This is a genomic window from Sulfurospirillum arcachonense DSM 9755 (assembly GCF_000597725.1).
Lineage (GTDB): Bacteria > Campylobacterota > Campylobacteria > Campylobacterales > Sulfurospirillaceae > Sulfurospirillum_A > Sulfurospirillum_A arcachonense.
Genome location: NZ_JFBL01000001.1, coordinates 115,344 through 230,686, shown reverse-complemented (window position 1 = coordinate 230,686; position 115,343 = coordinate 115,344). Strand labels below are relative to the sequence as shown.

The window sequence follows — 115,343 nt, the reverse complement described above, 5'->3', positions numbered from 1 at the left end:
AGATATAGTTGGGCCAAAAGTAGGTGGTGAGCTTAGAGAAAAAGGTATTATGGCAATGATTATTTCTATAATAGCCATTCTTATATATATCACTATTCGATTTGAGTGGAGATTTGCCGTTGCTTCTATTATAGCTTTGGTGCATGATATATCTATTGCTATGGGAGCCTTAGCTCTTTTTGAAATTGATGTAAACTTAGATATTTTAGCAGCTCTTTTAACTTTGCTAGGTTACTCCTTGAATGATACTATTATTGTATTTGATAGAATTAGAGAAGAAGTGAAAAATTCAAAAAGTTTTGATCTATTTGAAATTATAAATTTTTCTATTTCAAAAACTTTAACACGTACACTTTTAACTTCACTTACAACATTTTTTGTTGTTTTAACGTTATGGATGTTTGGTGGAGAAATTATTCATGGATTTGGATTTACTTTACTCGTAGGTATTATTATAGGAACGTATAGTTCAATTTTTGTTGCTTCTCCTTTACTTAAATGGTTAAAATTTAATGTGGAAGATTATAAGAAAAAAGAAGCAATGAAAGAGAAAAGAAGAATAGACAAAGAAAAGATGAGAGCACAATACGAACAAGGTATTGTCTAAAATTTAGCTTTACATGTAGATGCTACATGTAAAGCTATTCAAAAGATACTACAGTTTATTCTATGCAAAGCATAAGCTTTAGTGAGAGGAATTTTTACTGGACTTTGTTCAGTAAAAAGGAGACTGTAAAAAGGAGACGTAAAAATGGATTGGGGAAAAGTAATATATATCTTTTTTGCTTTGATGAGTTTAACTACAACAGCTGGTTTTCTTTATGAGCATAATGAAGTTGCACTATTTGTTGCGGCAAGTATTAACTTGATCTCAACACTTTTAAAAATTGGTGTAAAAAATATACTCTCAGCAGAGCTTTTTGCAAGTTCATTAGTAGCAGATTTACATCTAATCCCTGCTTTTATTGTGTTACAAGTGTCTGGTAACATGACTATAGCGATTTCACTAGCTATTGGTGCAATTATTGCAAATATGTTTTCTTTAGCACTTGTACTTATTGAAGCATTAAAAACAAGCGAAGAATTTTAGATAATAAACTTTAAAGCACATAACTCTCGTTTTGTGCTTTAATGTTTTCTTTAATTTGATTTGTTCACATTAACGAAGACATTAAATAAAATAGATATTGATATGGAGAATTTTGAATGGATTACAATCCTAGTATTATAGAGCAAAAATGGCAAAATTATTGGAATGAAAATAGTTCTCATGAACCAAGTAATGACTTTAGTAAAGAAAAAAAATATATTTTAAGTATGTTCCCATATCCAAGTGGACGTATTCACATGGGACATGTTAGAAACTATACTATTGGTGATGCTATTGCTCGTAATTTTAGAAAGCAAGATTTTAACGTACTTCATCCTATTGGTTGGGATTCTTTTGGTATGCCTGCAGAAAATGCGGCTATTAAACATGGTATTCATCCTAAAAAATGGACTTATGAAAATATTGATTATATGAAAAAAGAGTTAAACTCTTTAGGGCTTTCTTTTTCTAAAACAAGAGAGTTTGCTACAAGTGATGAACTTTATACAAAACATGAACAACATATTTTTATAGAAATGTTTAAAAAAGGTTTAGTATACCAAAAAAGTTCAACTCTAAATTGGTGCGAAACTTGTCATACAGTTTTAGCAAATGAGCAAGTAGAAGAGGGATGTTGTTGGAGATGTGATAACCCAGTTGAACAACGTCAAATGCCAGGATATTACTTAAAAATCACCGATTATGCACAAGAACTTTTAGATGATTGTAAAAAACTTGAAAAAGGTTGGCCAAGTCAAGTTCTTACTATGCAAGAAAATTGGATAGGAAGAAGTGAAGGTTTAGAGTTTGATTTTCAATTAAGTGACGAGTCAAAACAAAAACTTGGAAATAATTTTGACGCATACACTGTTTTTACAACAAGACCTGACACTATTTATGGTGTAACATATACTGCTCTTGCCCCTGAGCATGAAATAGTAAAATATTTGATGAAAAATTCACTTATAAGTGAAGAAAAAATCAAAAAAATTAAAGAGATGCAAGCTGTGGGTTCTCGTGAACGTGCTCAAAATGAAAAAGAAGGTCTTAGTTTAGAGATAGATGTAATTCATCCTCTAACGGGTGAAAAAGTACCAGTTTGGGTGGCAAATTTTGTATTAATTGAGTATGGTGGAGGTGCAGTTATGGCTGTTCCTGCTCATGATGAAAGAGATTTCGAATTTGCAACAAAATATGATTTACCAATAATCCAATCAATAGAAAATGAAAAAAATAGTTTTGATGGAACTGAGCCAACAACAGAGTATGGAAAACTTGTAAATTCTGATAAATATACAGGAATGACTTCTAAAAAAGCACAAAAAGCAATCATTTATGATTTTGAGCAAAACGAGCTTGGTAAAAAAGTGATTAACTTTAAACTAAGAGATTGGGGAATTAGTCGTCAAAGATATTGGGGGGCTCCAATCCCTATGATTCATTGTAAAAAATGTGGGTTAGTTCCAGAAGCAATAGAAAATCTACCAGTGGCTTTACCTTCTGATGTCGATATTACAGGAGAAGGAAATCCTCTTGATACGCATCCTACTTGGAAACATACAAAATGTCCTTGTTGTGGGGAGGATGCTCTAAGAGAAACGGACACTATGGATACATTTTTTCAATCTAGTTGGTATTTTATGAGATATACAACTGATCAATCTATGTGGGAAGATAAAGTATTTGATAAAAAAAGCAGTGATTATTGGATGAATGTAGATCAGTATGTTGGTGGGATTGAACATGCTATTTTACATCTACTTTATGCAAGATTTTTTACAAAAGTATTAAGAGATATGGGATACAGTTCTGCAGATGAGCCATTTGAAAATCTTTTAACTCAAGGTATGGTACTTAAAGATGGCTCAAAAATGAGTAAATCAAAAGGCAATACAATTGATCCTGATGCAATTATTAAACAATATGGTGCAGATACCGCGAGACTTTTTATACTATTTGCTGCTCCTCCGCAAAAAGAGTTAGAGTGGAATGATAGCGCTGTTGAAGGTGCTTATAAATTTATTAAACGTTTAAGTGATAGAAGTGAAAATGCTCAAGTAGTAAAAGAGATACCAAGTATCGATCACTCTTCATTGTCTAAAGAGTCAAAATTAGCAAGAAAAAAAGTGTATGAAGCTTTGAAAAAATCTAATGAAGTTTTTGAAAGTGGTTATGCGTTTAACACTTTAATTGCAGCATCAATGGAAGCATTAAATGCTTTACATGCACAAGAAAATAAAGATGTATGGACTGAAGGATATTTTGTACTTTTAAATCTACTTGAACCAATCATACCTCATACTTGTTGGGAACTTAGTCAAAATCTTTTTGGACTTAACAACTTTAAAAAATTAGAACTTATAGAAGAAGTTTTTGTAGAATCAAGTATTGTTTTACCTATTACAGTAAATGGTAAAAAAAGAACAGAAATAGAAGTAGCAAAAGATTTATCAAAAGATGAGATATTAACTCTTGCTAAAGAAGCAGCTAGCAAATGGATAGAAGATAAAGGTATAATAAAAGAGATTTATGTTCCAAATAGATTAGTAAACTTGGTGGTAAAATAATGAATAAAATTTTTGGATTTTTTTTAATAGCAGTTTTTATAAGTGCATGTGGGTACAAACCTTCAGTTCGATATGCTAGAGAAGCATTAGGTGAACGTATACATGTAGAAGTCTCAATTAGTAGAAAAGATCCAAAAAATAGTGTTGTTATTAAAGATGCTGTAAATGAAGCAGTGATTACTAGGCTTGGTGGAAAACTTAGCAGTAAAGAATTAGCTGATACACATTTAAATATTTCTATAGGATCTACGACATTTTCAGCTATTTTATATGATGTAGATGGTTATGTAGTATCTTATAAAGCTTTAGTTTCACTCAAAACAAAATACACAACAAAAGATGGTAAAAGTGAGAGTTTTTCAACTACAGGAGAGTATGATTTCCCTATTGAGGCTAATAGTATAATCTCTGATTCAAAAAGATTTGAGGCTATTAAATTGGCATCTTTGGATGCATTAAACGAATTCATATCTAAAATAGCTATTAAGGGTATGAAATAAGGAGCGATTTAAGATGGCAAGCACAATTAATGAAATAATCAAAGAGAGTATTGAAAAAATAAGAGCTGATCATTTATCACTTACGCCAGATAATTATAGTCAAGTTTTTTGCGAAGTGGCAAAAAGAAAAGGTGTTGTAGTTGAAGATTGTCAAAAAGTCGCAAAATATATAAATAAGCTTGATACCAGGTTGTCTGCTGAAGCTAAAAAAATCAATGTTTCTACAATAGATCAATTATTGGCTTTTTTTGTAGCAAGATTAAATAAGAGTAATGCAGCTGAGAGTGAGCAACTTATAGCTGCTTCTTCACTTTTATTAAAAAGAGTGCTACAAGCCGTAACATTGTTACATAATAAGCGAGCAACTAATCTAGCAAATGCTTCTTTAGATAAATTAGAGTCAAAACAAAATGTAAAATCAATGGAAATTATAAAAGACAAATGGTTTGAATTTATATCTGATTATGATGATACTTTTTTAAAAAAACTTGATAAATTTGGAAAAATAAATAAAGAAGATGTTGAAAAAATGGTTTTTGACATCAATAAAATTTTGTCTAAAGATGAAGATAGTGAAATATATAAAGTTGTCGCACCATTGATTGTTGCCACACTTACTCCATCAATTGCTTCAAGTATGAATGATGATTTAGCAACGATTAGTTATGAACTTAGAAATTCTCCTCAGGCAATATCTTCTCCTGCTATGCAAGATGAAATTAAACAGTTTATAAAAAAGAGAATAGAATTAGATAAAGAAGAAGTAAAAAATAAAATTTCTACTTTAGATAAAATTTTAGATGAGATTAATAAAAAAATATTTGATCTTATAGACAGTACTAATATGAGTAGTGAAGAAGTTCAAAATATTAAAAAAGATTTAAATGATATCAATTTTTCTAAAGATGGTTTTGAATCAATTCATAATAGGTTAATTAATATTGCAAATTCTTTAGAAAATGAAAGTAAAGGTTTAAGTCTTAAAATGGGTGAGAACCAAAAGACTATAGCTAAACTTCATACAAGAGTTAAAAAATTAGAAAACGCTTTATTAATTGCAAAGCAAGAGAGTAAAGAAGATTTTTTAACAAATGTAGCAACAAAAAGAGCTTTAGAAAAAGAGTTAAAAAGAGTAGAAGAAGCTTATATTAGATATAAGATTGATTATACTATTTGTTTTTTAGATATTGATCATTTTAAAGTCGTAAATGATACTTATGGGCATGAAGCAGGTGATCTTATTCTATCAACTCTTGGAAAAATTTTAAGAAAATATGTAAGGCAAGCAGATTTTGTTGGGAGATATGGTGGCGAAGAGTTTCTAGCAATTTTACCTGGAGTTGATTTAAATCAAGGTTCTTTGTTTGCTGATAAAATAAGAAAAATCATAGAAAATTATAAATTTATATATAAAAACGAGAGAATAGATATAAAAATTAGTTGTGGTATTGCACAAAGAGCTAATTCAGCTTCTGGGAAAGAAGTTATATCAAATGCAGATAAGATGCTTTATAAAGCAAAAGAGGGTGGAAGAAATCAAGTTATGCCTAATCCAAAATAGATGAGATTAGAAAATTTTTTGGCAGCAAAGCCACTTTTTTATGAGAAAATAGATTATGAAAGATTTCCTAACATATATAAAAAAATAGAAAAATATTTTATATTGCCTAAAATAGTGCACATAGTTGGAACGAATGCTAAAGGCTCAACAGGGAGAGCTTTAGCCCATCTTTTACATGTAAAAGGTTATAAAGTTGGACATTATAGCTCACCACATATTTTAAAGTTTAATGAGCGAATATGGGTTAATGGCTTAGATGTAGAAGATAATTTACTTGAAAGTACACATAAAAAATTACAAAATATTTTGGATGTTGATGATTCTAATGCTCTATCATATTTTGAATATACAACTTTATTAGCAATGTTGATTTTTTGTGAAAACTGTGAATATGTTGTTTTAGAAGCGGGTCTTGGTGGTGAATACGATGCTACAAATGTTTTTAAAAAGGAGCTTAGTATAGTTACTCCTATTGGGTACGATCACGAATCCTTTTTAGGACATAGTATTGAAGAAATTGCAAATACAAAATTAAGAAGCATAAATAATGATGCACTTTTAGCTAAGCAGTATGATAATATGGTATATGATTTAGCTTTAAAAAGAGTGAATGAAATAAAAAGAGATCTGTTTTTTGCTGATAGTTTTTTAGAAGATGAATTTTATGATGACTTAAAAAATTATATACAAAGTAAAAATTATCCAGCATTTTTTTATAATAATTTTTCTACAGCATTTTGTGCATATAGACTTTTAGGTTTTGAAGTTGATGTAAATCTATTAGATGGTCTAAAACTTTTTGGAAGATGTCAAAAAATATCTAATAACGTAACTATTGATGTGGGGCATAATCCTATGGCTGCATCGGTTTTATTAGAACATTTTAGAACAAAAAAAGTAGTTTTAGTTTATAATAGCTACAATGATAAAGAGTATACAAAAATTTTGTCTATTTTACACCCTATTATTCAAGAGGTTCAAATTATAGATATATCAAATGAGAGAGAAGTGTTAAAAAGTTCTTTAGAAGAGGCTTTAAATTCTCAAAATATAAAATACTCACAATTCAAAAAAATAGAAAAAGATTTAGAGTACTTAGTTTTTGGTTCTTTTTCGGTAGTGGAGAAGTTTTTAAATGCGCGATAAGTTTACTATAACCATAACAGATGTGAATGGTTCAAAACATTATCTTTTAAATCAAATTATAAAAAGATTTGTACTTTATTTTACGTTATTTATAATATTTTTGATAGCTGCAGGTTCATATCTTATTAATTTTTTAATTGATCAAGTTGATGACCTAGAACATAAAAAAGAGAAGATAGTCAATGAACAAGTAATTTTAAAAAATAAAAATGATAAATTACTTGCTGAAATCAAAGTAAAAAATGAAGAATATAATACGATAAAAGAATCAATTACTGATATGGAAGCTTTAGTTGGTATTACACCATCGTTAGAAACAGAAGTAGATGTCAGGCTTCAAAATATTAAATTTACTTCAGCGCAACAAAAAGTTTTCTTTAATAATATACCAAATGGTCCTGTTGTTGCTTCTAACGGTTATAGTGGAAAGTTTGGTTGGAGAACACATCCTATTTTAAAAAGAAAAGAGTTTCATAGAGGCTTAGATTTAAGAGCAAAAAAGATGACACCAGTTCATGCTCCTGCTGATGGGGTTGTTGAGTATGCAGGCTATCATAAAAGCAGTGGTTTTGGAAATTTAGTTATAATAGACCATAATTATGGATTTAAAACAACGTATGCTCATTTAAGTAAAAAGTTTCCTGTTAAGTCAGGTACTTTTGTAAAAAAAGGTGATATTATTGCATACACTGGAAATAGTGGACTCTCAACAGGCCCACATCTTCATTATGAAGTACGGTTTATCACAAGACCTTTAAATCCAGAGAACTTTACAAAATGGAATAGTTCAAATTTTGAAAAGATATTTAAAAAGGAGAAAAGAGTTTCATGGCAATCTTTAATAAAACTGATGCAGAATCACCTGCGTCTTCCGAAACCACAATCATAGCAAGTGGAGCTAAGATAGATGGCGTTTTTAATTGTAATTCACGTTTACATGTAGATGGAGAGATAACTGGTCAAATAAATTCAAAAAGTATAGTAACCATAGGTAAGGGTGGAAAAATCAATGGAGAAATAACAGCAAATAGACTTATTGTAAACGGTCTTTTTGAAGGTGAAGCTAATTGTGATGGTGTTGAAGTTCTCGCTGGTGGTAAATTTTTAGGTAAAGTAGAATCTAAAGAGTTAATGATAGAAGCAAAAGCTGAGTTTGAAGGTGAAAGTAAGATTAAAAGAGACAATGTTACTCAATTAAACAAAGAGCTTCCAAAGGATAAATAAGTTTGCAATCCTGTGTTTATGAGTTTTTTAAAAATGGTGGCAATACCGATATAATTGGTGTTGCCAATGAAAAAGATGCTTTTAGTGTCTCACATGCAGTCCAACTTACTGGAAAAAATGTTTATATATTACCTGATTTAAGAGCTAGTTTTGGTGATGATTTACTCTCTTTCAATGAAGAAATACACTCTTTATTAACTTCTCTTAAAAAGTATTATGAAGATAAATCTACAAAAAAAGTTTTAATAATTCCTATAAGAACACTTTTTACTCCTTTACCTCCTGAACATTTATTTGATTCTCAAACAATAGAATTTGGAGATTCTTTAGAATTTACTCTTTTTAAAGAACAGATGTTAAATTGGGGATATAGTGTAGTTGATGTTGTAGAGAGTCCAGGTGAAGTTTCTTTTCGTGGAGATATTATAGATATCTTTCCAATTGATTCAAAATATGCTATAAGAATTTCATTTTTTGATGATACTGTAGAGAGCATAAGGTTTTTTGAGTGTGAAACACAAAAGAGCCAAAAAGAAGAGTTAGAATCGATTAGTATATCTCCAGCACTATTTTCATTAAATAATCAAGAATACGATGAAATAAGTGAAAAAATAGAAAAAATAGATAGTGATAGTTTTGTCAAAGATATACACTCTTTAGGATTATGGGCTATTAAAGATATTTGTAAAGACTATTTTGAAGAGTTTGATATATCTTTGCTACCTGATTTAGAAGAAGAGATAGAAGAACTGTCTCTTTTTAATACAGAAGCTAATGAACGGTTAAAATCTTTAAAAATATTACCACAAGCTAAAGAGTTTAAACCTTTAGAGATTGCTTCGTTAAAAACTTTTTTGGACTTTCATAAAGATAAGAAAATAACAATCCTAGCAAAAAGTGAAATTCTTTTACGTCAAGAAGAGATTGATTTAAATTTTGGATTTAAACAAAGTGATTTAATAGTAAATATTATAAGTGCTAAAGAAGTTATAGTATCTTTAAATAAAACCACAAAAAAGAGAAGAAGAAAAAAAGCTTCAATGATTTTGGATGAACTTAAAATTGGTGATTTAGTCGTTCATGAAAATTATGGAGTAGGGCTTTTTAAAGGTTTACAAAATACAACAGTTTTAGGAAGTACGAGAGATTTTGTTGTAGTGCAGTATCAAGGTGAAGATAAACTTTTACTCCCTGTTGAAAATTTGGATGTTATAGATAGATATATAAGTGATGGTGGACATTTAGCGATAGTTGATAAACTTGGAAAAGGAAGTTTCCAAAAGCTTAAAGCCAAAACAAGAGAAAAACTTTTAGAGATTGCAAGTGAAATTATTGCAGTTGCAGCAAAAAGAGAGATGATAGAGGCAACAGCACTTCATAAACAAGCAAAAATTAAAGAGTTTCAAAAAGATGCTGGTTTTGAATATACTGATGATCAAAAAAAGTCAATCAACGAAATTTTTAGTGATTTAAAGTCTTCGAAGATGATGGATAGGCTTTTAAGTGGAGATGTTGGCTTTGGTAAAACAGAAGTAGCTATGAATGCTATGTTTTTAGCGGCCATAAATGGCTTTCAAAGCATTTTATTAGCTCCAACTACACTTTTGAGTGCACAACACTTTAAATCGCTTTATGAGCGATTTAAAAAGTATGGTATACGAGTAGAAAAACTTGACCGTTTTACTTCAACTAAAGCAAAAAGTAGAATCATAGCAGAGCTAAAAAGTGGGGAATTAAAAGTATGTGTAGGAACTCACTCTTTGCTTGGAGTAGAGATGAAAAATCCAGCACTTATTGTACTCGATGAAGAGCATAAGTTTGGTGTAAAACAAAAAGAAAAGCTCAAACAAATGAGAGAAAATGTGCATATTCTCTCAATGAGTGCAACGCCAATCCCAAGAAGTTTAAATATGGCACTAAGCTCTATTAAACAATACTCTCAAATATTAACTGCACCAATGGATAGAGAAGATATAAGAACTTTTGTAAAAGAATATGATGATAAATCTTTAAAAGAAGCAATTTCTAGAGAATTACGACGTGGTGGGCAAATCTTTTTTGTTCATAATAGAATTGCGAGTATAGAAAATAAAAAGAAAGAACTCCAAGAGTTAATGCCTGGTTTAAAAATCCTTGTTTTGCACTCAAAAATAAGTGCAGCAGTAACTGAAAAGGAGATGATGCATTTTGAAGAAAAAGAGTATGACTTGCTACTTTCTACTTCAATCATTGAATCAGGAATTCATATACCAAATGTAAACACTATTATTATTGATGGGAGTGAAAACTTTGGTATAGCGGATCTTCATCAAATGAGAGGACGCGTAGGGCGGAGTAAAAGACAAGGGTATTGTTACTTTTTAGTCAAAGACAAGGCAAAATTAACAGAACAATCTAAAAAAAGGTTAATCGCACTTGAAGCAAACTCATATTTGGGGAGTGGTTCTGTTTTAGCCTATCATGATTTAGAGATTAGAGGTGGTGGTAATTTAATTGGTGAAGCACAAAGTGGTCATATAAAAAATATAGGATATGCTTTGTATCTTAAGATGCTAGAAGATGCTATAAATACACTTTTAAACAATACGCCAGTAGCTAAAAAAGAAGTAGAGATAAAACTCTCAGTTAGTGCTTTTGTAAGTAGTGATTATGTGAGTGAAGATAGAGTGCGCTTAGAGTTATATAGAAGATTAAGTAAATGTGAGAATGTAAGAGCAGTTTTAGATATTGAAGAAGAGATGGTAGATAGATTTGGAAAACTTGATATTTATACAAAACAGTTTTTAGATATTATAACAATAAAAATACTTTCATCTTTGGCAAATATAGTTTCTATCTCAAATTTTGGACAAAATATAACACTTAAAGATATAAATGAAAAAAAAGAGCATTTAAAATCAAGAAGTAAAGATGATGATGATATTATAGATACTGTTTTAGAGTACTTGCGAAAAAGGAGGTAATACTCTTATGATTGATTGGCAAAAGACTTATGCAGCTATTTGGCGTCCTAAAAAAATGCAATTAAAAGCTATTGAGGAAATTGATCCTATTAGTTTAGATAAATTGATAGGTATAGATACACAAAAAACACAAATACTAGAGAATACAAAAGCATTTATTCAAAATAAACCTTGTAACAATGTTTTACTTTGGGGCGCTCGTGGTACTGGAAAATCTTCATTAGTCAAAGCTATTTTTAATTATTTAAAAAAAGAAAATTTAAGAGTAATAGAGTTTGCTAAAGAGGATTTAGGTGATTTAGCTGAAATTGTAGATGAAATTAGAATATTACCCTATAAGTTTATTATATTCTGTGATGATTTATCTTTTGAAGAGGGAGATAATAGTTATAAAGGTTTAAAACCTATACTTGAAGGTTCCATTGAGTTACCTCCTTCAAATGTTCTTATTTATGCTACTTCAAATAGGAGACATTTAGTTACAGAGTATCATAAGGATAAAATTGGAACTGTTGTTGAAAATCAAGAGATACATTACTCCGATACCATAGAAGAAAAAACATCTTTATCTGATAGATTTGGTTTGTGGATATCTTTTTATCAAGGAAGTTTTACTGAGTACTTAAAGATAGTTGATTCTTATTTTATTGATTTTAATTGTGACAAAGATGAGTTACATAAACAAGCAAAAATATTTGCATCATATAGAGCTTCAAGAAGTGGAAGAACTGCTAAGCAGTTTTATAATTATTACTCACAAATTATTTAGGATTTATAGTATGCAAAGTAGTTATGATTTATTTAAAGCATTAAAAGATGCTGGTTACATAAAAGAAGAGAGAGAAGAGTTATGGTGGCCAAAAAGTAGAACTTTTGAAGTGATAGTTGGTACAGTTTTAACACAACAGGCAAAATGGGAAAAAGTAGAAATATGTTTAGAAAATTTACGTGAACGTAATTTATTGGATTTAGATTCGATTGCTTCTATAGATGTTTCAGCACTCTCATTATTGATAAAACCAAGCGGATTTTATAATAATAAAGCAAAAAATCTTAAAAAATTGTGTCAAAATATAAGTGAAGATTTTGGAAGCTTTGAAGAATTTGCTTTACATGTAACAAAAGAGTGGTTACTGTCTCAAAAAGGTATAGGTGAAGAGAGTTGTGATAGTATACTTTGTTATGCATGTGGACAAGAAACTATGGTAGTAGATAGTTATACTAATAGACTTTTAACGAAATTTGGTTATGAATTTGAAAGTTATAGTGAGCTTCAAGAGTGGTTAATTCAAGGAATAGAAAGTAATTATGACAAAATCAATAAACTCTATAAAAAAGAGATGGATTTAAATACTATTTATGCAAGATTTCATGGGAAAATTGTAGAGTTTTGTAAAGAAAATATGCGTGGAAAAAATGTAAATATTGATATTTTGGGTCTAGAATAATATTCTAAACCCATAAGAATTTATAATTCTTGTTCTTGTTTATATGCCATAATCATAGCATATGCTTCGTCTTTGAGTTTTAGTTTTTCTTTTTTTAGGGATTCAAGTTCTAGTTGTTCCATATGCTCACGACCACTTTCAATATTATTTATTTGTTCGTCTAAAGCATTATGCCTTTCAAAAATCTTTGCAAAATGTGAGTTATTTACTTTGATATCTGAAATTATCTCTCTATACTCATGTAACATTATTTCCCCTTTATGATTAATGTTTTTTCAAAGATAGAAAATCTTTGAAAACTATTTAACTGAAGTCTCAATTAGATTGAGAACTTATACAGTTAAATTATAACAAAAAAGTAGTAAACCAAAGGTAAATATTATGATCGATAATCTGCGTTTATTTTGACATATTCGTAACTAAGATCACAACCATAAGAAGTAAATGAAGATGTTCCAGCATTAAGGTCACAAGTAATTTTATAAGAGTCTTGTTGCATAATTTTACATGCTTTTTTTTCAGTTTCTGCGTCTAAACTAGGATTGTCTTTAGAGTAAACAATAATATTTTCATAAGAGATGACTAAATCTTCTTCTTTACATGTAACTCTACTAGCTCCTATTGTTGAAGCAATTCTTCCCCAGTTTGGATCTTCACCAAATAGTGCTGTTTTTACAAGTAAGGAGTTACTAAGAGCCATAGATGCTTTTTTTGCTTCTTCTTTGTTTAATGCACCTTTTACTTCAAAAGCGACTACTTTATTTGAACCTTCACCATCTCGAAGAATTTCTTGGCTTAAATGTTTAGTAAGTTGGTTGAGTGCTTCACTAAATGCTGTTTTATCATAAGCTTTTGATTTTTTTGAAGAAAGTAACATGACTGTATCATTTGTTGATGTATCTCCATCAACACTAATTGTATTAAAAGATTGCTCAGCTGCTTGTTTTAAAAGCTCATCCATATCATTTTTAGGGATATTTGCATCAGTTAAGATAAAACAGAGCATAGTTGCCATAGCAGGATTTATCATACCCGCACCCTTGCAAATAGCTGCTATATGAAATGACTTTCCATCTTCTAATTCTACTTTAAAACATAACTCTTTTTTAAATTGATCTGTTGTCATAATAGCACGAGCAGTTGCATCTGAATTTTTTGAATTAAAATCAAATTTATCAAAGGCTGATGTTATTTTTTCTCTACTTAGTCTATATCCTATAACTCCTGTTGAACTCATAATAGGGTTTTGTACTGTTGGTAGTTTTGTTTTTAAAGTTTCAAAGATTGATTTAATATCTTCAACACCTTTTTCTCCTGTCATAGCATTTGCATTTTTGGAGTTCATAAGGATAAAGTTTGTCTTGAAATTTTTTGGATGTTCCAAAAAGTGTTTTATTGGAGCAGCTGTAAATTTGTTTTTAGTAAAAATAGCAGAGACTTCACACAGTTCATCACTTCTAATAAAAGCAACATCTCCATCAATATTACTTGAGCCTGAATTTGCTGGGTTTGTTTTCATACCTACATTAACGCCGTTGCAAAAAAATCCTTCAACGTTATCTAATCCATTTTTTATTGGGAATATATTAAACATATTTTAACTCTTCTGGTTTTTGTTTTTTTCTAATTATTCTTTTTGTCGCACGAATGCTCTCACCTGTTCCAATGACTAAAAGTTTACAACCTGTACCAATAAGCACATCACCTTTAGGCATAGGTATAAAAGTATCTTTAGCATCTCTAATACCTACAATACTTACATTGGTTATGTCTCTTAAATGAGCTTCTTTAAGCTTTTTAAATCTCATCCATGAGTGATCAGGTACTTTTATCTCTTCCATATCAATTGGAGCATCTTGCCTGTAAAGAAGTTTTTCAAGCATATTTTCCATATCTGGTCTAAGACTCATAGCTCTTAATCTTTCTGCCATAAGTTTAGTTGCACTTATTACTCTATCCGCTCCTAGTTTTTTTAGTTTAACCATATCACTTTCATTTGATGCACTTGTAATAATATAGTAAGGTCTTTGAAGTCCAATTTCATTTTCATATAACCTAGTAGAAGCTATTTGAGCGATATTATCAGCCGTATTTTCACTAAGGGTTATGAGCCCTTTTGCACTTGAAAGATAAGATTTTAAAAGAGCAGCTTCTGTATGAGGATCTTCTTGTACAAAATAAGGATATTTGTGTTCAATTGCCAATTCTGCCAAATCATCTCTTGGGTCAATAACAACAAACGGAATATGATTTTCACGAAATTGTTTAGAAAGTTCGATAGTAATTTCACTGTGGTGGCAAATTACGAAATGATTTTTTAGCCTAGCGATTTTGTATAACATACTTCGCTCCTTGATAATTTTTACAAGTTGACCTTTGTTTAAAACTTCAACTAATATACCTATGGAAAATGAAAATGCTCCAAAACCTAAGATAATAAGAGTAATAGTAAAAAGTCTTCCTGCTGGGGATATAGGTGAGATTTCTCCAAAACCTACTGTAGTAAATGTAATACCTGATTGGTAAACGGCATCTAATAAAGTAAATCCATCAATGAGAACATAACCGAGTGTTCCCACCATAATCATAAAAACTACGAGAATAAGTGGGAGACGAAATGGTTTTAACTGTTGATACAGTTCAGTATTTAAGTCTATATGAGGGGCTGATCTACTTGACCAGTTAAGAAGTTTCTTTAACTTTTGAGTAAGTGTCACTTAATCCCCTTATTGGATTTGTGATTAAGCGTTCTTCTTCATTGTTCTAAGTGTTGAAGCCGCAACTTTAATTTTTCTTGTTGTTCCATCTTCTAAAGTAACTCTTACAGTTCTTAGGTTTGGAAGGAATCTTCTTTTTGTTTTGTTATTAGCGTGGCTCACGTTATTTCCGCTCATTGGGCCTTTGCCAGTAATTGCACATCTTCTTGCCATGGTTAGTTCCTTGAAATTTTGTTGGAATTTTACACAAAATAAGCAAAATATATGCTTAAACTGTGAATATGTAATCGAGTATAATAGCATAACATTTATAAATGTTTTATGAAAGTAAAGATACAATCATGGAGTAAATAAATCTATGCAAGGGGTAAATATGCTTTCAGATACGACTATTAGCGAATATATTGAATCGATTCCTCCAATACCTAAAATTGTCAAACATTGTGTTAAAGCTTTAGATGATGGTGATTTAGTTCATGCAGCAGATATAGCAAATGAGGATAGAGCCCTTATACACTATCTTCAAAGTATTATAAATAAACCAATATTTGGCTTTAGAGATGAAGTGAAAAATGCAAGACAAATTTTTGGAATATTAGGAATATTAAGAGCAAAGCAACTTATATATGGATATTATCTTCTTTTAATTTTACCAAAGAAATGGGAAGTCTTTGGTTTTAGTTCTAAAGAATTTCAAGATTTTCAAGCAAGATTGATTCATCATTGGGGAAAAATAATGAAGTTTTTGCAAAAAGAAGATGCAGAAATAATTCAAGCTATTAGTATTATTCCAGCATCTTTAATTGTATGTGAAATACTTTTTCGTGATATTAATAGTACAGTGAAACTTTTAAGAGAAAAAAAGCAGATGAGTTATGAGAAAATACTCATTAAAATGACTAATAGAACTTTTTTTGATATAGCATCTTTAATTGCTAAAAAATGGAGTTTTTCGGATAAAACTATTGAATTAATTAAAAAAATAGGAGATACACAGGAGGGAGATTTTGGAGAGAATGCTCTTGCAATTACTTATCTTAGATTACTGATTAGTTATGAAATGAGTCGCCCAATGATGATTAAGAGTGGATTGAGTGATCTTTTTGATTTTGAACCTATTTTTGATGATGAAATTGCAAATAATTTTTATGCTATTTTAGAACATGAAGATTAATATATGAAACCAGTTGTTAAACAAAAAGTTGCCTTTTTTTCACCAATGGGATTTTTAGATGGTGAAAATGCTATTGATATTATTAATCCTGCAGATATTGACTTTTTAATACAAACTAAACAAGAAGGAGCATTTATCTCATTAAAAAAAGTAGTTTTTTTTAATAAAAAAGGAATTACGCTTTTAATAGAATCTTTACAACGAGTCAGAGAAAAATGTGGAACAATTGTTGGTTTTTGCGATTATGATAGTAAAAAATACAAGATGATTTTAGATATGTTTCCTAAGAATGTGAATTTTTCGCTTTTTGATACTTCTGAAATTGTTATGCTTTTTGTAGGAGATAATTTAAAGAATCCAAAAGAGAAAAAAATAGTTGTTTTTAGTGAAAAAAATGAGCAAAAAAATCAATTAACAATAGAATTGTATGAAAGAGGTTTTACTCCAGTTATAGCAAAAGATATGAGTGATTTGCTAGTAAAAAAACAAGAAGCAGAATTTGTTATAGAAAATTCGTATCTTGGAAAATTGGATAAAACACCAACGGTATATATAAAAGATAATGTAATAATATATACTTTAAAAGGTTTTGTTGATTCAGATATAGCAAAGAGTTTTGATATGCAATATCAAATTAACTCTTTAAAAATAGGATTTAAACTTTTTTTATTTGATGCAGAAAAAGTTTCATCAATTAATGTACATGGTGTTAACTTTATATCAAAACTCTCAACAGCAGGGGCAGAATATGGAGCATCGATAGTTATTACAGGACTGAATAATAGAAAAATTACTCAAAAATTAAGAAATGATTTAGAAGATTCAGGTGTTCTTATATATCCTTCTTTAAAAAGCCTTTTTGATGATGAGGAACTTCTAAATGAAGCTAATAAAAATTCAAGTGTTGCTAAAAAAAGTTTAGGAATAACAAAAAATCTTATTGCTATTTTACCGGTTACAATACAAGAAGTTGTAAAGATTATTGAAGTACTTTCAGGTTATAATACAAAAAAAGAATACATTAAAGTTCAGCCTTTAGAAATATCCAATAAAGAGGATATGTTAACTGTTTCAATAGGTTTTTATGGAGATATTGGAGGAATTTTACTTTTACTTTTTGACAAAAATATTGTTAAAGAAGTTTGTAAAATACTTCTCGAAGAAGATAGTACAGAGGCTGATGTCATAGATGCATTAAGTGAATTTATATATATAATTGGTGAAAAAATTTCTCAGCAATTACTTAAAAAAAGCATTAAAATTGATTTAACAATGCCAAGAACTTTTGATAGTGTCAAAGATATTATTGCATCTCAGCATGATGTTCGTGGTGCACAAGTTAATTTAAATGTTGATGGAAAAAATTTGACACTATTTTTAACAAGATAGATAGAGTAACAATAATGTTATGTAATATATAAATTGAGCTTCATAAGTTCAAAAAGAAATAAAATGAAAAGGTAATAAATGCTAATAGCACCAAGTATACTTTCTGCTGATTTTGGAAAGTTGAATGAAGAGATAAAAAGTATATGTGAAGGTGGATGTGATTTTGTTCATGTAGATGTTATGGACGGTCATTTTGTTCCAAATCATACTATAGGACCAGTCGTTGTAAAGTCAGTAGCTGCTGCAGCTACAAAACCACTTGATATTCATTTGATGGTTGAAAATAACTCTTTTTTTGTTGATCTGTTTGCTCCTTTTAAACCAGAGTATATTTCATTTCATATAGAAGAAGAAAAACATCCTCATAGACTTATTCAAAAAATTAGAAGTTATGGTATAAAACCTGCTATTGTTTTAAATCCTCACACGCCTCCTGAAGCAATAGAATATCTTTTAGAAGATTTAGATATGGTACTTTTAATGAGCGTTAATCCTGGTTTTGGTGGCCAAAAGTTTATTACTTCAGTAATAGAAAAAGCAAGAAAATTAAAAGCGATGATAAATGCAAAAAATCTAAATACTCTTATTGAAGTTGATGGTGGAGTCAATGATAAAAATGTAAAAGACCTTGAGTATGCTGGTGTTGATATTGTAGTTGCTGGTAATTATGTTTTTTCAAACTCTTCATATAAAAATGCAATAAGTAGTTTAAAATAGAATGACAAGAGTTAAAATTTGTGGTATTACTAATTTAAAAGATGCACTGTGTGCAATCGAATATGGTGCAAATGCTCTAGGTTTTGTTTTTTATGAAAAATCTTCTAGATATATTGAACCTAAAAAAGCTTTAGAAATAGTCCAACAATTACCTCCTTTTATAGAAAGAGTAGGGCTTTTTGTTAATAAGACGGCTACAGAAATAAACACTATATGTAAAGATTCTCATATGAGTTTAGCTCAAATACATTTTGAAGCAGATGAAAGTTTATATACACAACTTGAGTTACCGTACCTGCAAGTAATACGAGCTACATGTAAAGAAGATATTCTCAAGTTAAATGATAAATACGTTATTGTAGATGCTTTTGTACAGAGTTATGGTGGAGAAGGAAAACGAGTAGATATAAGTTGGTTTGATGGAGTTGATTGTTCTAAAATTATTTTAGCTGGTGGACTTAATGCAGAAAATATTGAAGAGGTAAAAGGTTTGAATTTCTATGGTTTAGATGTTAGTAGTGGGGTTGAATTAACAAAAGGTAAAAAAGATTGTAAAAAAATAGAAGAGTTTTTAAAAAGAGCAAAAAATTGAGAAATTTTGATAAATTGATACAAAAAATGACAGAGAATCCACAACCTTTTTGTGAATGTAGAGCTAAATTTAAAAAAATTAAAGAGTTAGAAAATTATGATTTTGAGACAGTTAGTGAAAGTTTAGAAAATCTTCGATTATTGGGTGTACCATTTGTAGAATTAAACAATAATTTAATGGCTTTAGAAACCACTTTTACACCTATAGAAAAACAAAAATTTTGTATTGTTGATATTGAAACAAATGGAAGTAAGCCAAGCAGTGCTCAAATTATTGAAATTGGTGCTGCTATGATAGAAAATGGTAAAGTTATAGATAAGTTTGAAACTTTTGTAAAAGCAGATGAAATACCAGAAAATATAGTACATCTTACCAATATTACTTTAGATGATGTAAAAGATGCTCCATCTCTTAAAGATACTTTGGCTAAGTTTAGACTTTTTTTAAAAGATGCAGTTTTTGTAGCGCATAATGTAAATTTTGATTATAATTTTATATCTTATTCTATGGAAGAAGCTGGTTTTGGACCATTGTTAAATAGAAAAATATGTACTATAGATTTAGCGAAAAAAACTATAACTTCAGAAAAATATGGATTAGGATTTTTAATAAAAGAGTTAGATATTGAGATAACACAACATCATCGTGCATATTCAGATGCGTATGCAGCAAGTATCGTTTTTAAAAAAAGTCTTCAAAATCTTCCAAGTTCAATTATAACTACAGAAGATTTAGTAAAGTTTGCGAAACCTAATCCTAAAAAAAGAAAGAAAAAAGAAAATTAGTTGTTATTCATCCAAATATCTACAACTTTAAAGCAGTATTTTGTTTTATGTTTAAGACCACGTATTAAACCATTTTCAAGTATACCCCAGTTGTATATTCCTTTTTCCATATAAGCTTTGCTTGCATAACAACCAGCGATTATATTCCCTTGTTTGTGAGCAAACTCAAAATACTTAATAGATTTATCAATATCTTGTTCAACACCATTGCCATTTAGATACATTTTACCCAATAAGTGACTTGCATTATATACCTTATCTTTTTCTAAAGCTAGTTCAAAAAATACTTTTGCTTTATCGTAATCTGCTTTTCTATAGGCTCTCATTCCATCAGTAAAATTATTCGCTTGAAGTAATACGGAACTTACTACTAAAGTTAAAATTGTAAGTTTTATCAAAAAAACTCCCTATTTATTTAATTAAAAAAGGATTATACCATATATTTATTTTTATAATATATATCATTATCAGTTGATTTATAAACTAGAGTTACTTTCTCATAGATTGACTTTATAGCACAAAAAATTAATTTAACAATATATTTAGCTAAAAACTACAACTTTAGAAAAGAATACTTAGTTATAATGAAATTCTGCAGGAAAAGAGTAAGTCTTGTATTTTTCAAAAACTGTTTTACAATAAGGTACTTTTTTTCTAAGCCCAGCTACTAACCCTTCAGCCAACAAAGCAGAATGGATTCCTTCTTTCATATAAGCTTCACTTATGTAGCAACCAGCTGGAATATTCCCAGCATCAAAAGCTTCTGTTAATAGTTTAATTGCTTTAGTAGTATCAGCTTTTACACCTTGTCCATAAAGATACATTCTTCCTAGCATATAATGAGCATGTAGTACCCTGTCTTTTGTCTGTGCCAATTCAAAGAGATTTTTTGCTTGATCAAAATCACCTTTTTTATATGCTCGCATACCTTTAGTAAAATTATTTGCTTGAAGTAAAGTTGAAAGGACAATCAAAAATAAAATTATATATCTCAAGAATAAACTCCTATTATTGTAAAAAAATTGATTATAACATGTTTTTTAAATATCGATTTTTATATTCGACATAGTTTTTTGCTGATTGGTATAAAAAAGATATTTCATCTTGATTTAATTGTCTTATTACTTTTGCAGGGCTTCCCATGATAAGTGATCTTGGAGGGAACTCTTTATCTTTTGTCACAAGAGAATTAGCTCCTACAATAGATTCTTCTCCTATAACAGCACCATCAAGTATAGTTGCACTCATACCAATCAGACAAGCATTTTTTATTTCACAACCATGAAGCATTACTCTATGTCCAATAGTAACATCATCACCTATAATGGTTGGATTTCCATCACTTTTATCTTCTTTTGTAAAGTGTGTAACATGGAGCATACTTAAATCTTGAATATTAGAGCGTTTTCCAATCTTTATGTGGTGTATGTCTGCACGAACAACACAACCAAACCAGATAGAACTATCTTCATCAATACTTACATCGCCTATGATATCAGCACTTTGTGCAGTAAATACACTCTTATTTATTACAGGATAATTTTCTTCAAACTTCATTATCATAATAATATCCTAACTTTCTTTAAACAGTTTTCTCGCTAAATTTTCAGCTTTACTTGAGGTTGTATCTTTTTTCATTGTTTTATATATTTTATTTATATACTCTTCTAAGATAATATGGTTATTTATTACCTTCTCTTTTCCTCGTTCAGATTTTTTATATTCTCCATCATTTTGTAGTTCCCAACTTAAGGTATTGTCTGTAATTTGAAGTTGTAGCATCTCAAAAAGTTTTTCTTGAAGAGATTTTTCATATATTGGAGACATAAGCTCAAGTCTTCTCTCTAAGTTTCTTGGCATACAATCAGCACTTGAAATAAAAATATTTGGTTCATTATTTTTAAAATAAAATACGCGAGAATGTTCTAGGTATTTTCCTATAATAGATTTTACTTTTATATTTTCACTTAGATCCTCAATATTAGGACGTAGACAACATATTCCTCTTATAATCAGTTCGATTTTTGCACCTAATTTTGAAGCATTGTAGAGAGCTTTTATAACATCTGTATCAACCAAAGAGTTCATTTTTAAGATGATATAACCATCTTTTCCCGCTTTTCCTTCTGCATTGATAAGAGAGATAAGTTTTGGTTTTATTTGTGTAGGTGACATTTTTAAGCATTCTAGTTTTCTGTTTTTAGAAAAGCCTGAGAGGATATGAAAAAATGTTGTTGTGTCTTTTGCAAATTCTTCTTTACATGTAAGAAGGCTCACATCGGTATAAATTTTTGCAGTAGTTGCATTATAATTACCCGTTCCAAGATGCATATAGAATTTGAGTTTACCTGATTCTTGGCGAATCACTTGAGTTACCTTTGCATGTATCTTAAAGCCGGTAATCCCGTATATTACATGAGCGCCAGCTTGTTCTAGTGCTTTTGCCCAGTGTAAGTTGTTTTCTTCATCAAATCTCGCTTTAAGTTCAACCATAACAGTTACTTGTTTGCCATCACTTGCAGCATCTATGAGTGCTTGAATGATTTGTGAGTTTTTTTCTACTCTATAAAGAGTTGTTCTAATAGACACTACATTAGGGTCTTTTGATGCTTCTTTTAGTAGTTTGGTCACGGTATCAAAGCTCTCATAAGGGTGAAGGAGTAGGGCATCTTGTTTTGATATAATTTTAAATATAGACTCGTTTTTACTAAACGGAGGCAATATTTTTGGATTATGTGGTTGTAATGTAAGGTAAGAGAAATCTTTATTATTGATGATTTGCCAAAGTGCTCCAAGATTTAAAGGGATACTGTATTGGTATATATCTTTAGAAAAGATTTGCATATGAGAGTTTAAAAACTTCATCAAATCTTCATCAGGATTCTCTTCAATTTCTAATCGAACAAAAGCACCACGACGACGAAGTTTTAAGCCTTGTTCCATGATCATCATAAAATCATCAGCTTCTTCTTCCTCAATAACCATATCGGCATTTCTTGTGATTCTAAATGCCGCTGCAGCTATAAGTTTATAACCTGGAAAAATTTCTTCAGCATGTTTTTCAACAATACTTTCAATAGGAACATAAACATTATCAGATACTTGATAAAAACGAGGTAATACTCTTGGAATTCTAATCATCCCATATTTATAATTTCCAGAACCTTGTTCATCTTGTAACTTCACTGCTAAGGAAAATCCTAAGTTGTTTAAGTGTGGAAAAGGATGGGTTGCATTAACAGCGATTGGTACGGAGACTGGTAATATGTTTGAGAAAAAATAATCATCAGCAAGTTTTGTGTGCTCACGACTTAAGTCACTATAGTTGGTTACATGAAGGTTTTCTTCTTCAAGTTTTTGCATTATTGATTTGTAACTGCTTTGCAAAATATCTTTTTCTTTAGAAAGGTAAGAGCGTATTTCACGAAGCTGTTCCAATGGTGTTATTTCATCACTACCAGTTACTATAACTCCAGCTGTAAAAAGTTGTTTGAGGCCAGCTACTCTTATCATATAAAACTCATCTAAATTGGTTGCATAAATAGCTAAAAATTTTAAACGTTCTAGTAAAGGTAACTCTTTTTTCATAGATTCACTAAGGACTCTTGAGTTAAATCTTAACCACGATAATTCTCTATTGATATAATTTTTTGGGTCATTTATACTAGGCACTACGCATCCCTTTGCAATTTTTTATTGTATTCTATCAAAATTTAGGCATAAATAGAAAACTTTGATTCACTATTTTCATTATTGGCGTATTGTGAAACATTTTTGTTGGCTAATTCTTCTTTAAGTTGGAGTGAGAGCTCAAGTCTTGCTTGCATTTCTAACATGGTTGCAGTTGAAGCTACTTGATAGTCAGTACTACTAGGATCACTTGGGGCAAGTGCAGCAGTTTTTATTAATTGCATTTTTGGAATAGTCTCTTCAGGAGTGGCTTCAGTCGAGGTATCTATACTAACTTCTCCTCCAACTGCATACTGTTTTTTATCAGGACCTTCTTGATAAATAAAGTTTGCGCCACTTCTTATAACACCACCACCTGCAGCAATATGTGCTGCTTCATGTTTTCTTACTGCTTGGTCTGTTGCTTGAAGTCTGGCTATAAGAGATTTTTGGGAAGTTGTTAATTCTTCTTGTTTGTTAGTCTCTTTTGTTTCATCTGCTGTTTTTTGGACAACAGTTTGCTCATATGGATTTGAAACCCTAGTTAAAGACGAATTTAAAAAGCCACCTACTTTCATAACTAACTCCTATGGTCTTATTATAACATAAGATGGCTTTAAATTAAAGTTTCCTGAGCTTTGCTATATCATCTCGTAATTTTGCTGCTTTTTCAAACTCTAGTGACTTTGCAGCTTCGTGCATTGCTTTTGTCATCTCTTTTAATATTTTTTTCTTTTCACTTGGTGGGATTTTATCTTTTTTATCCATTTTGTTTATAAGCTCACCCATATCTTCTACTTTAAGATTTTTGTCCAATTCTCTCAGAGTAGATTGTGGAGTGATGTTGTGTTTTTTGTTAAATTCTTCTTGTACTTTTCTTCTTTTTTCTGTTGTCTCAATTGCATACTTCATAGAATCTGTTATGCGTTTTGCAAACATAATAACTCGACCATTGAGATTTCTAGCAGCTCTTCCCATTGTCTGAATTAGACTAGTTTTACTTCTTAAAAAACCTTCTTTGTCTGCATCTAAAATAGCTACGAGTGAGACTTCAGGCAGATCAAGTCCTTCTCTTAAAAGGTTGATTCCTATTAACACATCAAATTCACCTAGTCTTAAACTTCTTATGATTTGATTTCTCTCAATCGCATCAGTATCTGAGTGCATGTACTTTACTTTTAATCCAAGTTCACTGTAGTATCGACTGAGCTCTTCACTCATTTTTTTAGTTAGCGTTGTGACTAAAACTCTCTCGTTTTTTGCTATAGTTTTTTTAATCTCATCAAAGAGTGTTTCTACTTGAAATTCACTATCAAGAATTTCTACTTTTGGATCAAGTAAGCCAGTTGGTCTTATGATTTGCTCGGCTGTATTGCTTCCTGAGAGTTCAAGCTCAATGGGACTTGGGGTTGCTGAGACAAAAAGATAGTTTGGAGCTTTGTTTATAAATTCATCAAACATCAAAGGACGATTATCTAAGGCACTAGGAAGCCTAAATCCATACTCTACTAAAACTTCTTTTCTGCTTCTATCTCCTGCAAACATACCTCGAAACTGAGGCAAGCTTACATGTGATTCATCTACTATGACAAGATACTCTTTACCAATAGTTTCAAAATAATCAAACATAGAATAAGGGGTTTCTCCCTCTTTTTTTCCTGTTAGATATCTTGAGTAATTCTCAACTCCTTTACAAGCTCCCGTTGCTTGAAGCATTTCTAAATCAAACTCTACTCTACTTTTTAAGCGTTGATATTCTACGAGTTTGTCTTCACTTTGAAAAAAGTTTAATCTCGTAGCAAGCTCTTCTTCTATAAATTTTGTAGCTTTTGAAAGGCGGTTTTGTCCAACTATAAACTGATTTGTTGCATAAATGACTATTTTTTTCAAATCTTTTATTTTTTGGTTACTTAATACTTCAAAATAGTATATAGATTCTACTTCATCACCAAAAAACTCTACACGTACAGCTTCTTCTTCGTTATATGCTGGGTGGATATCTATAACATCTCCACTTACTCTAAAACAACCTCTATCAAAAAAGTTGTCGTTTCTTTTGTATCCCATGTCAACAAGTTGTAAAAGGAGGGTTTTTTGGTTTATCTCTTGTCCTACTTCTATGGCTTGTACCATACTTTTATATTCGCTAGGATCTCCTAAACCGTAGTTTGCAGAGACCGATGCTACACAAATAACATCATCAAAACTTAAAAGTGAAGTAGTTGCAGAAAGTCTAAGTCTTTCAAGTTCATCATTTATAGAACTATCTTTTTCTATAAACAGATCACTTCTAGGGATATAGGCTTCAGGTTGGTAATAATCATAATAACTTATGAAGTACTCAACATGATTTTTAGGAAAAAATCCTTTAAACTCACTATAGAGTTGTGCAGCCAATGTTTTGTTATGAGTCATGATAAGCGTTGGCATTTGAAGCTTTTGAATAATCTGAGCCATAGTAAAGGTTTTACCACTTCCTGTGACACCTATTAAAGTTTGGTATTGATTGCCATTTTTTATGGATGCATAGATTTTATCTATGGCTTGTGGTTGGTCTCCTGCGGGAGAAAATTTACTATTTAGTTCAAATTTTGCCATATCTTTACTTTTTTTTGTTACAATTATAGCAAAGTTATGAAAATGAGGAAAAATAATGTTTAATGAAGAGGTAAACGTCAATAAATTATCAGAAAAAGTAAATGACTTATTGGTTAGATTTGAAGATATAAAAGTACAAAATGAAACACTTAGACAAGAAGTTATTACACTAAAAGCACAAAATCAAGCAAAAAGTTCTCAAATAGAAAAACTTGAAGAAGATTTGATGAACAAAGATATAGAATCAGATGAAATACTTGGAAAAATCGAGGAAGTTCTGAGAAGATGAGTAAGATAACTGTCTCTATAGGTTCAAAAGACTTTGATATAACACTAGATGAAGAGTTTTCTAAGTTTTTTGAAGAAGATTTTAAAGAGACTTTTGGACATAAAAACAACATAGAGACAAAAGAACTTTTATGGGCGTATGTTCAAAAAAGTTATGATGAATACCTCAATAAAAAAGAGTACAAAAAAATAGCAGATAAAATAGACGAAGTTTAAGCAAATCTTTACATGTAAAAGAATAAAATTATGTAAAGGTTGATAAGTGTATCAATCAAAATTAAAAAAGGAGTAAACCATGAAAAAAGGTTTTACTATGATCGAATTAATTTTCGTAATCGTTATTTTAGGTATTTTAGCAGCAGTTGCTATTCCAAGACTTGCAGCAACTAGAGATGATGCTAGATTAGCTGCTATAAAAACAGATATTGGTACATTTATGAATGCAATACCAGCATGGTATCAGGGACAAAGAGATGCAAGAATTGAACAAGCTGTGAGTATTGATCTTGCTCAATGGGCTAAACCAAATCCGGGGGTAGAATCTTATACTCTTTCAATAGATGGTGCACCTTGTGTTACTATTGCGGTTTGGGATATGAATGGTACTGCCGCACAGGATTCAGTTGCTACTATTGGTGCTGGTTTAGATATTAATACAAGTAATAATGGTGCTTGGGGTGGAGCCAATCCTAATTCAGCACCAGTATTTAGAGTTATTCAACCAGGAGGTATGAATGGTATATGTGCTACTTTATGGGATGTTAATAATGGTTTAGGCGTAACTGAAGCAAATATTTCAATGGCTGGACGAAGAGTTCAGTGGTAATCAATTGATTAAAAAATTAAATAAAAAGGCTGGTTTTAAACCAGCCTTTACTATGATAGAACTTATTTTTGTCATTGTTATTTTAGGTGTATTAGCTGCGGTTGCTATACCTAGACTAGCAGCAAGCCGTGATGATGCTGTTCTTGTAAAAGGAAAATCACAAGTGTCTGCAATACGAAGTGGTATTGCTATGCAAAGGTCACGTAGACTTCTTGAAGGAACAGAACCTTTTATACCAAGAACTTTAGATGTAAACAATACAACTTCTAATCTTTTTAATCGTGGAGAATCTGGAGATATACTTGAATATGGTTTTGTTGGTGCTACAAATGATGGAGATTGGCAAAAAGTAGATGTTGGAGCTGCTTCCCCTGTAAATATTAGATATAGATTTTATTTAGAAGGTACTTCTGTATTATTTACATATAATTCAAATACAGGCACTTTTGATTGCAATAGAACAGTTGGTGCTGCAAATCCAAATGCAAACTTGTGTAGTGATTTAACAAATTAATTGCATTATTTAGTTTCTCTTTTAAATTCTCCCTTACAGTCTCTAACTTATACTTATGATGAAGAGCTAAAATCTGGCAATATTGTAGAAGTTACACTGAACTCAAAATCAAAGTTAGGTGTTGTTATCTCTAAAACTGAAAAACCTGAGTTTACATGTACAGATATACTCTCTGTAAAAGATGGATATTTTGATAAAGTTACTTTGAGTATTGCAAAGTTTATTAGTGAATATTATGTTTGCTCTTTAGGTGATGCACTCAATCTTTTTGTTTTTTTTCCAAAAAATTCTTTGCATATCAATCAACATATAAACACCGATATAAAACTTTCACCTGAACAACAAAAAGCGTATGAGTTTATACAGCGTCATGATAGGTCTTTACTTTTTGGAGATACAGGAAGTGGCAAAACAGAAGTGTATATAAAGTGTATAGAACATACTATAAATAGTGGTCAAAAAGCTATCTTTCTTATGCCTGAGATTGGACTTACTCCGCAAACAAAAAAGCGTCTTAAAAATGTTTTTGGTGATATGGTTGCTATTTGGCACTCAAAAATAACAAAAAAGAAAAAAGAAAAAATTTTAAAAGATTTGGCGATTGGAAAAATCTCGGTCATAGCAGGAACTCGTTCAGCTTTGTTTCTTCCTGTTCATAATCTTGGATTAATAGTAGTAGATGAAGAACATGATGATAGTTATAAATCGAGTCAAAGGCCTCGTTATAACGCTCGAGATTTAGCTCTTTTGTTTGGAACAAGAAAAGAAGCAAAAGTTATACTTGGGAGTGCAACTCCAAGTTTAAGTAGTTTTAAAAATCTTCCTAAACATAGACTTAGGGGAACATACTTTGATTCAAATAAAAAGTACTTTTATGAGAGTTGTGGCAGTGAATTAAGTCAAAATATACTAAATAAAATACATGAGCATTTAGAAAAACAAAATCAGATTATTGTTTTTTTACCTACAAGAGCCAATTTTAAATATATTACATGTAGAGATTGTGGTGCGAATGTCACGTGTCCGTATTGTAGTGTTGGAATGAGTTTACATGTAGATAAAAATGCTTTAAAATGTCACTATTGTAATTTTGCTATGAGGATTCCAAAAGAGTGTCCAAGTTGTAAGAGTGAAGCAATGCATTCAAACAGAATAGGAACAGCTGAAGTTGTAAAAAGACTTCAAGAAGAGTTTAGCGATAAGGTCATAAAAAAGTTTGACAGAGATGAAGTGAGCACAGCTAATAAACTCAAAGCTACACTCAATGCTTTTAATGAAAAAGAGATAGATATACTGGTTGGTACTCAAATGCTTTCAAAAGGCCATGATTATCATAGTGTGGGGCTCAGTGTTATTATAGGGATTGATTCGATTTTGAATATGCCTGATTTTAGAGCTCGTGAGAAAGCAATGTCTCTTTTACTTCAAGTTGCAGGAAGATCAGGGAGAAAAGGTGAGGGTGAAGTTTTTATCCAAACTCAAAATAGAGAATTTTTTGAAGAGTTTATTGAAGATTATGAAGCATTTTTAAATGATGAATTACAATACAGACAAGAGATATATCCTCCTTATAAAAAACTTTTAAAAGTTTTAGTCTCGCATATCAAAGATGAAAAAGCAAATGATGTTATAAATCAAATAGAAAAAATAACGCATGATTTTCCTTTAGTTGAAGTAGTGGGTTATGGTAAAGCAAATATAGAAAAAATAGCAGGAAAATATCGCTACAATATGCTTTTAAGAAGCTCAAACACCAAAGAATTACTCAAATTTGCTCATACATGTAAACAGTATCCAGTAGAGATTGATATAGATCCATTATCTTTTTCTTAACACTTTTTTAGTATAATAGAACTTCAATAAAATATACAATATTCTATGCAAAGCAGAAGCTTTAGTGAAATGGAAAAATTAAAATGATAAAACGCTATCCTACAAATAAAATTTATGTTGGTGATGTGCCTATAGGAGGAGATTCACCTATATCGGTTCAATCTATGACTTACTCAAAAACTCATGATGTTGAGGCTACAGTTGAGCAGATAAAAAAACTCCATTTTGCAGGATGTGATATTGTTCGTGTCGCTGTTCCTGATTATGAAGATGCAAATGCACTTAAAGAGATAAAAAAACAGATAAAACTACCTCTTGTTGCAGATATCCATTTTAACTACCGTTTGGCTTTGATAGCTGCTGAAGTGGTTGATTGTATTCGTATCAATCCTGGTAATATTGGAAATAAAGACAGAGTAAAAGAAGTTGTAAAAGCGTGCCAACAAAGAAATATACCAATTCGTATTGGTGTGAATTCTGGAAGTTTAGAAAAAGAGTTCGATACAAAATATGGTCCAACTTCAAAAGGTATGGTTGAATCTGCACTTTATAATATAAAATATCTTGAAGATTTAGGTTTTAGCGATATAAAAGTTTCACTCAAAGCGAGTGACGTTGAGCGAACTGTAGAAGCTTATCGTATGCTAAGACCTTTGACTAATCATCCTTTTCATCTTGGAGTAACTGAAGCTGGAACAAAGTTTCACTCCACTGTAAAATCTTCTATTGCCTTGGGAACACTTTTACTTGAAGGCATTGGTGATACGATGAGAGTTTCAATGACAGGAGAGCTTGAAGAAGAGATAAATGTGGCTCGTGCGATACTCAAAGATAGTGGAGTCGTTAAGAGTGGGGTCAATATCATCTCATGTCCAACTTGTGGACGCATTGAAGCTGATTTGGTTAAAGCAGTAGCTGAAGTAGAAAAAAGAGTAAAAGATATAAAAGCACCACTAAATATTTCAGTTATGGGATGTGTCGTAAATGCTATTGGTGAAGCAAAACATGCTGATGTTGCTATAGCTTTTGGAAAAGGGCAAGGTCTTATTATGAGAAGTGGTGAAATTGTGGCAAAATTAAAAGAGGATGAACTTGTGGATAGATTTATGCAAGAAGTAGAGAAAGCAGCTAAAGAAAATGGATAATTTACACAATATAAACATTGAACGCTCAGTTCTAAGCTCAATCCTTTTTAACCCAGCAACTTATGAAGAGGTTGCATCAAATATAAAACCAAGAGATTTTTATCTTCCTGCTCATAAATATATATTTGAAGCGATGGAAGAGTGTGAAAGAGAAGATCTTCCTATAGATGAAGAGTTTGTAAAGAAAAAACTCAAGCAAGAAGAGAGATTTGATGAAGAAGTTATGCTGGAAATTCTTTCAACAAATCCACTTCCTTCCATAAAAGCTTATGTTGAAGAGATACGTGAAAAATCTATAAAAAGAGATTTGGTAAAACTTACTGGAGATATTAGAGAAGTTGCAGTTGAGAAAGATTTGCCTTCAAGTGAAGTAGTTGATTTGGTGCAGCAAAAACTTTATCAAATCACCAGTGATAGCAGTTCAAAAGAGTTTCGTGAATCTTCTGAGATGACCAATGCAACAATACAGCATATCTTAGAGATGAAAAAAAGAGGAAATGCAGGTGTTGTTGGACTTGATACTGGATTTGCTGAGATAAACAGACTTACAACTGGTTTTGGTGCTGGGGATTTGATTATTGTTGCGGCTCGTCCAGCGATGGGTAAAACAGCTTTTACGCTAAATCTTGCACAAAAAGCAATTGATGATAATAAGGGTGTTGCAATTTTCTCTTTGGAGATGCCAGCAGAACAATTAATGTTAAGAATGCTTAGTGCTAAGACTTCGATTCCTCTTCAAAAACTTAAAGTTGGTGATATGAGTGATGATGAGTGGAGTAGGTTAAATAGTGCTGCTGATACTATGAGTCAAAAGAAACTTTTTGTTGATGACAATGGTAATGTGAATATACACAATGTAAGAGCAAAACTTAGAAAACTAAAAACGCAACATCCTGAAATTTCTCTTTGTGTTATTGACTACTTACAACTCATGACAGGAGCTGGTAATAAAGATAGACATCAAGAAGTAAGTGATATATCTCGTGGGTTAAAACTTTTAGCTCGTGAGCTAGAGATGCCAATTATTGCACTTTCTCAGCTAAATCGTGGAGTTGAAAGTAGACATGATAAAAGACCTATGATGAGTGATATTAGAGAGTCTGGTTCAATTGAACAAGATGCTGATATGATTATGTTTGTATATCGTGATGACATATATAGAATGCGTGAAGAGAAAGATAAAGAGCAAAAAGCAAGAGTTGAGGGGAAAGAGTATAAAAGTAACTTTTTTGATAAACCTGAAGAGAGTGCTGAAATTATTATCGGTAAAAATAGAAATGGACCTATTGGGGTTGCCAATCTTCTTTTTCAAAAAGCATGTACAAAATTTATAGATGCTGGTGGAATTCCTATCGAAGTTGTTTATGATGAGTCAAATATGGATGGCAGAGAAGCCACAATAAGTATGCAACCAATCTAATGACAAGTGTGCCACTGTTTATTACGAAAAAAGAGTTTTTTTATACTCTTTTTGTAGTGGCACTTCTTTTTTTCTCTTCACTCTCTTATGAGTTTTATAAATATAAAAAAGTCACTACGTACTCTTTACATGTAACAGATGCAAAAGTTTTGAAGTATTATCCTAAAAAAAATAAAAATGATAAAGTTTATCATGTATTAAAACTTAAAAGTCAAGATTTTACTTTTTATACAGTAAGTTGGAAAGATAGAAATCTTACTAGAGGAGATACAGTCAAAATAGGATTTTTTACTAATAAAATTGATTTTATTAATTATCTTAAAGGTTTTTATGCCACTACAAAATTTTTACATGTAAAGAACAAATATAAGCAAAACAGTTTAATTTCATTTGTAGAAAATCAGCATAAAAATGAGTTAGCAAAAGAGTTATATTCTGCTTTGTATTTTGCTACTCCTATTAGCAAAAAGTTAAGAGAAAATATATCTCAGTGGGGCATTGCACATCTTGTAGCAATAAGTGGGTTTCATCTAGGAATACTCAGTGGAATTTTGTTTTTTTTATTGAAACCTTTGTATACTTTTTTTCAAGATAAATATTTTCCTTATAGAAATTCATATGCTGATTTAGCATTTATAGTTTTTGTTATTTTAGGAACTTATACGTATTTTATAGATATGACACCTTCTGTATTAAGAGCTTATGTAATGAGTATTATAGGATTTTTACTTTTTTCAAGGAATATCAAAATTATATCCTTTGGGACACTTTTTATTACAGTGTGTGCTATTTTAATTTTGTTTCCTAAGTTAATGTTTTCGATTGCTTTTTTATTTTCTGTAGCTGGTGTATTTTATATTTTTCTTTTTTTATACCATTTTTCAGGATTAAACAAAGCATTGGTTTTTATACTTTTACATTTTTGGGTTTATCTTTTAATGCTTCCTATCGTTCATTATGTTTTTGATGTATTTAGTCTGTATCAGCTTTTTTCACCACTTTTGAGTATGTTTTTTATAGTTTTTTATCCACTTAGTTTAGCTTTACATGTAATACAATTTGGTGATATTTTTGATCATTTTTTAAGTTGGTTTTTCTCTTTACATGTAGAGGTTAATTCTATTTCTACTCCATTTTGGTTTTTAGGATGTTATATTGTGTCTTCTTTAGTTGCTATCAGGGTTAGGTTGATTGCTATTTTCTTGCCCTTGCTGGCTTTGATTTTGTTTTTCATTTAAAACTTGACATAATTTAGCACCATAAAGATATATAAGCCAAGAAAAATAGACCCAAACAAAAAAGAACATCAAGATACTAAATGAGCCATAAATACTAAGATAAGTTTTGTTGTAAGCCACATAATAGACAAAGAGTGATTTTGATATATACCAGATAAGAGACGTGATAAAAGAAGCTAGTATAGTCACTTTTCTATTTAATGCTATATTTGCAGAAATAGTAAACATGATAAAAAATAAAAACCATATAATAAGATAGGGTAAAAATGGTAAAAAGTTTATAGAACTTGTAACTTCATTTGAAGATAAAAAACCACTCACTAAAGAGGAAAGATAAAAAGACAACGCAAGTCCTAAAGGCATCATCGTAAGCATAGTCCAGTAAGTAGAGAGTGATTCCCAAAGAGTTCTTTTTTGTGCTTTAAAAATCTTACTGATAATTTTTTCATAGTCTAAAAAGAACATAATTGAAACATACAAAACAAATATAAGTCCAGTTGATCCCATACTCCCTGTATTTTCTAAAAATTTGTTTATATAGGGAGTTATTGCATCTTGTTGGGCTGGCATTAAGGAGTTAAAAATAAAATGTTGAATTTTTGCGTAATACTCTTTAAAACTAGGAAGCTTTGTAAATATACTAAAAGAGATAAGAAGTATAGGGATAAGAGAAAGAATAGTATGAAAACTAAGAGAAGAAGCGTAATGAACTATTGAAGGGTCTTTAACCTTCTTCAAAAAGTCAATTGCTTCTCTTAGTTTAATCATGTCATAGTCCCATTTTATTTGGATTTAGTATATTGTTTGGATCAAATGCTTTTTTGATTGAACGAAATAGTTCCATTTCACCATCACTAAAAGCTAAATGCATGTAAGGTGCTTTACTGAGTCCTATACCATGCTCACCACTTAAGGTTCCTTCAAGTGCAACGGTAGCTTTGAAAATCTCTTCGATAGCTTGATGTCCAATTTCTAGTTGCTTTTCATCACTTCCATCAACCATAACGTTTGTATGTACGTTACCATCACCAGTATGTCCAAAACAAGGAACTTTTACGTTATATTTTTGAGATACTTCATCTATGGCTTTTAGTAAATCAGGAAGTTTATTTCTTGGAACAGTTATATCTTCATTGAGTTTTTTACTACCATATGTTGTTATACATTGGCTAGCATTTTTTCTTGCAAACCAAAGGTCAGCTTCTTCTTTTTCATCTTTTGCTACTTTAAAATCACTACAACCATTCTCTTTAAATTTTGTTTGTAAAATCTCTAATTGTTTTTGTAGTTCTACATCTAAATTACCATCAATTGTAGCAATCAAAATTGCACCAGCATCTGTAGGCAAACCTTTATTGTATTTTTGCTCTACCGCACGAATAGTTAAGTTATCTAAAAACTCCATAGCTACTGGTGTAACACCTGCAGCCATTGTTTTATATACAGCGTTCATAGCATCATTTACTGTAGGAAATACACCCATCATACTCTGGCTTAGTGTAGGTTTTGATATAAGTTTAAGTGTGATTTCTGTGATGCACCCAAGAGTACCTTCACTAGCAATTATAATCCCACTAATGTTATAACCAGCGACATCTTTAATTGTTCTCTTTCCAGCTCTTATAATTTCACCATTTGGAATAACTAAACGTAATGCCATTACATAGTCTTTTGTTATACCATATTTTGCAGCTCTCATGCCACCTGCATTTTCACTTACGTTTCCACCAATAGTTGAGTAGTTTTCACTTGCTGGATCTGGTGGATAAAAAAGTCCCACTTCTTCAACAGCTTTTTGTAAATCCATATTAATAACACCAGGTTGCACAACTGCTACCATATTTTCCATATCGATTTCTAAAATCTTATTCATATGTTTTTCATATGCTAAAACAATACCACCATTAGCAGGAAGTGATCCACCTGTAAACCCACTACCAGCACCACGAGGAGTAAGAATTATCTTATGTTCATTACAATATTTTAAAACATCGCTTACATCTTGTTCATCTCTTGGAAAAATTACTAAGTCTGGTTCGTATCTGTTTCTTGTAGCATCATATGCATATGCTATGCAATGAGCTTTATCATCAAAAACATTTTCCTCTCCAAGGAGTTTTTTAAAGTATTTTATGTGTTTTTTATCCATCTTTTTACCTTATTAAACTTCTATAATAAGAGTTATAGTCATTTATTTGGCTACTATCCCAGTTTAACCAACTTGTCTCAATGTTTTTTACACGAGTGTAAAATGGTGCTTGTGCTTTTTTAATTCTTGCAGTTTTGACTTTTTTAATTGTTCTAAAGTTATTACAATCTACAAAGTATCCATTGTTATTTAGAGCAAAAAAGATAATAGCTGCAGAGTTTATCTTACAAACTTCTCTAAATGTTGCTCTACTTGGATTTGGTCTAAATTCTTTTGCAAGATATGCAGCAACTACGTCAGGGTGAATCCACTCCATGTCTTTGAAGTGTTTAGTTACTTCATTATATACCTTATAGTTAGGAGCAACTATAAGTGCTCTGTCATATAAATAGTTTAGTGTAACTTTGTCTCCAACAGCTGGTAAAATACCAGGTTTTGGGAAGGCATCTTGAGCGGAAAGTTTAAAAACCTCAAATCTCACCGTAGCAGTGTCAGCTTCTTTTTTGATAACATTAACACGTGCAACAATAGTTGAGATACCATTTTTAAATGTATGAGTAACTATACCTGATGAGCCTATAACAATATCTTTTGAGTTTTTAATAGTTGCATTTCTGCCTGATATTTTTAATATCTCTGTATTAAATGGGTTGAAAATAGGCTTAGCATATGCAAATTGCCAAGAGATTAAAAAAATAGTAACAATAGCCAATAACTTACGCAATGGAACTCCTTTTGCTTTAAATATTTCAAAGATTATACAATAACTGTTTTTAAAGGAAGATTTGGTCTTTTATAAGATTTCTTTTGGTAAAATCTTCATGACATTTAAGAAGGATTGTTTGGAATATGATAAGAACACTATTTTTATTACTGCTGTGTACTTTTGCTTTAGAAGCTGCTACTTTGGAAGTAAAAAAATGGTCAAAAGGTGAAACATTCCTAACTTTTCTTGAAAAAAACAAATTACCTCTGAAAATATATTATGATTTAGCACGTGAAGAGCAAGAGTTAGCTACAGAAATAATGTCTAACGTTGATTATCAAATTTTAAAAAATGACAATGATGAAATAGAACAAGTAATGATTCCAATTGGTGAAGAGTTACAACTTCATCTGATTAAAGAAAAAAACGGATATGAGCTTACTACAACACCTATATCATTTCAAGAAGAAAAACTTGCAGTAACTGTAGAGATAAAAAGATCTCCTTATGAAGATATCATAGATGAAACAAATAATTATCTTTTAGCACATGAGTTTATACAAGCTTTTAAAAGTAGCGTCAATTTTAAGTTATTAAGAAAAGGTGATAAAGTCGTTATATTTTATACAAAAAGAACGAGATTAGGACGCCAATTTGGAGCACCTAAGATTGAAGCAGCTATGGTTGAAGTTAGAGGCCGTAAAAATTATGTTTTTAGTTATAACAAAGGTAGATATTATGATGCAAACGGAAAAGAAGTAGAAGGTTTCTTTTTATCTAAACCAGTAAATTATCGTAGAATATCTTCAAGATTTACCTATAAAAGATGGCATCCCGTTTTAAAAAGATATAGAGCTCATTTGGGTATTGATTATGCTGCAAATAGAGGAACACCTATAAGAGCTGCTGGAAATGGTAAACTTACTTATGTTGGCAGAAAAGGTGGTTATGGTAAGACTATTATGATAAGACATCAAAATGGTTATAAAACCCTTTATGCTCATATGAAAGGTTATAGAAAGGGAATGAGAAGAGGCAAATGGGTGAAAAAAGGTCAAGTTATAGGTTATGTTGGAAGTACTGGTATTAGTACTGGACCTCACCTTCATTTTGGTCTTTATAAAAACAACCGTGCAATCAATCCTAATAGTGTAGTAAAAATTACAAAAAGTAAACTCACAGGGAAGAAAAGAAAAGAATTTTTTGCTTATATAAAACAGTATAAAAAAGATATTGAAGTAGCATTAAATGACTATTCTAATCCATCAAAAGAAAAAGACTTTGATTATATTGTAAGTTTGGATAAAATAGCAGAACAACCAAATTAAATAATCATAGGTAAAATATATGTCTAAAAATAGAGATGTTAAAGATAGCATAGAGATAATAGAGTCATACCTTCTTGATGAAATAGATTATGAAATATCAGTCTCAGATTTAGCAAAACACCTAAAAACTATTAAAAAAGAGGATGAAACTCTCTTTTTTGAACTCCTACAAAAATTTCCTAATGACATTTTGGGTGATATTGTAATAGAACTTCCTGAACATTATTTAAAACAGATTATAGAAAACATTCCTTCTGTTCAATTAACTGAAGCTATTGAAGATTTAGAAAGTGATGATGCAACAGATTTAATTCAAGATATTGAAGAGATTGATGAGCAAAAAGCAGAAGAGATATTATCAGGCCTTGATAAAGAAGACCAAGAAGATATTAAAAAACTTATTAGATATGATGAAGAAGAAGCTGGTGCGTATATGCAAACAGAGGTTTTTACCGCTTCATATGATGAAAAAATACAAGATGCTGTAGATCGACTAAGAGAGTTAAAAAAAGAGGGTGAATTAGAAAATATTCATCAAGTCTCTATCGTGGAAAAGTTAGATAGATTACTTTTTAGTATATCTTTAGAAGATTTAATTACGTTTAATTTTACAAAAAGTTTCCGTGAAGAGATAAAAGGGAAAGAAGATAATTTTAAAGCAAGACATGTAAGAGATGATGAAAACATATCTAAAGTAATAGAACTATTTGAAGACTATGATCTTATTGCACTTCCTATTGTAGATTATCATGGAAAGCTTTTAGGAAGAATTACTTCAGATGATATTTATGATATTATTCAAGAAAGAGCAACAGACCAGATATATAATTTAGCTGGTGTTGATGAAGAAGCTGAGCATGAAGAGAGTATTTTTGAAGCAGGAAAAGCTAGGGTTATTTGGCTTTTTATAAATCTTTTAACAGCAATACTTGCTTCAGCAGTAATAGGTCTTTTTGAAAATGTTTTAAGTATGTATGTTGCACTAGCTGTATTAATGCCTATAGTAGCTTCTATGGGAGGAAATGCCGGTACACAATCACTTACTATTATGGTAAGACAATTAGCACTTGGTGAAATAGATAATGAAAATGCAAAAGAAGCTATCAAAAAAGAGATGATTTTAGCAATCGCAAATGGTTTTATTTTTGCGCTCCTTATGGGTTTAATTGCTTATTTATGGTTTGAAGATAATAAAATTGGTTTGGTTATAGCTGCTTCAATGTTGGTAAATTTACTTTGTGCAGGTTTGATTGGTTCGATGGTTCCTTTAATGCTAAAAAGACTTGGAATAGATCCTGCAGTTGGAAGTAGTGTCTTTTTAACAACTTCTACAGATATAGTTGGCTTCTTTAGTTTCTTAGGACTTGCAAGTTTAGTGTTGATGTAAAAAGGGATAGTCACATGAAAAACAAAATAAAATTTTTAAATTTGCAAACATGTACAAACTCAGCATTTATAAAACCACAAAGTATGTTTTACATGCAAAATGGTGTAGAAAAACGTTGGGATATTGTTGATACTCATGATAGCGTAGCAATCCTTTTATATCATAAAGATTTGGATTCTTTTGTTTTTGTAAAACAGTTTCGTCCTTCTATTTATTTAAAAAATGATGATGGTTTTACATATGAGCTTTGTGCAGGATTAGTAGATAAAAAGAAGACTTTACAAGAGATAGCTTATGAAGAGATTCTTGAGGAGACTGGATATGATGTTCCTTTAGATGAAGTCAAAAAAATCACATCTTTTTATACCGCTGTTGGTTTTGCAGGAGGTCGTCAAACACTTTATTTTGCAATTATTGATAATAGCATGAAAGTAAGTGAAGGTGGTGGGGTAGATAATGAAGCTATAGAAGTTATTTATCTAAAAAAAGATGAAGCTATAGAGTTTATGTTTGATGAAGGTATTGCTACCACATCAGGTTTAATGTTTGCTCTAATGTGGTATTTTAAAACTAATCAATAAAACGTTTATTTAAATCGCTATAAGTTTCTATTCTTCTATCTCGTAAAAATGGCCAAATTCTTCTGACATTTTCACTGTTTTTTAAGTCTATCTCACAAATAATTACTTCTTCTTTATTCTCACTCGCTTTTGTAATAAATTCTCCTTGAGGACCTACAACAAAAGAGTTTCCCCAAAATCTTATTCCATCAAGATGTTTATAGTTATCTAATTCTTTTCCTACGCGGTTTATTGCAACTAGTGGAAGTCCATTTGCAATGGCATGTCCACGTTGCACTGTTATCCAAGCCTCTAGTTGCCTCTGTTTTTCATTTGCATCATCTTCATCAAACCAACCTATTGCTGTTGGATATATTAGAATCTCTGCCCCTTTAAGAGCCATAAGACGAGCAGCTTCAGGATACCATTGATCCCAACAAATTAGAACACCTAGTTTACCTACACTTGTTTGAATAGGCTCATATCCTAAATCTCCAGGTGTAAAGTAAAATTTTTCATAAAAACCAGGATCATCAGGTATATGCATTTTTCTATATTTTCCTGCTATACTTCCATCACTTTCAAATATAACAGCAGTATTATGATAAATTCCAGCAGTCCTTTTTTCAAACAAAGAAGTGACTAAAACAATATTTTCTTCTTTTGCTACGTTTGACCACAATTTTATATCTTCGTTAAAACTTTCTGCTTTATCAAAGCTATTTGTATCTTCATTAATACAAAAATATCTATCTTGGTGTAGTTCTTGTAAAAGTACTAATTTTGCACCTTTATTTTTTGCTTCTTTTATCATCTGAATAGTTTTTTGAACAGTTTTTTCTTTAGAGTCCAAAAAAGTTTGTTGAATAAGTCCTATAGTAAGCTTTCTATCGTTTAACATTTTTCAGTATTCCTAATAAGTTTTTTCCTAATTCCATATTTGTAGCACTCCCTTCAATCGCTTTTTTTGTATCATCAACAATGGTTGTCATTTTTGTTTTTATTTCATCAGAATCTTTAAGTTGAGCATCTATATGTCTTAAAGATCTATCTATTTCACTTTTATTCTCTTGTGCTTTTCTCATAAGGTTGTTTAAAAGCTCAACTCCTTTAAGAGCTACTTCTTGACTCTCTTCTACTAGCTTAAAAGCACTTTGACTTCTTCTTTGAGCTTTATCTGATATTTCTATCATATTTTTTGTTTCAGTTGCTATTTCTGTAGCAGAAATTTCAGACTCATCAGCTAGTTTTCTAACTTCTTCAGCAACCACTGCGAAACCTCGTCCATGTTCTCCTGCACGAGCTGCTTCTATTGCAGCATTTAGAGCCAATAAATTTGTTTGGTCTGCTATTTCTGATATTGATTCAATTTTAGAAAAGACCACTTTGTTTTTAACATCTAAATCTTTATGAATAGTTGAGTATTCATTCATAATAGTCGATAACTCATCAATAAGTTTAGTTAATGCTTGAATAGTATTTACAACATCTTCGCTTGTTTTTACAGCATCTGTGGATGAGTCATAACTTTTTGTAGATATTTCTTTTATTTCATTAGATTTATCTATAAAATCATGAGTAAGTTCTTCTATTTCACATATTTGCTTTAATTTAGTTTGTGAAGCTTTATTGACAGCTATTGCATTATTTGTGATAGTGTTTGCAAGGTTTTTTGATTCATCTAATTGTATTTCATCAAAAAGTAAAGCTTTTTGAATAATTTTGTTATATTCTTCTTTTGATATTGTTATTTCATTTTCATTTATTGCTTTTTTAAAAAACATAATTTATCCTTTATTTGGTAGCTTTCCATTATCCATGTAAGCTATATTTTAGCACTCAAGTATTTGATAATTTTGTTTTACATGTGAAGAACTTGAGCCTTTTTTACATGTAAGAGTTGTAGTAAGTATTGATTTTTCTCCAATTTTAAAGTTTGTTGTAGTGTATGATAGTTGCATAATGTTTTTATAATAATTTACTTTTATATGTATACTTGGTTTATCTGTAAAATACATATTATTCAAATTAGATTCTCCGTATTATTTGTAATATAATACCCAAATTAATAAGAATTTAATCTTTAATGAATTATAATTTCAATAATTATTATCAAAAAGAAAAAAATAGGAGATTATTTATGGGCACATTAGCGGATCTAAAAGCAGAAGAAAAAGCAATGATTACAAAAATCAAAGCAGAAGGGGAGTTGAAACATAGACTTTTTTCTTTTGGTGTTAGAAAAAATGCAGCTATTCAAGTCAAAGCATTGAGTATGAATAAAAACACTATGGAAATTGAAGTAGGTGGCACAGGCATGATAGCTTTAAGACTTGAAGAAGCTAGAGAAATAGAGGTAAGCCAATAGTGAAAAATACACAATTTTTAAATTTAATTAGTACTCATAATAAGTCTTTTTATGATCCATCTTTTGAAAAGGAGATAATCAGATGAAAGATTTAAAAATAGCATTAGTTGGACAACCAAATGTTGGAAAAAGTATGCTTATCAATGCTATCTCAAATTCAAGACTTAGAGTTGGTAACTTTTCTGGAGTTACAGTTGAAAAAGCAGAAGTAAGTTTTGATTTTCATGATTATTCAATCAATATTATAGATTTACCTGGTACGTATTCACTTAATGATTATACTCAAGAAGAAAAAGTGACCAAAGAGTTTTTGGAAAACGAAGATTATGACATGATTATCAATGTTATAGATGCAACAAATTTAGAAAGAAATCTTTTTTTAACAACACAGCTTTTAAGCTTGAATAAAAAGATGATTGTAGCTTTAAATATGATGGATGAAGCTAAAAAAGAAGGAATCTGTATAAATGACGAACAGCTTAGTAGTATTTTAGGTGTTCCTTGTGTAAAAGTTTCAGCTGCAACAAAAAAAGGTATAGGTAAATTAGTTAATAGAGCCGTGGATATATCAAGTTTTGAGTATGAAGGTTCTAAGTTAGTTTATAGTGCTACTGTTGAAGAAGAAGTTTCAAACATAGTTACTTTTTTAGGTGAGAAAAAATATCCAAATGAAGAAGGATATAGAGACTTAGCAATTAAGCTTTTAGAAGAAGAGCCAAAAACATATAAAAAAATGCATGATGAGCCCATATGGATAGAGTTACTTCCTATTATTCGTGAGGCTCTTAGCCATTTATATATTCATTATGATACAAAAGATATAGATGAAATTTTTGCAGAAGAAAAAGCCGCTTTTGCAAAAGGTGCTGTTATGGAAACAGTAGAATTTAAAAAAGAAGAGTCAAAAAATCTCACTGAAAAGATAGACTCCATTTTAATGAACAATATTTTGGGAATTCCTATTTTTCTTTTTCTTATGTGGGGATTATTTCAATTAACATTTGAACTTGGTTCTGTTCCTATGGACTGGATTGATGCCTTTTTTGGATCACTTGGTGATTATGCAAAAACTATCTTTGGTGAAGGTGATTTAGGCTCCCTTATAGCTGATGGTGCTATTGCTGGGGTTGGCGCTGTTGTTTTGTTTTTACCAAATATCATGATACTTTTTCTGGGAATAGCATTGTTAGAAACGACAGGTTATATGTCAAGAGTAGCTTTTTTACTCGATGGGTTTTTCCATAAGTTTGGATTGCATGGAAAAAGTTTTATTCCCTTAGTAACAGGTTTTGGATGTTCTGTTCCTGCCTATATGAGTGCAAGAACACTTAAAAATGATAAAGATAGATTAATTACACTTTTTATTATAGGTTTTATGAGTTGTGGCGCTAAACTACCTGTATATGTTCTTTTTGCAGGAGCATTTTTTGGAGAAGAAAATGCTGGTAATGTTCTTTTTATTATTTATATTGCAGGCGCACTATTTGGTTTATTTGCTGCAAAAGCTTTAAAAATATTTGTTTTTAAAGGCAAAGACGAACCTTTTGTTATGGAGATGCCAAAGTATCGTATGCCTTCTTTTAAACTTGTTTGGCACACAGTTATAACTAAATCTATTATGTATTTAAAAAAGGCTGGTACTTTTATTCTTGTGGCAAGTATATTTATTTGGTTTGCAAGTAATTATCCTAAACAATTAGACTTAGATATTCAATATGAGAAAAAAATAGAATTAGCAGCGAGTGAAGATAAAAAATCTGAATTATCAAATGAGTTAACACAATTAAAATTAGAGAAAAGTTACTTAGGTATTATTGGTAAAACAACAGAACCATTTTTTAGCCCACTTGGGTTTGATTGGAAGATGACTGTTGCACTTGAAACAGGAATTGCAGCTAAAGAAGTTGTTGTTTCTACTTTAGGGGTTCTTTATGCCTTGGGTGAAGATGTGGATGAAGCGACAGGAGGCCTCCTTGATGCGATTAAGACAAATATACCTTTTGCATCGGCAGTTTCATTTGTTCTTTTTGTTATGATTTATCTTCCTTGTTTTGCAGCTTCGATCGTTTTTGCAAAAGAGTCAGGAAGCTATAAATATCTGGGTTATTTATTTATTTTTACAACAGCTATAGCTTGGATAATTGCGTTTATTGGATACAATATAACTGCAATGTTAATTTAAAACTAAAGGGATTTTCCCTTTAGTTTTTATTTTCACTATCATTGATGATAGAATCATCATATGGGTCTAGATGAACATTGATGACCCATTCTTCATTATCATTGATTTTCATAATATTATCTTCTATTCTGTCACCTAAAGTGTGTGCTTTTAACAATGACATTCCATCGTTAAAAACAAGATGAACATCAACAAAATTTGTATTTGCTGATTTACGAGTTTTTAGATAATGATAGTCGCTAACTTCTTTTTCACTTTCTATTATGGTTTTTATTTGAGTTACAATCTCTTCATCTAAAGCAGCATCTAAAAGAATATAGACGCCCTCTTTAATAATTTCATAAGCTGAGTAAATAATATAGATTGAAATAATTATACCCATAATAGAGTCGATTACATCAAAACCAGTAGTAAAGATAAGAATCAATGAAATTAAAATAGCCCCATTACTAAGAACATCTGTTTTATAGTGTAAAGCATCAGATTTAATTACCATATTGTTTGTTTTTTTAGCAACGTAATTTAAAAATGCAACTAAAGCGAGAGTTATAATTAAAGAGATAAACATAATTAAAATTGATGAGCTAAGATGCGTAGTAGTTTCTGCTAGATAAGCTTTTTTGATTGCATGGTAGAGTATAAAAAGACCACTCATTGTTATAATCGTACCTTCTATAACAGCAGCAAGGGCTTCTATTTTTCCTTTTCCATAGTTAAATTGTTGATTAGCTGGTTGTTCTGCTTTATTGATTGCAAAATAGTTAAAACCTGAGATAATAAGATCTAAAACTGAATCTATAGCCGAAGCTAAAACTGCAACAGAACCACTTATGATTCCTATTGTTAATTTAATAATTATTAAAAGACAAGCAGTAGCACTAGATACTACAGTAGCTTTTTTTTGTAATGTCATGATTTGCCTATGAAAGTAATTTGTCAGAATTATACTAAAATAAAAGAAAGAAGAGGATAAAACGTGAGGAGATTGCTTGCTGTTGTTACGTTTTACCCTCAAAATAATGTTGGTTACAGTAATATTCTAGTCCTATTTTACTGAAGTGTAGTTTATTGTTACAAATTAAAACATTTTTTACAGTATATGTTTATAATGGTAACATTTTATTAATGCAAGAACAATGAAGACTTCCATGTTCTCTTATTAAAATTGTTGCATCAATAGTGATAACTTTTCTATTTTTTATATGGTTTTTTAAAATTTTTATTGTAATTTCATCATTTACATCATTGTATGTTGGCACAATTAAAGCACCATTAAGAAAAACAAAGTTTAGATATGTTGCTGGAAGTCTTTGTTTTTCAAAATATTTTGCGTTTGGAAGAGGTAAGGGAACAAGATGAAAATTTGTTTTTTGAAGTTCTTGTTCCATTTTATTTAATTCTTCAAAATGGATATCATTTACATCATAACACTTAGCATATACAATAGTATCTTTGTTTATAAATCTTGCAAGAGTATCTACATGTGAATCTGTATCGTCTCCTATGAGTCCACCATGTTCTAGCAGTATCACTTCTTTTAATCCAAAAAGTTTTTTTAATTTTTTTAGTATTTGTTTTTTTGTATAAGTATGGTTTCTATTTTCATTATGTATACATGTAGAAGTAGTTAAAAGTACACCTTCACCATTGCTATCAATACTTCCACCTTCTAATATAAAATCTATATCAACAATATTTTCTTTAAAAAATACAGAATTAAATTTGTCATCTAAAGAAGCATCAAACTTATCCCCCCAAGCATTAAATTTAAAATTGTATGATTTTATTTGATTGTTCTGTAAAAAATCAATGGCTCCAAAATCTCTCATCCAAGTATCATTTGTTTGGTACTCAAATACTTCTATGTTCTCAAATGAGTCAAAAAATGCATCTAAAATTTTTTTATCACTACAAATAACTACACATTTTTGAAACTCACGAATTGCATTTATAAACGCAACATATGTTTCTTGAACCTCTTTTATAGAGTGTTGCCAATCTTTTTGATTTGTTGGAAATACAAGCATAATTGATTTTTGTTGTTCCCACTCTGCTGGTAATCTAATATTCAATGTTAAAACCTTTACATGTAAAGTAAAATTATACACTTTTTTTGATAGAATAAATTGTTAAGAAAAAAGGTAAAATTCGTGTTCAAAATTTGGAAAAAACATAGTATAAATCAAATGAATATCATTGCTATTCTTTTTGCAGGTATTTTTGCATTTACTTCAGCTTTTGTAATTATTTTTAATGAATTTAGAGAGTTTAATAACGAAATAGCAACAATAGAAAAAAGTTATATACAAAATCAAAAGAGAAGAGCTTTAGAAGAAGCTTCACGTGTATATAGGCTTGTACAGTATCAATTTAATGAATTAAAAGAAAAAGATGAAAGTACTATTAAAAATCTTATTGCAAAAGAAGTAGGTGCTGTTCTAGATAATTCAAATAGTAAAGGGTATATATTTATATATGATAAAAATAAAAATGTTATTTATAAATCTAAACAGATAAAATATGATGATAGTGTCATTACTGAATTTATAAAAATTGGAAAAAAAGGAAGTGGTTTTGTAACTTTTGAAACAATTGAACAATCAAAATCAATAGAAAATCTTGCTTTTGTTAAGTTTTTTAAAGAAAAAAATTGGATTGTTGGAAGTGGAATGTATATAGATAAAATAGATAATGTTCTAGCTAAAAAAAGAGATGATCATCGTAATAAAATCACAGGGTTTATACTTAAAATTCTAACACTTACACTTTTTTTATATCTAGCAAGTATTTTAAAATATCGTTATGTAACAGATAAAATTACAAAAGAGATAAGATTTATAGTAGAATCTTTAAAAAAAGCATCAAAAAAATATACTTTTATAGATACGAGTAAGATTAAATTTGAAGAGTTTAAAGAGATAACAGCCCAAGCAAATTATATGTTAACGAAACTAAAAGAAAAAAAGAGTGAACTAGAAGATCTTAATACAAATCTTGAGAGTTTAGTTGAGAAAAAAACTGATGAATTGCAAAATTCTGTAGAGTATACAAAACATCTCTTAGAAGAACAAGATAAGTTTTTAAAAAATGCCATTCATGAGATAAATACACCTTTAACAATAATTTTGATGAATATAGAATTATATAATTTAAAAAATGATAAAAATCCTTATCTATTAAAAATAGAGGCTGCTGTTAAAGTTTTAGAAAATATTTATGGTGATTTGATTTTTATAATAAGAAAAGATAAAGTGGATAATAAAGTTGATATGATAAATTTTACAGATTTTGTAAAATCACGAATAGAGTATTTTAAAGATGTAGCTATAGGGAATAAATTGCAGATTAAAAGTGAAATAGAAGATGATATTTTTATCCTTTTTAATGAATTTGAATTACAACGCTTATGTGACAATAACTTTTCTAATGCCATAAAATACAGTCATATCAATGAAACTATACATGTAAGACTTCATTCTGAAGATGAGAGTACAATTTTCGAAGTAGAAAATAAAGGTGAGAAAATTGTATCAGTAGATAAATTATTTGATAGGTATTATAGAGAAGATGTAGCTAGAGGTGGTTTTGGTTTAGGTCTTAATATAGTGCATGAAATATGTGAAAAAAATAATGTAAGCATTGATGTGCTTTCAAATGGTAAAAAAACAGTATTTAAATATAGTTTTGAATGTAGTAGGAGAGTAGAGTAATGAAAATTTTACTGTTAGAAGATGAACATATGCTAAGAACTTCTATAGAAGAGTACTTAATAGCATTTAATCATAAAATTGTTGGATTTACTAATGGAGAAGATGCTTTAAAAAACCTTGAAAATAATATATATGATTTATTGGTTCTAGATATAAATGTACCTAAACTCAATGGATTAGAACTTTTAAAAGAGTTAAAGGAGCAAGATATTGTTACTCCTACGATTTTTATTAGTGCAAATTTAGATATTGAAGATATTAGTGAAGCTTTTGATTTAGGAGCTTGTGATTATTTGAAAAAACCTTTTCATCTGAAAGAATTAGGTATAAGAATAGAGAGAATTAAAAAAGAGCAAAAAATAAAAAGTTCTCAACATATGGTATTAAGTTCAAAATATTATTTTTCAAAAGAAGAAAAAATACTTTTTTATAATAATGTTTCTCAAGTATTGACTAAAAAACAGTTACAAATATTAACACTTTTATGTGAAAATATTGGTGTGATTGTAGATTTTGAAAAGTTTAGAAGTTTTGTCTGGAATGATGAACCTGTTGATAATGCAACAATAAGAGCAGAAATAAGTAGATTTAGAAAGTCCCTTAAAGAAGACTTTATTTCGAACATAAAAGGGGTAGGTTACAGAATAGATAAATATTACAGCCATTGAAAAAATAGAATTTTGCTACAAAAATTCTCATATTTTAAAAAATATGTGTAATTTTCGGACATATTTATTTTTTGCTACGTTAATGCTATGTGAATATAATAAAATATGTTTGCTGTTGGTAATAAATAAAGGAGAGTTCAGTGAATCAAGAAATTTACGAAAGGGTAAAAAATAACCCAAAATTTTCTGAATTAGTGAAAAAAAGAAGTAGTTTTGCTTTTAAATTATCACTAATAATGCTGAGCGTTTATTATATCTTTATTATGATTATTGCTTTTAGTCCTGAAACTTTAGGTAAGCAAATAGGTACGGGTGTTACAAGTATTGGTATTCCAATAGGGCTTAGCATTATAATATTATGTTTTATCCTCACAGGTATTTATACAGATAGAGCTAATAATGAATTTGATAAATTAACAGATGAGATAAAAGATGATGTTAGGTTTGATGTATGAAAATTTTATTAACTACTTTTCTTTGTATCACTACTGTGTTAGCAACAAGTGGAGATGCTGAGGTGAGTGACCAAAGAGATTTAAATATTCCTGCTATCATTATGTTTCTATTTTTTGTTCTTGCAACGCTTGGTATTACATATTGGGCTGCAAAAAGAACAAAAACTGCAAAAGACTTTTATACGGCTGGTGGAGGGATAACAGGTTTTCAAAATGGCTTAGCAATTGCTGGTGATTATATGTCAGCAGCTTCATTTTTAGGTATTTCAGGGCTTGTTTATTTAAAAGGATTTGATGGGCTTATCTATTCTATAGGTTTTTTAGTTGGATGGCCAATAATACTGTTTTTAATTGCAGAACAATTAAGAAATCTTGGAAAATATACTTTTGCTGATGTTGCTTCTTATAGACTTAGACAAACTCCAATTAGAATACTTGCCGCTTTGGGCTCAATTGCTACAGTACTATTATATTTAATTGCACAAATGGTTGGTTCTGGTAAACTTATACAGGTTCTTTTTGGGCTTCCCTATGAGTTTGCTGTTATCTTAGTTGGTGTGATGATAATTGTTTTAGTTACTTTTGGCGGAATGCTTGCAACCACATGGGTTCAAATTATAAAAGCAATTCTATTACTCTGTGGGGCTTCTTTTTTAGCAATTATGATTATGAGTAAAATGGGATTTAGTTTTGAAACACTTTTTCAAAATGCTGTCAACATTAAAGGAACACGTTCAATTATGGAGCCTGGTGGACTTGTTAGTGATCCTATTAGTGCCATAAGCTTAGGGATTGCTCTTATGTTTGGAACAGCTGGATTGCCTCATATTTTAATGAGGTTTTTTACAGTAAGTGATGCGAAAGAAGCAAGAAAATCTGTTTTTTATGCAACAGGTTTTATTGGCTATTTTTATATATTAACTTTTATTATTGGTTTTGGAGCTATCGTATTAGTTTCTAAAAATCCACAATACTTAGATATAGCTACAGGAACACTTTTTGGTGGGAATAATATGGCAGCTATTCATTTAAGTCATGCCGTTGGTGGTAATCTTTTCTTAGGGTTTATCTCAGCAGTTGCATTTGCTACTATTCTTGCTGTTGTTTCGGGGCTTACTTTAGCAGGAGCTAGTGCTATTAGTCATGATTTATATGCAAATGTATTTGCAAAAGGTAATTTAAATGAAATAGTAGAAATGAAAGTTTCAAAATACTCTACAGTATGTTTAGGCATATTGGCTATAATCCTTGGTATAGCATTTGAAAACCAAAATATAGCATTTATGGTTGGACTTGCTTTTGCTATTGCAGCCAGTGCCAATTTTCCAATTTTATTTTTATCAATGTATTGGAAAAAGCTTACTACAAGAGGAGCAGTAATAGGAGGGACTTTGGGTCTAGCTACAGCAATAATACTTGTTATATTAGGACCAATAGTTTGGGGAGAAATAATTAATGGTGATCAGAGTAAAGCGATTTTTCCATATAAATATCCAGCATTGTTTTCAGTAATCGTTGCTTTTGTTGGGATATGGTTTTTTTCAATAACAGATAAAAGTGAAAATGCAAAAAATGAAATAGCAGCTTTTGATAATCAATATGTACGTAGTCAAACAGGGATTGGTGCACAAAGTACACTCAATCATTAAAAAATAAATTAAAAGGAAGGATGATAAATGTTAGAAATTTTTGAGCCAAATAGAGAATTTAGTAAAAATGCTAGAATTAAAAATATGTGTGAGTACAAAGAATTACGTATGCAAGCAGAAGAAGATTTTGAAGGCTACTGGGATAGGCTTGCAAAAGAAAAAATAGACTGGTTCAAACCATATGATACAGTTCTAGATGAAAGCAATGCACCATTTTATAAATGGTTTGATGGTGGTAAATTAAACGTAACTCACCAATGCTTAGGACGTCATCTTACTACTAGAAAAAATAAAGCAGCTATTATTTGGGAAGGTGAAGATGGTAAAAAAAGAATTATTACGTATCTTCAACTTTATTATAGAGTAAATAGATTAGCAAATCTTTTAAAGAATCAGTTTGGTATTAAAAAAGGTGATAGAGTAGTTCTTTATCTTCCTATGATTCCTGAAGCTGCTTTTGCTATGCTTGCTTGTGCAAAGATTGGTGCAGTTCATTCGATTGTATTTGGAGGATTTTCTGCAGATGCTTTAAGAGATAGAGTACAAGATGCTAATGCTAAACTTGTTATCACAGCGGATGGAGCTTACAGACGTGGGAAACCATATATGTTAAAACCAGTTGTTGACGAAGCTTTAAAAGAGGGCTGTGAGTGTTGTAGTAAAGTACTTATTGTACAAAGAAATTTTGAAGAGATAGATTATGTTCCTGGGCGTGATTATGTTTATAATGAAATGATTATGAATGAATCTCAGCATTGTGATCCAGAGCCTATGGATTCTGAGGATCCTCTATTTTTATTGTATACGAGTGGAAGTACAGGAAAACCAAAAGGTGTTCAGCACTCAAGTGCAGGATATATCCTTTGGGCACAGTATACGATGGAAAAAGTTTTTGATGTAAAAGAGAATGATACTTTTTGGTGTACTGCTGATGTTGGTTGGATTACGGGGCATACTTATATTGTTTATGGTCCACTTGCTATGGGGGCTACAACAGTTATGTATGAAGGTGTTCCTACTTTCCCTGATGTTGGTCGTTGGTGGAAAATGATAGAAGAACATCGTATCAATCAGTTCTATACTGCACCTACTGCAATTAGATTGTTACATAAACTTGGAGCTGATGAGCCTAAAAAGTATGATTTGAGTAGTTTAAAAGTTCTTGGAACAGTTGGTGAGCCAATTAATCCTGATGCTTGGATGTGGTATTACAATGAGATTGGTGGAGGGAAATGTTCTATCGTTGATACTTGGTGGCAAACTGAAACTGGAGGTCATATGATTACTCCACTTCCTGGGGCAACTCCTATTAAACCTGGCTCTGCTACTTTTCCACTTCCTGGAATTATGGCAGAAATTATAGATGAAAATGGAAATCCAACTCCAAAAGGGGAGAAAGGATTTTTATGTATAACCAAACCTTGGCCTTCTATGATAAGAACTATTTGGGGTGATCCTGATAGATTTGCGAAATCATATTTTGGTGATTGTAAAAAAGATGGAAAACCAGTTTATTTTTCAGGTGATGGTGCAATGTATGATGATGATGGTTATATCATCATTACTGGTCGTACAGATGATGTTATCAATGTTTCTGGACATAGGTTAGGAACAGCAGAAATTGAAGCTGTATTGGCACATCATCAAAATGTTGCAGAAGTTGCAGTTGTTGGACGACCTGATCCTATAAAAGGAGAGGGTATTTTTGCCTATATTGTTTTAAAAGGTGAAGAAGACTCAATTGGTGAAGAAATAGAGATGATTCAAGAACTTAATAAGCAAATTACTAAAGAGATTGGTAATATTGCTAAACTTGATGATATTCTTTTTGTACCAGGTCTTCCAAAAACAAGAAGTGGTAAAATTATGAGAAGAATTCTTCGCTCAATCGCTAAAGGAGAAGAGATTACTCAAGATACTTCAACACTAGAAGATCCTACTATTGTTGGGGCAATTGAGACTTTAGTAAACAGATAACGAATTAAGCAAAAGGGATAATATAAAATTATCTCTTTTTCATATTAAAATAAGCAAAGAAGATGTAGCATATAATAATAAACTTTTATGGAGGCTACTATGTTGCGAATATTTTTTATATTATTTTGTCTTCTTTCTTATCTTTTTTCAGCAGACATTGCTATTGTTAAAGTTGTAAATGGTGATACTTTTGCAAAAAGAGATAGTACCATGTTGAAACTCAAAGTTGGAAATCAGCTCCAAGTAGGTGATACTCTTATTACGAAAGCTGGCAGTAATATAGGGATTATTTTTCATGATGGTACTATTTTATCATTGGGAGAAAATAGTATTCTTACTATTGATGAGTTTTTATTTAAACCTATTGAAAATGAGTTTAAATTTGATATAGATATGAGTAAAGGTTTGGCAAGTTTTGAATCTGGAAAAATTGGGACATTATCTCCAGAGTCTGTAAAGTTTAAGGTACCTGAAGGCACAGTTGGTATTCGTGGTACAAAATTTTACGTGGAGGTGAAGTAATGGAAACTGTAGTAATAGTCACATGGATAGGAATGCTAATAGCTGCATTGATGAATCCTACACCAACCACAACAGTAGTTCTTGTAGAAAATGGAAAAGCTCAAAATGCAATAGTTGTTGAAACAAAAGCAGGTTCTATAGTTGTTGATAAGCCTGGTGGATATGTTAATATTAATTCAAAAAATGAAAAACCAAGTGAAATAAACATTATGAGTGAAGAGAAAATTAACTCAAAATTTAAAAGTGCAATTGAAAGTACTCCTTTAAAACCTATACATGTACTTCTTTATTTTAAAAGTGGCTCAAATGAGTTAACACAAAGTTCTAAAGACAAGTTACCTCAGATTTTAAAAAGTATAAAAGAAAGAATGCCATGTGATGTAAATGTTATTGGACATACTGATACTGCTGGTTCAAAAAAATATAATGAAAAACTTTCACTTCAGAGAGCTAATAGTGTAAAAAAATGGATAAATTTACAAAATATTGATTTAATTGATTTAAAAGTAGAGACATATGGAGAAACTGATTTACTAGTGAAAACAGCTGATAATGTTTCAGAGAAAAAAAATCGTAGAGTTGAACTTTTAATTAGATAATTTTTATGCAAATATCAAAAATATTTATTGGATTTCTTTTTACAATTCTTTTACATGTAACTATATTTTATAGTGGTGTAATTGAGTATTTTGATTTAAAAATATATGATGCCATACATAAAACAGTAAATAATGAAGATATTAAAACCTCTGTTGTCGTTGTTGATATAGATGAAAAGAGTTTACATTATTTAGGTCAATGGCCTTGGTCTAGACTTGTTCTAACTAATCTTATAAAGTCAATCAACTCGCAAAGACCTACTAGCGTTGGTATGGATATAGTTTTTGCAGAGCATGACAAAACTTCTCCAAATCAACTGAAATCTTTTTATGAAAAATATTTTTCAACTAAAATTTCTGTAGGTGGTTTGAGCGATGCATTGCAAGATAATGACAAGATTTTTGCAAGTGCACTTCAAGATATCAAAAGTGTTTTGCCTGTTTATATGAATAACAGTATGAAAAATAAAAACAGTTGTTTTTTTCCAAAAAGTAATCAAAATATTGCATTTGCTACAAGTGAATATTTAAAATCAAAATATATATTGTGCAATATTAAAGAGCTTCAAAAGTCAGCTCATAGTGTAGGCTTCATTAATTCTCAACGAGATATAGATGGTCTTTTTAGGAGAGTACCATTGTTTATAAAATATAATACTCATATTATACCTTCGTTTGGCCTTGCAAATTTATTGAGTGTTGATAAATTAAATGTAAAAGATAATTTAGTTTCTATATTAGGACATACTTTTGTTATGGGTTCTAATTCTGAAGTATTGCTTGATTTTTATGAAAAAGATAAGTATGAAACAATCTCGGCTCTTGATGTATTAACTCATAAAGTAAATGCGAAAAAGTTACAAGGAAAATTTGTTCTTATTGGAACTTCTGCAGTTGGATTACATGATAGATATATGATATCTTCAGCTGATGTCATTCCAGGTGTTTTTGTTCATGCAACATTAATAGATAACATATTAAATGATACATTAAGATATCAACCAGAGATGATAAAAAGTATAAATTTTCTTTTGTCAGTACTTTTGTCAGTACTTTTAGTTTATCTTTTATATAAAAAGAAATATCTCAATTTATTGGTTTTATTTTTATTTTTTAGTATTGTAGCAGCTCTTTTTGGAATCTATTTTTTACATAGTAACATTTATATTTCTATTGGGTATTTTCTGATTCCATTTTCTTTACACTTTTTTATAATTAATGTTATATTTATTTTTTTACATTATAGAGATAGACAGAAATTCTATAAAGATTTAACAAAAGCACACTCATCAGCTATAGATAGTATGGCTTTAGTAGCAGAAACAAGAGATACTGATACTGGAGCCCATATTCAAAGAACGAAAAAATATATGGTTCTTTTAGCAAAGTATCTATGTAAAAAAAGTATTTATAAAGATACAGTAAATCAAGATTTTATAGATCTATTATATAGAGCTGCACCCTTACATGATATAGGAAAAGTAGGCATTCCAGATAGTATTCTTCAAAAACCTGGAAAGTTCACTGATGAAGAGTTTATTATCATGAAAAAACATTCAGAAATTGGTAAAAATATTATTCAAAATGCAATGAAAAATAATGAAAAAAATAGATTTTTAAAGATAGCATATAATATTGCTTATTATCATCATGAAAAATGGGACGGTAGTGGATATCCTTGTTCTTTAAAGGGTAGTGAGATACCATTAGAAGCTAGAATAATGGCAATAGCTGACGTTTACGATGCCCTTATTAGCAGAAGATGCTATAAGTTATCGTTTTCTTACGATGATTCTGAAAATATCATTATTAATGGAAGTGGGACACATTTTGATCCTATATTAGTAGAAGCTTTTGTTGTTTTAAAAGAAAAATTTAAAAAGATTGCTGAAAGTATAAAAGAGTAGCTATTTTTTGTTTTTTATCATGCCATAAATCGTAATGACTATCCAAAATAACTCTATAAGAAACGAGCCTAGATTAAAGTGAACTAAAAGAGAGATTAAAAGTAAAATAGCTCCAGTTAAATTTAATATTTGAAATTTTAGTGAGCTATGGACAACTTTGTGGGATTGGAGTAAAAAATAAGCATACACTATAAAAAGCATACCAATAAAACCAATGATTTGATATATATCTATCATTTTAACCAGTTAGTAGAGTTATTTAAAAAATCATCTTTGTTGAGTTTACTATGGCATTTTATACATCTATCTAGTGCATAGTGTGCTTCATTTTGTACTTGTTTTGTTTTTTCTACAGAATGACAATCCCAGCAATCTTGCCCACATAAAGATCCCATTTTCTCCAAGTCTCCATTTTCTATTGTATGACACTCTTTGCAACTTGTTAAAATCATATGATCTTTATCTAATGAACCATCTTTTACAAGATTGGGATGGCATTTCATACAATCTCCACTACAAGAGAGTAATAAAGTACATGTAATAATTAAAAAAAATAAAATTTTCATGTTATCCTAATGCAATAATTTTGTTTTTAAAAAATTATTATACTCTTTTTTTACCATCAAAAAATAAAAAGAAGTATTTAAACATAAAATAGTTAAACTTTCAAAAATCAAGGTTTATACAACCTTTACATGTAAGGAAATTTTTTGAAAGATATATTAATAATAAATACAGGCGGTACTTTTAACAAAAGATATAACCCTTTAAAAGGAGAGTTAGAAGTGCCAGTAGATTCTCTTGCAGTTGATAGTATATTGAAATATTTTTATAACCTTAGTTATGAGCTCCAAAATGTGATTCACAAAGATAGTTTAGAAATGTTAGATTCTGATAGACAAGAAATGGCAGAGCTTATACAAAAATCACCACAAAAAAAGATACTTATTATTCATGGGACAGATACAAAAGATAAAACAGCGAAGTATTTAGAAAATATTATATCAGATAAAAGTATAGTCTTAACAGGAGCAATGGTTCCATTGAGTATAGATACTGTAGAAGCAAATGCAAATTTTTCTATGGCTTTAGGTTACCTTTTAAATGAACCTAAAAACGGAGTGTATATAGCAATGCACGGTTTAGTTGAAAAACACGATACTGTATTTAAAAATAGAGAAGTAGGAATATTTCAAAAAGTTACATGTAAAGAGTAAAATCTCTTTACATGTAAAGAAAGTTAGCTAAAGTTTGTATATACTGCTTGAACGTCTTCATCTTCTTCAATACGTTCAATTAGGTTAGCAATATCGTTGATTTGTTCTTCACTTAGTTCTATTGGAGTATTTGCAAATCTTTTTAATGTTGCGGTTTTTAAATCTATTTTTAGTTCTTCAAATGCTTGTGAAAGTGTTCCAAAGTCTGTAAATTCAGCAGTGACTAAAACAGTACCATCTTCTTCTTCAATCTCTTCAAGACCAGCATCTATAAGTTCAAGTTCAAGTTCTTCTAAATCCATATCTTCTGTTTTTTCAAATTCAAATACAGCTTTTCTTGAAAACATAAACTCTAGTGAGCCATTGTTTAACATTTCGCCACCACCTTTTTTAAAGTGGCTTTTTACGTTTGCTACAGTTCTTGTTGCATTGTCAGTTGCAGTTTCTACAAATATTAAAGCACCATGTGGGCCCTTTCCTTCATAGTTCACTTCTTTCATATCTGCTAAATCTTTTGCATTAGCTCTTTTTATAGCAGCATCAATATTATCTTTTGGCATATTTTCAGCTTTTGCATTTAAAATAGCTGTACGAAGTTTAGCATTACTTTCAGGGTCAGTTCCCCCTTCTTTTGCTGCCATAGTAATAGAACGACCAAGTCTAGGAAATATTCTTGACATCGCTCCCCATCTTTTTAGTTTTGAAGCTTTTCTGTATTCAAACGCTCTTCCCATTACAAATTACCTTTTCATCATATTAATATTTTTAGAATTATATCTATTTTTAACTAATTGTAAACTTGCAATTAATTCAAATAAAAACTTTTAGAATTGATAGAGTTAGAAAAAATTATACTTAAAGGTATAAGAGAATATAATTACGGTTTTGAAATAATTATTTATGTGGATTATAAGGAATATTTTTTATGGAAATACAAACTGTAAAGAAAATGGAAAAAGTAGCGATTAAAAGTAGTGGGATCGATTTTATGCGACTTGGGTTTGCACTCTTTTTTATGGCAATAGTTTTAGTTTATAGCTTTGCAACATCGGGCGGTGTCCCTAATAATGTTTTCTTAGCAATAGCTGCACTTTTTGGTGCTTATATGGCTGTAAACATAGGGGCAAATGATGTTGCTAATAACGTAGGACCAGCAGTTGGTTCAAAAGCACTTACAATGGGCGGTGCCATAGTTATAGCAGCTGTATTTGAAGCAAGTGGAGCACTAATTGCCGGTGGTGAAGTTGTTAAAACTATTAAAAAAGGGATTATTGATATCTCTGCTTTTGGTGGCAATACAGATACTTTTATATGGGCTATGATGGCAGCTCTTTTATCTGCTGCACTTTGGCTAAATTTTGCAACATATTTTAAAGCACCAGTTTCAACAACACACTCGATTGTTGGTGGTGTTATGGGGGCTGGTATTGCAGCTGCAGGATTTGGTATTGTAGCGTGGGGAACTATGGGAAAAATAGCACTTTCATGGGTTATTTCGCCTGTTCTTGGTGGTATTGTTGCAGCATCTTTTTTGTTTGCAATTAAAAAAACAATGGTATTTAAAAAGGATAAAATAGAAGCTGCGGTTAAATGGGTACCTATCTTTGTATCCATCATGTCTTGGGCTTTTGTGACGTATCTTACGCTTAAAGGGCTTAAAAAAATATGGCCAACAGTAGTTGAGATTTTTACTTTTTTACCTGATACTAAAAAACCAACTTTTATAGTAGCTGCACTTTTGGGTTTAGTTGTTGCTTTTGTTGTTTATGTAATGTTACGAAAAATAATTTCTAATAAAGCACATAATATAGAAAATACAAGAGATGGTATCAATCAACTCTTTACAGTACCTCTTATATTTGCAGCTGCACTTTTGAGTTTTGCTCATGGGGCAAATGATGTTGCAAATGCAATTGGACCGTTAGCCGCGATTAATGATGCTGTTATCAATGGTGGTATTTCATCAAAAGCGGGTATCCCTTTATGGGTTATGGGTGTTGGTGCTATTGGTATTGCTATTGGACTTGCTCTGTATGGACCAAAGCTTATTAAAACAGTTGGTAGTGAGATAACAGAACTAGATCAAATGAGAGCTTTTTCAGTAGCAATGGCTGCTGCAATTACTGTTATTTTTGCTTCACAATTAGGACTACCTGTTAGTTCAACTCATATTGCAGTTGGTGGTATTTTTGGTGTTGGTTTTTTAAGAGAGTATCTTGAAAGTACTAATGTTAAAGATGAAATTGCACTTGATAGAGAAATAATTGTAGATGAAAAGAAACTTCTTAAAGCTTATGCTGGAGAGTTAAAAACACTCGAAGCAAAAGAGAAAAAAGGTAAATATGATTATGAAAGAATCGTTGAACTTTACAAAATGATAGATGAAGAAGAAGAAAAAATAAAAGAGGCTAAAAAGCATTTAAAAAGTGCAGAAAAAGTAAAATATGTAAAAAGAGATGCCTTAAAGAAAATTGTAGCTGCTTGGGTAATTACAGTTCCAGCTGCTGCTGTTTTATCAGCATTAGTCTATTTTATGCTAAGAGGTATGTTACTACATTAATATGATTTAGATAGAAATCTAACAAAAGATTTCTATCTTTTCCTTTAAAATATTAAATATCGGAAATCACTTTATTTCTACCACTTTCTTTAGCTTTATAGAGATAATCATCAACCCTTTTGATTAAAGTTTTTATATTGTCTGTATCTTTTACTTCAGAAACACCAATGCTAACAGTTTTATGATTTATAATAGAAAATTCAAACTCTTCAATACTAGCTCGTAAATTTTCTGCTAAATTTGTAGCACCTTGTATATTGGTATCAAGACAAATTATTATAAACTCTTCACCACCCCATCTTCCAACAATATCTGTTTTTCTACTATGCTTTTTTAGTATATTTGCAAACTCTATTAGTACACTATCCCCGATTTGGTGTCCATAGGTGTCATTTACATCTTTAAAATGGTCAATATCTAACATCATGATGGAAAAGACATGCTTATGTCTTAAATACTGTTGACAGATAAACTTTTATAGAAAAGAGTATAAACAACCCTACCATATTAATCAAAGATATATAAAAAGCAAAATAGTAGTATAATATCAATAGAGGATAATACTGAAGGGATTCTGGAAACTCTTATTGATAAAATATTTGAGCCTTATTTTACAACAAAGAGTAAAAAAATGGGACAGGGCTTGGGCTTTATATATCAAAAATTATTATAGAGCTTTATCATAAGGGAAGACTTTTAGTATCAAATACAAAAGATGGTGCTAAATTTATAATAAAACTACCAAAGGAGTTAAGATGGTAGATAATAAAAACGCATATGAATATTCAAAAGAGCTAAGTGTATTATATGTGGAGGATGATATAGAGCTTAATGAAGAAACCTTTGATATATTTTCAGACCTTTTTAAAGTATCTCAAAGTACTTTAAATGGTCAAGAGGGGCTAGAGGAATATAATAAGTTTCATAACGAAACTGGAAAATATTACGATATTGTCATTACAGATATTCAGATGCCAAAACTAAATGGGATTGAACTTATTAAAAAGATACAAGAGCTAAATAAAGATCAAGAGATAATTGTAATCTCAGCATACAGTGATGCTGATAAATTAATGAGTTTAATTGAGCATGGAATTAGTGATTTCTTATTAAAACCAATCTCATACAAAAAACTTATTGAGGTTATTTATAAGGTTTGTATTATAATTGATAATAAAAAAGCACAAGAAAATTTTCTTTTTCAACAGTCCAAAAATGCAGCTTTAGGTTCTATGGTGGGAAATATAATTCATCAGTGGAAACAGCCTTTAAACTATATCTCTCTAATCTCTGCTACATTACAGATGGATGCAGAGCTAGAGGGGAAGGTTGAGATTAAACGTCTAACAAAAGATATGCAAGATATAGATAAATCTATACAAAGACTTACCACAACTACTGAAACTTTTAGAAGCTTTTTAAAAGCCAAAAAAGAGTTTAAAGAGGTGGTATTGCAAGATACTATAAAAGAAGCACTGGTTATCTCTGGAACTATCTTACAAGATAAACATATTGAACTTATAAACGAAATTGAAAAGTGTGAGAGTATCACTTTGTATACCAATCCAAATGAGCTAATAGAGGTTATTATTAATATTGTAAATAATGCGATAGATATACTTGAAGAGAAAGAGATTACAAAACCTTTTGTAAAACTTGAACTTGTTAAGGATAACGGTTTAATGATTATCTCTATTGAAGATAACGCAGGGGGTATACCAGAGGATATAGTTCCAAATATCTTTGATGAGTATTTTACTACAAAAAGTGATGATAAGGGAACAGGACTTGGACTTTATATGAGTAAAAAAATAGTTTGTGAGAGTTTAAATGGTGATTTAGAAGTTAGCAATACTTTAAACGGTGCAAAGTTCTTTATTAAGATACCATTATTATAATCTGTTAGGATAATTATGTTAAAAATATATATTACGCTTGCATTTATTGTTGTAAATATAATCTTTCATTCATTTACTGAATCTAGTAAAAATAATATGATCGATAAAACACTAGAAACTCACGAAAACAGGATTGTTGATAATTATAAGACATTACAATACAATGAGAGAAAAACTGCAGATGTAGTATCGGTATATTTAATAAAAAGCGGTATTGATATTTTATCAAAACTTGATAATGCAGATGAAAATGAAAAAGCTGTTTTAAGAAAAGAATTATACGATAAATTAAAAGATAGATATCAGCAGTTAAATACAAGATGGGGAATTTATCAATTACAATTTACTCTTCCTGATGGTAAAAATTTTTTAAGGATGCACAAACCTGAAAAATTTGGAGATAATTTAGAAGAGATAAGACATAGTATTAAATATGTAAATGAACATAAAACCATATTACGTGGTTTAGAAGGTGGTAAAACAACACATGGAATAAGAAATCTATATCCTATATTTAAAGATGATAAATATTTGGGTCTTGTGGAGGTCTCTTTTACTACCGTTTTTATACAGGATTTTTTTTCACAAGCAAAAAATATACATACACATGTGTTACTTCATAAAAGTTTATTTAAAAATGAGATATGGAATAAAGAGAACTTAAATTTACAATATGAGATTTCCGCAGAGAATGAAGAATATCTATTATTGCTAGGAAAACAACATTTAAAAGAGATATATATCGTACCTTCAAGGGAAAGAATTTTATCAACTGATATAGATATGAAAAAAATGATGAATAAAAACAGACCTTTTTCTATATATATAAAAAATGATGTAGCTCATAATGATGTAGTATCATTTGTACCTATTTTAAATACTAAAGGAGGTGTATCTGCTTGGTTGGTCTCATATGAAAAAGATCAGTTTATAGAAGATATTTTAAATTTCACACTTATTTTTAGAATCTTTATATTTATTCTTCTTTGCGTAATATTCTATTTTGTATATAAAACATTAAATGAAAAGAATAAACTAAATGCTGCAGTAGAGGAAAAAACAAAAGAGTTAAATACAAATATCATTAACCTTGAAAAGATGAACAAAGAGTTGTTTTCTCAGCAATTATTTACAAAAACCCTTATGGATAATACACCAGTACCTCTTTTTTATAAAGATACAAATGGAGTTTATTTAGGAGTTAATAAAGAGTTTGAAAATATTTTTGGATTTACTAAAGAAGAGATAGTGGGGAAAAGTGTTTATGATATTGCTCCACACGAGATTGCAGATAAATATCATAAAGAGGATTTAGCAGTGTTTAACGATCCTCTATTACATCAAGTGTATGATTTTGTAGTTAAACATAACAAAACTGGAAAAACTCATGATGTGGTTTTTCATAAAAGAGCATATTTAGATGAAGATGGTAAGGTAGCAGGACTTATAGGTGCTGTCTTTGATATGACAGAGAAACTGCAATATAAAAAGAGGCTATTAGAATACTCCAATGAACTAAAATATTTAAATGAAACACTAGAAAATCAAGTAAAAAAAAGAACTGCAGATCTTCAAAATGCACAAAAATTAGCAAAACTAGGTACTTGGAAACTTGATATAAATAGTCATACTCTTAAGTGGTGTGATGAAGCATATAATATTTTTGAAGTTGACAAAAGGGAAAAACCAACCTTAACATTAACTGACTTTTTAGATTGTATCCATATTGAAGATGGCTTAGACTTTTTTAATTCTTATAATAAAAAGCATCTTATGGAACACAATACATATATCTTAGTGCATAAAATAGTAACAAAAAACGGTAACCTTAAATATGTTGAAGAGAGGTGTGAAACAAAATATGATGAAAATAATAACCCTATATTCTCAAAAGGTACAGTTCAAGACATTACAGAGCAGAAAGTTGTTGAATTAGAGTTACAGAAAAAAAATGAACAATTGATACAACAAGCAAAACTAGCTCAGATGGGAGAACTTTTAAGTATGATAGCTCACCAATGGAGACAACCATTAGGTTCAATCGGGGGTGCAGTTGCTAATATACAAAATAAATTGGCATTAGATAAGTATGATCTATCTAAAAAAGCTGATAGATTAAAGTTTTTAGAGTTTTTAACATCTAAACTTGAAAATATTACGCAGTATAATGGTTTCTTGTCAAAAACAATAGATGATTTTAGAAATTTCTATAAAGAGAATAAAGAGAAGCAAAATATGTTAATATCTGAATGTATTGAAAGTACAATAGAGATAATTCTTCCCTCTTTGAAAAACCATAATATTGAATTAAACACAAATTATAATAGTTCTCAGAAAATAGATATTTACCCAAATGAAGTTATGCAGGTTATTTTAAATCTTCTTAAAAACTCTGAAGATGCTTTGATTGAAAATAATATTACTTCAAAAGTGATAGATATAAAAACCTATGAAAAGAACAATAGTGTAATAGTTTCTATTAAAGATAATGGAGGAGGAGTTCCTAAAATGAGTTTAAATGAGATATTTGAGCCATATTTTTCAACAAAAAAGAATAAGAATGGAACTGGACTTGGACTCTATATGTCAAAAATGATTGTAGAGGAACATCATGGTGGAAAACTAGAAGCAACCAATAGTAATAATGGTCTAGAGGTACTTATTACCATACCAAAAGCTTGAAATAAAGGAAATTAGAATGAACAAGTATATTGATCTTATAATAAATAGTAAAAAAAACCTAAAACTTTTTTTTACTATATCTTTTTTCTTTTTTAGCCTTTTTATTAGTATTATAATATTTATCTTAGGGTATGCAAATAGTAATAAATATATAAAAGAGGAGATATACAAAGAGGCTCAAGTTGAAACTCAAAATAAAATTTCTAATTTAAAATATAATATAGAAAAATATAAACAGCTACTTCTTAGTTTAAGTAGCAGTAATATTACACATAACTATTTACAAAAAGACAATCAAGATAATACAACACAACTTTTTAATCTTTTCTCTAGTGCTATTACTGCAGATTCAAATATTATGCAGTTAAGATATATTGATAGTAAGGGTGATGAAAAACTAAGATTACAAAGAGATAATAAAAAAGAGAACTTTTATAAAGTAAAAGTGCTAAACTTACAAAATAAATCTAAACGTTACTATTTTAAAGAAACAATAAAAAGAGCTAATAAAAAAATCTGGGTATCTGATATAGATCTAAACATAGAAAACAATGAGATTGAGATCCCTTACAATCCTACTATTAGACTAGCAACTCCTTTATATACAAATAAGAGTTTACAGGGAATTATTATTGTAAATATATTTATGAAAGATATTTTAGAAACTCTTAAAAGCTCAACTCTTTTTAATATCTATTTAGTGGATAAAGATGGTTTTCCTTTAATTGGAAGTTTTAGGGATAAAGGAAAAGTAGTAGATGTTTCTTGGTCAAAACAATTAAATAAAAATATTACACTTCAAAATATTGTTAGTGAAAAAGCAGATGATATTTTATCAAGTATAGAGTTTAATAAAGAGGATATATTTTCAAAAAATATCACTAAGAACTTAGATTTAAGACAAGAACTTTTTTTATTATTACAAATTAATCAGACAAAACAAGAAGAGTTAAAATCTAATATAACAGGGTATTTGTTAATTATAAGTATTATTATACTTGTAAGTGGTACTTTATTTGGTTTATTTCTCTCTTTTTTGCCATCAAGGTTAGTTGAGGCATTGTTTAAAAAAGAGAAAGAACTTAATGAGGAGCAGTTTATTTTTAATGAGTTTAATAAAGCTGCGGAAGTGAATAATATAATCTCTAAAAGTGATCTAAAAGGGAGAATTACATATGTAAATGATAACTTTTGTATAGTTAGTGGCTATACAAAAGAGGAGGTTATAGGTAAACCCCATTCCCTTTTACGATCACCTGATAGTTCTAAAGAGACCTTTAAAGAACTTTGGTCAACTATCCAATCAAAAAACATTTGGACAGGGATTTTAAAAAACCGTAAAAAAAATGGTAAATTTTATTATGTAGATATTGCAATAACCCCTATCTTGGATCTTAATGGTAAAATAGTTGAATATATTGCCATTAGGCATGAGATTACAGAGATTATAAAACAACAAAAAAAGTTAGAAAGACTAGCTACGAAAGATACTCTTACACCTTTTTTTAATAGAACAAAATTACAACTTGATATTAATCAAAACAGCAAAAATAACTTAGCAGTTATCGATATTGATCATTTCTCTTCGATTAATGATTTTTATGGACATAATATAGGAGATGTAATTATTGAGCAATTTGGAGAACTTATAAATAGTTCTATTACTGATGAGTTTACACTTTACAGACTTCATGCAGATAAGTTTGCTGTTTTAAATACAACTTTATCTCAAGAAAAGTTTAGCAGTTTTATACAAGTTTTGAATCAAAAAATGATTAATTCTACAATAGATCTGAATATCTTTAACTACGATATGATAACAACTGCAGGGGTGTCATTTGAGAATAATATGGAACTTATACTTACTGCTGAAATAGCAAATAAACACGCGAAAAAAATCAACAAAAGTTTTTTGATTTACTCTAAAGAGTACGATATAGAAAAACAGTTTAAAGATAATTTTACTTGGATTCAAAAAATAAAATCTGCCATAACTGAAGAAAGAATAGTTGTACAGTACCAGCCACTATATAATAACAAAACAAAAAAGATAGAAAAGTATGAAGCTTTAGTTAGGATTCAAGATGAAGATGGAAATCTTATCGCACCTTCTTTCTTTTTAGAAAATGCTAAAAAATCAAAACAGTATATTACTATTACAAAAATTGTTATTGATCAATCTTTTGAGAAGTTCAAAAACAATCAGCTTGAGTTTTCCATAAACTTAACCCTTGAAGATATTCAAAGTGAAGATTTAATGAACTATCTTATTGCGAAACTACAAAGTTATGATATAGGTAAAAGAGTAGTTTTAGAGTTAGTTGAATCTGAAGAGATTGAGGACTTTTCTTTATTAGAAAAACATATTAACCATTTAAAACTTTTAGGATGTAAAATAGCTATAGATGACTTTGGAACAGGATACAGTAATTTTGAATATCTTATTAAGATAAAAGCAGATTATGTAAAAATAGATGGAAGTTTAATAAAAGATATTGCAACAAATAATAATACAAAAGAGATAGTAGAGACTATAATTGTATTTTCTAAAAAAATGAATCTAAAAACTATTGCAGAATATGTATCTTCAGAAGATATTTTAGATGCAGTAGATCAACTTGAAATAGATTATTCACAAGGATTTTATATAGGAAAACCTGAGTTTGAATTAGTAGTAGAGGAAAATAATTAAAAAAAATAATACTTATTTATTACAAATCGTGCTACAATTATGTATGGAAACCTCATAAAGGAGATAAAATGAGTTTAACAACAGACGAACAAAAAATTACATCACAGGAAAATAGAATTACTGATTTAGAGAATGAGCTCGAGGGTTCAAGGTTTGAGATTCCACTTTTAAAAATTGCAGAGGGTGTTTTAATGGTACCTTTAATGGGTACAATGGATTCTGTAAAATCCCAAAAGGTGATGGAGGATATCTTAATTAATATTAAACTTAATGAAACAAAAGTTGTGGTTATAGATATCGCCGGCATTACTGTAATTGACAGTTCTGTTGCTGCTCATTTAATTAAAATTGCAAAGGCTACAAACCTTATGGGATGTAAGTCTATAGTTTCTGGTATATCCCCTATTATTGCAACTAATATAGTTAATTTAGGGGTAGATGTTTCAGATATAGAAACAACAAATACCTTAAAAGACTCTATGGTAAAAGCATATAATTATATTGGGTATGAGCTTGTAAAGAAGAACTGATGCTACAAAGTAATGTATCTACAATAGATGGTTGTATTATTGTAGATGTAAAGCATATAGACCTTGAAAAAGAGAACTATCTCTCTTTATTTATAGAAGATATTATTAAGTTAAACAAAAGCAAAATTATTTTTAATTTAGAAGATCTAGAGATAGTAACCAGTGATGATATTCAAAGAATTGAAAAGATCACTAAAGGATTACATTTAAGTGGAATCTCTTCTATAGTTTGTGGGTTTAGCCCTTATTGCGCAGCAATGATATTTTCTTTTATAGATAATGTTAGTTTTGAAACATCCTTAAATATAAAAGGTGCTATAGATGCGTTTTCAACTAAATAAACAAAGTGATATTCAATCAAAAATCTCACAGGTTGAAAAGTTTGTTTCAAAACATACTAGAAATAAAAACATTCTTGCACAAGTTGTTACTTTAGCTTCGGAGATAATTTATAATATAATCAAATTCTCTTCATCTGGTGAGTTTAGAATTAGCATTGAACACTCTAGATTTGTATTACAAGGTAAGGATGACGGAAAAGGTTTTGCATCTAATGTAGAAAATAGTTTTACAGAAGGGTACAGTAGTGTTGGAAGCTTAGGACTTGGTCTGCCATCTATAGTAAGGATGTGTGATGACTTTGAGCTTTCCACATCTCCTAGTGGTACAGATCTCCTTTGTATAAAGGAGTTTTAGATGATAAAATTTTCAAAAGCAATAAGCCCTTTTATCTCTTTAGATAATTGTGGGGATTTTGCAAACTATTTTGAATGTAGTGATTCATACTTAATTTGTGTCGGGGATATAGGGGGACACGGTAATATAAAAATTGGAAATCTTCATTTAGAAATTGAAAAAATTATAGAAAAGAACAAAGACAATAGTGTTTTAGAGATTTTTAATCTTGTAAAAAAATTGGAAAAAGTGAAACAGTATGGGCTAACTTTTTTTATAGGTCGCGTAAATAAAGCACTTCCTCTATTACAATATATCTGTATCGGAAATTTAAAACTAGAGCTAATCAAAAATGGAAAAATAAAGCCTCTTAAACATCAAAATGGTGTAATTGGTTTGGAGCTTCCTATTAATATTGAACAAAATGTTTTAAAGCTACATGATAATGATATCTTGATTTGCTCTACTGATGGAGTAAATAGTTATGAAAATACTCTATTTAGCAATATAGAAAATACTGAAAACATTGAACTTCTAAGCCAAAGTATTATTGACAGGTATGCTTTAAAAAATGATGATGCTTTATGTTGTATTGTTCAGTATACTGGTGAGGGGAGTGAAAGCTATCATTTTACTAAAAACTTGCAAAAATCACATCTTGAACAAACAAAACCAGTAAAGCAAGAGTTAAATAAAAAAACATATATTAAAAGAGCAGAAAAAAAAGATATTCAATCAACTCAACAGATTGTATACAAGATAGAAAACCTATTTGATCTTCAAAGTTATATTGAACCTTTAGAGAAAAAGTTTTTATTTGTTTCATTTGATAGTATGACACAAACAAGAAATCTATTATCTCAAATTTTAAGATTTTTAAAGTTTGATATCAAACAATCTGTAAAAATTCAAACTATAGTTATGGAATTCTTAAAAAACAAGAGTTTAAATATAGATTTTTATTTGTCTGAAACATCTCTCCAAATTCATCTTGTAATAACAAAAAGCTTAGCACAAAAAGTGATCCCTTTATTCCATGAGGTAGAGTTTTCTTATGATGATACAAATGGAATATTACTACTACAATACCCTCTCTCTTCTCATATTGATATTCAAAGTGAAAAGCTGAAGGATTTTAAAGAGATGGTTTTTTATGGTATGAGTCAAGAGAATCATAAAACTTATAAAAAAGAACAAGAGTATACTACTATGGTTCATCAGGCAAAAATAGCTCAAATGTCTGAAATTATCAGTATGATCGCCCATCAGTGGAGGCAACCTTTAGGTTCTATTGCAAGTGCAATTGTAAATATACAAAATAAGCTAGCTTTAGATAAGTATGATTTCTCAAAAGAGGAAGATAAAACTAAATTTTTTAAATTTCTAAATACGAAACTTGTAAATATTGCTGGTTATACAGACTTTTTATCAAAAACAATAGATGACTTTAGAAATTTTTATAAAGAGGGATTTAATAAAGATAACTTTAGTTTAAATGAACCTATTCAAAGTGCAATATCTATTATAGATGCATCACTTAAGAATAATAATATTGCTTTAGAACTTAATCTTAATGACTCTATAGAAATATCTGGATTAAAAAATGAACTTATGCAGGTAATATTAAATATATTAAAAAATGCAAAAGATAATTTTGAAGATCAATCAATAGATAATCAAAAGATACAGATAAAAACTTATGAGGATAACAATAGTGTATTCCTCTCAATTAAAGATAATGGAGGGGGTATTCCAAAGGATACTATAGATAAAATTTTTGAGCCTTATTTTTCAACTAAAGATAAAAAGAACGGAACAGGACTGGGGCTCTATATGTCAAAAATGATAGTAGAGGAACATCATAAAGGAAAAATACGAGTAATAAATCAAGAAAACAGTGCTGAATTCCTAATATCTATACCTAAAGAGCTTTAAATTTATAAAACTAATTTAATATTGTAGTGGGTAGAAACCCCATAGTTAAGGGGTTTCTGAAGATGTGGTTGGTAGTTACATCATTCCAGGCATTCCGCCCATTCCTCCGCCCATGCCACCCATGTCTGGCATAGCTGGTTTGTCTTCTTTGATATCATTTATAGTTGCTTCAGTAGTTAAAAGTAAACTAGCTACAGAAACAGCATTTTGAAGTGCAATACGAGAAACTTTAACTGGGTCAATAATTCCTTCTTTAAACATATCTACATATTCACCATTTGAAGCATTGAAGCCATAGTTGTCATTGTTTTCTTGCATAACGTTGTTTACAACAACACCTGCATCAAATCCCGCATTTTCTGCAATTTGTTTCATTGGAGCTTTGAGTGCACGGCTAACAATTTCAGCACCAATTGCTTCATCGCCACATAATTGTAAATCAATTTTAGAGTTAGCTAAAAGTAGTGCAGCACCACCACCAATAACAATACCTTCTTCAACAGCAGCCTTTGTTGCACTCAAGGCATCATCAACTCTATCTTTTTTCTCTTTCATTTCAGTTTCAGTAGCAGCACCAACTTTGATAACCGCAACACCACCACTTAGTTTTGCAAGTCTTTCTTGTAGTTTTTCTTTATCATAATCACTACTAGTTTCAGCAATTTGTGCTTTGATTTGACCTACACGAGCATCGATTTTATCTTTACTTCCTGCACCATTTACTACCGTTGTGTTGTCTTTATCTATTAGGATTGAAGTTGCTTGTCCTAAGTCATCTAGAGTAGTACTTTCTAAAGTACGACCTAGTTCTTCGCTTATTACTTGACCACCACTTAAGATAGCGATATCTTCAAGCATTGCTTTTCTTCTATCACCAAAACCTGGAGCTTTAACAGCTGAGATATTTAAAACACCTCTTAGTTTGTTTACAACTAAAGTTGAAAGAGCTTCACCATCAATATCTTCAGCGATGATTAGAAGAGGGCGACTTGTTTTTTGAACTTGTTCAAGAACAGGAAGTAAGTCTTTTAAGTTTGAGATTTTTTTATCAAACAATAAAATATAAGGGTTTTCTAAAAGAGCTTCCATCTTTTCTGCATTTGTAACAAAGTAAGGAGATAAGTAACCACGGTCAAACTGCATACCTTCAACAACATCTAATTCGTCTTGGATACCTTTTGCTTCTTCAACAGTGATAACACCATCTTTCCCAACTTTTTCCATAGCTTCAGCGATAATCTCACCGATTTTTGCATCTGAGTTTGCAGAAATTGTTGCAACTTGTGCGATCTCTTTTTTGTCTTTTACTTCTTTAGCTATTTTTTTAAGCTCAGCAGTAATTGCTTCAGCAGCTTTGTCCATTCCTCTTTTTACTTCGATAGGATTTGCACCAGCTGTGATATTTCTAAGACCTTCTTTGAAGATTGAGTGAGCTAAAACAGTCGCAGTTGTCGTACCATCACCTGCTTCATCAGCAGTTTTTGAAGCAACTTCTTTTACAAGTTGAGCGCCCATGTTTTCTAGAGTATCAGTAAGTTCAATTTCTTTTGCTACTGAAACACCATCTTTTGTGATAGCTGGGGCACCAAAACTTTTTTGTATAAGAACATTACGTCCACGAGGTCCCATAGTAACTTTTACTGCATCACTTAATTTTCTAACGCCTTCATAAAGTGCATTTCTAGCACTGTCTGAAAATTGAATTTCTTTTGCCATGTTATTAATCCTTTTATTTTTACTTCTTTTTATCTTGATTAGTTCAAGATAAATATATCATTTGAAGCTAAGGCTTCGCCTAAAACATTTTTATTTTTTGAAGTTTATTTTAAAATACCAAGTATATCTTTATCTTCCATCACTAAATACTCTTTACCTTCTAGTGATAAATCAGTTCCTGCATATTTACCAAATACAACTTTATCACCTACTGTGATGAGTCCTGCATCTGCTATCTCTTTACTTATTGCTACAACTTTACCGTTTAAAGGTTTTTCTTTTGCATTGTCAGGTATAATAATGCCTGAAGCTGTTGTTGTAGATTCTTCTACACGTTCGATAAGAACTCTTTGTCCTAATGGTTGAAAAGCCATAATATTTCCTTGTAATAAAATTTTAGCACTCTGTATATTTGAGTGCTGATATTTTACAAGAAATGTGCATAAATGTCAATAAATTTAAAATACTTTAGTCAAGTACACTAAAGTATTATTAGTATTAGAGGTATATAATGAAGTATTTTTTAATTTTTGTGTCAGTATTGTTTTTGTTATTAGGTTGTGTTTTTTTAGCTCTTTTTACGCAATCTGGTAATAATCTACTTAAACCTTATTTAGAAAAATATATACAAAAAAGTTTTCAAAAAGATGTTCATATAGAAACGCTTACTTTAAGAACAAACTTTATAGATGCCGAAATAACAGTAGGAGAGAACTCAAAAGTCATTGTTAATGGTGATTTTAATATCTTAAGAGAAGACTTTGATGTGGAGTATATGGTAGATGCAAATAATATAAAAACTGCTTATGTCAATATAGCTGGGGATTTACATGTAAAGGGTAAACTCAAAGGCAATATAGATGAATTTCAAGCAAATGGAGCAGGAAGAGCTTTTCATTCGCCATTGAGTTTTTTAACAAATGTACAAAACAAAAAACTTAAAGATATAAAATTAAATGCTAAAAATATAAAGATTGAAGAGATATTGGCTTTTTTGAAAAAACCAATTTACTCAAAAGGTATGATAGATATAAATGCAGATATAAAATCTATAGGTGAAGAGAAGTATAAAGGAGATGGTAATATCATCATCCATTATGGAACGTTGTCAAATCAACTTTTAGAAAAAGATTTTGGTATAAAACTCAAAGATATAGTGACATATAGAGGGACGATTAAATCTAATATAGATGGTGATAAACTTTATGCTAAAAGTGATATTTTTTCAAACATAGCAAAAATAGAGACTAAAAAAACTCAGTATGATTTGAAAAAAGAGATTTTTTATAGTGATTATAGTGTAAAAATCGCAGATATGTCTGTTTTTCAAAAGACTATTAATACAGTATTACAAGGAAGTTTAATAGTAGATGGAAATATACAAAAAGATAAACAAGATTTTAGTTTCGACGTAAATACGAACTCTTTAGGAGGATCATTTAAAGCGATAGTTTTCAATGATACTATGAAAGTAAATGCAAAAAGCGTTAACCTTTCAAAAATAATGACAATGTTTAAACAACCAAGATATTCAGATGGGGATTTGAATCTTACTTTAGATATGGATGCATTATCTCAAAAAAAGGGAAAATTTACTTTACATGTAGACCATGCAAAACTTTATGGTGTAGAGTTAAAAAAACTTGTAGATATGGAGTTTCCTTCTATAATAGATTATGAGATAAAAGCTCAAGGTGACATAAAAAACAATTTAGTCTTTTTTAAGGCAAACATGCCGTCAGATATATCTAATCTAGATATAACACAAAGTCAGTTTGACATAGATACTAGTAAACTAAATGGAAAATATGCTTTACATGTAGAAGACTTAACGAAGCTTGCTTTTGCTACAAAAAGAGAGATGCAAGGTAAAGTAGATGTTGATGGTAAGTATGGCATAGAAAAAGGTGTAGTAACACTCGATGGAAAAAGTGACTTTTTGGATGCTAAAACAACCTTTAATCTTAAAGATAATCTTTTACATGTAAAGAGTGAAGACTTGTCTACACTAAAGCTTACAGATATGATGAGTTATCCTAAAGTTTTTGATTCGTTTGCTTCTCTTCAAGCTGATTATAATGTAATAAACAAACAAGGTATCTTTGAAGTAAATGCACTAAATGGAAAGATACTAAAAACAGAGCTTTCAGATATATTGTTAGCAGTGAGCGGTTTTGACTTGACCCAAGAAGTCTATAAAGATACTCTTTTAAGAGGTGTAATAGACAATAATCAAGTGGATTTTACACTCTTAATGAATGGTTTGGAAAGTTACTTTAAAGTACCAAGTGGAAGTATAGATTTAGAAGAGCATAATATAAAAAGTGATTTTGAAGTAAAGATACAACATAGAGATTTCCAAGGAAGCATAGAAGGAAAGCTTGATAAACCAAGTGTTGAGTTAAATGGCTCAGAGTATTTAAAACAAAAAATAGACAAGGCTATAGATAAAAATGTACCAGAAGAGTGGCAAGACACAGCTAAAGGACTTTTGAAATTATTTAATTAACAAAAGTCTAAGCTTAGAAGATGTATAATTTCGACCTCTTAAAAGTGTCAAGGTAGCTCAGCTGGTTAGAGCGCTGGTCTCATAAGCCGGAGGTCGAGGGTTCGAGTCCCTCTCTTGACACCATTTTTAAACCCCATTAATACGAACTTTAAATAACTTTTTAAAATTTCATAAATAAATTAAGAATCATAGTTCACATACTTTTTACCACACTTGATAGTTAATTAATGACATAATTATTAATAACATGAAGTACTGTTATAAAACTACATTATCTAGCAAAAAGCCACTTTCTATTTTAAAACATAAATAGCCATGCAAAGTGGAATGTCACCAATAAGTTAGACAGATTTTAATTCAGTAAAAATTAATACGTTATTTTATGCATTTGTATTAAGCTACTAAAATCACCACTATCAGCTTTTTTAAGAGCTTTTATATATTCATCTCTTTTAGGATTTTCTTTTGAAAGTAAATCTTCTTGCCACTTAACTGGCATAGAACCATTTTGTCTAAGGTAAATATTAGCCAGCATTCTTGACCATCTACCATTTCCATTTGTAAATGGATGAATTTGAACTGCACGATGGTGGATACGAGTAGCTATTTCATAGATATCAAATGTTTTGTTTTGATTCCAAAACTCTATATCATCTGCTAATTCTTTTAGTGCTGTTGGTACTTGATAAGCTTTTATACCAATAGAAAGCTCAATCGTTCTAAATTTTCCAGCCCAATCCCAAATATCCCCAAACATTTCGTTATGAAGTATTGATAGCCACTCATAAGAAAAAGGTGCTATTTTTTTAGATGGTGGAGCAGAGAGGTACTTTAGTGTTGAATTAGCTATATTATGTGCTTCTGCTATATAGATTTCTTTTAGCGAATAAACTTTACCCTTTGGTAACTTTAATCCTGAAATATCATCAACTGGTGTTGCATCATCTATTGGTTTAGTTGAATCTATCATTATGCTACCCACAAAGTATCTTTATAATCACCATTTAAAAACTCTTTTTCATAAGTATCAATAATAGCATTTAAGCTCTCTTCTTCTAAACCTTGCATTTCTAATGCAGAAGTACTTTGCACCAAAGAAGCCATAAAGATAGCTTTTTCTCTAGCTCTTTGTTTTTCTAACTTTTTTAAAGGTATAGTCTCATTACCTGCAAAGTCTAATCCTAAAAAGTTTGTTACATGCTCTATCGTACTTAACTTAACATCTTCATTTTTTAAAAGCCTATTAATAGTTCTAATACCAACTCCACTTAATTTAGCAAGATTCTCAACAGTAATGCCGAGTTGTTCTTTTCTAGCGATGATTTGGTTGATAAGTTCAATACGTTTCATTATAATTCCTTTTTTTAATTATGCCATAAGTGGCATTTAAAAACAATATATTATGTTGTTATGGTATAACTATTTATATATAAAAGAGTCTGTTTTTTTTAAGAAACGCTTATTTTAAATCATGGTATAGCGAATATATTTATTTTTTAGCTCATGCATACTTGTAAAGACTTACCTTTAAAAGTCATTATAGTAGTATTTTATAGATTTTTTATAAAATTTCAACTATAAGTTCATTATAGTAGGATTATATTGAAATACATGTAATATCATTATAATAAATTAAAGGGGATAGGAATAGAAAATTTTGACAGAAACATGCCAATAAACACATTTATACATAATGAAATTTTCACGTTAATAGCGTAATTACCGTAGATTAGTGATTTTCCTAACTCAATTTATCGCTGCACCTTTAAATTTTTTACAAAATATCCTTACATGTAAAGATATTTATACTAGTTTTACAATTGTCTCATTTGGACAGATTTCATAACAGTTTCCACAGTGAAGGCATTGGTTTTGTTAAGAGGTCAAAATATTCACCTTGACCTTTATTTTGTTTAATGATGAAAATATATACAACTTTATTATTATTTATTGCTTAAATATTGATACACTTCTATATGAATGAATTAAATAATATAGATTTCCTTTGGATTATAATCAGTGCTTTTCTAGTATTTATGATGCAGTTTGGTTTTGCACTTATTGAGACTGGTATGGTGAGAGTCAAAAATACAATTAATGTTGCTATGAAAAACTTAATTGACACAATTTTTGGACTTATTTTCTTTTGGCTTATTGGTTATGGCTTGATGTTTGGAAATGACTTCCATAATCTCATAGGTATTGATAGTTTTGCGATAGACGGCAAAAATTTAACTCAAAATGGACTGTTTTTTTTCCAAGCTATGTTTGCTGCAACAGCAGCTACAATAATTTCAGGAGCAGTAGCTGAAAGAATAAAATTTAATGCCTACATAATCGTTACCATTGTTGTAACTGCTATTATATACCCTATTTTTGGGCATTGGGCCTGGGCTGAGAATGGATGGTTACATCAACTAGGCTTTATGGATTTTGCAGGTTCTACAGTTGTTCATTCTATGGGTGGTTGGATAGGTTTAGCGGGTGCTATTGTTTTAGGTCCACGTCTTGGTAAGTTTCGTAAATATAGCATTAATTATTTTGCACCTAGTAACCATAATTTTATAGTTTTTGGTGTTTTTGTTCTGTTTTTTGCATGGTTTGGATTTAATGCGGGAAGCCTTTTAAAATTTGATCCTTTTGTAACATCTATACTTTTAAATACAACTATTTCTGGAGCTTTTGGTGGATTTTGTGGATGGCTTTTAAGTCTTATCAATAAAGAAAAAGTGAGCGTTGAAGTATTTGCTTTTGGTGTAATTGCTGGACTAGTAGGAATAACAGCTGGATGTAATCAGTTTGATGCTCATACATCTGCATTTGTAGGATTTGTTTCTACTTTAGTGATGTACTATTTTGATTATATTCTCTTACATAAGTTTAAAATTGATGATCCTGTAAGTGTTGTTGGAGTACATGGATTTGCTGGTGCATGGGGAACTTTAGCTGTTGGTTTTTTTGCAGAGCTTCCTCAAGGCATAAGTAGACTTGAACTTATATATATTCAGGGCACAGGTGTTATAGTAGCGTTTATTTTTGCTTTTTCACTTGGACTTATTCTGTTTTTGACTTTACATAAATTTAATTTGCTTAGAGTAAGAAAAAAACATGAAGTATTAGGACTTAATGTAAGTGAGCATAATGCAAAGTTGCCATGGGTAGATACTATTGAAAGTATTATTAAGATTATGAAATCAGGTGATTTAAAAGACAAGATACATGAAGAAAGAGGTACAGAAATAGGGCTTGTTGCAAAGTTTTTTAACTATCTTTTAGATGTACTTAAACAAAAGCAAGTAGACCTTCAAAATTCAAATAAAACACTCCGTTCAAAAGCCAATATAGATCCTCTCACACAGATACTCAATAGGCGAGGACTTATGGAGAAGTTAAAGGGAAAAAATATTTATAATTACTCTATAGTTATCATAGACATTGATCATTTTAAAAAGGTTAATGACACCTATGGACATAGTACAGGAGATAGTGTTTTAAAAGAGTTATCTTTGATAGCCAAAAGATTAGTAAGAGAAAACGATATGTTTGCACGCTGGGGTGGTGAAGAGTTTATACTTCTTATTAATGCAAATGATCTGTCACATGTAGAAAAAATTGCAGAAAAAATACGTCTTGAAATAGCATCGAATACTTTTTCAGTAGTTGGTAGCATAACAGCATCTTTTGGTATTAGTAGTCCAAGATCTAAAAATCAGACATTTAATGAAGTATTTGAAAATGCAGATAAAGCGCTTTATCAAGCTAAAGAGTTGGGAAGAAATAGAGTCTTTAGCTGGTAGTGTACATAATGAATTCTATATCCTGTCTTTGGGATTTTATATTAGTTTGACAATTGCCTCATTTGGGCAGATTTCGTAACAATTTCCACAGTGTAGGCATTGCTCTTGATTTATCTTATATATTTTTCCTATCTCAATACAGCTTTGAGGGCATTTTTCTTTACATTTTCCACAAGCTTTACAGTTTTCAGTTATGAAATATCCAGACTTTTTAAGTTCTTCTCCTCCAAAGACAAAGTTTGTTCTTGTGATTGGTTTTGTTGAGAGGTCAAAATATTCACCTTGACCTTTATAAAGATGAAAAACATTTAAGGCCATACGGCTCTCTTTACTTGGATAAATATCTGCCATATAAGGATTTTTTTTAAATATCTCTTCTAGTTTCTGTGAACCAATATCTTTAGTATATCCAGAGATAGTAATAGACTTTCTTTGCATAGAATCACTTCCACTTGTAAGACCACTTAGCGAGATATAGGGATTAGTTTTTAAGTGTTCGTAAAAAGCTTTTCCTTTAGCCGTAAGAAAATAAATACCATTTTTATCATAAAGCATAATATCTATTACTCTTGTAGTAGGCAAGCCTTTATTAAGAGTAGCTACAACTACGGAATGAATCTCATTAGCTAAAATCTTAAAGTATATTTCTACACTCATTTTTTTCTAATCTAATCCATTAACAATATTGATTGGTTTTTTGCCATCTAGTACTCGTTTTACATTTAAAGCTGCTTTTTGTCTCATCTCAAAATAGGCTTTGTCACTATAAAAGGCAGCATGTGGATTTATAAGAAATCTTCCATCAAGCCAAGTCTCTTTTGCTCTCCATGCATCTATCATCAGTCCATCTTTTGGTGGTTCACTTGGGAGTACGTCAAGACTTACACAGTTTAGTTGACCGCTTTTTAAAGGCTCATAAAACACATCCAAATCTTTTACAATAGCTCCACGTGCTGTGTTTACGATAGAAGCGCCTTTTTTCATTTTGGCTATAAACTTTTCATCTATCATTGCATTTGTTTCGTCATTGAGAGGGCAATTTACTGAGATAATATCACAAGTTTCAAGCAACTCGTCCAAAGACTCAACTCTTTTTGCTCCTAGCATCTTTTCGGTGCCACTTGATAAATAAGGGTCATAAAAATATGTCTGAAATCGTAAAGCATTTGCTTTTAAAACTACGCTTCCTCCGATTCTTCCTGCACCTATGACTCCGAGTTTATAATCACTCGTTCTTTTGATGTTTTTTAGAGTATTGGTTTGCCAAGAGCCATCTTTATAATCTCTACATTGATAATCATATCTTGTGATGCCACGAGCTATATTCATAATCATAGCAATAGCTGTATCGCTTACTTCTTCAGTTCCATAATCAGGAGTATTAGAAGCATAAATACCTTTTTGTTTGGTGTATTCAAGATCTTGAAACACATCATACCCTACGCCATATCTTACCATCGCTTTTAAGTTTGGCAACTTGTCGATAAACTCATTTGGAATCTTTTTATGCCAGACTAAAAGTACCTCTATTCCTTCATGAAGCGTATCAGATATCACATCTCCTAGAACTTCTTTTTCTATATAAGGGTCGGTTATCTTGTCTGTAATATATACTTTTTTCATGATTATTTCCTTGTACAGTATTGGCAGAAGAATACTCTTTTTTTTATTAAAATAATATAATATTTTAAAATGCGTTACCTTGTATAGCATAGTTAGATAGTAGTAATAGATACCTAGATAAAGTTGATTTTATGTAAAAAAGTAACTATAAGTGTATATATTTTCTTAAAATTATAAATAAATATTCTATTTAATTTATAATTCAGTAATATCAAAATAGGATATAAGTAATAAAATCAAGGAGATATTATGGGATTATTTAATAATGATGACAATGAAAAAGAACAAGTCTCTGGATTAGAACTAGAAAATAAAAAACTTAAAGAAGAAGTAGCGTTACTTCAAGAAGAAATCAAAAAGAAAAACACTTTTAAAGAAGAAGAAAAAAACCAAGATATTGAACTTGTATCAAAATTAAAAATGTTAGATCTTCTTATACAATCATATGAGAGTGGTGTAGGCTTTTTACAAAAAATCATGCAAGCAAATGTTGATTCACTGGATGAAGCAACAGACTTAAATGGAAGAACCAGTAAACGTATAGATAATGTACAGCATCAGCGAACAAGTGTTGTTTCAAATATAGAACAGATTTCACAAGAGACTTCAAATTTGGAAAATGGAGCGCATACACTCAATGAAAGTGTTGTTTCTATTACTGATATTATTAATTTAATTAAAGATATTTCAGACCAAACAAACCTTTTAGCATTGAATGCTGCTATAGAAGCAGCCCGAGCAGGTGAGCATGGACGTGGTTTTGCTGTTGTTGCTGATGAAGTAAGAAAACTAGCTGAGCGTACACAAAAAGCAACACAAGAAGTAGAAGTAAATATCTCACATCTACAGCAAAATTCTTTAGAAATTTTAGAGATGACTAAAAGATTCCAAGAAAGTAGTAGTACTATAGATACTACATTAAATCAATTTTTTGAAGAGTTAGAATTTGTGATTTCAAATTCAGATCGTATTTCTAAAATCACGAAAAATATAACCAATGAGATTGGAATAGGAAATGGAAAAGCTGATCATATCCTTTTTAAACTTATTGCTTATAAAGCGTTTATGTATCAAACAAAACCAGAAACATTACAAAATGAGAATGAATGTAGATTTGGAAAATGGTTTGCAGCTAATAATCAGCAAATAAAAGACGAAAAAGAAGTTTTAGCTTCATTAAGTGAGCATCATACAAATGTACATGATGGAGTAAAAGATGCTATTGATTTATGGCTTAATGAATTAAGTTTTAGTGAGTCAATAGAAAGAATGAAAAGTGTTGAAAACTCTAGTGAAAAAGCTTTTGAAGAAATTTATGAAACTTTTGTGAAACATAGAGCATAAATAACTTTTACTATATTGATTTTTTATAGTTAGTTTATACTTCATCGTAGTCAATTTTTAAGGATTTCTAATTTTGTTTATTGTAGTATTCAAACAAAATATTTAGTGTTTGAATAGAGACAATGAAAAAGGGAAATAAAAATGGAAGAATATAAAGTTATAACTAATGACAATGATGAAAAATTTTTAACAGATAGCAACAACAACCGTATATCATTGAATAAGTTTGATAAAGAGATTGCAGTGAGAATGTTAAATAGTTTAAAAAATTGTGTAAATTGTTTAAACTGTGTAGATTGCGAAGACTGTGAAAATTGTGACAACTGTGACTCATCTAAAAATTGTAAAAATTGTCAATTGACTGATTATTGTGAAAACTGTATTGATTGTTTTAATTGTGAAGATTGTAAAAACTGTGAAAATTGTGAATTTTGTGAAAATTGCGAAGATTGCAAAGATTACTTAAATAATAAAAACTCTGAAGATGAAATAGAACAAGATTTATCTGCTGAATTAAATAAGATTTTAAAATAAACTGCTGATAAAGGGTTTAAAATCGAGATTTAAAACCCTTTACATGTAAGACTTAAAAGCAAAATATTTTAAGCTAATAAGTCTTTTTTCATTTCAGATTTCAACCATAGTGCTTGTGTTGGATAAGCAAAATCACAATTGTTCTTTTTAACCAAATCAGCAATCTTAATCAAAACATCTTCTTTTGTTTCTAGCCATTTTTCCCAAACAGGGCTTTTTGCAAAACAGTAGATAAGAATATTGACCGAGGAAGCTCCAAACTCATCGATATATACTAAGAGTGTTCGCTTTACACCTTGTACATCTTCTCGTTTTGTTGCCTCAAAACGTTTGTTTTCTGAGACATCATTGTGGTCTACTATAGCAATTCCTGGGTGATTTTCTAACATCTCATAAATATCTTTTCTAAGATTGATAATATCTTCCATCCGGCTTTCATATGTGATGCCTAAAGCCATTTTGATACGTCGGCCAACTTTTCTTTTTGACCAATTTTGGATGTAAGAATTTGCCAGAATAGTATTTGGAACAGTAATCATCGCGTTTTCAAATGTACGAATTCTTGTAGTTCTCATTCTGATATCTACTACATGTCCTTCGATATCATTTACTTGAATCCAATCACCTTGTGAAAATGAATTATCTGCCATGATACTTAAAGATCCAAAAAAGTTCGTCAAAGTATCTTTTGATGCCAAGGCGATTGCGATACCTCCAATCCCTAAAGAAGCTACAATCGCTTGAATATCGATATTAAGTTGTGTTAAAAGAAATAAAAGAACCAATAAAACTAATACAATTTTTAAGATTTTTAAAATAAATACAATCATTTCTTTGCGTAGATTATGGTATTTGACTAAAAGTACATGAGCATGCATGTTGATACTATTAACCAATATTTTATAAAAGCCCCAACTAAAAAGTGCTACGTAAAATGTATTAATCCATGGCATAATATGTTCAAGAAGAATAGGGTTTTGAATCAGAATATACATGGAAAGCTGTATACTAAAAACATACAGGGCATAGACCAGTGGAAGTGTGACAGATTTTTTTAGGTATTTGTGTATTTCATCTTTGTCTTCATCATTTTTATTTTTAATAAAATATTCGGAGATAAATGAGATAAGAAAAGAGATAAACCTGAGATTGAGTAGTCTAAAAAATCCTATAATTAATATGACCATAACAATTTCACCAATAGAAAATTTTAAATGATATCGAGTAACGTTAGAAATAAATGAAATATTTTCCATAGAATCAATTTTTTTAACAAAATATTGTAAGTTAAATTCATCTATAAGAAAGTTTGTCTGTCTAAACTTTGGAATATTTTCAAGAAGATATTGAAGAATAAAGATTTGTGTATATTTTTGATTGTAAAGGTCGATATAGTTTTTTATAAAATCTTTAGATATAGAGTTAGTATTATCTCTTGGTTGTGTGTTTGCTGACTCTATTTTATAAAGTGGTTTATATTTATCCAATGCATTATTATCAATTTTTTTGATACTATTTTGCAAAAGAGTGACAAAGTAATCTTTCTCCCGATACTCTTCTTTTGCAATTATGATTTGTTTGAGTGTATTTTCATATACACGTTTATCTTTTATAAGTAGAACTTCAATTTTATCTCGTGCAACAGCAAGTGTATTATGTGCTTTTGTGTTTATATTTATTTTATTAGCAAGAAGGGTTAATTCTTTTGTATAAGTCTCATTTTTTGGTAGATTGACTAGAAAGGATTTATTGTTAATATTTTTGATTGTTTCTTCTATAAGTTGATTTTGAATAAGAATTTGTTTTGCTTCATCACTTAAAGTTTTTTCTTTTTCTTCTTCTTTTTCTGCTTTTAATTCATCAGAAATATTTTGTGCAGGTACTTGTATTTGTTTTTCTTCAGATTTAATAAGAGGAAGAGGTTCTTCAACTGCTACTTTTGCCCACAAAAGTAAAGGAAAGAGAAAAAATAAGATAAGATATTTAGTCATAAAAACTCCATTATAGTTTATAAGCGAAATTATACCATCAATTTATTTTAGGAACTGTAAGAATAAGGTTTTTTTAGTAAATTAGAGCAAAAATGTAAAATGTAAAGTAACACTTGACATTTTACATTCTTTAATGTATTATTTCACAGATAAAGGAGATATTATGTTAAAGATGTCAGAATTAATTGCCCTAAGTGGTGAATCAAAGTCAACAATTTTATATTACATCAAAGAAGGGATACTTCCTCCACCTTTGAAGTTAAAAGCCAATGTTCATCGTTATGAAGAAGAGTGTGTAGAACGCATATCTATGATTAAATATTTGCAATCCAATTTTTCTTATTCTATTGCAGAAATAAAACAAATTTTTCAAAACAATACATTTGATTTTTCTAATGATCTTGCTTTTTTACAAGGTTCTTTTGAGATGATTTCAGGAGGTAAAGAAAATATACGATGCTTTAGTAAAGAAGATTTTATCAAAGAAGTTCAAATTACTGAGCCTGAACTAAATGAATGGATAAGTCAGGAATTGTTGTTTCCTAAAGATTCTATGTTTTCAAAATTAGATTTAGAAATGGCAGTGTTACTTAAAATATGTAAAGAAAATGATATCTCATACAATCTATTTACGCGTTATGTAAAAATGGCAAATGAGTTAGCCGTCTTGGAGTATGAATTAGGGGCTACGATAATTGAAAAAGGTATAAGCAATGGATCATCGCATCGTTTAGTTTTTGATATTTTACTCAAATTAAAACCCTATATATTTAATAATGCAACTATAAATGAGCATAGCAAACGGGTTCAAAATACACCAAAGGATAATTCATGAAAGCGTTATTTTCTTATAGAGGTTTTGCTTCTTATATACTTATTGTTTTTTTAAATGCTATGACTGATCTTGGACATAAAATCATCATTCAAAATACAGTTTTTAAAAGCTTTGATGGTCATGAGCAAGTAATTTATACGGCTATTGTCAATGGATTGGTATTATTACCATTTATCATGTTATTTACTCCTTCTGGTTTTCTTTCAGATAAGTTTTCCAAGCCTCGTGTTATTCAAATCAGTGCTCTTGTAGCTATTGTTATTGCTTGTGCTATTACTGTAAGTTATCATTTAGGAGCATTTTGGCTCTCATTTGCACTTACATTTTTACTAGCAGCACAAAGTGCACTGTACTCACCAGCGAAATATGGATACATCAAAGAATTAGTAGGAAAAGAAAATTTGGCATCTGCTAATGGAATGGTGCAAGCAGTGACAATTGTAGCTATTTTAATAGGTGCTGTTTTATACTCCGTAATTTTTGAATATTTTTTTGTTGAAGGTATGAAAAATCCTAATGACATAATCACGATGATGGCTCCAATGGGATATATTTTGATTGGCGCAACATTATTAGAAGCATGGTTTTCTTTTAAATTAGCACCAAAAGCTTCTTCTTCTCCTTCATTGAGTTTTGATCGTAAAAAATATTTTAAAGCTTTATATTTAAAAGAAAATTTAAAAACTTTATTACGTACAGAAGCTATTTGGCTTAGTGTAATTGGTTTAGGATTATTTTGGAGTGTTTCTCAAGTTGTATTTGCTTTATTTGGAACATTATTAGAACAAAAGGCTGGAGTAGAAAATACTGTTGTTGCGCAAGGATTAATGGCATTAGGTGGACTTGGTATTGTAGTTGGTTCTTTGTATCACTCAAAAATATCAAAGCATTATATTGAAACAGGAGTGATTCCGTTGGGTGCTGCAGGGATGGCTTTATCTCTATTTTGGTTATCTGGAACATCAAGTCCAATCATCTTTGGTTTACTGTTCTTTTTGTTTGGTTTTTGTGGAGGAATTTTTATTATTCCACTTAATGCACTTATTCAATTTTATGCAAAAGAGAATGATTTAGGACGTGTTCTTGCTGCAAATAACTTTGTACAAACTTTAATGATGCTAGTCTTTCTTGGTTTTACTATTATTTGGTCACTTTATACTTTTCCTATTGAATTGTTATTTAGTTTTTTAGGTATTATTGTAGTAGTGGGTTCTCTTTATACTATCATTAAATTACCGCAGTTGTTAGTGCGTTTTATTATATATCGTTTGGCTAATCTTCGTTACAATATAAAAGTTTCAGGACTTGATAATCTTCCATCAAATGGAGGGGTTCTTCTTCTAGGAAATCATATTAGTTGGTTGGATTGGGCTATTGTTCAAATAGCAAGTCCAAGAAGAGTTCGTTTTGTGATGGAGAGAAATATATATGAAAAATGGTATCTTAAAATCTTTTTAGATTTTTTTGGAGTTATTCCTATCTCTTCTCGTGCAAGTCGTAGTGCATTTAAAACAATTGGTGAATATCTAGATAAAGGTGAAGTAGTTGCACTTTTTCCAGAAGGTGCTATCAGTCGTAATGGTCATCTTGGTGAATTTAAAGGTGGTTTTGAGAAGATAGTAACGACAAATGAGTATACTATTGTGCCATTCTTTTTAAAAGGTTTATGGGGAAGTCGTTTTTCTTTTGCTTCAAATAAGATGAAACAAGGCACAGCAGCCTTAAATCGTGATGTAACTTTTGCTTTTGGTTCACCTATGCCAATGGATACAGATCGTGTAAAACTAAAAGAAGCGATAAATGGGATTTCTGTTGATTCATGGAATGAGTATATCAACGTATTAGAACCAGTGCAACATTTGTGGATTGATAGAGCTAAAATGTTAGGAAGTGAGATGAGTGTAGCAGATAGTTCTGGCGGAACTCTTTCTCATACTAAGTTAATTGCATCAGTTCTTAGTTTTCATTCTTTGTTACATGTAAAGGTGAAAAATGAACAAAATGTAGGAGTGATACTTCCTGCTTCTGCTGGTAATGTCATCGCCAATATGGCGCTTCTTGTTCAAGGAAAAACCGTTGTTAATTTAAACTATACAGCATCAAAAGAAGCATTTTTACATGCACTAAATATCGCCGAAGTTAAAACAGTAGTAACATCTTCAAAGTTTTTGACTAAGCTTAAAGCTAAAGGCTTTGATATAGAAGCACTTTTGCAAAATGTTAATGTTCTTATTATGGAAGATATGAAAGAAAAAATTTCTAAATCAGGCTTTATTTTTAATTTACTTCTAGCCAAATTCATGCCATCAGCTTTGATTAAAGCTTTGTATTTTAAAAGTGTTTGCATGGAAGAAACAGCAGCTATTTTGTTTAGTAGTGGTAGTGAAGGTTTGCCAAAAGGTATTGAACTCTCACATAAAAATTTAGTAGGAAATATCAAACAAAGTGTGTCTATTTTAAATCCAGATGCAAATGATGTTATTGTTGGTTCATTACCTCCATTTCATTCATTTGGATTTACCATTACGACTTTAATGCCATTAGTAGAAGGTATTCCTTTAGTATGTCATCCTGATCCAACTGATGCTGTTGGAATGGGAAAAGTAGTTGCAACACACCAAGCAACTATCCTTTGTGCGACTTCCACATTTTTACGTCTTTATAATCGTAATAGAAAACTTCATCCATTAATGTTTGAAAGTTTACGTTTGATTATTGCTGGGGCAGAGAAATTAAATCCTGATGTACGTGATGGATTTAAGGTGAAGTTTGGTAAAGATGTTTTAGAAGGGTATGGAGCGACTGAGACTACACCAGTAGCTTGTGTAAATATTCCTGATGTGTTAAATCCACGTTATTGGACTGTTCAAGAAGGGAAAAAACAAGGTACTGTTGGAATGGCATTGCCAGGGACACGTATACGTATTGTAAATCCTGAAAATTATCAAGATGTTCCAAATGGGGAAGAGGGGTTGATCCTTATTGGAGGAACACAGATCATGAAAGGATACCTCAAAGATGAAGCAAAAACAGCAGATGCTATTTTGGAAGAAAATGGTGTACGTTGGTATAAAAGTGGAGATAAAGGTAAATTAGATGCTGATGGTTTTTTAAGTATTTTAGGACGATACTCACGTTTTGCTAAGATTGGTGGTGAAATGATTTCTTTGAGTGAAGTTGAAGAAAAAATGACAGAATTAGTAAATGATGAAAGCTTTGAATGTGCTGTCAGTGCATTTGCTGATGAAAAAAAGGGTGAAAAAATTGTTATGATTTTTACAACTACCAAAGAAATACAAGATCTTAAAAAATTATTTTTAGATGCTGATATAAATCCACTTATGATTCCTTCAAATTTTTTACATGTAGAAGAAATTCCAAAGTTAGGTACTGGTAAAAATGATTTTAGTGCGATTAAAAAAGTTACTCAAGAAAAATTAAGTGAAGATGTAAAATAGAAAGCATAAAATAAACAAGTAAAAGACTTAGTCTTTTACTTGTTATAATGTATTTATTTTATAAAAAGATCGGCGTTCATTACTTTATTCCAAGCTTTTACAAAATCATTTACAAATTTTTCTTTTGAATCTTCTTGAGCATAAACTTCTGAAATTGCTCTTAGTTGAGAGTTTGAGCCAAAGACAAGATCTACTCTACTAGCAGTGAATTTAAGCTTGCCAGTAGTTCTATCTTTTCCTTCAAATTCCATTTCATCATCATTTGTATTTTTCCAAACGATATTCATATCTAAAAGATTGACAAAAAAATCATTAGTCAAAATACCAGGCTTATCTGTAAAAACTCCTTTTGAAGAGTTTTGAAAGTTTGCTCCTAGTGATCTCATACCACCAACAAGAACTGTCATTTCTGGAGCACTTAGGTTTAGTAATTGAGCTTTATCTAAGAGTAACTCTTCTGAACTAACACTATATTTCTTTTTTTGATAATTTTTAAATCCATCAGCAATTGGTTCTAGATGTGCAAATGAATCAATATCTGTTTGTTCTTGAGTTGCATCTGTTCTGCCAGGAGTAAAAGGAACAACAATTTTGTAACCAGCATCTTTACTTGATTGCTCAATAGCCACACATCCACCTAACACTATCAAGTCAGCAAGTGAAACTTTTTTATCATCGCAAGAAGTATTAAACTCTTTTTGAATATTTTCTAATTTAGATATTGTGGTTTTTGTTCCTTGATTAACTTCCCAATCTTTTTGCGGTGCAAGTCTTATTCTAGCACCATTGGCACCACCTCTTTTATCTGAATCTCTATATGATGATGCAGATGCCCATGCTGTCATAACTAGATCAGAAATAGAAATTCCAGAGGCTAATATTGTATCTTTTAGATTTTGAATTTCTTCATCTTCAATAAGTTTGTATTGAATACTTGGTACAGGATCTTGCCAAATTAAATCTTCTTTAGGAATTTCTGGACCAAGATATCTTGACTTTGGCCCTAAATCACGATGAGTTAATTTAAACCATGCTCTTGCAAAAGCATCTGCAAATTCTTTAGGGTTTTCATGAAATCTTTTAGAAATTGGCCCATAGATGGGATCCATTCTAAGAGCCATATCTGCTGTAGTCATTATGGTTTTCACTTTTTTATTGGGGTTATGGGCCAAAGGAGCTAAATGTTCTTCTTTTGGCTCAATTGGAGCCCATTGCCATGCACCAGCAGGACTTTTTTCAAGATTCCATTCATATCCAAATAATATATCAAAATAACCATTATCCCATTTTGTAGGGTTTGCAGTCCAAGCACCTTCGATTCCACTCGTGATAGTATCATCACCTTTACCACTTAAAAATTTACTTAACCATCCTAAACCTTGTGCTATTAAGCTTTCGCCTTCAGGTTCAGCCCCTACATTTGATGCATCACCAGCACCATGGCATTTACCAAATGTATGACCTCCTGCAACTAGTGCCACAGTCTCTTCATCTCCCATAGCCATTCTTGCAAAAGTTTCTCTTATGTCGTTTCCAGAAGCAAGTACATTTGGTTCACCATTTGGTCCTTCTGGATTGACATAGATTAGCCCCATTTGTACAGCAGCTAGAGGATTTTCTAAATCTCTATCTTCACTATATCTTTTATCTCCAAGCCATTCATCTTCACTACCCCAATAAATATCTTCTTCTGGCTCCCAAACATCTTCTCTACCACCAGCAAAGCCAAATGTTTTAAATTCCATAGATTCTAGTGCAACATTTCCTGCTAGTATCATCAAATCAGCCCAAGATATTTTGTTACCATATTTTTGTTTAATAGGCCATAGTAGACGTCTCGCCTTATCTAAGTTTGCATTATCAGGCCAACTATTTAATGGTGCAAGTCGTTGGTTACCAGTTGCTGCACCACCTCTACCATCACTTGTTCTATATGTTCCTGCACTATGCCATGCCATTCTAATAAAAAGAGGACCATAATGCCCATAATCAGCAGGCCACCAATCTTGTGAATCAGTCATGAGTGCCGTTAAATCTTTTTTTAGAGATTCATAGTCTAATTTTTTAAATTCTTCTGCATAATTAAACTCTTTTGACATTGGATTTACTTTGTTCGAGTGTTGAGAGAGAATTTTTAGATTTAGCTGATTTGGCCACCAGTCTTTATTATTAGTACCTTTATTGTTTGTAGTTGGATTTCCTCCACCTAAACCAGTTATTGGACATTTCCCCATGATAATTCCTTTATTTATTGATAATAGTTTTTAGATACAAATAATTTGCATTTAATAAATATTCTTAAAATTGTACTGTTTAGAAACTTAAAAATAAATAATTTATTTAATTTAATATGAGTATATTTATAGTAGGCTAAGTAGCAAGTAAATATAAGTAAAGTTTTCATGATGTACAATACAAGAAAATTTTTATGGAGAAAATATGATAAAAAAGATAAGTGCATTATTCCCTATTTGGGCTATTGTAGCTTCAATTTTTGCTTATATGCAACCAAGCATAGTTGTAGAGTATAAAAGTTGGATTATTCCTCTTTTAATTTTGATTATGTTTTGTATGGGAGTGACTCTTCGAATTGATGATTTTAAAAGAGTTGCAAAAAAACCTAAGATTATAGCTTTAACTGTTATATTACAGTTTTTACTGATGCCTTTTATTGCATTTATTATTTCTAAGCTTTTTCATTTTTCAACAGATGTTATGGTTGGGATGGTTTTAGTAGGTGCTGTTTCTGGTGGAACTGCATCAAATGTTATCTCATACTTGGCTAAAGCTGATGTGGCTTTATCTATTACTATGACAGTTGTTTCAACTTTGTTTTCTATTGTTCTTACGCCTTTATTGACTCTATTATATGTAGGTATGACAGTTCCTGTTCCAGCTTCTAGTATGCTTATAAGTATTTTAAAAATTGTATTTTTACCTGTTGTAAGTGGAGTTATTTTAAACTACTTTTTTCATAAGTTTATTGAGAAGAGACAAGATTTACTAGCACTTTTATCTATCATTTCTATAGTTTTTATTATAGCTATTGTTGTAGGTCTAAATGAACCAAGAATTAGTACTATTGCAGCATCACTTTTTATAGGAATTGCTTTACACAATATATTAGGTTTATTTAGTGGTTATTATATATCTAAATTTTTTGGTTATGATAAGAAAACATGTAAAACAGTTGCAATTGAAGTTGGCATGCAAAATTCAGGATTAGCTGTAGCTTTAGCCATGAAATACTTTTCAACTCTTAGTGCACTTCCTGGAGCAATTTTTAGTATTTGGCACAATATTTCGGGTTCTATTTTGGCATCTTATTGGGGAAAAGAAGAAGGTTAAATATATTGAAGTAGAGATTTGTTCTCTACTTCGAACATGTTTTTATGTAGTGGCTATTACTTCAATAATATCATCGCCAATTGTGATTGTATCGCCTGAAATAATTTTTGCTCGCTTTCTTAGTTCTATCTCACCATTTCTTTTTACATTTTCATCTTTTATTATCATTTTTGCATGAGCGCCACTATCTGCTAATCCCATAACTTTTATAAGTTTATATAGTTCTATATAATCATCATTTAATTCAAATTTCATTTGTTATTCCTTTCTTTAAAGACATAATAGCAGAATTTTTTCTTAATCATTTTTTTATTTGTTTTGTACTGGTATAGAAGTATTTATTAAGTTAGTATTAGGTAATGTTGTTAAATTTATTTCTTATACTATATCAAGAAAACTTTGGAAATACAATATGAAACAATACAACATAGTATCAAAACAGAGACAAAAAAAGAGAGATTCTAAAGAACGCATAGTTGATTTTCATCCTATTTATCATAACTTTAATGACAAAGAAGCAAAAGAACAAGCTAGTAGATGCGTACAGTGTCCTATAGACACATTTAAGCATATTATGATTAATCCTTCTTACTGTCGTATGGGATGTCCGTTGAACAATAAAATTCCTCAGTGGCTAAAAAAAACTTATGAAGGAGATATAGAAGGTGCATTTACTCTTTCTCATGAAATGTCTCCATTTCCTGAAATTTTAGGGAGGGTATGTCCTAAAAAAGGTCTTTGCGAAAGTAATTGTGTAATTGAAAAGAGTGAGTATAGTGGAGTCTCTATCGGTGAAATAGAAACGTATTTTAATGAAAAAGCATTTGAAGAAGGTATCATTCCTAATTATGGTCAAGATAAAATAAAAAAACATAAAGTAGCCATTGTTGGTAGTGGTCCTGCTAGTCTTAGTTGTGCAACATTTCTTTTGCAAGAAGGTATAGGTGTAGAGATTTTTGAAAAAGAAGATCGATGTGGTGGTTTACTTACTTATGGTATTCCTAATTTTAAACTGCCAAAAGATGCAGTTAAAAGACGGCTTGATTGGATGAAAGAAGCTGGTTTAATAATCCATACAAATACTGAAGTTGGAAAAGATATTTTTATAAATGAGTTAGAAAAAGATTTTGATTGCATATTCTTAGGTATAGGTGCCCCTGAGGGAAGAAGTGCAATGATGGATAACGAATACGCAAATGGGGTATATCATGTCATGGAAATTCTTACAAAAGCACAAAAACGAATTTTTAATCATGATTTCGAAAATAGTATATTAAAAAATAAAAATGTTGTAGTTATTGGTGGCGGTGATTCTGCTATGGATGCTCTTAGAACAGCAATTAGAGTAAAAGCAAAAAGTGTAAAGTGTATTTATCGTAGAGACAAACAAAGTATGCCTTGTAGTGAAAGAGAAGTATCAAATGCTTTGGAAGAAGGGGTTGAGTTTATTTTTAATCAAGCTCCTAAAAAAGTTTTAGTTAATGAAGATATGAATGTTACAGGTATAAAAGTAGCGCAAACAGAATCAATGATTGAGAAAGAGACAGGTAAACGCAAATTAATAGTACATGAAGAAAAACTTCTTGACATAAAAACAGATATTATTATATTAGCTTTAGGATTTAGTAATAAAATATTTGATTTTTATAATGATCTAAATTTGAAGCTAGGAAGATACAACGATATAGTTGTTAATGAAAAACAAGAAACTAGTCATAAACATATATATGCTGGAGGAGATGTTGTTAGAGGTGCAGACTTAGTTGTAACCGCTGCATTAGATGGAAGAACAGCGGCTTATGCTATCAAGGAAAAATTAGCTAGTAAAGTACTTGTTTAGCTAGAATGAGTATATTCTTCTAGTTTTTTTATGTTATGAATAATATACTTATTCTTTTTTATTTTCTCAATAGTATTATCTTTCATAAGTTCATGAAAAACAGTAGATACGGTTTGTCTTTTTGAACCAATAAAAGTTGCTAATTCTTTTACAGAAAGATCTAAATGGATATAAATATCATCAAGTAATTGTTCATTTTGCGCAGTAGCAATTTCTAAAAGAAAAGAAGCAATTCTATTTTTGCAAGTTTTAAAAACTAAGTTTTTAATAATTCTTCTTTCCATTACAGCTCTTTGTTTTAATGACGATATAATTGCAATAGAAAATTTTTCATTTTTGAAGAAACTGTAAAAACTTTGGGCATCAATAAGATACACTTCACTCTCTTCTATAAACTCAATCACACAAGATTCTTCAGGAATAATTATATTGTCTTTTTCAAGATAATATAAAATAAACTCTTCATCATTCTCATAAATAATAGCTTTTGCTTTGCCACTTTTAAAGACATACAAAGTAAGAGATTTATTGTCATATGCAATATTACCTTTAGTAAATTTTTTTACAGGTATTGATGCAAACTCTTGTTGGGATAGCACATTTGAAAGATTTATAGAGTCGATTTTGATTCTACTAGATTCCATAAAAACCCTTTTATTGTTTTGCAAAGTATAGCCAATAATTAATAATATTTACTTAATGCAAGTAAATTTTCTCAATTTAACTTAAAGTTCTTTATTTGTAATATTTTAGAAAAAAAATTATTATAGTAGTTTTTTTCTTAATAACTATTATTTGAATATATTTTTATCTAGAACTATTATGTGCCAATTAAATACCTAAATAAAGGGATTTAAAATAATTAGAAAATTGTCATATCCCTGACAGTATTTATTTTTTTTATATGATACTATTCTGACGTGTTTAAAATAATTAATTTTATTAAGCTTAAATTAATTTAATGGCTAACAATTTATAAATTAGCTTATGTAGTTAAATTAGTATATAAATTTAAATTATTATTAATAATACTAAAGGAGTTTAACATGGATAAGTTTCAAACAACCTGTCCTTATTGTGGAACTGGCTGTAATATCGATTTACTTGTGAAAAACAATAAAATTGTAAAAGCTGAACCTACAAAAGGACATCATGTAAATGATGGTGAGTTGTGTCTGAAAGGGCTTTATGGTTGGGAATATGTACATTCTCCAAGAAGATTGACAAAACCTCTTATTAGAAAAAAAGATGGTGTGTTTTCTAAAAAAGGTGAACTCGTCGAGGTTTCTTTTGATGAAGCATATGATTTTGTCGCTTCAAAAATGAAAAAGACAGTTGACGAATATGGTAGCGATAGCATAATGGGTTTTTCATCTGCAAGATGTACAAATGAAGATAACTATGCTTTTCAAAAATTATTTAGAATGCAGGGAACTAACAATATAGATCACTGTGCTCGTCTTTGACATGGTCCTACAGTAGTCGGTCTGACTAAAACATTAGGAAATGGAACAATGACAAACGATTTGACAGAATTTGCAACAGACACTGAAGTACTTTTTTTAATTGGTACTAATACAAGTGAATGTCACCCAATAATTGCAATGCAGATGCTTCGTGGTATTGAGCGTGGTGCAAAAATGATTGTTATTGATCCAAAAGAAACTGATATGGCTAAAAAAGCTGATATCTATATTCAAACTCCAGTAGGATATAACATCCCTTTTTTAAATGCATTGATAAATCATATAATTAAAGAAGATCTTTTTGATAAAGAATTTGTAGAAAAATATTCTCATGGCTTAGAGTATGTCAAATATGCAGTTGCTGATTTTACACCTCAAAGAGTTGAGAAAGAAACTGGTATACCAGCAAGTAAAGTTATAGAAGTTGCAGAAATGTATGCAAAAGCTGGAACAGCTGCTATTTGTTATACGATGGGTATGACACAGTTTATTGATGGAACTTCAAATATATTCTCACTTTCAAACTTAGCTATTTTAACAGGTAATCTTGGTAAAAAAGGTGCAGGTGTTAATCCGTTACGTGGACAAAACAATGTTCAAGGTGCTTGTGATATGGGTGCTTTACCTAATGTGACTGCAGCTGGATTGGTTACTGATGAAGGTGTTAGAGAACATATAAAAAGTATTTGGGGTAAAGAAATTAGCTCAAAACCAGGTTTTGCTTTAACAAAAGTGCCACACGAGATAGAAGAAGGAAAGATAAAGTTCTTATATGTTTTTGGTGAAAACCCTGTTATGAGTGATCCTTGGACAGAGCATTTTATAGAAGCAGTAGAGCATCTAGATACTATGGTTGTTCAAGATATTTTTCTTACAGAAACCGCTCAAAAGGCAGATGTAGTCCTTCCAGCAGCTTCGTGGGGTGAAAAAGATGGAACATTCATCAATACATCAAGACGTGTAGCTTATGTTTCAAAAGCAGTTGAACCTGCAACAGGTATAGTTCCTGATTGGAAAGTTATTTGTAACATTGCTCAAAGAATTGGTCTTCAAGGATTTGATTATTATAAGGCTGAAGAGATTTGGGATGAAGTAAGAAAAGTTAATCCAAGATTTTTTGGTGGGTTATCTTATGCGCGTATCATAAAAGAAAATGGTATAAGTTGGCCTTGTCCTGATGAAACTCATATAGGAACTCCTGTCTTATACGAAGACAAAAAATCAATGTTACCAGATGGTAAATTTAAATTAGTTCCTGTTATATATGCTGACGATAAAAATGATAGAACTAAGTTAGAAAAAGAGTTGATTAATCATCTGAATATTCCTAATGATTATCCAGTTGGCTCTGGTGCTCTTAGTGAAAAAGTAAATGAAGAATATCCTTGTCTTTTTACTACTGGACGTAAAGTTTATCATTATCATACTGGGACTATGACAAGAGAGTGTAAACCATTGGAAATGGGTGCAGATATTATGGGACCTGCTATTGAAGTGAGTGAAGATATTGCTCTAGCAAGAAAGTTAGAAAATGATTGTTATGCAATTGTAGAAAATAAACGTGGAAAAATAGCAGCAAAAGTAAAAATCAATCCAGATCTTCGTCATGGAACTATTTTTACAACATTTCACTATGCAGAAGCAGATGGAAATGAACTTTCAAATGCGGAAGATACAGACCCTTTATCAGGTATGAATCCTCTAAAAATGACAATTGCAGCTATCCGAAAAATTTCAGAAGAAGAATTTATACAAGTACGTGAAAGCACTGATATGCATATGCATCCATCAGAACAGTACCGTACAGTAAGGAGATAATTATGAATTTACCTAAAAGAGTAAATAAATTTGTTATTGCAGATCCAAATGTTTGTATTGGTTGTGCAACATGTATGGCGGCTTGTTATGAGTCGTCACATGCAAGAGGTAAGTTGGCGGTTCCTCGTCTAATTGTAACTAGGAGTAAAAGTGGCACTATGCCAAATCAATGTCGTCAGTGTGATGATGCTCCTTGTGCAAATGTTTGTCCAGTTGGAGCTTTAGAGTTTTCAAATGACAATATTGAATTACATGAAGAAATTTGTATAGGCTGTAAGATGTGTACACTTGCCTGTCCATTTGGTGCTATTAGATCAGAAGCAGAAATAATGCCTTCTGTGAATTATACAATGGAACCAAAATATAACTTAGGAATAGAATCACAAATAGGTGCAAAAAGTATTGCTGTTAAGTGTGATTTATGTTCTGGTAGAGAAGAAGGACCATCTTGTGTTGAAGTGTGTCCTACAGGGGCATTATTATTTGTTGACTCACAAAATATCAATTATACATTGATGAGTCAAAAAGCAGAAGCTGCTGTTGAATCATTTGTTCATGTTGCACTCAAAAATATTTAAAATAAGAAAGGATTATTAATGACACACGTATATTTATTATACTTACTAGGTTGTGTTGTTTCATTATTATTATATAAACAAAATAAAATTGCTGCAAAGGTTGGTTTTAGTATATCAGCTATTGCATCAGGTTATGGTATTTTCTATTTTTTAATGAATTTAGGTGGAACTGAAAGTTTTACTCTAGGGAAGAATTTATTATATAACCCAACATTTTCTTTAGATCCTTTAGGAAATTTCTTTTCATTTGTTGTGACTTTGATAGCTTTTGCCTCTTCTATTTATGCTATCCAATATACAGAAGAATATGAGAAGAAAGGGAGTTTAGCAGTTATGGCTGCTTTATTTAATTCCTTTATCTTGGCAATGTTATTTGTATTGTCAGCTTCTGATGTATTTTGGTTTATGATATGTTGGGAGATAATGACTATTATTTCTGCATTTTTAATTTGTTTTAATGATTCAAAAGCTTCTTTAAAAGCAATTATGATTTATTTAGGTATTGCTCATTTTGGTGGTATGTGTATTTTAGGAGCATTTTTACTTCTAGCTAACCAATCAGGTTCATTAGAGTTTAGCTCATTTGCTTCTATAAGTATGACTCCTGTCATGGGGAGTATTATATTTTTATTGGCATTTATTGGATTTGGTTCAAAAGCAGGAATGTTTCCATTTCATGTATGGTTACCAAAAGCGCATCCAGCAGCTCCAACAAATGTATCTGCTTTAATGAGTGGTGTTATGATTAAAGTAGCACTATTTGGAATTATTAGGTTTTGCTTGTGGTTACCAGTTATGGAATGGTGGGGATTACTTATGATAATAATAGGTGCATTATCAGCATTACTTGGCGTATTGTACGCACTTACTCAGCATGATTATAAAGCATTATTAGCATATCACTCAGTTGAAAATATAGGTATTATTTTATTAGGTCTTGGAACAGGTGTATATGGTATTGCAACACATTCACCAACATTGGCTTCTATAGGATTTTTAGCAGGATTGTATCACATACTAAATCATGCTACTTTTAAAGGACTACTTTTTTTAGGTGCTGGGAGCATACTTTTTAGAACTCATACAAAAGATATAGAAGCTTTAGGTGGATTAGCGAAAAAAATGCCTATTACAGCTTTCTCATTTTTAGTCGGCTCAATGGCTATTACAGCACTTCCTCCACTAAATGGTTTTGTAAGTGAATGGGTAACGTATCAAGCAATGATTCAAGGCGCAATTGGTCATGGAATAAGCTCTAGAGCTGTTTTCACACTTTCTATTATTGCTCTTGCTCTTACTGGAGCTTTAGCGGTTATGTGTTTTGTAAAAGTTTATAGTGTTATTTTTGGTGGTACACCAAGAGATATGAAAATTTATGAAAAAGCAAAAGAAGCACCACTATCTATGGTTTTAGGGATGTTGATTCTTGTTTTTGGTTGTGTTGCTTTTGGACTTGGAGCAAATGTTGTTGTTGAAAACATCATGACAGTTGTAACATCTTTTAGTGATCCTTATGCAATACAAGCTAATACAGTAATTACTTCACCTCTTGGCTCAAGCATATCTATGCCATTAATTAGTGTGGTTTTAATAGGTGCATTGGCATTACCATTTGTAATTATAGTTGCTATGAAAGCAGATAAAACTAAACCAATCGAAACTGATCCATGGGCTTGTGGTTTTAAATATAACCAACGTATGCAAATGACAGCAGGGCCATTTACTGGAGATCTTAGAAAAGTAATGGAGTGGTTATTTAGAAGTAAATCTACCGTTGAAACAGATGGTTATTTTAAACCAGTGAAGTATACAAATCATCCAAAAGATATTTGGTGGGATATTTTTTATCAACCAGTAATTAATCTAGTTGAATACTCTGCAGATAAAATTGGATATCTACAAAATGGTAGTACAAATATGTATTGTGCATATATCTTAGCAACTTTATGTCTTTTTCTTGGCATAAGTCATATTTTATAGAAAGGTTGAATGATGAGTAGTATGTTTTTTATGATTTTTCAAGTCATTGCTATTGTACTTGTAGCACCTTTCTTTGATGGTGTTGCAAGAGTTTTAAGAGCAAGATTACAATCACGTAAAGGTCCTCCTGACTTTTTGCAAACGTATAGAGATATTATTAAACTCTCAAAAAGAGAAAAAACTGTTCCTAAGTGTTCACATTGGGTATTTCGTTATGGACCATATACTCTTTTTGGAGCAGGTGCAGCACTTTTAGCTGTTATACCTATAAGTTATGGATCAGGAACTTTAGCTGCCTATGCTTCTGATGTATTTGTAGTTATTTATATTGGAGCAATGTTACGTTTTATATTTGGTGCAGCATCTATTGATTCAGGTAATCCTTATGCTGGTGTTGGTGGTAGTCGTGAACAAATGATTGGTGTTTTTGTTGAACCAGTAATGATGACAAGTTTATTAGTTGTAATGCTTTTAGCACAAACGAGTAATATAGCAGAAATTCAAGAAATGGTAAGACATGGTGAAATTGGTTATCAAATGCCTGCATTTGCTGTTGCTTCAATATCTTTTCTATGGGCTATGTATGTAGAAAGCGGTAGAAATCCATATGATTTAGCAGAAGCAGAACAAGAGTTACAAGAGGGTGTTTTAGGTGAATATTGTGGAGCAGATTTTGGTCTTGCACATGCAGGTCTTATACTTAAACAATTTGCCATGATAGGCATGTTCTTAAGTATTTTTGAGCCATGGAGTTTTGAAAATCCATTTTTAGCCTTGATTGTATTTATACTAAAAGCAGGAATCTTTTATGTTGCTGCAGTATTTATAGATAATTTTGGACCAAGATATAAACTATTGACTAGTTTTAAATCTAATGCATTAGCAGCATTAGGTATTTCGTTTATATCTCTTGTTTTATACGTTGTAGGAGTTTAGGATGATTGATTTATTAAGTGTATTATCGATAGCTATGATAATTACTTCTTTGTTAGTATTTGGATTGAGAAATTACAAAATATCTATTTATGTATACTCCCTTCAAACTTTTTTATTAGTTGGAATATTTTTATTGTTATCATCAAGTCATTTAGCTGAACAACTTACAGTTTGGGCAGGAATTGCATTTGTAACAAAAGTGATTTTTATACCATATATTTTACTTCGTTTGATAAAGAAGTTAGGTGTTGTTTATGAAGATGAACCAGTAGCTGGATTTTTTGTAAGTCCTATAATTGCTATGGCATTTTCTTTAGCAATTGCTATGTCTATTTATCCTACTTATTTAGAGTTTTCTTTAATTAAAGAGAGTATACCGTTGATTGCTTCAATTACTATTTTTATGATGGGTATATTTGGTTTTATATTAAGAAATTCTGCAATTAAGCAAATTTTAGCTTATTGTATGTTTGAAAATGGCATACATCTTTCTCTAGCACTTATGGCATATAATTCACCAGAAATTGCAGAGTTAGGTATATTAACAGATGCTATATTTGCGGTACTAATTATGTCTGTTTTAGCTCAAAGATTTTATAAATATTTTGCTTCTTTAGATGTTTCTAAAGCAACAGAGTTGAAAGGGTAATAGATGGATATTCAACAATTATTAACATTATTATTGATTGTGCCTATTGTTGCATCAATAGTGATATGGCTAATGCCAACAAACTTTAAAGTACTCAGTACTGTACATGTAATAGGTTCTATTGTATCAACTTTGATTGCTATGAAAGCAGTTTTAAGTGTTATTGATGGAAAGGTTTTATTTGCTTATGACCAAATGTTGTTTTTGGATTCTTTAGGTGGAGTATTTTTATCTCTTATTGGCATTACAGGATTATTAGTAAACTTATATTCTGTGAAGTATATGCAATGGGAAATAGAAAAAAATGAAATCACTTTAAAAGATGCGAAATTATTTTTTGCTCTTTCACATCTATTTGTTTTTACGATGACCTTTTCAGTAATTGCTAATAATATTGCGCTTATGTGGGTAGCTATTGAAGCAACTACACTCTCATCAGTATTTATGGTAGCAGTTCATAAAGGTAAAAAATCAACTGAGAGTGGTTGGAAATATATCGTAATTTGTAGTATTGGTTTAGCTTTTGCTCTTTATGCAACGGTTTTACTTTATAGTGCAGGATTTTCTGTAATTAATGATAGCCATAGCATAATGCTTTGGACTACTTTAATGGCTCATGCAAAAGAAATTAATCCAGATGTATTAAAACTCATTTTTGTATTTGCATTAATTGGGTTTGGTACAAAAGCAGGACTTGCTCCAACTCATACTTGGTTACCAGATGTGCATTCAGAAGGACCAGCTCCTGCTTCAGCAATGCTTTCAGGTATTTTACTTAAATGTGCAATCTTAGGACTTATCAGATATTACGCAGTTGTTGGTAATTCTATGGTTGGTTTTGAGTATGTTCAATCAATAATGATAATTAGTGGATTGGTGACTATATTTATTGCAGCACTATTTCTAATAAGACAACATGATGTAAAAAGAATGTTTGCTTATCACTCAATAGCACACATGGGTGTTATTGCTTTTGGTCTTGGTGTTGGTGGTTTCTTAGGATTATTTGCAGCACTTTTTCATGCTTTAGCTCACTCAGTAACAAAAGCATTAGCATTTTGTGTAACAGGAAATATGGTCAAAATTTATGGAACAAGAGATATGACAAAAATGGGTGGACTTATTAAAATAGCACCTATTACAGCAATTCTTTTTGGTATTGCTATTTGTTCTTTAGTAGGTGTTCCTGGATTTGCTATTTTTGTAAGTGAATTTTTAATTGTTCAAGAGTCAATTAATACAGGGATTTTTCTTCCTGTAGTTTTATTTATTATAGGATTGATAGTTATTTTTATTGCTGACTTTTCTCACTTTAATTTAGCAACTTTTGGTGAAAGTAAAACAAAAATATTAACTAGTAAAATTGAATGGAGTGCAAATTTACCTTTAATAGGTCTTGCTGCTCTAATAATTATTTTTGGTATATTTTCTGTTGATGGTTGGGTAACTCTACTAAATAATGCAGTAAAAATAATAACCGGTGTATAAGGATTAATGATGAAAAAAGGCGATAATTTTATAAGTAAAGTTAAAGAAAAAATAACTGTACATAACATAGAAAGACAAACAGAAGATCAAGTGACTATCACGGTAGATAGAAATGATCTTCCTGAAGCAGTTAGAATGCTTTACTATGACATGGGTGGTTGGTTATCAAGTATGATTCCCAATGATGAAAGACAATTAAATGGTAATTATGCTCTTTATTATGTCTTATCTATGGAAGGCGGAAAGATGACTATAGAGGATGAACTTCCTCAAGAGCAAAAATGTTGGATAACAGTTAAAACATATATTCCAGCGAATGATCCAACTTTTCCATCTGTTACATGTAAAGTTCCAGCAGCCGTTTGGTACGAACGTGAAGCGTATGATATGTTTGGTTTAACAGCAGTTGGTCTGCCAGATCCAAGAAGACTTGTAGTTTCAGATGATTGGCCAAAAGATTTATTTCCATTAAAAAAAGATGCTATGGATTATAGACATCGTCCTGATCCCGTGGATCATAGGGATGAGCCTGATTATAAATTTTTAGAACCAAATGGATCAGGAGTTGTAGATGTTCCTTTAGGACCTCTTCATATAACAAGTGATGAGCCTGGACATTTTAGATTATATTGTGATGGTGATACTATCATTGATGCCGATTTTAGACTATTTTATCAACATCGTGGTATGGAAAAACTTGCAGAAAATAGAATGAACTATGATCAGATGGGCTATTTGGCTGAGAGAGTTTGTGGTATTTGTGGATATGCACATGCTATTGGTTGTATTGAAGCTGCTGAAAAGGCAGTAGGTATTGAAGTACCTTTAAGAGCACAAGCAATGAGAGTAATTTGTTTGGAAATAGAAAGATTACATTCTCATCTATTAAATATAGGTTTAGCTTGTGAAGTAACAGGTAATGTAAATGCATTTATGCATATATTTAGAATTCGTGAATTTACTATGGAATTAGCTCAGTTAGTTACTGGTGGTCGTAAGACATATGGTAATGTTGTTATGGGTGGATTACGTAGAGATATGAGTGGAACAGAAATTAAAAAAAGTTTAGAACTTTTAGTCACCATTGAAAAGCAACTCATAGAAGTTTGGGATGCTGTTATGGATGATAAAGCACAAATCAATCGTTGGAAAGGTGTTGGTATCTTGGATCGTCAAGTTGCAAGAGATTTTTCACCAGTTGGACCAAATATGAGAGGCTCAGGTTTTGGACGTGATTCACGTCATGATCATCCATATGATTTCTTTAATCAATTGGAATTTAATATTGCAGTTGAACATGGTTGTGATGTGTATTCGAGAGAAAGTGTTAGATACCAAGAACTTCTCGAATCAATATCAATTATACGTCAATGTTTTGAAATGATGCCTGGTGGTCAAACTATTATAAAACCTCAGACAATGATTAAACCAGGAGCATATGCAATAGGAAATGATGAAGCGCCTCGTGGAGAAAATATTCATTGGATTATGCATGGTAATGCACAAAAAGTATATAGATGGCGTTGTCGCGCGGCTACTTACAACAACTGGCCTTCTTTAAGATACCAATTCCGTGGTAACACTATAGCGGATGCGGCATTGATTGTCTGTTCACTTGATCCTTGTTATTCTTGTACAGAAAGAGTAACAATTGTGGATATCAATAGTAAAAAGTCTAAAGTATTAACTCATAAGGATCTTAAAAGATATTCACAGACTTTAAAGAATCATCCTTTAAAAAATATGTAGGATAAGAGAATGAAATTATTAGATATGACTCGTAAATATGGAAATGCTACTTATAATTATCCTTTTGAACCTTATGTGGTTCCTGAGGGTTTTCGTGGTAAACCAGCTTATGATTATGAAAAATGTATAGGGTGTGCTGCTTGTGCGGTCGCTTGCCCATCAAATGCAATCAATGTTAAATTAAATGAAGAAAAAACAAAGTTAGTTTGGGAATTTGATTGTGCTAGATGTATATATTGCGGTCGTTGTGATGAAGTATGTCCTACAAATGCAGTTATGCTTTCAGATGAATTTGAAACTGCTGTTAGGTTTGATAGAAAAAATTTGCTTGAGAGAGGTTGTCTTGAGGTTGAATACTGTGAAAAATGTAATAAACCTTTTACAACTAAAAAGCTAATAGCATATGATCTTGAACGCTTAAAAAGAGTAGGTTGGGATGAAGCAACATTGGCTGACAAAACAAAGTATATTCATACATGTCCCGAATGCAAGAAAGATATTACTGTTGAAAATTCAACACAATATTTTGTAAGGAAAAGAAAATGAGTAAAACGTATGTTGTTCCAGAAGAGATAGCTGCAGCGAATACACTCGAAGCTAAATTAAGACACCTTAAAAATATTAAAGGTAGTTTTAACGTATTTAGAGTGGATTGTGGTTCTTGTAATGGTTGTGAAATTGAAATATTTGCAGCTATTACTCCTATGTGGGATCCTGAAAGGTTTGGATTTAAATTAGTAGCAAATCCAAGACATGCCGATATCTTAGTATGTTCAGGTCCTGTAACTCGTCAAATGTATTATCCTTTGTTAAGAGCTTACGAAGCAAGCCCTAATCCTAAAGTTGTTGTTGCTATTGGGGCTTGTGGATCAAGTGGGGGTATTTTTCATGATGCCTATAGTGTTTGGGGAGGAATTGACAAAGTGATTCCAGTAGATGTCTATATTCCTGGTTGTCCTCCTCATCCAGCAACTATTATTCATGGACTAGCAACTGCTCTTGGTATTTTAGATCAAAAGTTAGAATTCAAAGAACATGATAATGGCTCAAGTGAATCTCCAAAAATAGATAAATCAGTTTTTGGGAATCTTTTATTTGAAAGAGATGTTCTTGCTAAATCAAAACAGTTAATGGGATATCTTTATGGTAGAAAACTTTTTGATAAATACATCAAGGCTATAAAAGAGTCATCAGATATACAAGATATAGCTAAGACAAAGAAGACCATAGAAAGATTAAGTTCAGAAGAAAAAGATCCTAGATATAAAGAGTGTATGAGAACCATACACAATAGCGTATATTTGGCTCATATGAAGCAATTTAAAGAGATAAATATTGCGGATCAAATTGAATTATAAATTAATTCGTAATAACTAGGAAATGAAATGATAGAGATATGTAGATTAACAAAAAGATTAGTTGATCCAAATGAAAATAAATTACCAGATCATTTGGAGCAAATTAAAGTGTTTTCTATGGCAGTAGGACATGGTATTGGAACTGTAGATTTTGTTGAGTGTATAGATAAAATTGAAGAAGATGAATATCTTGAACTTGTAGAGTCTTGTGGTGAATATGCTAAGTTTAAATTAGGAAATTTAAGTAGATATTTTGAGATAGAAGTATTTCCTGAACATGCAGAAAAATTAGTTCATCAAATGCCAGATTGCAAATTGAAAGAGTACTTTTTAGAATTACAAGAAGGTTTTATTGTGATAAGGAAAAGTATATGAAAAAAGCGATATTAGTAATCGGTAATACGCTAAGAGGTGATGATGGAATTACTTCTTATTTAGGAAAACTAATCGAGAAAGAAAACTGTGGATGGAAAGTTTTTTATGGAGAAGATACTCCTGAGAGTGAATTTCACAAGATAAGAGAGTATTCACCAGATGTTATGGTTGTTGCTGATGCAATGACGGGTATTAAAGTAGGAACAGTAGAGGTGATTGATATTAGTGATGATAGAGATTATATGTATTCAACTCATAATCTTCCTACGCCAATACTTCTTAGTTATTTAAAAAGTTTTTGTCAAGTTGTCCTTTTTTTAGGACTGAATGTGGATATCGAAAAAGTACTAGAAATAAATCCAGAAATTTCTAAAGAGGCTGAAGAAACAGCTCAAAAAGCTTTAGTAAAACTTCTTGAAATAGATTCAATTTTCGATAATAATCAAAAAATTAGTTAAAAGGTAAACATATGTTATCACCAGCTGAAACTGCGCAGTCAGTATCCGGAGGTTTAAACCATAAGGCAACAATGCCTTTACTTAGTGTTCTTTTTTTATCAATTATGGCAGGTGGGTCAATCGCATTAGGTGATATTTTTTGGGCCCATTCTACTGTAGGCGTTGCTAAAGCTTCATCACCTGGAGTTGCAAACTTTTTAGGAGGGATAGCTTTCTCCGTAGGTTTAATGATGGTTGTATTTTTTGGTGGCCATTTATTTACAAGTTCTGTAATGTCAGGGGTAAGTACTTATGACAAAAAATTACCATTTGGAAAAATGGCTTCTTATTGGGCAATTGTATGGATTTTTAACTTTGTTGGGGCAATCATTATTGCATACATGTATTATAAATCAAATTTAGGTTTAAAATATGATGGTGAGATATTAAAGCATTTTGTTGCATTAGGTGTAGGTAAAACTTCTTTGGGTTTTGAAGAAGCATTTATTAGAGGAATTTTTTGTAATGTTTTTGTTTGTATGGCAGTTTGGGCTGCAATAGCAGCAAAAGATACAGCAGGTAAAATTTTAGCAATTGCTTTTATTGTTGGAGCATTCGTAGCTTCAGGGTATGAACATTGCGTGGCAAATATGTTTATTATAAGTGAAGGTTTATTTGCAAAAGCACATTATTTAGCACAAGCTGGTGGTGATATGCATGCTCTTTCTGAACTAGTTCATCATATACCAGTAGAAAAACTTGAGGCACTAAATATTCAAAACTTCTTTTTGAAAAATTTATTGCCAGTTACATTAGGAAATATTATAGGAGGGGTATTTTTTGTAGGCATTATTGGATTTATGTCGCACAAACCAGATATGAAGTAACAAGTAAAAAGACCTCCTTAGCTGGAGGTTTTTTTTGCTCATTAATATGCTTAAAATGCATATTAATAAAAAGATTAAAATTTTGAAAGGAAAAGGTATGAAGAAAAAAAGAGTGATATGTCCATATTGTGGTACAGGCTGTAATATAGACTTATCCATAGAAAATAATAAGATAGTAAAAGCCGAAGGTACACAAGATCATCCTGTAAATGATTCTCAATTGTGTCTTAAAGGTTTGTATGGTTTTGATTATGTTAGTGGAACTGATAGACTAATTAATCCTTTAATAAGAAAAAAAGATGGCAAGTTTTCAAAAGATGGGGAACTTGTTCAAGCATCATGGGATGAAGCTCTTGATTTAGTAGTTTTAAAAATGAAAGAAGCAAAAGAAAATTTTGGACCAGATTCAATTGTTGGGAATTTTTCAGCAAGAAGTACCTTGGAAGAAAATTATGTAGCACAAAAATTAATGAGAGCAGTTATAGGAACCAACAACGTAGATCATTGTGCTCGCGTTTGACATGCACCAACAGTAGCCGGTCTGGCTAAAACAATTGGTAATGGCGCAGCAACAAATAGTTTTACAGAAATTGGTAAATATAGTAATTGTATTTTAATGATTGGATCAAATCCTGAAAATGGACATCCAATTGCAGCGATGCACATTCAAAGAGCGTTAGATCGTGGTGCAAAATTAATTGTAATTGACCCGATTAAAACAGAGATGGCTCAAAAAGCAGATGTTCATATTCAACTGCCACCAGAGCATAACATCCCTATTATTAATGCATTATTGAATCATATTATAGCGAGTAATTTATGTGATGATGAGTTTATAGCAAACTATACAACGGGAATTGAGTATGTTAAAGAAGCAGTTAAGGAGTATACTCCAAAATATGTTTCTGAATTAACAGGAGTTCCTCAAGAATTGTTAGAAAAAGCAGCGCATTTATATGCGACTGTTAAACCAGCAGCACTTACTCATGGTATGGGTGTAACTCATTTTAATCATGGAGTTGGTAATGTTTTTTCAGTATCTAATCTGTTTTTAATAACAGGAAATATTGGTGTTGTTGGAGCAGGTAATTATCCTCTTCGTGGACAACAAAATGTACAAGGTGCTTGTGATATGGGAGTTTTACCTAACGTATTTCCTAATAATAAACAAGTTACTGACGAAAAAGCAAGAGAACATTTAGAAAGATTATGGGACTGCAAGCTTGATAGTAAAGTTGGTATCCATAAAACAGAAGTTCCAGATGAGATATTAAGTGGTAAAATAAAGGTATTTTATACAGTTGGTGAAAACCCTGTTATTTCTGAACCAAATACAAATCACTTTTTAAAAGGTATAGCGCATGTCGGTTTATATATTGTTCAAGACATATATTTAACTGAAACAGCAGTAAAAGCAGATATTGTATTACCTGCTGTTTGTGGTCCTGAAAAACAAGGACTTTATGCAAATGCTGAGAGAAGAGTTCAAATGAACTATAAAGCAGTTGAACCTGTAGGTGATGTAAAAGAAGATTGGCAAATTACTTGTGAAATCGCAAAAAGGTTAGGTGCTAAAGGATTTGATTATACATGTACTGAAGATATCTGGGAAGAAGTTAGATTAGCAGATCCAGATAGATATGGCGGTATGAGTTATAAGAGAATTATAGAACATAGTGGGCTTAATTGGCCTTGTCCAGATGAAAAACATCTAGGGACTCCTTCTATGTATATGGATAAAAAATTCTATACACCAGATGGGAAGGCACACTTTGTTCCCGTTGTTTTTGTTAAAAACAAAGAAGATATTCCTATGGCTGAAAAGAAATTAGCAGATAGATTAAATCTTCCTACGGATTATCCTTTAATGGCTGGTTCAGTTGATGAACATACTGATGAGGAATATCCAATAGAGCTTTTAACAACAAGAAAAGCTTCTCAATATACTGTTGGTACAATGACAAGAAGATCATTTGCTTTAGAAAATGGAGCTGATCATAATGGATCTTCCATTGAAATAAGTCCTATTACTGCACAAGAATATGGACTTGAAGAAGGTGATTTTGTTCAAGTAGATAGTAGATATGGTTCTGTTGCTATTAGTATTGTTGTGACAGAAGTTGTTCCAAAAAATGTAATACAAATGTATTTTCATTATTGGGAAGGACATTCAAATGAGCTTACTAGTGGTGGTATGGATCCAATTTCTAAAACACCTACATATAAAGCGGCAGTAAAAATGAAGAAAATTACTGAAAAAGAGTTTATATCTATTCGTGAAGAAAAAAGAGAAAAATTTTATTCTCAAAAAATAATTTATACTGATTTTCATTAGTATATATTACAAATAAAGATGAGACACTTAGTGTTTCATCTTTATTCTTATATAAGTATTCTCATTATTAAAATGTAATTATCGTAGAATTTAAAGAAATCATTACATTTTGAAATATTTTTAAATAGATAATAAAAATTACTATAAAGTTATATTTAATTTAAAGGGAGAATGATGCAAATAAGACCAATACTTTTAGAAATTGATACGCCAGAAAATAAAAATATTAAGACATATCCATATTCATTTAAATTGGCTTTTATTGTTTTAGCATTATCAATAAGTATCTATTTTGGATTTAAAAATTAAGAAACTCTATATATTTTTTTTCTCTCTTTAGAAGAGGGGATATCTAGTATTTTTCTATACTTCGTAATAGTACGTCTTACCATTTTCATGTTGTATCTTTTCATTACCATATCTACTAAATCTTGGTCAGTAAGTGGTTTATCATTGGATTCATTTTTGATTACATTGGAGATGTAGCTTTTAATTTCAGCAGAAGAAATTCCTGAAGAGACAGCATTTGTAAAAAGAGATTTTAAAGATAAAACTCCACGTTTACATTTGATATATTTGTTTGATACGGCTCTACTTATTGTAGACTCATCAAAACCAAGTTCATCTGCAACTTGTGCCATTGTGAGTGGTTTAAGCTCACTCCCTATAAAAAAACTCATCTGTTTTTCCACAATAATCAAGATAAGTTTATACAGAGTTGATTTTCTTAGTTCAAGAAGATTAACCAAATCTCTTGCTTCTTTGAGTTTATCTTTTAGTTCTATATTTTTACTTTTAAAAGGGTCAGTTACTACAATATCAGGATAATAATTACTATTTATCTTTATTTTTATATCATCATCGATTTCGACAAAAAAATCAGGTATTATTGCTTCTGATCCATTCATATATTCAATTGCAGGAGGTGAATTAAATTTTTTGATTGTCTCTTTTGCTCGTTCAAAGAGGTGATGTTCATGAAACTTATCAATCTTTTTCATATTTAATATCAATTGTTTTGTAAACCTACATAAATCTTCATCTACTTCTAAGTTTGAAAGTTGAAATAAAAAAGACTCCTGCAAATCTACAGCACCTATCCCACAAGGTTCTATATGTGCAAATCGTTTTCTAATACTCTCAACAAATTCATTAGTTGTCTTGTGTTTTATCGCTATTTTTTCTATATCACCTTCAAAATATCCTTCATTATTTATATAAAAAAGTATTTCGTCTGCAATATTTTGAGATTTTGGGGTTGGAAATAGAGGAGCACCGAGTTGATTTGAAACTTTATCATAGAGAGATTCTTGATTGATATTTGTGTTTTCTATGAAACCTTGCTTATCTCCAGTTCCTTTAGCATATGATGAACCACTGCTTTTGTGTGATTCAAAAGAGGATTTACAATCTAAAAAAGGATTATCATAACTGTGTTCTTTAAAAATTTGCTCAAGGTCATGTAATGGTGCTTGAAGTAAGGGTAACCAAAGTTTTAAAGACAGTTGTAATGATTGTTTTTGCCTATATTGTAAATTCATATTTGTAAACATATCTCAAGTTTACCCAAACTTAAATGTGTTTGGGTGAACTTGATTGTATATAAAATACTCATTTTAGTATTTTAATCTAACTATTCCATTTGGTTTAGCTATTTTCATTTGACATGAAAGACGTGAGTTTGGAGTACAAGTTCCTGCAGCGATTTCTTTTAAAACTTTTACTTCTTTATCTGTTTTGTCAGATAAAAATTCCATGCCTTGAACTACTTCAACAACACATGTACCACATTCACCATCTCTACATCCAAAAGGAAGAGCACTACCACTTGCTTCAACGATATCTTGGATTGTTGCACCTTCTTTAACATTGATAGCTAAAAAATCATTTACTATTTCTACTCTAGTTGTCATTTTATTCCTTTTATTATATTTTATATGGTTTTATTAGAACATCGCCTTTGATAAGCATCATTGGAGCAATTCTAATTTTTGGACTAATTGTGTATTGTTGGCACTGTTCAGCATCTTCCTCACTAATAGCACCAAGCTCAACCAATAAATCTAATTCTTCATCTTCCATGTAGCTTGTAGGCTCTTCATCTGCGATATGCTCAACACTAACAAGACAACTTTTATACTTATCAGCACTTGAAGTATTTACAGGTACTCCTTTTTCCTTAGCCAATCTTACAAGAGGCTCTCCTATCTTTGCATCGTAAATACCATCTGTATTTTCATCAAAATGCATAAAAATAACTTTTGCCATATTTTCTCCTTTTAATTTGTTTTTGGTAACCGTTTTATTTATTTTTTCTTTTTTGTTCTATAATTTTTTTAAAAAGTTCACCCTCAGTTGCATCAGCTAAATCACCATCTTCTAATGCTTTAAGTTCATGCTCTCTACATCCTATGATTTCAACTTCTTTTCCACAACCAAAAAAATGTACTTCATATACTCTAATAACTTGCAAAAAATCGCCCATATCTTTGATGTAACCAGTGGAGCCTTTTTCCATCATTAACTCACCAATTTTTGAGTGAGGATAGGTGCCATCATTGACAACATTTTCTAATAGTTCTACTTTTTGACCTAATTTAAATTTAGGCTCATCTTCATCCCGACCTGACCTAGTTGCTGTTACTGAGTCATACAATTTTGTATTTGGATCAACAACCACAACTATTTCCTGGTGATGGGATACAACCTAAACATCCTGTTGCTTTTCCATCTTTAAACATATTCCAAACTTCTGCAGCACTTGGTGCATAACCATTTTTAAAGTTACCATAGACCTGCAATAGAGAAAATTTTAAAAAATCAAGTAATTTATCTTCTTGATCTTTTAAGTTTTCTAATCCAGTTTTTATAAGATTTCCGTATTCTCTTAAGATATGAAAACGTTTTACATTTACAAGTTTTTCATCGTACTCAAGTTTGAAAAAATCAAAATAATCTTCAGCATCACTAAGTTTGTAAAAGTCATTTAATTGTTCTTTAGAATTCATTTTATATCCTTATAGTTCAGACTTTAGAGTCTCAATCCAGTTTTCAATTCTTGTTTGAGTTTTATCTGATTCATTATGTTCATCTATGGCAAGACCACACAATTTATCATCAATTTCAGCCAATGAAAATTCATATGAGTAATCATCTTTTGGGATAAAGCCTATTGGTGTTGCTCCTGCTTTTGAAAAAGTTTGATACATTTTTCCAATAGCACTACAGAAGTGTTCACCATGTTTGACACTGTCTCCTGCTCCAAAAAATGCTACTTTTTTACCTGAAAAATCAATTTCATCTGAGTCTATCTCAAAAAGAGGATCTACCCATTCATGATGAACATCACCTTGTCCCCAAGTAGAACTACCTAAAAATAGAACATCATATTCTAATAGTTGGTCTATATCATCAAAATCTTCTTCCATATTTATGACTTCTTCTACATCAAATGCTTCTGCAAGTGCATCAGCTACTTTTAACGAAGTTCCACCAGCAGTTCCACAAAATATTCCAATATTCATTTTGTTACCCCTTTATTTTTTATACTCATCATAAATTTTTATAGCGTTAGATAAAAGTTTATCGCCTTCTTCAATAAGTTTTTCATATGTTCTAAAAGAAAAACGGTGAGCATCTTTAAAAAATTTATTTGTTATGACAATTTTGTCAGCTATTACAACAGCTCGACCAAATCCTTCATGACTCATCTCCATAATTACAGAACACATAATTCCCGTTTGTTTTTCAAATGCCAAAGCAATTGCTTGATATATAAGTCTTATGTCTTGAGTTTGCATCTCATCAATATCAGCGATTACAGGAATGTTTTTCAAGTCTTCTTTTGATTTTACATATTTTTCTGTTAGTATTTCTTCATCACTTTTGTTTGCCCATGTACCAAATTGGTCAAGTGCTCTTACTTGTGAGATAAGAGTCTCTATAAATAAATTTTTCATTATGCAGCTCTTTTTTCTAGAATTTTTTTAATAAAAGGTGGAGGGTTTTGTCCTAACATCTTGACTAGTTTGTTTAATTCTTCATCAATACTTACAACTTCTTTATACTTAATAGGAAATATACCCGAGTTTATGATTTTTGCAGCTGCAGCAGCACCGATATTTACAAAATAAACTATATCCATACCTTTTAGTAGTCCTACAGTTTTGTCTGTATCTTTTTCTTCTATTTTTATGATTTCACAAAGCTCATATGATTGAGCTGATATTTCATAGATATTAAATTGTTTAGCGCTTCCAAAATGAGCGTCTATGTTTTCATTGTCATTTGTAGCAAAAGCAACTTTGATACTCCCTTCATTTGAAGAGTTAGTGTTGATTTTAATTGTAGAGCTCATTGTTATCCTTTTATTTGATATGAGTATTAATATTCATAAAGTGTTCCATAGAGATTTAATGTTTGTAATGTTCTAATATATTTGCAATTTCAAAAAGCAAATAAGTGCTTCCTTCATATAAAAAGTCATTTTTAAGTTGGTAGCCTAGTCCTTCATAATTAGGAAATCCTCTTAGCATCAATGCTTTATTGTGTTTTTTTGTAAGTCTTTCACCATGAAAATTACTTATGAGTAAGTCATTTTGTTCAAGTTCATTTTCTACATCCTCAAAATCACCTATAATAACTTTACATGTAAGAGTATCTAAGGCACTACTTTTTGTTGGAGAAATAACAGTTTTGACATTGGCCCCAGCTTCAGTTATTGTAGAAACTACTGAAAGGATTTGATCAGGTTCTAATGCAACAATCACATTAGCACCGCCAATAGCAAAGTGAGTATCAAGTAAGGCATCTTGTAGCCTTTTTCTCCATCTTACAATTGATGGAGAAGGAGTATCTATATGTTTGAACTCCAATAGTGCTTTGTAAAATTTATCACTATTACTTAGTCCTCCAAGAGAATCGAAATGAAGATGTGTTAGAGATGGATTTTTTTCTTTCATCATTTGGGCACATTTTTCAACAGAGTTGCCTACACTTATGACTAATGCACACTCAGCTAACTTTTTAATCTCTTCAATACTTATACCACCAGATGATAGGGCACCTTGTTTTAAGCCTAGATGACCATCTAGTGAGTCACTTAAATCTGGAAGAGCAAAAGGCTCAAAGCCAAAAAGAGATATTTGTTCTTTAAGCTTTTCAATCTCAATAGGAGTCATATTTACATTTGGTATGAGAAGAGCTTTTCTTTCATCTATATTGTTTTGAGGTTCAACAAGTTGTTCTATGATAGCTTCGATTGCTTTTGCAAAACCACTTTCCAAACCACCTTCAAAATCAGGAGTATGAACGTAAACCATTTTTTGAGTATCTTTTAAAAGATACGCTGCACCTTTTATATCATCGCCTTTTGTTTCAGTAAGTCCAGTTGTAAACAGACCAACTAAATCAGGTTTTACTTTTTTTGTTATGTTTTTTACCGCTTCACTAATAGAGTAATCACCCCCATCAACAATAGCTGTTATATCATTGACTGCTGTTGTTTGTACTGCTATTGGGTCGTTAAAATGTCGAGTAAAAAAGACTTTAGAAAAACTAGCACAACCTTGTGCCCCATGCATTAAAGGCATAGTATTTTTAATGCCTAAAAAAGCAAGTAATGCGCCCATAGGTTGGGAAAGTTTGAGTGGATTTATTTGAAGTGGTTTAGTCATTATCTTTCTCCCAAGGTGCTTTTGTTCCTACAACTTTAAATACAGGATTGTTTACAGAGTTACAAACATCGGATGCCAAGTTAACAAGTCCGTTGTAAGCCCCATAGCTTATTTTTTTCTCTTGGTTTACATCTACAAAGGCAACCCTTTTTTTAATAGCAGTATAGAGACTTCTTCCTCCTGCTAAGAGTATATCAACTCCATGTTCATCTATGAGTTTTGCTTGTTCATTTGCTGGAACTTTCATCAAAATAGGTACATATTTTTTAGCTATTTCTATATCTTCTAAAGTAGCTTTTCTTACGCTTGTTGCAACTACTTCTATCCCGATATCTTGAAGGGCTGAGGCTATTGACCATGATTTGTTTCCACCAGTATTAAGAATAGCTTTTTTATTTTCTAAAATTTTTCTAAATGGTACAAGTTTTGATTCAAGTTTTTCTTCTTCTTCTTTGATAATAATTTCAGCTTTTGCACTTAGCTCTTTATCGTTAAAAGCATTGACTATGGTTCTAATAGCATTACTAGTATCTCGTTTCCCATAAAAAGAGACAGATACATGAGGAATTCCATATTTTTCCTCCATTTTTCTGCAAAGTGTTATGAGTGATTTTGCACAAACTATGACATTAAGCTTTGCTCGGTGTGCTTGTTGGATACGCTCTAATCTTCCATCTCCAGCAAGTGTAGAGATAATTTTGATACCTATTTTTTCTAAAATTGGAGAGTATTGCCACATGTCTCCTGTAACGTTATATTCTCCTATAAGGTTTATACCATATGGATGTATCTCTTTGGGCTCTTTTGTTCCTATGAGTTGGTCTAGTACAGCTTCTCCCCCTAAACGTGAGCCTAAG

The 115,343-nt window shown here is 30.6% G+C and carries 110 protein-coding genes, 1 tRNA gene and 3 pseudogenes (2 of these 114 cut by a window edge); 71 read left to right on the top strand and 43 right to left on the bottom strand.

The window, feature by feature from the left end; genetic code table 11:
• The 11 genes from secF to K354_RS0101100 all read left to right on the top strand — a co-directional run.
• Window positions 1-607, top strand: the 3' portion of a protein-coding gene (gene secF / locus K354_RS0101150; protein WP_024953680.1) for a protein translocase subunit SecF. The gene continues 365 nt to the left of window position 1, outside the view; 607 of the gene's 972 nt are visible here — the last part of the coding sequence; its start codon lies beyond the left edge, outside the window; it ends in the stop codon at window positions 605-607.
• A gap of 144 nt (window positions 608-751) precedes the next feature.
• Entirely contained in the window at window positions 752-1,090 is a 339-nt protein-coding gene (locus K354_RS0101145; protein ID WP_024953679.1) for a DUF6394 family protein, read from the top strand.
• A gap of 116 nt (window positions 1,091-1,206) precedes the next feature.
• Window positions 1,207-3,657 (top strand): leucine--tRNA ligase, encoded by a 2,451-nt coding sequence (gene leuS / locus K354_RS0101140; RefSeq protein ID WP_024953678.1) that lies wholly within the window; start codon window positions 1,207-1,209, stop codon window positions 3,655-3,657.
• Entirely contained in the window at window positions 3,657-4,157 is a 501-nt protein-coding gene (gene lptE / locus K354_RS0101135) for an LPS assembly lipoprotein LptE (RefSeq protein ID WP_024953677.1), read from the top strand. The genes leuS and lptE overlap by 1 nt, the downstream gene beginning before the upstream one ends.
• 13 nt (window positions 4,158-4,170) lie before the next feature.
• Entirely contained in the window at window positions 4,171-5,718 is a 1,548-nt protein-coding gene (locus tag K354_RS0101130) for a GGDEF domain-containing protein (protein ID WP_024953676.1), read from the top strand.
• Window positions 5,719-6,864 carry a folylpolyglutamate synthase/dihydrofolate synthase family protein gene (locus K354_RS0101125; protein WP_024953675.1) on the top strand — a complete coding sequence of 382 codons (1,146 nt, stop codon included), beginning with the start codon at window positions 5,719-5,721 and terminating at the stop codon, window positions 6,862-6,864.
• On the top strand, window positions 6,854-7,753 hold the full coding sequence (locus K354_RS15310; protein WP_024953674.1) for a M23 family metallopeptidase: 900 nt from the start codon (window positions 6,854-6,856) through the stop codon (window positions 7,751-7,753). Before K354_RS0101125 ends, K354_RS15310 begins: the two co-directional genes overlap by 11 nt.
• Complete coding sequence (locus K354_RS0101115; protein WP_024953673.1) at window positions 7,693-8,088, top strand: bactofilin family protein; 396 nt, start codon at window positions 7,693-7,695, stop codon at window positions 8,086-8,088. The genes K354_RS15310 and K354_RS0101115 overlap by 61 nt, the downstream gene beginning before the upstream one ends.
• A gap of 2 nt (window positions 8,089-8,090) precedes the next feature.
• Window positions 8,091-11,051: a transcription-repair coupling factor gene (gene mfd, locus K354_RS0101110; protein WP_024953672.1), complete on the top strand. Its 2,961-nt coding sequence runs from the start codon at window positions 8,091-8,093 to the stop codon at window positions 11,049-11,051.
• Between the two features lie 7 nt (window positions 11,052-11,058).
• Complete coding sequence (locus K354_RS0101105; protein ID WP_037939965.1) at window positions 11,059-11,820, top strand: ATP-binding protein; 762 nt, start codon at window positions 11,059-11,061, stop codon at window positions 11,818-11,820.
• Between the two features lie 10 nt (window positions 11,821-11,830).
• Window positions 11,831-12,499: a 3-methyladenine DNA glycosylase gene (locus K354_RS0101100; protein ID WP_024953670.1), complete on the top strand. Its 669-nt coding sequence runs from the start codon at window positions 11,831-11,833 to the stop codon at window positions 12,497-12,499.
• A 20-nt stretch (window positions 12,500-12,519) separates the two neighbouring features.
• Here the strand turns inward: K354_RS0101100 and K354_RS0101095 are convergent, their stop codons facing one another.
• From K354_RS0101095 to rpmB, 4 genes are all read right to left on the bottom strand, one after another.
• Window positions 12,520-12,747, bottom strand: a complete 228-nt coding sequence (locus K354_RS0101095; protein ID WP_024953669.1) for an HP1242/YdcH family protein — start codon at window positions 12,745-12,747, stop codon at window positions 12,520-12,522.
• A 131-nt stretch (window positions 12,748-12,878) separates the two neighbouring features.
• Entirely contained in the window at window positions 12,879-14,093 is a 1,215-nt protein-coding gene (argJ, locus tag K354_RS0101090) for a bifunctional glutamate N-acetyltransferase/amino-acid acetyltransferase ArgJ (RefSeq protein WP_024953668.1), read from the bottom strand.
• A complete protein-coding gene (locus K354_RS0101085; protein ID WP_024953667.1) occupies window positions 14,086-15,216 on the bottom strand; it encodes a potassium channel family protein in 1,131 nt (376 codons plus the stop codon). Before K354_RS0101085 ends, argJ begins: the two co-directional genes overlap by 8 nt.
• Window positions 15,217-15,240: 24 nt before the next feature.
• Window positions 15,241-15,429: a 50S ribosomal protein L28 gene (gene rpmB / locus K354_RS0101080; protein WP_024953666.1), complete on the bottom strand. Its 189-nt coding sequence runs from the start codon at window positions 15,427-15,429 to the stop codon at window positions 15,241-15,243.
• 160 nt (window positions 15,430-15,589) lie between these two features.
• Here rpmB and K354_RS0101075 point away from each other — a divergent pair, with 160 nt between their 5' ends.
• From K354_RS0101075 to K354_RS0101055, 5 genes are all read left to right on the top strand, one after another.
• The gene (locus tag K354_RS0101075; protein WP_024953665.1) at window positions 15,590-16,390 is read left to right on the top strand and encodes an HDOD domain-containing protein; all 801 of its coding nucleotides are present in this window, start codon (window positions 15,590-15,592) and stop codon (window positions 16,388-16,390) included.
• Between the two features lie 3 nt (window positions 16,391-16,393).
• Complete coding sequence (locus tag K354_RS0101070; protein WP_024953664.1) at window positions 16,394-17,779, top strand: chemotaxis protein CheX; 1,386 nt, start codon at window positions 16,394-16,396, stop codon at window positions 17,777-17,779.
• 78 nt (window positions 17,780-17,857) lie between these two features.
• Entirely contained in the window at window positions 17,858-18,496 is a 639-nt protein-coding gene (gene rpe / locus K354_RS0101065) for a ribulose-phosphate 3-epimerase (RefSeq protein ID WP_024953663.1), read from the top strand.
• Window position 18,497: 1 nt separating this feature from the next.
• Window positions 18,498-19,088: a phosphoribosylanthranilate isomerase gene (locus K354_RS0101060; RefSeq protein WP_024953662.1), complete on the top strand. Its 591-nt coding sequence runs from the start codon at window positions 18,498-18,500 to the stop codon at window positions 19,086-19,088.
• Window positions 19,085-19,873, top strand: coding sequence for a 3'-5' exonuclease (locus K354_RS0101055; protein ID WP_024953661.1), 789 nt, complete (start codon window positions 19,085-19,087; stop codon window positions 19,871-19,873). Before K354_RS0101060 ends, K354_RS0101055 begins: the two co-directional genes overlap by 4 nt.
• On the opposite strand, the gene K354_RS0101050 is transcribed toward K354_RS0101055, so the two are convergent.
• The 6 genes from K354_RS0101050 to uvrB all read right to left on the bottom strand — a co-directional run bounded on the left by K354_RS0101050 (window position 19,870) and on the right by uvrB (window position 26,140).
• Window positions 19,870-20,271, bottom strand: coding sequence for an SEL1-like repeat protein (locus K354_RS0101050; protein ID WP_024953660.1), 402 nt, complete (start codon window positions 20,269-20,271; stop codon window positions 19,870-19,872). The two genes, K354_RS0101055 and K354_RS0101050, sit on opposite strands and share 4 nt — an antisense overlap.
• A 177-nt stretch (window positions 20,272-20,448) precedes the next feature.
• Entirely contained in the window at window positions 20,449-20,868 is a 420-nt protein-coding gene (locus K354_RS0101045) for an SEL1-like repeat protein (protein WP_024953659.1), read from the bottom strand.
• Between the two features lie 31 nt (window positions 20,869-20,899).
• A complete protein-coding gene (locus K354_RS0101040) occupies window positions 20,900-21,436 on the bottom strand; it encodes a gamma carbonic anhydrase family protein (protein WP_024953658.1) in 537 nt (178 codons plus the stop codon).
• A gap of 9 nt (window positions 21,437-21,445) precedes the next feature.
• A complete protein-coding gene (locus K354_RS0101035; RefSeq protein ID WP_024953657.1) occupies window positions 21,446-23,536 on the bottom strand; it encodes an RNA degradosome polyphosphate kinase in 2,091 nt (696 codons plus the stop codon).
• Window positions 23,537-23,586: 50 nt separating this feature from the next.
• Window positions 23,587-24,120, bottom strand: a complete 534-nt coding sequence (locus K354_RS0101030; protein ID WP_024953656.1) for a putative metalloprotease CJM1_0395 family protein — start codon at window positions 24,118-24,120, stop codon at window positions 23,587-23,589.
• A gap of 43 nt (window positions 24,121-24,163) precedes the next feature.
• A complete protein-coding gene (gene uvrB / locus K354_RS0101025; protein WP_024953655.1) occupies window positions 24,164-26,140 on the bottom strand; it encodes an excinuclease ABC subunit UvrB in 1,977 nt (658 codons plus the stop codon).
• Window positions 26,141-26,195: 55 nt separating this feature from the next.
• Between uvrB and K354_RS0101020 the strand changes: the two genes are divergently transcribed.
• From K354_RS0101020 to K354_RS0100985, 8 genes are all read left to right on the top strand, one after another.
• The gene (locus K354_RS0101020) at window positions 26,196-26,429 is read left to right on the top strand and encodes a hypothetical protein (protein ID WP_024953654.1); all 234 of its coding nucleotides are present in this window, start codon (window positions 26,196-26,198) and stop codon (window positions 26,427-26,429) included.
• A complete protein-coding gene (locus K354_RS0101015; protein ID WP_024953653.1) occupies window positions 26,426-26,644 on the top strand; it encodes a hypothetical protein in 219 nt (72 codons plus the stop codon). Before K354_RS0101020 ends, K354_RS0101015 begins: the two co-directional genes overlap by 4 nt.
• A gap of 79 nt (window positions 26,645-26,723) precedes the next feature.
• Window positions 26,724-27,254 carry a prepilin-type N-terminal cleavage/methylation domain-containing protein gene (locus K354_RS0101010; RefSeq protein WP_024953652.1) on the top strand — a complete coding sequence of 177 codons (531 nt, stop codon included), beginning with the start codon at window positions 26,724-26,726 and terminating at the stop codon, window positions 27,252-27,254.
• A gap of 4 nt (window positions 27,255-27,258) precedes the next feature.
• Window positions 27,259-27,768, top strand: a complete 510-nt coding sequence (locus K354_RS0101005; protein WP_024953651.1) for a type II secretion system protein — start codon at window positions 27,259-27,261, stop codon at window positions 27,766-27,768.
• Window positions 27,769-29,601, top strand: a complete 1,833-nt coding sequence (locus K354_RS0101000; RefSeq protein ID WP_024953650.1) for a primosomal protein N' — start codon at window positions 27,769-27,771, stop codon at window positions 29,599-29,601.
• An 83-nt stretch (window positions 29,602-29,684) separates the two neighbouring features.
• Window positions 29,685-30,746 (top strand): flavodoxin-dependent (E)-4-hydroxy-3-methylbut-2-enyl-diphosphate synthase, encoded by a 1,062-nt coding sequence (gene ispG / locus K354_RS0100995; RefSeq protein ID WP_024953649.1) that lies wholly within the window; start codon window positions 29,685-29,687, stop codon window positions 30,744-30,746.
• Complete coding sequence (locus K354_RS0100990; protein ID WP_024953648.1) at window positions 30,739-32,166, top strand: replicative DNA helicase; 1,428 nt, start codon at window positions 30,739-30,741, stop codon at window positions 32,164-32,166. Before ispG ends, K354_RS0100990 begins: the two co-directional genes overlap by 8 nt.
• Window positions 32,166-33,404, top strand: a complete 1,239-nt coding sequence (locus K354_RS0100985) for a ComEC/Rec2 family competence protein (RefSeq protein ID WP_024953647.1) — start codon at window positions 32,166-32,168, stop codon at window positions 33,402-33,404. The genes K354_RS0100990 and K354_RS0100985 overlap by 1 nt, the downstream gene beginning before the upstream one ends.
• On the opposite strand, the gene K354_RS0100980 is transcribed toward K354_RS0100985, so the two are convergent.
• The 3 genes from K354_RS0100980 to K354_RS0100970 are packed head-to-tail and all read right to left on the bottom strand — an operon-like array spanning window position 33,333 to window position 36,277.
• A complete protein-coding gene (locus K354_RS0100980; protein WP_024953646.1) occupies window positions 33,333-34,172 on the bottom strand; it encodes a YihY family inner membrane protein in 840 nt (279 codons plus the stop codon). The genes K354_RS0100985 and K354_RS0100980 overlap by 72 nt on opposite strands.
• 1 nt (window position 34,173) lies before the next feature.
• Window positions 34,174-35,553, bottom strand: a complete 1,380-nt coding sequence (locus K354_RS0100975; RefSeq protein ID WP_024953645.1) for an FAD-linked oxidase C-terminal domain-containing protein — start codon at window positions 35,551-35,553, stop codon at window positions 34,174-34,176.
• A gap of 4 nt (window positions 35,554-35,557) precedes the next feature.
• Window positions 35,558-36,277, bottom strand: coding sequence for a plasminogen-binding N-terminal domain-containing protein (locus tag K354_RS0100970; RefSeq protein WP_024953644.1), 720 nt, complete (start codon window positions 36,275-36,277; stop codon window positions 35,558-35,560).
• A gap of 125 nt (window positions 36,278-36,402) precedes the next feature.
• Here K354_RS0100970 and K354_RS0100965 point away from each other — a divergent pair, with 125 nt between their 5' ends.
• Genes K354_RS0100965 through K354_RS0100955 form a run of 3 tightly spaced genes read left to right on the top strand, consistent with a single transcriptional unit; the run spans window position 36,403 to window position 39,555 of the window.
• Entirely contained in the window at window positions 36,403-37,587 is a 1,185-nt protein-coding gene (locus K354_RS0100965; RefSeq protein WP_024953643.1) for a peptidoglycan DD-metalloendopeptidase family protein, read from the top strand.
• Window positions 37,588-37,606: 19 nt separating this feature from the next.
• Window positions 37,607-38,974, top strand: a complete 1,368-nt coding sequence (gene mgtE, locus K354_RS0100960) for a magnesium transporter (RefSeq protein WP_024953642.1) — start codon at window positions 37,607-37,609, stop codon at window positions 38,972-38,974.
• 14 nt (window positions 38,975-38,988) lie between these two features.
• A complete protein-coding gene (locus tag K354_RS0100955) occupies window positions 38,989-39,555 on the top strand; it encodes an NUDIX domain-containing protein (protein ID WP_024953641.1) in 567 nt (188 codons plus the stop codon).
• Here K354_RS0100955 and K354_RS0100950 read toward each other — a convergent pair.
• The 3 genes and pseudogenes from K354_RS0100950 to K354_RS0100940 form a co-directional block, all read right to left on the bottom strand.
• Window positions 39,545-40,435, bottom strand: a complete 891-nt coding sequence (locus K354_RS0100950; RefSeq protein WP_024953640.1) for a carbon-nitrogen hydrolase — start codon at window positions 40,433-40,435, stop codon at window positions 39,545-39,547. The genes K354_RS0100955 and K354_RS0100950 overlap by 11 nt on opposite strands.
• Window positions 40,422-40,895, bottom strand: a pseudogene (locus tag K354_RS15390) (methyl-accepting chemotaxis protein); the annotation flags it as partial. The gene K354_RS0100950 and the pseudogene K354_RS15390, both read right to left, overlap by 14 nt.
• A 471-nt stretch (window positions 40,896-41,366) precedes the next feature.
• The gene (locus K354_RS0100940) at window positions 41,367-41,561 is read right to left on the bottom strand and encodes a hypothetical protein (RefSeq protein WP_024953638.1); all 195 of its coding nucleotides are present in this window, start codon (window positions 41,559-41,561) and stop codon (window positions 41,367-41,369) included.
• A gap of 113 nt (window positions 41,562-41,674) precedes the next feature.
• Here K354_RS0100940 and K354_RS0100935 point away from each other — a divergent pair, with 113 nt between their 5' ends.
• Together K354_RS0100935 and feoB are read left to right on the top strand one after the other, a co-directional pair.
• Window positions 41,675-41,902, top strand: a complete 228-nt coding sequence (locus tag K354_RS0100935) for a FeoA family protein (protein ID WP_024953637.1) — start codon at window positions 41,675-41,677, stop codon at window positions 41,900-41,902.
• A gap of 82 nt (window positions 41,903-41,984) precedes the next feature.
• On the top strand, window positions 41,985-44,084 hold the full coding sequence (feoB, locus tag K354_RS0100930; protein ID WP_024953636.1) for a ferrous iron transport protein B: 2,100 nt from the start codon (window positions 41,985-41,987) through the stop codon (window positions 44,082-44,084).
• Window positions 44,085-44,103: 19 nt separating this feature from the next.
• Here feoB and K354_RS0100925 read toward each other — a convergent pair whose 3' ends face one another.
• Complete coding sequence (locus K354_RS0100925; protein ID WP_024953635.1) at window positions 44,104-44,997, bottom strand: cation diffusion facilitator family transporter; 894 nt, start codon at window positions 44,995-44,997, stop codon at window positions 44,104-44,106.
• 190 nt (window positions 44,998-45,187) lie between these two features.
• Window positions 45,188-46,150 carry an agmatine deiminase family protein gene (locus tag K354_RS0100920; RefSeq protein WP_024953634.1) on the bottom strand — a complete coding sequence of 321 codons (963 nt, stop codon included), beginning with the start codon at window positions 46,148-46,150 and terminating at the stop codon, window positions 45,188-45,190.
• An 84-nt stretch (window positions 46,151-46,234) separates the two neighbouring features.
• Here K354_RS0100920 and K354_RS0100915 point away from each other — a divergent pair, with 84 nt between their 5' ends.
• The 8 genes from K354_RS0100915 (at window position 46,235) to K354_RS0100880 (ending at window position 55,571) form a co-directional block, all read left to right on the top strand.
• Entirely contained in the window at window positions 46,235-47,794 is a 1,560-nt protein-coding gene (locus K354_RS0100915; protein WP_024953633.1) for a sensor histidine kinase, read from the top strand.
• Window positions 47,794-48,462 carry a response regulator transcription factor gene (locus K354_RS0100910; protein ID WP_024953632.1) on the top strand — a complete coding sequence of 223 codons (669 nt, stop codon included), beginning with the start codon at window positions 47,794-47,796 and terminating at the stop codon, window positions 48,460-48,462. Before K354_RS0100915 ends, K354_RS0100910 begins: the two co-directional genes overlap by 1 nt.
• A gap of 140 nt (window positions 48,463-48,602) precedes the next feature.
• Window positions 48,603-48,917, top strand: coding sequence for a DUF485 domain-containing protein (locus K354_RS0100905; protein WP_024953631.1), 315 nt, complete (start codon window positions 48,603-48,605; stop codon window positions 48,915-48,917).
• Window positions 48,914-50,566 carry a cation acetate symporter gene (locus K354_RS0100900; protein ID WP_024953630.1) on the top strand — a complete coding sequence of 551 codons (1,653 nt, stop codon included), beginning with the start codon at window positions 48,914-48,916 and terminating at the stop codon, window positions 50,564-50,566. The genes K354_RS0100905 and K354_RS0100900 overlap by 4 nt, the downstream gene beginning before the upstream one ends.
• A gap of 27 nt (window positions 50,567-50,593) precedes the next feature.
• On the top strand, window positions 50,594-52,543 hold the full coding sequence (gene acs / locus K354_RS0100895) for an acetate--CoA ligase (protein ID WP_024953629.1): 1,950 nt from the start codon (window positions 50,594-50,596) through the stop codon (window positions 52,541-52,543).
• 99 nt (window positions 52,544-52,642) lie between these two features.
• Entirely contained in the window at window positions 52,643-53,065 is a 423-nt protein-coding gene (locus K354_RS0100890) for a FecR family protein (RefSeq protein ID WP_024953628.1), read from the top strand.
• Complete coding sequence (locus K354_RS0100885; protein ID WP_024953627.1) at window positions 53,065-53,664, top strand: OmpA family protein; 600 nt, start codon at window positions 53,065-53,067, stop codon at window positions 53,662-53,664. Before K354_RS0100890 ends, K354_RS0100885 begins: the two co-directional genes overlap by 1 nt.
• A gap of 5 nt (window positions 53,665-53,669) precedes the next feature.
• Window positions 53,670-55,571, top strand: a complete 1,902-nt coding sequence (locus K354_RS0100880; protein WP_024953626.1) for a CHASE2 domain-containing protein — start codon at window positions 53,670-53,672, stop codon at window positions 55,569-55,571.
• Here K354_RS0100880 and K354_RS13730 read toward each other — a convergent pair whose 3' ends face one another.
• Complete coding sequence (locus K354_RS13730; protein ID WP_037939952.1) at window positions 55,572-55,808, bottom strand: CBU_0592 family membrane protein; 237 nt, start codon at window positions 55,806-55,808, stop codon at window positions 55,572-55,574. It lies immediately after the preceding gene.
• On the bottom strand, window positions 55,805-56,137 hold the full coding sequence (locus K354_RS0100870; protein WP_024953625.1) for a hypothetical protein: 333 nt from the start codon (window positions 56,135-56,137) through the stop codon (window positions 55,805-55,807). The genes K354_RS13730 and K354_RS0100870 overlap by 4 nt, the downstream gene beginning before the upstream one ends.
• A 144-nt stretch (window positions 56,138-56,281) precedes the next feature.
• On the opposite strand from K354_RS0100870, the gene K354_RS0100860 reads away from it, so the two are divergent.
• On the top strand, window positions 56,282-56,788 hold the full coding sequence (locus K354_RS0100860) for an asparaginase domain-containing protein (RefSeq protein ID WP_024953624.1): 507 nt from the start codon (window positions 56,282-56,284) through the stop codon (window positions 56,786-56,788).
• Between the two features lie 23 nt (window positions 56,789-56,811).
• Here the strand turns inward: K354_RS0100860 and K354_RS0100855 are convergent, their stop codons facing one another.
• Complete coding sequence (locus tag K354_RS0100855; protein ID WP_024953623.1) at window positions 56,812-57,522, bottom strand: YebC/PmpR family DNA-binding transcriptional regulator; 711 nt, start codon at window positions 57,520-57,522, stop codon at window positions 56,812-56,814.
• Between the two features lie 191 nt (window positions 57,523-57,713).
• Between K354_RS0100855 and K354_RS0100850 the strand changes: the two genes are divergently transcribed.
• Complete coding sequence (locus K354_RS0100850; protein ID WP_024953622.1) at window positions 57,714-59,348, top strand: inorganic phosphate transporter; 1,635 nt, start codon at window positions 57,714-57,716, stop codon at window positions 59,346-59,348.
• 52 nt (window positions 59,349-59,400) lie between these two features.
• Here the strand turns inward: K354_RS0100850 and K354_RS0100845 are convergent, their stop codons facing one another.
• Window positions 59,401-59,817 (bottom strand): GGDEF domain-containing protein, encoded by a 417-nt coding sequence (locus tag K354_RS0100845; protein ID WP_281169383.1) that lies wholly within the window; start codon window positions 59,815-59,817, stop codon window positions 59,401-59,403.
• Between the two features lie 185 nt (window positions 59,818-60,002).
• Between K354_RS0100845 and K354_RS15375 the strand changes: the two genes are divergently transcribed.
• The 8 genes from K354_RS15375 (at window position 60,003) to K354_RS14520 (ending at window position 69,760) form a co-directional block, all read left to right on the top strand.
• Window positions 60,003-60,110, top strand: a complete 108-nt coding sequence (locus tag K354_RS15375; protein WP_342665249.1) for a hypothetical protein — start codon at window positions 60,003-60,005, stop codon at window positions 60,108-60,110.
• Window positions 60,104-61,246 (top strand): response regulator, encoded by a 1,143-nt coding sequence (locus K354_RS13725; protein WP_024953620.1) that lies wholly within the window; start codon window positions 60,104-60,106, stop codon window positions 61,244-61,246. Before K354_RS15375 ends, K354_RS13725 begins: the two co-directional genes overlap by 7 nt.
• 15 nt (window positions 61,247-61,261) lie before the next feature.
• Window positions 61,262-63,928 carry a PAS domain S-box protein gene (locus K354_RS14530; protein WP_024953619.1) on the top strand — a complete coding sequence of 889 codons (2,667 nt, stop codon included), beginning with the start codon at window positions 61,262-61,264 and terminating at the stop codon, window positions 63,926-63,928.
• Between the two features lie 16 nt (window positions 63,929-63,944).
• Window positions 63,945-66,620: a bifunctional diguanylate cyclase/phosphodiesterase gene (locus K354_RS14525; RefSeq protein WP_024953618.1), complete on the top strand. Its 2,676-nt coding sequence runs from the start codon at window positions 63,945-63,947 to the stop codon at window positions 66,618-66,620.
• 68 nt (window positions 66,621-66,688) lie between these two features.
• Window positions 66,689-67,150 carry an STAS domain-containing protein gene (locus K354_RS0100825; RefSeq protein ID WP_024953617.1) on the top strand — a complete coding sequence of 154 codons (462 nt, stop codon included), beginning with the start codon at window positions 66,689-66,691 and terminating at the stop codon, window positions 67,148-67,150.
• The gene (locus K354_RS0100820) at window positions 67,150-67,491 is read left to right on the top strand and encodes a hypothetical protein (protein WP_024953616.1); all 342 of its coding nucleotides are present in this window, start codon (window positions 67,150-67,152) and stop codon (window positions 67,489-67,491) included. The genes K354_RS0100825 and K354_RS0100820 overlap by 1 nt, the downstream gene beginning before the upstream one ends.
• On the top strand, window positions 67,472-67,846 hold the full coding sequence (locus tag K354_RS0100815) for an ATP-binding protein (RefSeq protein WP_024953615.1): 375 nt from the start codon (window positions 67,472-67,474) through the stop codon (window positions 67,844-67,846). Before K354_RS0100820 ends, K354_RS0100815 begins: the two co-directional genes overlap by 20 nt.
• The gene (locus K354_RS14520; protein WP_024953614.1) at window positions 67,847-69,760 is read left to right on the top strand and encodes a sensor histidine kinase; all 1,914 of its coding nucleotides are present in this window, start codon (window positions 67,847-67,849) and stop codon (window positions 69,758-69,760) included.
• A 75-nt stretch (window positions 69,761-69,835) separates the two neighbouring features.
• Here K354_RS14520 and groL read toward each other — a convergent pair whose 3' ends face one another.
• Both groL and groES read right to left on the bottom strand, forming a co-directional pair.
• Window positions 69,836-71,476, bottom strand: coding sequence for a chaperonin GroEL (groL, locus tag K354_RS0100805; protein WP_024953613.1), 1,641 nt, complete (start codon window positions 71,474-71,476; stop codon window positions 69,836-69,838).
• Between the two features lie 104 nt (window positions 71,477-71,580).
• A complete protein-coding gene (gene groES / locus K354_RS0100800) occupies window positions 71,581-71,850 on the bottom strand; it encodes a co-chaperone GroES (RefSeq protein ID WP_024953612.1) in 270 nt (89 codons plus the stop codon).
• Between the two features lie 137 nt (window positions 71,851-71,987).
• On the opposite strand from groES, the gene K354_RS0100795 reads away from it, so the two are divergent.
• Window positions 71,988-73,985: a hypothetical protein gene (locus K354_RS0100795; RefSeq protein WP_024953611.1), complete on the top strand. Its 1,998-nt coding sequence runs from the start codon at window positions 71,988-71,990 to the stop codon at window positions 73,983-73,985.
• 46 nt (window positions 73,986-74,031) lie between these two features.
• Window positions 74,032-74,108, top strand: a tRNA-Met gene (locus K354_RS0100790).
• 244 nt (window positions 74,109-74,352) lie between these two features.
• On the opposite strand, the gene K354_RS0100785 is transcribed toward K354_RS0100790, so the two are convergent.
• The 3 genes and pseudogenes from K354_RS0100785 to K354_RS15385 all read right to left on the bottom strand — a co-directional run.
• Window positions 74,353-74,955, bottom strand: a complete 603-nt coding sequence (locus K354_RS0100785) for a mobile mystery protein B (protein WP_024953610.1) — start codon at window positions 74,953-74,955, stop codon at window positions 74,353-74,355.
• Window positions 74,955-75,335: a helix-turn-helix domain-containing protein gene (locus K354_RS0100780; RefSeq protein ID WP_024953609.1), complete on the bottom strand. Its 381-nt coding sequence runs from the start codon at window positions 75,333-75,335 to the stop codon at window positions 74,955-74,957. Before K354_RS0100780 ends, K354_RS0100785 begins: the two co-directional genes overlap by 1 nt.
• Window positions 75,336-75,788: 453 nt before the next feature.
• Window positions 75,789-75,857 (bottom strand): annotated as a pseudogene (locus K354_RS15385) (4Fe-4S binding protein); the annotation flags it as partial.
• Between the two features lie 104 nt (window positions 75,858-75,961).
• On the opposite strand from K354_RS15385, the gene amt reads away from it, so the two are divergent.
• Window positions 75,962-77,782, top strand: coding sequence for an ammonium transporter (gene amt / locus K354_RS0100775; protein ID WP_024953608.1), 1,821 nt, complete (start codon window positions 75,962-75,964; stop codon window positions 77,780-77,782).
• A gap of 36 nt (window positions 77,783-77,818) precedes the next feature.
• Here amt and K354_RS0100770 read toward each other — a convergent pair whose 3' ends face one another.
• Both K354_RS0100770 and K354_RS0100765 read right to left on the bottom strand, forming a co-directional pair.
• Window positions 77,819-78,439, bottom strand: a complete 621-nt coding sequence (locus K354_RS0100770) for a 4Fe-4S binding protein (RefSeq protein WP_024953607.1) — start codon at window positions 78,437-78,439, stop codon at window positions 77,819-77,821.
• Between the two features lie 6 nt (window positions 78,440-78,445).
• Window positions 78,446-79,405, bottom strand: coding sequence for a C-terminal binding protein (locus tag K354_RS0100765; RefSeq protein WP_024953606.1), 960 nt, complete (start codon window positions 79,403-79,405; stop codon window positions 78,446-78,448).
• Between the two features lie 675 nt (window positions 79,406-80,080).
• Between K354_RS0100765 and K354_RS15370 the strand changes: the two are divergent.
• The 3 genes and pseudogenes from K354_RS15370 to K354_RS0100755 form a co-directional block, all read left to right on the top strand.
• Window positions 80,081-80,338, top strand: a pseudogene (locus tag K354_RS15370) (methyl-accepting chemotaxis protein); the annotation flags it as partial.
• A 15-nt stretch (window positions 80,339-80,353) separates the two neighbouring features.
• Complete coding sequence (locus tag K354_RS15365; protein WP_425426659.1) at window positions 80,354-80,749, top strand: CZB domain-containing protein; 396 nt, start codon at window positions 80,354-80,356, stop codon at window positions 80,747-80,749.
• Window positions 80,750-80,890: 141 nt separating this feature from the next.
• The gene (locus tag K354_RS0100755) at window positions 80,891-81,283 is read left to right on the top strand and encodes a hypothetical protein (RefSeq protein WP_024953604.1); all 393 of its coding nucleotides are present in this window, start codon (window positions 80,891-80,893) and stop codon (window positions 81,281-81,283) included.
• 68 nt (window positions 81,284-81,351) lie between these two features.
• Here K354_RS0100755 and K354_RS0100750 read toward each other — a convergent pair whose 3' ends face one another.
• A complete protein-coding gene (locus K354_RS0100750) occupies window positions 81,352-83,274 on the bottom strand; it encodes a mechanosensitive ion channel family protein (protein ID WP_024953603.1) in 1,923 nt (640 codons plus the stop codon).
• 163 nt (window positions 83,275-83,437) lie between these two features.
• Between K354_RS0100750 and K354_RS0100745 the strand changes: the two genes are divergently transcribed.
• Both K354_RS0100745 and K354_RS0100740 read left to right on the top strand, forming a co-directional pair.
• Window positions 83,438-84,109, top strand: coding sequence for a MerR family transcriptional regulator (locus tag K354_RS0100745; protein WP_024953602.1), 672 nt, complete (start codon window positions 83,438-83,440; stop codon window positions 84,107-84,109).
• Complete coding sequence (locus tag K354_RS0100740; RefSeq protein WP_024953601.1) at window positions 84,106-87,567, top strand: acyl-[ACP]--phospholipid O-acyltransferase; 3,462 nt, start codon at window positions 84,106-84,108, stop codon at window positions 87,565-87,567. The genes K354_RS0100745 and K354_RS0100740 overlap by 4 nt, the downstream gene beginning before the upstream one ends.
• 53 nt (window positions 87,568-87,620) lie before the next feature.
• Here K354_RS0100740 and katG read toward each other — a convergent pair whose 3' ends face one another.
• A complete protein-coding gene (katG, locus tag K354_RS0100735; protein ID WP_024953600.1) occupies window positions 87,621-89,804 on the bottom strand; it encodes a catalase/peroxidase HPI in 2,184 nt (727 codons plus the stop codon).
• Between the two features lie 202 nt (window positions 89,805-90,006).
• On the opposite strand from katG, the gene K354_RS0100730 reads away from it, so the two are divergent.
• Complete coding sequence (locus K354_RS0100730; protein ID WP_024953599.1) at window positions 90,007-90,915, top strand: bile acid:sodium symporter family protein; 909 nt, start codon at window positions 90,007-90,009, stop codon at window positions 90,913-90,915.
• 42 nt (window positions 90,916-90,957) lie between these two features.
• On the opposite strand, the gene K354_RS0100725 is transcribed toward K354_RS0100730, so the two are convergent.
• Complete coding sequence (locus tag K354_RS0100725; RefSeq protein WP_024953598.1) at window positions 90,958-91,170, bottom strand: RNA-binding S4 domain-containing protein; 213 nt, start codon at window positions 91,168-91,170, stop codon at window positions 90,958-90,960.
• Between the two features lie 157 nt (window positions 91,171-91,327).
• Between K354_RS0100725 and K354_RS0100720 the strand changes: the two genes are divergently transcribed.
• Window positions 91,328-92,755, top strand: coding sequence for a glutamate synthase subunit beta (locus K354_RS0100720; RefSeq protein WP_024953597.1), 1,428 nt, complete (start codon window positions 91,328-91,330; stop codon window positions 92,753-92,755).
• On the opposite strand, the gene K354_RS0100715 is transcribed toward K354_RS0100720, so the two are convergent.
• Complete coding sequence (locus K354_RS0100715) at window positions 92,752-93,399, bottom strand: Crp/Fnr family transcriptional regulator (RefSeq protein WP_024953596.1); 648 nt, start codon at window positions 93,397-93,399, stop codon at window positions 92,752-92,754. The two genes, K354_RS0100720 and K354_RS0100715, sit on opposite strands and share 4 nt — an antisense overlap.
• Before the next feature lie 402 nt (window positions 93,400-93,801).
• On the opposite strand from K354_RS0100715, the gene fdhF reads away from it, so the two are divergent.
• The 14 genes from fdhF (at window position 93,802) to K354_RS15305 (ending at window position 109,120) form a co-directional block, all read left to right on the top strand.
• Entirely contained in the window at window positions 93,802-96,039 is a 2,238-nt protein-coding gene (fdhF, locus tag K354_RS0100705; protein ID WP_245600545.1) for a formate dehydrogenase subunit alpha, read from the top strand.
• A gap of 2 nt (window positions 96,040-96,041) precedes the next feature.
• On the top strand, window positions 96,042-96,617 hold the full coding sequence (locus K354_RS0100700) for a 4Fe-4S dicluster domain-containing protein (protein ID WP_024953593.1): 576 nt from the start codon (window positions 96,042-96,044) through the stop codon (window positions 96,615-96,617).
• 18 nt (window positions 96,618-96,635) lie between these two features.
• Window positions 96,636-98,597, top strand: coding sequence for a proton-conducting transporter transmembrane domain-containing protein (locus tag K354_RS0100695; protein WP_024953592.1), 1,962 nt, complete (start codon window positions 96,636-96,638; stop codon window positions 98,595-98,597).
• Window positions 98,598-98,609: 12 nt separating this feature from the next.
• A complete protein-coding gene (locus K354_RS0100690) occupies window positions 98,610-99,533 on the top strand; it encodes a respiratory chain complex I subunit 1 family protein (RefSeq protein ID WP_024953591.1) in 924 nt (307 codons plus the stop codon).
• 1 nt (window position 99,534) lies between these two features.
• Window positions 99,535-100,182 carry a hydrogenase 4 membrane subunit gene (hyfE, locus tag K354_RS0100685; protein WP_024953590.1) on the top strand — a complete coding sequence of 216 codons (648 nt, stop codon included), beginning with the start codon at window positions 99,535-99,537 and terminating at the stop codon, window positions 100,180-100,182.
• Window positions 100,183-100,185: 3 nt separating this feature from the next.
• Window positions 100,186-101,670 (top strand): hydrogenase 4 subunit F, encoded by a 1,485-nt coding sequence (locus tag K354_RS0100680; RefSeq protein WP_024953589.1) that lies wholly within the window; start codon window positions 100,186-100,188, stop codon window positions 101,668-101,670.
• A gap of 9 nt (window positions 101,671-101,679) precedes the next feature.
• On the top strand, window positions 101,680-103,419 hold the full coding sequence (locus K354_RS0100675; RefSeq protein ID WP_024953588.1) for a hydrogenase large subunit: 1,740 nt from the start codon (window positions 101,680-101,682) through the stop codon (window positions 103,417-103,419).
• Between the two features lie 9 nt (window positions 103,420-103,428).
• Window positions 103,429-103,965 (top strand): formate hydrogenlyase complex iron-sulfur subunit, encoded by a 537-nt coding sequence (locus K354_RS0100670; RefSeq protein ID WP_024953587.1) that lies wholly within the window; start codon window positions 103,429-103,431, stop codon window positions 103,963-103,965.
• Window positions 103,962-104,777, top strand: coding sequence for an NADH-quinone oxidoreductase subunit B family protein (locus K354_RS0100665; RefSeq protein ID WP_024953586.1), 816 nt, complete (start codon window positions 103,962-103,964; stop codon window positions 104,775-104,777). Before K354_RS0100670 ends, K354_RS0100665 begins: the two co-directional genes overlap by 4 nt.
• Before the next feature lie 27 nt (window positions 104,778-104,804).
• Window positions 104,805-105,152 (top strand): formate hydrogenlyase maturation HycH family protein, encoded by a 348-nt coding sequence (locus tag K354_RS0100660; protein ID WP_024953585.1) that lies wholly within the window; start codon window positions 104,805-104,807, stop codon window positions 105,150-105,152.
• Entirely contained in the window at window positions 105,149-105,610 is a 462-nt protein-coding gene (locus K354_RS0100655) for a hydrogenase maturation protease (RefSeq protein ID WP_024953584.1), read from the top strand. Before K354_RS0100660 ends, K354_RS0100655 begins: the two co-directional genes overlap by 4 nt.
• Before the next feature lie 11 nt (window positions 105,611-105,621).
• Complete coding sequence (locus K354_RS0100650; protein WP_024953583.1) at window positions 105,622-106,476, top strand: formate/nitrite transporter family protein; 855 nt, start codon at window positions 105,622-105,624, stop codon at window positions 106,474-106,476.
• 97 nt (window positions 106,477-106,573) lie between these two features.
• Window positions 106,574-108,811 carry a molybdopterin oxidoreductase family protein gene (locus K354_RS0100640; RefSeq protein ID WP_084607288.1) on the top strand — a complete coding sequence of 746 codons (2,238 nt, stop codon included), beginning with the start codon at window positions 106,574-106,576 and terminating at the stop codon, window positions 108,809-108,811.
• A 174-nt stretch (window positions 108,812-108,985) separates the two neighbouring features.
• On the top strand, window positions 108,986-109,120 hold the full coding sequence (locus K354_RS15305) for a hypothetical protein (protein WP_281169379.1): 135 nt from the start codon (window positions 108,986-108,988) through the stop codon (window positions 109,118-109,120).
• Here the strand turns inward: K354_RS15305 and rpoN are convergent.
• The 10 genes from rpoN to K354_RS0100585 form a co-directional block, all read right to left on the bottom strand.
• The gene (gene rpoN, locus K354_RS0100630; RefSeq protein WP_024953580.1) at window positions 109,117-110,364 is read right to left on the bottom strand and encodes an RNA polymerase factor sigma-54; all 1,248 of its coding nucleotides are present in this window, start codon (window positions 110,362-110,364) and stop codon (window positions 109,117-109,119) included. The genes K354_RS15305 and rpoN overlap by 4 nt on opposite strands.
• Before the next feature lie 63 nt (window positions 110,365-110,427).
• Window positions 110,428-110,724, bottom strand: a complete 297-nt coding sequence (locus tag K354_RS0100625; RefSeq protein ID WP_024953579.1) for a 2Fe-2S iron-sulfur cluster-binding protein — start codon at window positions 110,722-110,724, stop codon at window positions 110,428-110,430.
• 13 nt (window positions 110,725-110,737) lie between these two features.
• A complete protein-coding gene (locus K354_RS0100620) occupies window positions 110,738-111,079 on the bottom strand; it encodes a hypothetical protein (RefSeq protein ID WP_024953578.1) in 342 nt (113 codons plus the stop codon).
• 34 nt (window positions 111,080-111,113) lie between these two features.
• On the bottom strand, window positions 111,114-111,491 hold the full coding sequence (locus K354_RS0100615; protein ID WP_024953577.1) for a nitrogen fixation protein NifZ: 378 nt from the start codon (window positions 111,489-111,491) through the stop codon (window positions 111,114-111,116).
• Window positions 111,481-111,819 carry a nitrogenase-stabilizing/protective protein NifW gene (locus K354_RS0100610; protein ID WP_024953576.1) on the bottom strand — a complete coding sequence of 113 codons (339 nt, stop codon included), beginning with the start codon at window positions 111,817-111,819 and terminating at the stop codon, window positions 111,481-111,483. Before K354_RS0100610 ends, K354_RS0100615 begins: the two co-directional genes overlap by 11 nt.
• A 9-nt stretch (window positions 111,820-111,828) precedes the next feature.
• A complete protein-coding gene (locus K354_RS0100605) occupies window positions 111,829-112,335 on the bottom strand; it encodes a flavodoxin domain-containing protein (RefSeq protein WP_024953575.1) in 507 nt (168 codons plus the stop codon).
• A gap of 12 nt (window positions 112,336-112,347) precedes the next feature.
• Window positions 112,348-112,770, bottom strand: a complete 423-nt coding sequence (locus K354_RS0100600; RefSeq protein WP_037939946.1) for a NifX-associated nitrogen fixation protein — start codon at window positions 112,768-112,770, stop codon at window positions 112,348-112,350.
• Window positions 112,770-113,168, bottom strand: a complete 399-nt coding sequence (gene nifX, locus K354_RS0100595; RefSeq protein WP_051505369.1) for a nitrogen fixation protein NifX — start codon at window positions 113,166-113,168, stop codon at window positions 112,770-112,772. Before nifX ends, K354_RS0100600 begins: the two co-directional genes overlap by 1 nt.
• Window positions 113,169-113,223: 55 nt before the next feature.
• The gene (gene nifN, locus K354_RS0100590) at window positions 113,224-114,486 is read right to left on the bottom strand and encodes a nitrogenase iron-molybdenum cofactor biosynthesis protein NifN (protein ID WP_024953572.1); all 1,263 of its coding nucleotides are present in this window, start codon (window positions 114,484-114,486) and stop codon (window positions 113,224-113,226) included.
• Window positions 114,479-115,343: the 3' portion of a nitrogenase component 1 gene (locus K354_RS0100585; RefSeq protein WP_024953571.1), read on the bottom strand. It continues 491 nt past the right edge of the window; only the last 865 of its 1,356 coding nucleotides appear in the window; the start codon falls outside the window, past its right edge; it ends in the stop codon at window positions 114,479-114,481. Before K354_RS0100585 ends, nifN begins: the two co-directional genes overlap by 8 nt.

Excerpts from the sequence above, each read along its gene's own strand:
- K354_RS0101145 (WP_024953679.1), top strand. The coding sequence starts at position 752 with ATGGATTGGGGAAAAGTAATATATATCTTTTTTGCTTTGATGAGTTTA.
- leuS (WP_024953678.1), top strand. The coding sequence starts at position 1,207 with ATGGATTACAATCCTAGTATTATAGAGCAAAAATGGCAAAATTATTGG.
- lptE (WP_024953677.1), top strand. The coding sequence starts at position 3,657 with ATGAATAAAATTTTTGGATTTTTTTTAATAGCAGTTTTTATAAGTGCA.
- K354_RS0101130 (WP_024953676.1), top strand. The coding sequence starts at position 4,171 with ATGGCAAGCACAATTAATGAAATAATCAAAGAGAGTATTGAAAAAATA.
- K354_RS0101125 (WP_024953675.1), top strand. The coding sequence starts at position 5,719 with ATGAGATTAGAAAATTTTTTGGCAGCAAAGCCACTTTTTTATGAGAAA.
- K354_RS15310 (WP_024953674.1), top strand. The coding sequence starts at position 6,854 with ATGCGCGATAAGTTTACTATAACCATAACAGATGTGAATGGTTCAAAA.
- K354_RS0101115 (WP_024953673.1), top strand. The coding sequence starts at position 7,693 with ATGGCAATCTTTAATAAAACTGATGCAGAATCACCTGCGTCTTCCGAA.
- K354_RS0101105 (WP_037939965.1), top strand. The coding sequence starts at position 11,059 with ATGATTGATTGGCAAAAGACTTATGCAGCTATTTGGCGTCCTAAAAAA.
- K354_RS0101100 (WP_024953670.1), top strand. The coding sequence starts at position 11,831 with ATGCAAAGTAGTTATGATTTATTTAAAGCATTAAAAGATGCTGGTTAC.
- K354_RS0101095 (WP_024953669.1), bottom strand. The coding sequence starts at position 12,747 with ATGTTACATGAGTATAGAGAGATAATTTCAGATATCAAAGTAAATAAC.
- argJ (WP_024953668.1), bottom strand. The coding sequence starts at position 14,093 with ATGTTTAATATATTCCCAATAAAAAATGGATTAGATAACGTTGAAGGA.
- rpmB (WP_024953666.1), bottom strand. The coding sequence starts at position 15,429 with ATGGCAAGAAGATGTGCAATTACTGGCAAAGGCCCAATGAGCGGAAAT.
- K354_RS0101075 (WP_024953665.1), top strand. The coding sequence starts at position 15,590 with ATGCTTTCAGATACGACTATTAGCGAATATATTGAATCGATTCCTCCA.
- K354_RS0101070 (WP_024953664.1), top strand. The coding sequence starts at position 16,394 with ATGAAACCAGTTGTTAAACAAAAAGTTGCCTTTTTTTCACCAATGGGA.
- rpe (WP_024953663.1), top strand. The coding sequence starts at position 17,858 with ATGCTAATAGCACCAAGTATACTTTCTGCTGATTTTGGAAAGTTGAAT.
- K354_RS0101060 (WP_024953662.1), top strand. The coding sequence starts at position 18,498 with ATGACAAGAGTTAAAATTTGTGGTATTACTAATTTAAAAGATGCACTG.
- K354_RS0101040 (WP_024953658.1), bottom strand. The coding sequence starts at position 21,436 with ATGATAATGAAGTTTGAAGAAAATTATCCTGTAATAAATAAGAGTGTA.
- K354_RS0101030 (WP_024953656.1), bottom strand. The coding sequence starts at position 24,120 with ATGAAAGTAGGTGGCTTTTTAAATTCGTCTTTAACTAGGGTTTCAAAT.
- uvrB (WP_024953655.1), bottom strand. The coding sequence starts at position 26,140 with ATGGCAAAATTTGAACTAAATAGTAAATTTTCTCCCGCAGGAGACCAA.
- K354_RS0101020 (WP_024953654.1), top strand. The coding sequence starts at position 26,196 with ATGTTTAATGAAGAGGTAAACGTCAATAAATTATCAGAAAAAGTAAAT.
- K354_RS0101015 (WP_024953653.1), top strand. The coding sequence starts at position 26,426 with ATGAGTAAGATAACTGTCTCTATAGGTTCAAAAGACTTTGATATAACA.
- K354_RS0101010 (WP_024953652.1), top strand. The coding sequence starts at position 26,724 with ATGAAAAAAGGTTTTACTATGATCGAATTAATTTTCGTAATCGTTATT.
- ispG (WP_024953649.1), top strand. The coding sequence starts at position 29,685 with ATGATAAAACGCTATCCTACAAATAAAATTTATGTTGGTGATGTGCCT.
- K354_RS0100990 (WP_024953648.1), top strand. The coding sequence starts at position 30,739 with ATGGATAATTTACACAATATAAACATTGAACGCTCAGTTCTAAGCTCA.
- K354_RS0100985 (WP_024953647.1), top strand. The coding sequence starts at position 32,166 with ATGACAAGTGTGCCACTGTTTATTACGAAAAAAGAGTTTTTTTATACT.
- K354_RS0100980 (WP_024953646.1), bottom strand. The coding sequence starts at position 34,172 with ATGATTAAACTAAGAGAAGCAATTGACTTTTTGAAGAAGGTTAAAGAC.
- K354_RS0100975 (WP_024953645.1), bottom strand. The coding sequence starts at position 35,553 with ATGGATAAAAAACACATAAAATACTTTAAAAAACTCCTTGGAGAGGAA.
- K354_RS0100965 (WP_024953643.1), top strand. The coding sequence starts at position 36,403 with ATGATAAGAACACTATTTTTATTACTGCTGTGTACTTTTGCTTTAGAA.
- mgtE (WP_024953642.1), top strand. The coding sequence starts at position 37,607 with ATGTCTAAAAATAGAGATGTTAAAGATAGCATAGAGATAATAGAGTCA.
- K354_RS0100955 (WP_024953641.1), top strand. The coding sequence starts at position 38,989 with ATGAAAAACAAAATAAAATTTTTAAATTTGCAAACATGTACAAACTCA.
- K354_RS0100950 (WP_024953640.1), bottom strand. The coding sequence starts at position 40,435 with ATGTTAAACGATAGAAAGCTTACTATAGGACTTATTCAACAAACTTTT.
- K354_RS0100935 (WP_024953637.1), top strand. The coding sequence starts at position 41,675 with ATGGGCACATTAGCGGATCTAAAAGCAGAAGAAAAAGCAATGATTACA.
- feoB (WP_024953636.1), top strand. The coding sequence starts at position 41,985 with ATGAAAGATTTAAAAATAGCATTAGTTGGACAACCAAATGTTGGAAAA.
- K354_RS0100925 (WP_024953635.1), bottom strand. The coding sequence starts at position 44,997 with ATGACATTACAAAAAAAAGCTACTGTAGTATCTAGTGCTACTGCTTGT.
- K354_RS0100910 (WP_024953632.1), top strand. The coding sequence starts at position 47,794 with ATGAAAATTTTACTGTTAGAAGATGAACATATGCTAAGAACTTCTATA.
- K354_RS0100900 (WP_024953630.1), top strand. The coding sequence starts at position 48,914 with ATGAAAATTTTATTAACTACTTTTCTTTGTATCACTACTGTGTTAGCA.
- acs (WP_024953629.1), top strand. The coding sequence starts at position 50,594 with ATGTTAGAAATTTTTGAGCCAAATAGAGAATTTAGTAAAAATGCTAGA.
- K354_RS0100890 (WP_024953628.1), top strand. The coding sequence starts at position 52,643 with ATGTTGCGAATATTTTTTATATTATTTTGTCTTCTTTCTTATCTTTTT.
- K354_RS0100885 (WP_024953627.1), top strand. The coding sequence starts at position 53,065 with ATGGAAACTGTAGTAATAGTCACATGGATAGGAATGCTAATAGCTGCA.
- K354_RS0100880 (WP_024953626.1), top strand. The coding sequence starts at position 53,670 with ATGCAAATATCAAAAATATTTATTGGATTTCTTTTTACAATTCTTTTA.
- K354_RS13730 (WP_037939952.1), bottom strand. The coding sequence starts at position 55,808 with ATGATAGATATATATCAAATCATTGGTTTTATTGGTATGCTTTTTATA.
- K354_RS0100870 (WP_024953625.1), bottom strand. The coding sequence starts at position 56,137 with ATGAAAATTTTATTTTTTTTAATTATTACATGTACTTTATTACTCTCT.
- K354_RS0100855 (WP_024953623.1), bottom strand. The coding sequence starts at position 57,522 with ATGGGAAGAGCGTTTGAATACAGAAAAGCTTCAAAACTAAAAAGATGG.
- K354_RS0100850 (WP_024953622.1), top strand. The coding sequence starts at position 57,714 with ATGGAAATACAAACTGTAAAGAAAATGGAAAAAGTAGCGATTAAAAGT.
- K354_RS13725 (WP_024953620.1), top strand. The coding sequence starts at position 60,104 with ATGGTAGATAATAAAAACGCATATGAATATTCAAAAGAGCTAAGTGTA.
- K354_RS14530 (WP_024953619.1), top strand. The coding sequence starts at position 61,262 with ATGTTAAAAATATATATTACGCTTGCATTTATTGTTGTAAATATAATC.
- K354_RS14525 (WP_024953618.1), top strand. The coding sequence starts at position 63,945 with ATGAACAAGTATATTGATCTTATAATAAATAGTAAAAAAAACCTAAAA.
- K354_RS0100825 (WP_024953617.1), top strand. The coding sequence starts at position 66,689 with ATGAGTTTAACAACAGACGAACAAAAAATTACATCACAGGAAAATAGA.
- K354_RS0100820 (WP_024953616.1), top strand. The coding sequence starts at position 67,150 with ATGCTACAAAGTAATGTATCTACAATAGATGGTTGTATTATTGTAGAT.
- K354_RS0100815 (WP_024953615.1), top strand. The coding sequence starts at position 67,472 with ATGCGTTTTCAACTAAATAAACAAAGTGATATTCAATCAAAAATCTCA.
- K354_RS14520 (WP_024953614.1), top strand. The coding sequence starts at position 67,847 with ATGATAAAATTTTCAAAAGCAATAAGCCCTTTTATCTCTTTAGATAAT.
- groL (WP_024953613.1), bottom strand. The coding sequence starts at position 71,476 with ATGGCAAAAGAAATTCAATTTTCAGACAGTGCTAGAAATGCACTTTAT.
- groES (WP_024953612.1), bottom strand. The coding sequence starts at position 71,850 with ATGGCTTTTCAACCATTAGGACAAAGAGTTCTTATCGAACGTGTAGAA.
- K354_RS0100795 (WP_024953611.1), top strand. The coding sequence starts at position 71,988 with ATGAAGTATTTTTTAATTTTTGTGTCAGTATTGTTTTTGTTATTAGGT.
- K354_RS0100785 (WP_024953610.1), bottom strand. The coding sequence starts at position 74,955 with ATGATAGATTCAACTAAACCAATAGATGATGCAACACCAGTTGATGAT.
- K354_RS0100780 (WP_024953609.1), bottom strand. The coding sequence starts at position 75,335 with ATGAAACGTATTGAACTTATCAACCAAATCATCGCTAGAAAAGAACAA.
- amt (WP_024953608.1), top strand. The coding sequence starts at position 75,962 with ATGAATGAATTAAATAATATAGATTTCCTTTGGATTATAATCAGTGCT.
- K354_RS0100770 (WP_024953607.1), bottom strand. The coding sequence starts at position 78,439 with ATGAGTGTAGAAATATACTTTAAGATTTTAGCTAATGAGATTCATTCC.
- K354_RS0100765 (WP_024953606.1), bottom strand. The coding sequence starts at position 79,405 with ATGAAAAAAGTATATATTACAGACAAGATAACCGACCCTTATATAGAA.
- K354_RS0100755 (WP_024953604.1), top strand. The coding sequence starts at position 80,891 with ATGGAAGAATATAAAGTTATAACTAATGACAATGATGAAAAATTTTTA.
- K354_RS0100750 (WP_024953603.1), bottom strand. The coding sequence starts at position 83,274 with ATGACTAAATATCTTATCTTATTTTTTCTCTTTCCTTTACTTTTGTGG.
- K354_RS0100745 (WP_024953602.1), top strand. The coding sequence starts at position 83,438 with ATGTTAAAGATGTCAGAATTAATTGCCCTAAGTGGTGAATCAAAGTCA.
- K354_RS0100740 (WP_024953601.1), top strand. The coding sequence starts at position 84,106 with ATGAAAGCGTTATTTTCTTATAGAGGTTTTGCTTCTTATATACTTATT.
- K354_RS0100730 (WP_024953599.1), top strand. The coding sequence starts at position 90,007 with ATGATAAAAAAGATAAGTGCATTATTCCCTATTTGGGCTATTGTAGCT.
- K354_RS0100725 (WP_024953598.1), bottom strand. The coding sequence starts at position 91,170 with ATGAAATTTGAATTAAATGATGATTATATAGAACTATATAAACTTATA.
- K354_RS0100720 (WP_024953597.1), top strand. The coding sequence starts at position 91,328 with ATGAAACAATACAACATAGTATCAAAACAGAGACAAAAAAAGAGAGAT.
- K354_RS0100715 (WP_024953596.1), bottom strand. The coding sequence starts at position 93,399 with ATGGAATCTAGTAGAATCAAAATCGACTCTATAAATCTTTCAAATGTG.
- K354_RS0100700 (WP_024953593.1), top strand. The coding sequence starts at position 96,042 with ATGAATTTACCTAAAAGAGTAAATAAATTTGTTATTGCAGATCCAAAT.
- K354_RS0100695 (WP_024953592.1), top strand. The coding sequence starts at position 96,636 with ATGACACACGTATATTTATTATACTTACTAGGTTGTGTTGTTTCATTA.
- K354_RS0100690 (WP_024953591.1), top strand. The coding sequence starts at position 98,610 with ATGAGTAGTATGTTTTTTATGATTTTTCAAGTCATTGCTATTGTACTT.
- hyfE (WP_024953590.1), top strand. The coding sequence starts at position 99,535 with ATGATTGATTTATTAAGTGTATTATCGATAGCTATGATAATTACTTCT.
- K354_RS0100680 (WP_024953589.1), top strand. The coding sequence starts at position 100,186 with ATGGATATTCAACAATTATTAACATTATTATTGATTGTGCCTATTGTT.
- K354_RS0100675 (WP_024953588.1), top strand. The coding sequence starts at position 101,680 with ATGAAAAAAGGCGATAATTTTATAAGTAAAGTTAAAGAAAAAATAACT.
- K354_RS0100670 (WP_024953587.1), top strand. The coding sequence starts at position 103,429 with ATGAAATTATTAGATATGACTCGTAAATATGGAAATGCTACTTATAAT.
- K354_RS0100665 (WP_024953586.1), top strand. The coding sequence starts at position 103,962 with ATGAGTAAAACGTATGTTGTTCCAGAAGAGATAGCTGCAGCGAATACA.
- K354_RS0100660 (WP_024953585.1), top strand. The coding sequence starts at position 104,805 with ATGATAGAGATATGTAGATTAACAAAAAGATTAGTTGATCCAAATGAA.
- K354_RS0100655 (WP_024953584.1), top strand. The coding sequence starts at position 105,149 with ATGAAAAAAGCGATATTAGTAATCGGTAATACGCTAAGAGGTGATGAT.
- K354_RS0100650 (WP_024953583.1), top strand. The coding sequence starts at position 105,622 with ATGTTATCACCAGCTGAAACTGCGCAGTCAGTATCCGGAGGTTTAAAC.
- K354_RS15305 (WP_281169379.1), top strand. The coding sequence starts at position 108,986 with ATGCAAATAAGACCAATACTTTTAGAAATTGATACGCCAGAAAATAAA.
- rpoN (WP_024953580.1), bottom strand. The coding sequence starts at position 110,364 with ATGTTTACAAATATGAATTTACAATATAGGCAAAAACAATCATTACAA.
- K354_RS0100625 (WP_024953579.1), bottom strand. The coding sequence starts at position 110,724 with ATGACAACTAGAGTAGAAATAGTAAATGATTTTTTAGCTATCAATGTT.
- K354_RS0100620 (WP_024953578.1), bottom strand. The coding sequence starts at position 111,079 with ATGGCAAAAGTTATTTTTATGCATTTTGATGAAAATACAGATGGTATT.
- K354_RS0100610 (WP_024953576.1), bottom strand. The coding sequence starts at position 111,819 with ATGAATTCTAAAGAACAATTAAATGACTTTTACAAACTTAGTGATGCT.
- K354_RS0100605 (WP_024953575.1), bottom strand. The coding sequence starts at position 112,335 with ATGAATATTGGAATATTTTGTGGAACTGCTGGTGGAACTTCGTTAAAA.
- K354_RS0100600 (WP_037939946.1), bottom strand. The coding sequence starts at position 112,770 with ATGAAAAATTTATTTATAGAGACTCTTATCTCACAAGTAAGAGCACTT.
- nifX (WP_051505369.1), bottom strand. The coding sequence starts at position 113,168 with ATGAGCTCTACAATTAAAATCAACACTAACTCTTCAAATGAAGGGAGT.
- nifN (WP_024953572.1), bottom strand. The coding sequence starts at position 114,486 with ATGACTAAACCACTTCAAATAAATCCACTCAAACTTTCCCAACCTATG.